Consider the following 115,343-nt stretch of genomic DNA (forward strand, 5'->3'; position numbering starts at 1 on the left):
AATCAGACCAACTGCACCAGTTAATATGCCTGTTTCTTTTCGGATTGAATCCGAAAACTGTACCTGATAGCCAGGGAAGAGCGGGATTTCCTGATAGTGGATATTTCCGCCCGATGAACAGTCAATCAGATCTACGTCTTTTGTTTTCAGTATAGCAGACAGTTGAATTGAATCTTCAGGAGACCAGCCTTTTTCGGCCCAGTCAGTGGCAGAAATACGAACAAATAAGGGCTTTTCAGTCGTCCATACCTCACGCACAATATCCACAACCTCTATTAAAAGACGAATTCTGTTTTCAAAACTTCCGCCATATTCATCGGTACGTGTATTGCTAAGCGGAGAGAAAAACTGATGAAAGAGATAACCATGGGCTGCATGGATTTCTATAACCTGATAACCAGCTTCTATACTCCTTAAAGTTGCCGCTTTAAAATCAGCTTTTATCTTTTCAATATCACTACCAGTTAAAGCGACAGGAGGTTCGTCCTGGTCATGAAAAGGGATTGCACTGGGTGCAACAGTTTTCCAGCCCCCGTCTTTCTCCAGGATTTGCTTACCACCATTCCATGGAACATCAAAACTTGCTTTTCTGCCAGCATGTGCCAACTGGATACCAGCTACAGAGCCTTGTTGATGAATAAAAGAAGTGATGCGTTTCAATACTGGAACATGGCCATCAGACCAGATTCCCAAATCACCTGGTGAAATTCTTCCGATCGGAGAAACAGCAGTCGCTTCCTGAATGATCAAAGCAGCTCCGCCAACTGCACGGCTGCCTAAATGGACTAAATGCCAATCGTTAGCATAACCATCTTCTGCGGAATACTGGCACATTGGGGACACGACAATCCTGTTTTTCAGGGTGATGTTTTTTATAGTTAAGGGAGATAGTAAAATTGACATTGATGTATGTATTTATTAGCAAATAAACGATCACTGTGTCAATTTGTTAGTTTGGAAATTGACACAATTAAAGATATGACAGAAAATCGATAATGAACATACGGATAGCGGACTATCTTCAATATCATTTCATCAATTCGGCATTAAATTTTACAAATAGCTTAAATAAGTCGGCAAATTCAGTTAGGGGCAAGGTTGCGGGAATGTCATCCACATCGTGATAGGCACTTATTCCACCCTGAGTGTATATAAAGAACGCTGGGACACCTTTTTCGGTGAAGAAGTAATGATCACTGTTGGCCGCTTTATTCCGTGGCGTAATTTTGCTGAGGTAATGCTGCTGATTGTTGATTTTATTCAGCAAGGCGAATTGTTTCGGAAGGATAGTTGCATTGACTACAGTAACCCCTTTTTCTCCGGTTCCAACCATATCCACGTTGATCAGGAATTTGATGCTGGAGAGCGGGATAGGTGGGAAAGTGGTAAAATAAGAGGAGCCTTTAAGTCCGGGTTCTTCACCAGCAAAACAAACGAAAGCTATAGTATAAGGAGCAGGGTTTTTAGCATAATACCTGGCTAGATTTAATAAAAGGGCTATTCCGCTCGCATTGTCATTGGCTCCCGGAAAAAATGTGTGCTCTCCCATGCCACCTAAATGATCATAATGAGCGGTTAGCATCAATATAGAATCGGGATGCTGTGTCCCTTTAACCACGCCACAAATATTGCTGGTTATAAATTCCGGGATAACTTCGTTGTCAATGTCCACGGTAATGGAGTCTGGTTTGGTAGTTAGTGCTTTTTTATTGATTTCGATAACGGTATAGTCATTCGCTTTTTGTGCAACACTCCAGGTGAGCTTGTCTTTGAGTACAACGAACATCCGTTGTGCGCGGTTCCTGTAAATGCTGTCTTTTTGTTCCAGCTTCATACTGCCATGTATACCCTGACTTGAAGGTTCAATAATGAAATCCTTACCTGGGATCAGCTTTTTTCCATTGATTGCGACGTCCATTTTTCCCGGAAAAGTATTCACAGGGTAAGAAAAGTTCTGTCTGTAATCATTTCCTTCCATGGGTTGCAGGCCAGCCTTTTTAAATTCATCACAAAGGTAAACTGCGGCCTTTGCCATTCCTTCTTTGGTGTAGCCTCGTCCCCAGAAATCGGGAGCAGCCATTTTGTTTATCGTTTTTCTGGCTGCGCGTAAATCCTGTGCAGAAGTTATTGAGGTAAATGTAAAGGATAATAAAAGAAGGAAAAGGAGTCTTTTCATAAAAAGGGGATGTTAGCTTATGAGGATAAACGTACAAATAAATAAACATCTTGCATTTTAGAGATACAATCTGAATTAAAAATAGATTTACAGGATTGTGATTGTGACTTTGTCTCTAACTTAGGGGATAAATTAGTTATCCTCCTGGTTTTTCGTAATTTCCGTTCCCTGAATTTAACAAAAATTTAATCTTAATGATCAACAGCTATCTCGTATTTTTGAGTGTTGACTTCATGAGGTCCAAGGAGTTGATTAAATGTAAAAAAATAAAAAACCTGTTGCACAACTCGAAATTTATTTAAACCTTTACATCATTAATATTTTAAAGCGGGAATTATACAGAAAATGATCAAACAGATAATACATAAACTTTCAATCGTAACAGCAAAGAACATTGCTGCGAGAAGTTTATATATTGAACGTCTGGAGCCTGTCATTTATGTAACAACCAGCCGGCAAAATTATACACCCCGTATTTGAGTTAATTCTAACTCAATCCTGAGAATTTTATAGCTCCTCAGAACCAATTAATAAGAATATTTTATCTTTTTTTCGTTAACTATTAATGAATATAAACGATTTTATAGTGCAGGTTGCACTTCCTGAACATCGTGTTTTTGCAGAAGAAATCTGTGAAGAAATGGCTGAATCTGCTAAGGCACGAGGTACAGGTATCGCTAAACGCTCGCCTGAATATGTTGCAGGAAAGATGACTGAGGGTAAATCAGTTATTGCTTTTCATAAAGACGGCTCCTGGGCTGGGTTCTGTTATATTGAAACATGGAGCCATGGGCAATTTGTGGCTAATTCAGGTTTGGTAGTCAGTCCTAAATACAGAAAAATGGGGCTTGCACACACCATTAAATACAAAATCTTCGAATTATCGCGTCATAAATATCCTAAAGCAAAGATCTTTGGATTAACGACAGGGCTTGCCGTGATGAAAATTAACTCCGACCTGGGTTATGAACCTGTAACTTATTCAGAACTTTCACAAGATGAAGAATTCTGGAAAGGCTGTCAAAGCTGCGTGAACTTTGAGATCCTGAAAAGCAAAGACCGTAAAAACTGTATGTGTACAGCGATGCTTTACGACCCAGCAACGCAGAAACATGATGTAGCAAAGAAATTTGCCGAAGAATTAGAGCGCAAACCTAAATTATACGAACGTTTTATGCGCATCAAGCAAAGATTAGTGCTTAAGCCAAAATCATCAGATGACAAAGGAAGCTTAAAATCATTCTTACACCAATCAGTCCTATTTTTTAAATAATAACAACTAAAACGGTTATGGATGCCAATGGGCGAAGAAACGCAGGCAAGCCTCCTAACCACAAAAAAACAAATTGCTCATGAAAAAGAAAGTAGTTTTAGCTTTTAGCGGAGGTTTAGATACTTCATTTTGCTGTATTCACCTGGCACAGGACCGTGGACTGGAAGTTCATTCGGTTATTGTTAATACAGGTGGTTTCTCTGATGAAGAATTACAGGAAATCGAAAAAAGAGCTTATGCTTTAGGGGTGGCTTCTCATGCTGTAGTGGATGAAACTGCAAATTATTACGATGGCTGTATTAAATACCTGGTATTTGGTAATGTATTAAAAAATGCAACTTATCCACTTTCTGTAAGTGCTGAGCGCGTAAGCCAGGCTACTGCAATCGCAAATTATGTTAAAAAAATAGGTGCTGATTATGTAGCGCACGGTAGCACCGGAGCTGGTAACGATCAGGTACGTTTTGATATGATCTTTAATATTATCATTCCTAATGTAGAGATCATCACACCGATCAGAGATTTGAAATTATCCCGCGAAGCGGAAATAGAATATTTAAGTAAACACGGAGTTGAGTATAGTGCTGAAAAAGCAAGATATTCTATCAATAAAGGTTTATGGGGTACATCAGTAGGTGGGAAAGAAACCTTAACTTCTAACGAGACTTTACCAGAAGAAGCATGGCCAACACAGGTTTCTGAAACCAAGAGCCGCAAAATTGAGCTTACTTTTGAAAAAGGGGAATTGGTTGCTTTAGACGGTGAGCAATTAGCGCCAGTAAAAGCAATTCAGAAGTTACAGGCAATTGCACAACCTTATGGTATCGGCCGTGATATCCATGTTGGAGATACAATCATTGGAATTAAAGGCCGTGTAGGTTTTGAAGCTGCAGCACCAATGGTCATTATCAAAGCACACCACACCTTAGAAAAGCATACTTTAACTAAATGGCAGCTGTCATGGAAAGAGCAATTGTCTTCTTTTTATGGAAACTGGTTGCATGAAGGTCAATTCCATGATCCGGTTATGCGTAATATTGAGACTTTCCTTGCAGATACACAAAGTACAGTAAGCGGAAAAGTATTTGTAGAATTATTGCCTTACAGATTCCAGATTATCGGTATCGAGTCTGAGCACGATCTGATGAGCAATAAATTCGGCAGTTATGGAGAAATGAACAATGCATGGAGCGGTGAGGACGTTAAAGGATTCTCTAAAATATTTGGTAACCAGGTAATGATCTGGCATAAAGTGAACGGAAATGAAGATTAAAGCAGGTATAGTTGGCGGTGCCGGATATACCGGTGGTGAAATGCTGCGCCTGCTGGTTAATCATGATGGCGTAGAAATCGTATTTGTACATAGCAATAGTAATGCTGGAAACCTGATCTCAGCTGTTCACACTGATCTTTTAGGGGATACTGAGCTGCGTTTTACGGATGAACTTTCTTCTGCCATTGACGTGCTTTTTTTATGCGTAGGCCATGGTGATGCAAAGAAATTCCTGGCTGCAAACCCTATTGCAGCTGGTATTAAAATAATAGACCTGAGCCAGGATTTCAGATTAACTGAAGCCGCTGCTCAGGACTGGGTTTACGGTTTACCTGAATTAAACAGGGACCGTATCAAAACAGCGAACTTTATTGCAAACCCAGGTTGTTTTGCAACTTGCATCCAGCTGGCTTTATTGCCACTGGCAGCAAATGGGTTATTGAAAAGTGAAGTTCATATCAATGCAACGACTGGCTCAACAGGGGCAGGACAAAGTTTGGCGGCGACTTCTCATTTTAGCTGGCGTAACAATAATCTGTCTGTTTATAAAGCCTTTGAACATCAGCATCTGAATGAAATTGGACAAAGCCTTTTACAGCTGGATGCCGATTTTAATCAACAGCTGAACTTTATCCCGCAACGCGGCGATTTTACAAGAGGGATTCTTGCTGCGGTTTATCTGGAAAGCGATTTAAGCGCAGAACAGGCACAAGCTCTTTACGAAGATTATTACAGCGGACATCCTTTTACGCATGTCAGCCCAAAGAATATTGATCTTAAACAAGTGGTGAATACGAATAAGGGATTGGTACATGTAGAAAAACACGGCAATAAATTATTAATAATCAGCATAATAGATAATTTGTTAAAAGGAGCGAGCGGACAGGCGGTACAGAATATGAATTTGATGTATGGATTAGACGAACGGCAAGGATTGAAACTTAAAGCTGCTGCTTTTTAGCCCAACCCACGCGCTCGTTTAAACGGGCGTTGCAATCAAATTATTTTATGAATCTCCTGAGGTGAAAACCTGAGGTAAAAGCTTTAAAAAGATGAACTTATTCGATGTATACCCTTTAAATGATATAGAAATTGTTAAAGCCTCTGGCAGTGCCGTATGGGACGCCAATGGGCAAGAATACCTTGATCTTTACGGCGGACATGCTGTAATTTCTATTGGTCATACGCATCCTCACTATGTAAAACGTTTGACAGACCAGTTGAATAAAGTAGGATTTTACTCTAATTCAGTGAAAATACCTTTGCAGGTGGAGCTTGCTGAAAAGCTGGGTAAAGTTTCAGGAAAGACTGATTTTCAGTTGTTCCTTTGTAATTCTGGCGCTGAGGCAAACGAAAATGCTTTAAAATTGGCTTCCTTCTATAATGGGAGAAAAAAAGTGATTGCTTTTAAAGGGGCTTTTCACGGCCGTACATCTTTAGCAGTTTCAGCAACAGATAATCCTAAAATTATTGCGCCAGTCAATAGTACAGACAATATCATTTTTCTTCCCTTTAATGATGAAGATGCCTTGAAACAGGCCTTCGGATTTTATGGAGAAGAGATCAGTTCGGTGATTATTGAAGGTATACAAGGTGTTGGTGGAATTAAAGAAGCTTCTGTAAGCTTCCTTCAGCTAATCCGCACTTTATGTGACCAATATAATGCGGTTTATATCGCTGATAGCGTTCAGTGTGGCTATGGCAGAACTGGTTTATTTTATTCTCATGATTATGCTGGCGTTAATGCTGATGTATATACCATGGCAAAAGGAATGGGAAATGGATTTCCTGTAGCGGGAATTTCTATTGCGCCTAAATTTACAGCGTGGCATTCTATGCTGGGCACTACTTTTGGCGGAAACCATTTGGCTTGCGCAGCTGCATTAGCTGTATTGGAAGTTATGGAAGAAGATCAGCTGATGGAAAATGCAGCGAAAATAGGTGATTATTTAATTAATGAACTTAAAAAGATCGAAGAAATCCGTGAAGTAAGAGGGCGCGGTTTAATGATCGGTATTGAGTTACCGGAAGAGCTTTCACAGGTTAAAAAGAACTTGCTGTTCAAGCAGTTTATCTTCACAGGAGAAGCCAAACCAAATGTGATCAGATTATTGCCTGCGCTTAATCTGACCAAAGCACAAGCAGATCAATTTTTAGAAAACTTTAAAATTGCTATAAAAGGATGAACCAGTTCACTTCAGTAAACGATGTTGAAGACATCGGCCAATTAGTAAAAGATGCCCTTGCTTTAAAGAGCAATCCTTATGCCGATCAGCAATTAGGAAAAAACAGGACGCTTGGACTTGTTTTTCTGAATCCAAGTTTGCGTACCCGCTTAAGTACCCAGAAAGCCGCTATTAACTTAGGAATGAGTGTAATGGTGATGAATATGGATAAGGAAGGATGGGCACTTGAAACTGAAGATGGGGTGGTCATGAATGGAACTACTGTAGAGCATATCCGCGAAGCAGCAGCAGTAATGGGGCAATATTGTGATATCCTGGGCTTACGTTCTTTTCCAAAACTGGTGAACAGGGAGGAAGATTACAATGAGGATTTCTTTAACAAGTTTATCAAATACTGCGGCGTTCCTGTAGTGAGTTTGGAAAGTGCAACCCGTCACCCTTTACAAAGTCTGGCAGATCTGGTAACGATTAAAGAAACCTGGGAAGGCACTACTAAACCTAAAGTTGTTTTGGCCTGGGCACCGCATATCAAGGCTTTGCCACAAGCCGTTCCTAATTCTTTTGCAGAATGGATGTGTAAAGCACAGCAGGAAGACATGCTTGATTTTACGATTGTTCAGCCTGAAGGTTATGAACTTTCCGAAGATTTTACACCTGGTGCGCACATTACGCATAACTTGCAGGAAGCATTGGAAGATGCAGATTATATTTATGTAAAAAACTGGTCTAGTTATAAAGAATACGGTAAAATCCTTCCTTATCCTGAAGGGTGGATGTTAAACAACGAACTTTTAAAAGGGACAAATGATGCGAAAGTAATGCATTGTTTACCTGTTAGAAGAGATCTGGAGCTTTCGTCTGAAGTATTGGACGGGCCAAATTCTTTAGTGATCCATGAAGCAGGAAATCGCTTATGGGCAGCACAGGCAGTTTTGAAAGGTCTGTTACAAAAGCTATCTTAGGGGAGCCTGATTGATTATTAAAATCAGGCCTCTATTGGCTTAAAAACTGCTAAACCTAAGAAATCTCATGAAAAGGCTCAATCTTTTAATCTGTGCGCTTTGCTTTGCCGCACTCTCTTTTGCTCAGCAAAAAACTGTAGATAGCTGGACTGATGGTAAATTTGTTACTGTCAACGGTGCTAAATTGTGGGTGGTTACCGTTGGTCAGGGTGATCCAATCATTTTTATCGCTGGTGGCCCTGGTGGCGCGCACCCGGGATTAAGAAGTTTTGATCCTTTGGCGGATGCGAATCATCAGCTCATTTATTTTGATGGGTTTGGCAGGGGAAAATCAGATACTGCTAAAGTAGTGTCGGATTATAGTCTGCAAAGAGATATTGAAGATATAGAAGGTCTAAGAAAGGCATTGAAACTGGCTAAAGTGTCTCTTTTAGGGCACTCTTATGGAGGACTGGTTGCACAAGGGTACGCGATTAAATATCCGAATAATGTGAGCCACTTGATTCTGGCCAATACTTTTCACAGTTACGTGATGTGGCAGGAGAATGATGACAATTCTAACCATGAGATCAAAACGAATTATCCGGAAGTCTGGGCAGACCTGATGAAGATCAGAGAACAGGGGGCTGTCTCAAGTGATGCAGCGCATCAGGAGATTTATGGTAAAGTTCCTTATGGATTTTTATACGCTTATAATCCTGGTCAGTTTGTTTCCAGAGGCAGAAAACCCTATCCAAACAGCATGAATACCAAGTTATACTATCAAATGGTAGGGAGAGACGGTGATTTTTATGTGGGAAGTGATATAGGGACTTTTGACTTCAGGAAACAGTTAAAGGATTTAAAGATGCCGATATTAGTAATTGGCGGTCGTTTCGACAGAGTGGCTACACCCTGGATGATGGTAAAGTATAAAGAATACTGTCCGCAGGCACAGTTTGTCATGTTTGAGAAATCGGGTCATAATCCACAGGTGGAAGAGCCTGAAAAAGAGTTTCCTATCATCAATGAGTTTCTTAAGAAATAAAGAATGAAGCAGCTAACAGTTATAAAAATAGGTGGAAATGTAATTGATAACTCTGAGAAACTGCATCAGTTTCTCGTTGACTTTACAGCTTTGCCAGGAGATAAGATCCTGATCCATGGGGGCGGTAAGATTGCCACAGAATTAGGGACCTCACTGGGGATTGAGCCTAAACTGGTAGATGGCAGAAGAATTACAGATATTGAAACCTTGCGTGTAGTGACTATGGTCTACGGAGGGCTGATTAATAAAAATATGGTAGCGCAGTTACAAGCCAGAGGATGTAATGCGATTGGATTAAGTGGGGCAGATGGCAATGTGATTAAGGCAGTAAAACGTCCTGTCAAAGAAATAGACTTTGGTTTTGTAGGTGACCTGGACGAGCATTCTGTATCCGTAACGACATTGGATAGTTTACTTAAAAGTAACCTGATCCCTGTTTTATGTGCAATTACGCATGATGGCGATAGCCAGTTACTCAATACCAATGCAGATACGATCGCTTCGGCGGTTGCTGTCGCAATGTCTTCGGTTTATGAGACACGGCTGGTTTACTGTTTTGAGAAAAAGGGTGTTTTGCGTGACGTGGAGGATGAAACTTCGCTGGTTGCAGAGATCAGAAGTGAAGATTTTGTGCGCTTGCAAACTGAAGGAATAGTTTCAGGAGGGATGATCCCCAAACTACATAATGCATTTGAAGCCATCAGACAAGGGGTTAAAGCGGTCTATATTGGCAAAGCAGATGAATTACCACAGATAGATACACAGGGTTTTGGAACCCGGTTAATAGATTAATATGGGACAATTTACAGGCAAGATAGCGATACTGGGCAGTGGTAATATTGGGATTTCACTAGCCAAAGGATTAGTTAAAGCAAATTACGTACCTGCTGGTGCGATTACTTTAACCAGAAGGACTTTAAGTCATTTAACAGGGTTTGCGAATCTTGGTTATCAGATCAGTGCTGATAATGCAGCTGCAGTAGCAGCGTCGGATGTGATTGTTCTGGCTGTTTTACCGCAGCAATTGAATCAGCTGATGGAACAGATTTCCGGTGCAATTGATCTCAAGCGTCATGTGGTAATTTCTGTGGCCTCAGGAGTGAGCTGTGCCGCAATCCGTGAGAAACTAGGAGCGCAATTAGAAGTTATTCGTGCCATGCCTAATACGGCTATCGCTATTGGCCAGTCTATGACCTGTGTGGCTGCAGATCATGCTTCGGCAGAAAACATAGCTGAAGTAACCAAAATGTTTGAGACTGTTGGTGCAGTAGTTAAAATTAATGAAGACCTGATGACTGCTGCAACTGCTTTGTGTGCTTGTGGTATTGCTTTCTTTTTAAGAGGTATCCGTGCGGCTTCGCAAGGCGGTGTAGAAATTGGCTTCCATGCAGATGAGGCGCTGAAAATGGCTGTTCAAACTGCAAAAGGTGCCGCAGATTTACTCTTGCAGATGCAATCGCATCCGGAGCAGGAAATTGATAAAGTAACTTCGCCAAAGGGATGTACTATTGCAGGCTTGAATGAAATGGAGCACAATGGGTTCAGTTCATCCCTGATTAAAGGCATTAAGCTTTCGGCTATAAAAGCCGGGGCATTATATACAAAAGAATAAATTATGATAGAGACGCTGCAAAAAGATAGTTTGGAATTGTTGAAGAATCTGATCAGTATTCAATCTTTCAGTAAGGAAGAGGATAAAACTGCTGATCTGATCGGGCAATTTTTGCAGGAACGAGGAATTAAAATACACCGTAAACTGAATAATATCTGGGCTTACAATCAGCATTTTGATGCAAATAAGCCTACAGTACTATTAAATTCGCACCATGACACAGTTAAGCCAAACTCAGGTTATACCAGAGATCCTTATGAACCGAAAATAGAGGATGGAAAGCTGTACGGATTGGGAAGTAATGATGCAGGAGGCTGTCTGGTTTCTCTGATTGCTACTTTTCTGTATTTCTATGCACAAGAAGGCCTGGCTTACAATATTTGTTTAGCGACTACAGCCGAGGAAGAAATTTCAGGGAATAATGGACTGGAATGCGTAATTCCTGAGCTTGGAGAACTGGAGTTTGCCATTGTGGGTGAACCGACAGAAATGCAGCTTGCCATCGCAGAAAGAGGGTTATTAGTCTTAGATTGTACAGTTACCGGGAAAGCTGGCCACGCGGCAAGAGAAGAAGGCGACAATGCAATCTATAAAGCATTGAAAGATATTGAATGGTTTAGAAACTACCGTTTTGCAAAGATATCTGAAGTATTCGGACCTTTAAAAATGTCGGTAACCATCATCAATGCAGGTTCTCAGCACAATGTAGTACCGGCAACTTGTACATTTACGGTAGATGTAAGGGTTACTGATGCCTATAGCAATGAAGAGGTACTGCGGATTATCCGTACCAATGTAGATTGTGACGTCAAAGCACGCTCTGTCCGGTTAAAGCCTTCTTCAATTGATAAAGAACATCCACTGGTTCAGTCTGGTATTGCACTAGGAAGAAGTACTTATGGTTCACCAACCACTTCTGATCAGGCTTTATTAAGCATTCCTTCAGTAAAAGTTGGGCCTGGCGACTCTGCACGCTCACATATGGCGGACGAATATGTATTCGTTAAGGAGATTGCGGAAGGTATACAACTATACATTGATATGCTTAAACCGGTTATCAACGGGAAATAAGCGAATAGGGCAAAATTGTATTTTGCCATTAACATTTGCTCTTTAGAGCGCGTTTTATAATTTATAATAGAAAATGAAGATCTGGCAAAAAAATATAGAAGTAAATAAAAGTATTGAGAGTTTTACCGTAGGACAAGACAGGGAGCTGGATTTACAAATGGCGGCTTTTGACGTACTGGGTTCTCTGGCACATGTAGAAATGCTGGAAAGTATCGGTTTACTGACTGCTGCTGAGCTTGCTGAAATACAAAAGGAGCTGAAGCATATTTACGCTGAAATTGAAGCTGGAGAGTTTAAGATTGAAGATACAGTTGAAGATGTACACTCACAGGTGGAGTGGTTACTGACGCAGCGTATTGGTGAGGCGGGTAAGAAGATTCACAGCGGAAGATCACGTAATGACCAGGTTTTGGTAGACCTGAAATTGTTTTTCAGAGATAGAATTGAAGAAATGGTCGGTAATTCTGCAGTCTTGTTTCAACAGTTAATTACATTAAGCAATACGCATAAAGATAAATTGTTGCCGGGCTATACGCATTTGCAGATTGCAATGCCTTCTTCTTTTGGGCTCTGGTTCGGTGCTTATGCAGAAAGCTTAGTCGATGATATGGAAATGATGCTGGCAGCCTGGAAGATCTGTAATAAAAATCCTTTGGGTTCTGCTGCGGGCTATGGTTCTTCTTTTCCATTGAACAGAACGATGACTACCAATCTTTTAGGTTTTGAAAATCTGAATTATAATGTGGTTTATGCACAGATGGGCAGAGGGAAAACGGAAAGAATTCTGGCTCAGGCAATGTCTTCTGTAGCGGCTACCCTGGCCAAAATGGCGATGGATGTATGTTTGTTTATCAATCAGAACTTTGGTTTTATCAAATTTCCTGATGAATTGACTACCGGTTCAAGCATTATGCCACATAAAAAGAATCCGGATGTATTTGAGCTGATCCGTTCCAGATGTAATAAGATTCAGGCCTTGCCGAATGAGATTGCAATGATGACGACTAATCTTCCATCGGGTTATCACCGTGACCTGCAATTATTAAAAGAAAACCTTTTTCCTTCCATCGTTTCTTTAAATGAATGCCTGGAAATGACAGCATATATGTTACAGCATATCACGCTGAAGGATGATATATTGGCAGATAAGAAATATGCTTATTTATTTAGTGTAGAGGTGGTTAATGATTTGGCTTTAAAGGGTGTCCCTTTTAGAGAAGCTTACCAGATAGTAGGAGAGACGATTGAAAATGGTACCTTTGTACCAGGAGTTCAGGTAAATCACACGCACGAAGGCAGCATAGGTAATCTGTGCAATCCGGAAATTGAAGCGATGATGGAGACTATTCTCGACCAGTTTAATTTTGAAAAAACCAAGTTAGCTATTCAAAGTTTGCTAGCTTAATTCTAACCATTAATAAATTATAAAACATGAATGTATCGGTATTAGCAAACTCACTTATTGGATCTGAAATCATTAAAATTGGTAATGAAGTCAATGAGCTGAAGAGCAAAGGTGCTAAAATTGCGAATTTAACTATTGGTGATTTTGATCCTTCAATTTTTCCTATACCTGCGGGGCTGAAGGCTGAAATTGTTGATGCTTATAACCATAATCAAACCAACTATCCACCTGCTGATGGTATTTTAGCTTTACGTGAAACTATTGTAGACGTATTAAAGGACAGATATGATCTTGACTTTAAAACAAACGAAATATTGGTTTCTGGTGGTTCCCGTCCTTTGATTTACGCAACTTACCTTGCCTTGATTGATCCGGGAGATAAAGTTATTTATCCTGCGCCATCATGGAATAATAACCATTACTGTCACCTTTCTTCTGCTGAAGGAATTGCTGTGGAAACTACTGCAGAAAGCAACTTCATGCCTACTGCTGAATTGTTAAAACCATACCTTAAAGGGGCAACTCTATTGGCTTTGTGTTCTCCATTGAACCCTACGGGTACGATGTTTACTAAAGAACAGCTGGAAGAAATCTGTGACCTTGTTATTGCAGAAAATAAATCAAGAGCTGAAGGAGAGAAACCATTGTATATCATGTACGATCAGATTTATTCTTTACTGACTTTTGGTAAAGAGCACATCAACCCGGTTAGCTTACGTCCTGAATTAAAAGATTATACAATTTATATTGATGGAATCTCTAAATGTCTTGCGAGTACTGGTGTACGTGTAGGCTGGGCATTCGGACCAGATAAAGTAATCGGTAAAATGAAAGCTTTATTGACACATATCGGTGCCTGGGCCCCTAAAGCTGAACAGGTAGCAGTTGGTAAATATTTTGCAGATAAAGGACAGGTTGATGAGTTTTTAGGTGCATTTAAAACACAGATTCAGGATAGCCTTAATGCTTTATATGAAGGTTTTACCAGTTTGAAAGCGGAAGGTTTTGCAGTAGATGCAATTGCACCTATGGGAGCGATTTACCTGACACTGAAAATCGGCTATATTGGTAAAACAACCGCAGACGGTGATTTACTAAAGGATAGTACTGATGTGAATTCTTATCTGATTAAAGAAGCTCAGGTAGCTTTAGTGCCATTCTCGTGTTTCGGTACAGACGAAACTAAATCCTGGTTCCGTGCTTCGGTAGGTGCTTGTTCACTAACTGATATCAAAGAAATGATTCCACGTGTTAAAGCTGCGTTAAGCAAATTGAAATAGTATTATTATAATTTATTGATAAGGGGTATTCTGGTTGCATATTGATGTAGATTCAGGATACCCTTTTTATTTGGCAATTGATCCGCTGGCTTTATCCAGAGACGCTGCTGTAGTTACAGTTGTTTTCGCGACTGCTGACGCTTGATCAGTATGGTCAGCATTGGTTGCGAATGTCAGGATCATCATCACAAATGCAGGAAATAACAAGAGTATAAAAGGCGATACGTTAAACAGAGATTTCATAATATTTCGTTTTGTTGAAACAAATAGAATGAATAAAAAAATCCTGCTAAAATGTTTTATACCAAGTCCGTGTTATCGTAGACGAACTGTCTGATAGCGAAATAAGGGCGTTTTTTTGTTGTTTGAGGATTTCGTAGCCTGAAAATGCCAGTTCGTCGAAAACCGGGTATAAAAAAGGCTGTAAATAGTGAACCCCAAAAGTTTTTGTCCAACTTTTGGGGTTCACGTCATTTGTTGTTACGGCCTTAAAATTTTGTTTCTGCTTATTTAAACTCAGAGGTCTTATGGAATTCAATATCCGGATAATCTCTTTTAGTCATATTGATCATAAAGTCATTGTCTGCAAGAAAAACCGGACTTCCGTCTTTATCTTGCCCAATATGCTGACCCTTGCGCTTTACAAACTCTTCCAGTTTCTTCTTATCCGTAGACGTTACCCAGTTTGATCTGCTATAGCTCAACATACGGAAGTGTGCTTTCGCGCCATATTCATGTTCCAGTCTGAATGCAATTACCTCAAATTGTAATTCACCTACAGCACCAATGATTTTCCTGTTTCCTGGTTGTTGTGTGAATAACTGGGCAACCCCTTCTTCTGTGAGTTGTTGTATTCCTTTTTCAAGCTGTTTTGTACGAAGTGGATCTTTGTTCTCCACTTCCTTAAATATTTCGGGAGAGAAGCTGGGAATGCCTTTAAATTGCAATTGCTCTCCCTCAGTCAATGTATCCCCTATTTTAAAGTTTCCGCTGTCATATAAGCCGACAACATCACCTGGCCATGCTTCTTCTACAATACTTTTTTCATTGGCCATAAAGTCCATTGGGTTGGAAAACTTAAGCTTTTTACCCTGACGTGTGTGGAAATAGAATTTGTTTCTCTCGAACTTACCAGAACATATCCTTAAGAAAGCAATACGGTCGCGGTGTTTAGGGTCAAGGTTGGCATGTATTTTAAATACGAATCCGGAGAAGTTTTTCTCTTCTACCAGAACTTCTCTTTGTTCAGCTTCTCTGCTTCTTGGACTTGGAGCAATGTTAATGAAGGTATCCAACAATTCTTTAATACCAAAATTGTTAATCGCACTTCCAAAAAATACAGGAGCAAGCAAGCCTTCTGTATACATGCTTTGATCTAATGTACCATAAACGCCATCTACCAATTCAAGATCACTTTTCAGTTCTTCAAGTTCCTTTGGTTTAAGGAAATTATTCAGGCTCGGATCGTTAAGATCACTGACCTCTATAACCGGATCAGCAATTTTTGTTTTATCGGGTTCAAACAGGTTCAGGTGTTTATTGTAAATACTATATACGCCTTTAAACGTATGTCCTTGTCCAATTGGCCACGATAGCGGACATAAACTGATATTCAGCTTATTCTCGATTTCGTCCAGCAGATCAAAAGCGTCTTTACCTTCGCGGTCCATCTTATTGATAAAGATAATTACGGGGGTATTGCGCATCCGGCATACCGCCATCAGCTTCTCTGTTTGTTCCTCCACACCTTTTACACAGTCTACAACGAGGATTACGCTATCTACTGCAGATAAAGTTCTGTAAGTATCTTCGGCGAAATCTTTGTGACCTGGTGTATCCAGAATATTGATGCGTTTATCTTTGTATTCAAAACCCATTACTGAGGTCGCAACGGATATTCCACGTTGTTTCTCAATCTCCATAAAATCTGAAGTACTGCTTTGATTGGCTTTGTTACGTTTTACAGCACCAGCGGTATTGATCGCTCCTCCAAACAGCAGAAACTTTTCAGTTAATGTTGTTTTTCCGGCATCCGGGTGACTGATAATGGCGAATGTTTTTCTTTTTTCTATTTCGGGGTGAATCATAAAAGGTTAAGCATATTGCTTGATGAGGCTGCAAAGATAATTATAATATATAAAATAAAAACCGGCCATTACAGCCGGTTCTTATTTTATAGTTTTTATGTTGATTAATTCCTTCCTGATCTTGAAGTTTCACTGCGTTGAGGACCATCACCACCACTTCTGGAATCCTGAGAACGTTGTTGTTGCTGTTGTTGCTGACGCTGTTGATCCTGTTGTTGGCGTTGCTGCTGTTGTTGTTGCTGACGCTGCTGATCTTGTTGTTGGCGTTGTTGCTGTGCCTGTTGCTGTTGTTGTTGCTGACGCTGCTGATCCTGTTGTTGGCGTTGTTGCTGTTGTTGAGCTTGCTGTTGTTGAGCTTGCTGTTGACGCGCCTGTCCATCACGTTGTTGGCGTTGTTGCTGTGCCTGTTGCTGACGCTGTTGATCCTGTTGTTGGCGCTGCTGCTGTTGTTGAGCTTGCTGTTGACGCGCCTGTCCATCACGTTGTTGTTGCTGTGCCTGTTGCTGACGCTGTTGATCCTGTTGTTGGCGCTGCTGTTGTTGTTGAGCTTGCTGCTGACGCTGAAAATCCTGCTGCTGACGTTGCTGATCTGGATTTGCTGACCTGGACATATTATTATTTCCAGCTCTTGAACCTCCTATATCAGCTCTGCCAGAACGATCAGTATTGCCATTTACCGGAGTACCTGCATCTTGTCTTGAAGGAGCTGTATTTCCTGATCTCGACATATTAATATCTCCTCTTCCAGCACGGTCAATACTTCCAGACCTGGAATTACTTACATCCGGCCTTGTAGTATTGGTATTTCCTGATCTTGACGTATTAATATCTCCTCTTCCTGAACGATCAACACTTCCCGCTCTTGAACTGTTCACATCACTTCTGCCTGAACGGTCAACATTTCCTGCTCTTGAACCACCGTTGTCACCAGCCCTTGAAGATCCGTTAACCCCTGATCTTGGACTGTATATATTGATACTATTATTTGAAATACTTGTTCTTCCAGGTCTTTCTGAACGGGAAATATTATAAACCCTAACATCCCTGTTCGTCACTCTTCTGATATCTTCAGCTCTCGGGCCTGTATAATAAGTATCCCTGCCACCGCGACCATACGTGTTGTTAATAATCGTGGTCCGGTTAATAATAGTGATATTTCTACTTGAATAACGTGGATAATTGTTGCTGTAAATACTGCCCTGAGGAATAAAATTCCACCAGTTATTAGGCGTGTTATACCCACCGCCACCAATATTGATATTAATACTGATACCAGGTCCTAAAGGAGCCCATCCATAATAACCAGCGCCGCTTCTCCAGCTCACCCATGCCGGGCCCCAAGTGGTATCCGGAATCCAAACCCATTGATTGAACCTGTTATTTACCCAACGGCCATAGTGAAACGGGGCCCATCCCCAGTCATAGTCAGATACCCAGGTATTTCCATATTCAGTCATCGCCCAGCGGCCATCGCTATAATAAGGCCTGAAATCGTCCTGATCTACATCCGGCCGCCATACATTCCCATATTGAGGATCCTGTATCCAGGTTCCATAAGGAGATAATTCATCATAAAAAGACTGTAGTGAGATGTCATCATAGCCCCCCTGAGCCATTGACTTCTGTGCTGTAAAGCCGAACAAGAGCATAAGCCCCAGTAATGCAGCTGGAAATTTGATCATGTTTTTCATTTGTGTGTGTATTTATAATATAACCTAACTTATATCTATGAGTAAAAAAATATACAATGGTTTAACGTTTTATGTGTTAAATTAAGGATCGGAGAGATTCGCATTGAAAAATTACATACGAGAGACACGGGATTTACGAGCTTTAAAAAGCTAAACTTAAGATTTAGATTCTTATTTTCTCTTTCCAAATATTTATTCTTTTCCTTTGTAACTCCAAACTAATGCAATCTGCAGGAGTTAATGCTAAAATTTAAATAAATTAATACTGTTTATCAGAGCTCTTAAGGCCACTAAACCGGTCTGGACGAATTCATTACAGTACTACATAAATTATACCAAAAACAACAAAAATTCAAATGAAGAAAGGTGTATTATTCCTGATTCCTGTACCATTGGCAGAAAATGCCGCTGCAAAGTCATTCACTCCATATCTGATCGATACGATCAACGCAATTGATACTTATATCGTTGAGAATGAAAAAACTGCAAGGAAATCTTTAAAAGAGGCAGGCTTAAAAATTCCACAGAGCGATTTAACCATTCATGATTATGGTAAACATAAGAGGAATGACTCTATGGTCCCTTATTTTAAAGAATTAATGACAGGGAAAGATGTTGGTCTGATGAGCGAAGCAGGCTGTCCTGGAGTAGCTGATCCAGGTGCTGAAATCGTATCTGAAGCACATAAACGTGGAATTAAGGTGGTGCCTCTTGTAGGCCCTAATTCATTACTGCTAGCGCTGATGTCTTCTGGATTTAACGGACAAAGCTTTACTTTTCATGGGTATTTACCTATTGATAAAGTAGAAAGAGTAAAGAAGATAAAAGAGCTGGAGCAATTGGCTGAGAAAAATAAACAAACTCAGCTGTTTATTGAAACCCCTTTCAGAAACAATCACTTATATGAAGATATTATAAAAAATACAGCAGCAAACACTTTGCTATGTGTAGCAAGTAATATCACAGGCGAAGATGAATATATCAGAACCCAAAGCATAGGTCAATGGCGTCAGGAGAAGATAGACCTTCATAAAAAACCGACTATATTCTTAATCTATCGTTAAGCAACTGCTTAGCGATACATATTTTTACTGTCCATAAATGCGATTACATTTTCAGGAACAAGAAACTGAATATTTTTGTTGTCTTTTAAAGCTTGTCTGATAAAGGTCGATGAAATCTCCATCTGAGGTGTTTCTGTCAATGTAATCGAAGGATGGTTAATCCATTCAGTCACATCCGATCCAGGTCTGGGATAAACATAGATAGGATAGTTCTTCAGCAGAACTTCATAGTTCTTCCATTTTTTTAAAGAAGCCAGGTTATCAGCCCCCATAATCAGCACAAATTCTTTTGCAGGGTGCTTTTCCTGAAGATAGGCGAGGGTATCGATGGTATAAGAAGGCTGGGGCATGCTAAATTCAATATCACTTACTTTAAGCTGTTCTGCCGGTTCAATTGCTAACCGGGCCATCTCAAGTCTGTCATACATATTACCAAGCCCCTTTTTATTTTTCAGCGGATTCTGTGGTGAAACGACCAGCCACACTTCATCCAGATCAGTGAAATTAGCCATATAACTGGCTATAATCAGATGTCCTGTGTGAATAGGGTTGAAAGAACCAAAAAATAAACCTGTTTTCGCCATTCTTTTGGTTAGCTTCTTATTTATTGAGGAAATCGGTGACTAACTTTTCTGCTTCTGCACAAGCAATATCCAGGTCGAAGTTTTTAAGGATCACATCAAACTTATCCGCATATTGCAGCTCTTTCTCAGCTTTGATAAAGCGTTCCTGAAGTTTTGACTCACTATCAGTACCACGACCGCTTAAACGCTCTTTTAAGACTTCAAGTGATGGCGGCTGAACAAATATAGCCAATGCATCATCTTCGTATTTACGTTTTAAACGCAGACCACCTTCTACATCAATATCAAAGATTACATGTTTTCCTTCATTCCAGATTCTTTCGATTTCTGAACGCAAAGTACCATAGAAAGTTCCATTATAAACTTCTTCAAATTCTACAAACTCCTGGTGTGCAACTTTGTGTAAGAACGATTCCTTAGAGATGAAATAATAATCATTCTCATGTTTTTCATCACCACGTAATTCTCTGGTTGTTGCTGATATAGAAAAGCTTAGTGATGGAAACTTTTCCAGTAAGTGTTTAACGATTGTTGTTTTTCCTGCGCCAGAAGGAGCGGAAAATATAATAAGTTTGCCTTGTATCATTGGTGTGTAATCTATCCTGTGTCCAACAAAAATAGCTGCGTAACGGGCTGGCTGTTTTGCTGAGTATATTTGCCGACGTATTAAATTACGTTTAACAATTGTTCTTTAATTTTTTCTAATTCTTCTTTCATACCAACAACTAATTGCTGAATCTGTGCATCATTTGCTTTTGCACCCATAGTATTGATCTCTCTACCTATTTCCTGAGAGATAAAACCAAGTTTTTTACCATTGGCATCTTTACTTTTCAGCGTTTCAGTAAAGTAATCACAGTGGCTTTTAAGACGAATTTTTTCTTCCGTAATGTCAAGTTTATCTATGTAGTAGATTAATTCCTGCTCTAAACGGTTTTGATCAACGTTAACCTTTCCTGACACCTCTTCTAATAATTGATTCAGTTTTGCTCTGATATGAGGAATTCTCAAAGGAGCTAAAACTTCAATCTGCGAGAAAAAGCCAAGTATATTTTTAATTCTGAGTTCCAAATCCTGTTTTAAAGCATTTCCTTCAATTTCTCTAAACTGATTGAAGCTGGCTAAAGCAGTATAGAATGTTTTTTGCAAAATATCCCATTCCCCTTCATTCACTACTTCTTCAGTATAGCTGATTACGTCCGGAAAATTTAATACCGCCTGAAGAAGATTACTTGAATTTGCACCTAAATCAATGTTAATTGCTTCTAATTGTTTGTAATATTTGCTCAGTAAAGCGGCATTGATTGTTGCACCTTTAAGGTTTTCTTCACTGCGCTCAATATTGATAGAAACATTTACTTTTCCGCGTTCAATATCCTTGCTGCAGACATTACGCAGTAAAAGTTCTTTATCTGCATATGCCCTTGGGAGTTTTAGATTAAGCTCTAAAAACTTACTGTTCAGGGATTTTATCTCTACGGAAAACTTTGTATTTTCCTGATCTGTAGAGGCCAGGCCATAACCTGTCATTGATTTTATCATGTGCAAAGATATAATTTATTGTTAAAATGAGAGCCTATTTTAAGCAGGCACACCTCAAGATATGAAAATTTTAACCTGCTAAATAGCATTTATAAAGTCATATGGCAATTTTTGCCATGGCAGATTGACAAACAATAGTTAAATTTACTCCATGCACTACAGACCAATGATCCTTACAATCCAGAAAATTTTAATGATTTTCACGTTTATATCCGCTTCCGTATCTGTTGTTTTTGCGCAACAGGATTTTCAGTTAAATGGTGTGGTGATGACAAAGGGAACAACCACAAGGATTGCGATGGCGCAGGTTACTAACTTGAGGACAAAATTCACAGTGAGCAGCAATGATCTGGGGCTTTTCCAGGTGAAAGCTAATCTGGGGGATACACTGGTAATCTACAAACAGGACTTTTCAGATAAAGAAATGATTGTTTTATCGAACAAGGATATGATTGTTTACCTGGATAATGGCGCTGGCACAAGTTTACATGAAGTAAATATCAGGGGTAAATCTAAAAAAGCAGAATTGGATGAGCTGAAACAGGATTATAGGGATAAAGGCTCTTTTTATGCTGGAAAACCACCTTTACTTTCATATATTTTCGCACCGATAACTGCCTTATATGAATTATTTGGGCGTACACCTAAAAATGCAAAGCGATTTGGGAATTATTATAACAGGGAAATGCAGCAGACTCAGATTGACGGTTATTTCAATGAATCCCTGATTAAAAAGAATACTGAACTCAGTGGTAAAGAACTGGAAGATTTCATGCTCAATTACCGTCCTGACTACCAGAAGGCAAAAAACTGGACAGAATATGATGCAGTAAAGTATATCAGGGATACTTATAAGAAGTATACAGACACAGCGAAAAAGAAATAATCAGCTTATTGTGGTTAGAGAGATAACGCTTCACAAGCCTTTTCAGCAGCTTGTTTCTCCGCATTTTTCTTATTATAATCTCTTCCAATACCGAAACTTTCCCCATCAATCATCGCTTGTATAGTAAAAAGTTTAGCGCTGTCGCCTTCACTGTTTTCCATCATTTCAAACGTGATATCTTTAGCATGGCGCTGGCACCATTCTATCAGTTTACTTTTGAAGTTAGTTTCTGTAAGTTCAAGCGTATGAACGTCAATATATGGCTTGACAATACGTTTAAGCAGTAGCTCTTTGGTGAAATTGTAACCCTTATCCAGATAAACAGCGCCTATTAAAGCTTCGAAAGCATCACCCAGCATAGAGTGGTGTTTAGTCTGCATATTCACCATTTTCTGATCGAATGTAATGAGCTGATCAAAACCCATTTTACGGGCAAGCTGATTTAAATTTACTCTGTTTACGATCTTGGACCGCATTTCTGTAAGGAAACCTTCTTCTTTATAGGGATAACTTTTAAAGAGTAATTCTGCAATAACAGCACCCAGGATGGCATCACCCAAAAATTCCAGGCGTTCGTTACTGCTCCGGCTTCCATTTTTCAATACTTTAGCCACAGACCTGTGCCTGAATGCCATTTTATACAAAACGGTATTTCCAGGCACAAAGCCTAACATATTTTTCAGCTTTTTTATAAACTCTTTATCAGGCGATAAATAGAGTTTATATAGGTCAAATAGGGGCATTAAATTTATTAAAATCGATATTTCTTGACGTTTTACTCTTTGTATTTTTTGAAAATTACTGACGCATTATGACCACCGAAACCAAAAGTATTGCTTAATGCAGCACGTACTAATCGTTTTTGTGGCTTGTGAAAGGTAAAGTTCAACTTAGGATCAAAATCAGGATCGTCGGTGAAGTGATTAATTGTTGGAGGTACGATGTCGTTTTGTACAGCAAGAATAGCAGCAATGGCTTCAACTGCACCAGCTGCACCTAAAAGGTGACCGGTCATTGATTTCGTTGAACTGATATTCAGTTTGTACGCATCTTCACCAAATAAATTAACAATTGCGCTTGTCTCACTGATATCTCCCAGCGAGGTCGATGTTCCGTGAACATTGATATAATCAATGTCTCCAGTAGTCAACCCTGCATCTCTCAGTGCATTGGTCATCACCATTTTAGCACCTAATCCCTGAGGATGTGGAGCTGTAATGTGATTTGCATCTGCACTCATTCCGCCACCAACTAATTCAGCATAGATTTTAGCGCCGCGTGCCTTTGCATGTTCTAATTCTTCCAGGATAATAGTTCCGGCACCTTCTCCTGCTACAAATCCATCCCTGTCTTTATCAAACGGTCTGGAAGCAGTTGACGGGTCGTCATTTCTTGTTGAGAGCGCATGCATTGCATTGAAACCGCCAATACCAGCCTCATTAATAATCGCTTCAGATCCACCGCTGATAATCACATCGGCCATATTCAGGCGTATGTAATTGAAAGCATCGATCATCGCATTAGTTGAAGAAGCACAGGCCGATACGGTAGCAAAGTTAGGACCACGTAAGCCATATTTTATGGAGATATGGCCAGGGACGATATCAATAATCATCTTTGGAATGAAGAACGGATTAATACGGGGAGTTCCATCACCCGCAAAATAGTTTCTCATTTCTTCCAGAAACGTCTTGATACCACCAATACCAGTACCCCAGATAACGCCAACACGATTGGTGTCCATTTGCGAGAAATCAAATCCCGCATCTTTCACCGCTTCGTCTGTTGATGCTATCGCGTATTGCACAAAAGGATCTAATTTACGAGCTTCTTTTTTTTCTAAAAAGTCTTCAGGATTGAAGTTTTTCAGCTCGCAGGCAAATTTTGTTTTGAATTTTTCTGTATCAAAACTTGTAATCGGCGCAGCGCCACTCACCCCTTTTAACAAATTATCCCAGAATTCTGGGATAGTATTGCCAATTGGAGTGAGTGCACCTAAACCTGTAACTACTACTCTTTTTAATTCCATTTATACGGATTATACGGAGGCCGTATGTTCTACTTTACGTTTTTCTCTAGATAAGCAATTGCTTGACCAACTGTACCGATAGTCTCAGCTTGATCATCAGGAATCGCTACATTGAATTCTTTTTCGAATTCCATGATAAGTTCTACAGTATCCAAAGAATCCGCACCTAGGTCATTAGTGAAAGAAGCTTCTGGGGTAACCTCGCTCTCATCCACACCTAATTTTTCAACGATAATAGCCTTAACTCTTGAAGCAATATCAGACATAATGTTATAATTTAATGGGTTAAATAATTCAGTGCAAAGAAAAATAAATTCTGACACATTTCAAATGTTTTTATTTCTCTGTCAATTTTAATGTTTTTATTTCAAATGATAAAGCAAAATTAGTTTTATAATTTCGTATCCTAAAATATATCTTACTAAGCTGCTTTGAACAAAACCTATTTAAAACTTTCGCTGGACCTGGATTTTGTCTTAATCGCAATCACAGCGTCCTTAAAGGATTATGTACTGTGTCATAAGATCAATACAAGACTCAATTTAAATTTTGAAAAAGTTGAAGATCATGAGGTGTTTTTTAATGTAGATGAGCCTCCTTTAGCATTTTCGAAGTATAATTTTTACGTGGAACAGGGTGATAATGATTTTTTTATTCTCAGTAACCGCAGTAGTGAAGGGTTCTTGATTCCTGAAATGAATAAAGTGGATTATTTTATGATTATTCAAGGATATATTGATAAAGAAGATCTGGATTATATCATTTCAGGTCTTAATAAACTCCCTGATATTCAGGTTGCTGCGCAGATTGATCCGCTCAAATTGAAGTCAAATGAGAATTTGGTAATATAAATTTTATATGTAAGGTGTATTAAATACACTATATTTGAATCTAACATTATTTAGTTAAATAACAGAATCAACCAGGCTAACAGTGGTTTTTAATAGCTAAAACCTTCTTTTGTTAGTCGTAACAAATAAAATAACTCAAATGAAACCCTTTCATTCCAGAACAAAAATTGTAGCCACGCTAGGTCCGGCCTCAGCAAAACCAGACGTTTTATTAAGCATGTTTAATGCAGGACTAGACGTTTGCAGACTTAACTTTTCACATGGTTCACAAGCTGATCACCAGGAAGTCCTGGATACGATCCGTGCAATCAATAAAAAACACAACTATAACGTTGGTATTTTAGCTGATTTACAAGGCCCTAAAATTAGAATTGGAATCGTTAAAGATGGTGGTATACACTTAGTTAATGGAAGTCGTACAATCATCACAACCAAAGAATGCATCGGTAACGAAGAACGTATTTATATTACTTATACAAGCTTCCCTAAAGATGTGAAACCAGGTGAAATCATCCTTTTAGATGATGGAAAACTGCAAATGCGTGTAATTGAAACGAACTATGAAGATGAGGTTGTTTGTGAAGTTGTTCACGGTGGTATCCTAACCTCCAGAAAAGGCGTAAACTTACCAAACACTAAAGTTTCTATTCCTTCTTTAACTGTAGAAGACCGTAAAAACCTGGAGTTTGTATTGGAAAATGACGTAGACTGGATCGGTCTTTCATTTGTTCGTAACGCTGCAGACATCATAGAATTAAAAGATATCATCAAACAAAGAGGCAAAGGCGCAAGGGTAATTGCTAAAATTGAAAAACCTGAAGCAATTGATAACATTGATGAAATTATTGCAGTTTCTGACGGTATTATGGTTGCCCGTGGTGACCTTGGTGTTGAAATGCCAATGGAAGAAGTTCCTTTGTTGCAGAAAATGATTGTTCAAAAATGTATTGCTGCTTCTAAACCAGTAATTATTGCTACCCAGATGCTGGAAAGTATGATTACTACACCAAGGCCAACACGTGCTGAGGTGAATGACGTTGCAAACTCAGTATTGGATGGTGCAGATGCTGTGATGCTGAGCGGTGAAACTTCGGTAGGAGAATTTCCTCTGATCGTTATCGAAACGATGCAGAAAATCATTCAGAATATCGAAACAAACAACTATCCGTTCCACGTTGAAAAAGCTTTAAAAGCTGATTCAGAAACTTTCTTAAGTGATGCAATTTGTGATTCTGCTTGTATTTTAGCAAGTCGTACAAATGCTGTAGGTATCGTTTCTATGACCGTGAGTGGTTATACTGCTTTCGAAATATCTGCGCACAGACCAAAAGCATTGACTTATATTTTCACAAATAACAGACAATTATTAAATACTTTAAGTTTGGTATGGGGTGTTCAAGCTTTCTTTTATGATAAGTTTGAGAGTACTGATGAGACCATTTTAGATGTAAACAGTCTGCTGGTTAAAATGAAACTGATCAAAAAAGGAGATACTTTAATCAATACTGCTGCAATTCCTATGGAAAGTAAAGGCAAGACAAATATGGTAAAAGTTACTGTTATCGATTAATTTATAAAAATCAGGCAAGCTCGGGTTTAACAATCAAAAAAAATACTACTTTTGCACTCCCCGAATTGGAGAGGTGTCCGAGTGGTTGAAGGAGCACGCCTGGAAAGTGTGTATACCTCAAAAGGGTATCGAGGGTTCGAATCCCTCTCTCTCCGCGAGATTGTAAATAAAAAAAACGCTTTAGGCTAATGCTTAAGGCGTTTTTTTTGTTAATTTGGTTTAACAATGAAAGAAACCAGCGATACAATCACTACGCCGCGATTATTACTCCGTCTGATAGATAGTGAGGCAGCAGAAGCTATTCTTGCCGGCGATTTGCAGACCGCAGGACAAATGATGGGGGTAACTATCAATGAAGACCTGCTGGACTATCATAATAGCTTTAAATACGGTCAGAAGCAGTTAGAAGATGACCCACTGTATTCCCCATGGTCAGCCAGAGCAATCATACTACCGGATGAAAAGGTGATGATTGGGCTTATCCGCTTTCACAACCGGCCAGATCCTGAATATATTTATGACTATGGAAAAAATGCCGCAGAGTTTGGGTATAGTGTTTTTCTGAACTACCGGCAGCGTGGTTATGCAACTGAAGCTGTAAATGCTATGATGGACTGGGCGGAGCAAAAGTTTGGTATTTGCCGCTTTCTTGCTTCTGTATCACCAGACAATACAGCATCTCTCCGGCTTATTAATAACCTCGGGTTTCTCAAAGTTGATGAAATTATGGATGATGTTGATGGTATGGAGCATGTTTTTCTACGTGTAAAGCAATAGCTGACCGCACTTCAATAGCCCTATAAAAATATCCAAAGATTACTGCGGTCTGGGAGGTTTGATCCTGGCCGATACAACAGTATTATTCTTCACGTAATCAAAAAATGATTTTTTATAAGTGTTTCCTATCGGTATCTGAGTCCCCTTAACCATAATAATCAGGTTGCCCTCTATCATTTCTATCTTATTTCTGGCTATTACAAATGATTTCTGCACCTGTACCAGGTTATTGAGCTGGTTTAAAGTCTGAAGAGCTTCCTTTAAAGTGAGGTAAGTAATGATACTATCCTTATCCGTATGAACAATGATATAATTATCCCTTGCTTCAAGATAAATTACCTCTTCGGGACTAACCTTGATAATTTTATTCATTACCCCTGTTTTGATAAATATCTCTGATTTAGCCACAGGCTGAACAGGTACTTTACCAATTTTCCTGATAATCTTTTCTATGGCTACAGTAAATTTCGGAAAGGTAACAGGCTTGATAATATATTGATCTGCCTCCAGTTCAAATGCCTCTACTGCATATTGATGGTATGCAGTCGTAAAAATCAGAAAGCGCGTTTTTGGACGAAGAATCTTAGCCAGGTCCATTCCCGATATGCCTGGCATATTTATATCCATAAAAAGGATATCTATGCGGTCCTCTTCTGTAATCTCTGCCAGCGCAGTTATAGGTTGAGAATAAACTTTATGTAAATGAAGATTAGGCATGTTTTGAATATGGTCTGTCAACAATTCGATAGCATGATTCTCGTCTTCTATGATAACGCACTTTAGTAGCATAAAACAGGTATTAATAGTGGTAGTTTTCTTAAACCATTAAAAAACTAAATTACAATAGATTATTGTTAATCGTACATTAAAGTGTCATGATCTGCAGCAACAGAAGATTATTCCTTCCATTGTCCTGCATTTAGTTATTATTTCAGACCAAGATAGTACGGTACAGTTAGCCGGGCAGGAAGATGTATAATTGTTCATTATTTCTGATATAGCAATAAAGCTGTATATTTTGCCAAAATTAGAGATAGAAGCCCAGTACGTTAAACGTATTTTCGTAACTTGTGCTTTCAGTAAAATTGAGATTTACACATCTTTCAATGATTTCGCTTTATGAAAAGAGTAGGCCTTTTTATTCCCTGTTATGTGGATCAGTTTTATCCAAACGCAGGTATTGCAACTTACCAGCTGCTTAAAAAACTTGGACTCGATGTTACCTATCCAACCGGACAAACCTGTTGCGGACAACCCATGGCCAATTCAGGATTCGAACATCTTACCCAAAACTGTAATCAGCTTTTTGTAGACAATTTTGCAGAATTTGATTATATCGTATCCCCTTCGGGAAGTTGTGTCTTACATATTAAAGAACACTTGCATACCGAAAAATCAGCAGAAAAGGCAGCAGCAATCAGGACCAAAGTCTATGAACTGGTAGAATTTCTGGTCGATATACTCAAAGTGAAAAACCTGAAAGCAAAATTCCCTCATAAAGTAGGTCTGCATCAAAGCTGCCATGGTCAAAGAGGATTATTACTCACACAAATGAGCGAATTGGTTGCTCCTTATTTTTCTAAGCCTCAACAACTTTTGGCGCAGGTAGAAGGACTGGAGCTCATTGATTTGAAAAGAGAAGACGAATGCTGTGGATTTGGCGGGACTTTTTGTATAGTTGAAGAAGCTGTATCAGTGAAAATGGGGAAAGACAGAGTAAAAGACCACCAGGTAAATGGTGCAGAATATATAACTGGTGCTGATATGTCGTGTCTGATGCATATGGAAGGGATTTTGAAAAGAGAAAATAGCAAAATTAAGGTGCTGCATATCGCAGAAATATTAAATGCAGGATAAAATTAGCTTATGAGTACACCCACGAAGACCCATCCTGAATTATCAGCAGTATTTAATAAAGACGAACAGCGTGTAAACTGGCATGATGAAACCTTGTGGTGGATCAGGCAGAAAAGAGATAAATCAGCTCATAGTATCCCCGAATGGGAAATCCTGAGAGAAAAAGCCTCGCAGATTAAAAATAATGCTTTAGCTAATCTTGCCGAATACCTGGTTAGCTTTGAAGAAAAGGCAAAAGCCAATGGGATTATTGTGCATTGGGCAGCAGACGCGCAGGAGCACAATCAGATTGTACATCAAATTCTGCAAAAACATGGCATCCTTCAGCTGGTAAAAAGTAAATCCATGTTAACGGAAGAATGCCATTTAAATGAATATTTAGAAAAACAAGGGCTCGAAGTGATCGATTCTGATCTGGGAGAACGTATTGTTCAGTTAGCCAAAGAACCGCCAAGTCATATTGTCCTCCCCTGTATTCATAAAAAGAAAGAAGAAATAGGTGATTTGTTCCATCAGCATCTCGGTGTCGCTGCCGGGACCTCAGACCCGCAAATACTTACAGAAGCAGCAAGGGTACATCTCAGAGAAACCTTTCTGACCAGGAAAGCAGCCTTGACAGGAGTTAATTTTGCAATTGCAGAAACCGGTGAATTTGTAGTTTGCACTAATGAAGGAAATGCGGATATGGGTGCCCATCTCGCAGATGTACATATTGCCTGTATGGGAATTGAAAAGATTATCCCAAAACGTAAACATTTAGGTGTATTTCTGCGTTTACTAGCCAGAAGTGCTACCGGCCAGCCCATCACTACTTATTCCAGTCACTTTAAAAAACCACGGGCAGGTCAGGAAATGCATCTGGTATTGGTTGACAATGGCCGTACTGTTCAAATGGGAAGGGAAGATTTCAGGGCCTCTTTAAAATGTATACGCTGTGGTGCCTGTATGAATACTTGCCCTGTTTACAGAAGGAGTGGCGGGCATAGCTATCACAATGCAATTTCAGGGCCTATTGGTGCAATTCTGGCACCTAATCTGGATCGGGAAAAATATGCAGATCTTCCTTTTGCATCCACTCTGTGTGGATCTTGTTCTAATGTCTGTCCGGTAAAAATTGATATTCACCAGCAACTTTATAAATGGAGACAGGTAATTGTTCAGGAAGGCTATGCGACATCCTCTAAAAAGATGAGCATGAAAATCATGAACTATACACTTTCTTCACCTGGAATTTACCGTACTGCCGGAAAAGCAGGCAGATGGGTCTTAAAATATATTCCTTTTGCAGTTAATAACCACTTTAACCCCTGGTATAAGCAAAGAGACATGCCCGAAGTTCCAAAAGAATCATTCGGGGAATGGTATAAAAAGAATGTTAAATAGCCATGAGCAGAGATAAAATATTAGCCGCATTAAGACAAAATCAACCTGAATTAGTTCCTCTGCCAGCCGCAATGCCTCTGGAGCGTGTAGAAATTCTTGAACTGCAAGCTAAATTTAAGGCGATGGCCGAGGGCATAGGGAGTACCGTACATCTGGTTGATGAATTTGCTGCAATACAACCTTTAATTACAGCACAGTTTTCAGGCGAAAAACGAATAGTATCTACCCTAAAAGAATTAGTTTCTGAAGCTATTCCTGCCTTTGAGTTGAATCCAGATCCACATAGTTATGCAGATGTAGATGTCGCCATTTTTAAATCATCAATAGGGGTGGCAGAGAACTCGGCACTCTGGCTTACTGAAGACCAGATGGGCATCAGGGTCTTACCTTTTATTACCCAGCATATAGTTATGATCGTTCCTCTTTCGGCATTAGTTCCGGATATGCACACTGCCTATCAGAAAATCGGAGAAGCTGAATATGACTTTGGAACTTTTATCGCAGGGCCATCCAAGACCGCAGATATAGAACAATCATTGGTTCTGGGGGCTCACGGGCCAAGAAGTATGACTATTTTCATCTACGCTTAGCAAGTGCTTTAAGTTAATTTCTCAGAGACTGAATAGCCTTTAAGCTAGCCTGTTAAAAAAGAATTTCTTTAATCTGGTTTTAATCTCAGTAATATTGTATTCTAATATCTTTGTGCTCATCCTATGAAGAAGATAATATTATTGGGTATAGCCACCTTATTGGCGGCACCAACTTTCGCACAGACAGATAGCCTGTTCAAAAAAAGATTCAACCTCCATTTCCAGCAAACTGTAATTACGCAGACTAAGCCTGGGTTTAGTGCAGCATATTCCGGTGCGAACAGCCTTTCTAACGCTCATGAAACAGCAACTTCTCTGACCACAACCTTATTTGGTGGAGCAAGATTATGGAAAGGGGCTGAAGCTTATTTCAATCCGGAGATGTCTGGAGGAAAAGGATTTAGTCAGGCTGTAGGGGTAGCAGGGTTTCCGAATGGGGAAACCTTCAGGATTGGCTCTCCGGAACCCGCAATTTATATCGCCAGAGCTTACCTGGTTCAAACCTTTGGCTGGGGAAAAGAAGTCGATACCATAGCCGATGATGCAAATCAGCTGGCCAGTTACCGCAAAAAGAGATACTTTTCCATTACCGCAGGTAAATTTGGATTAAGTGACTTCTTCGATAACAATGCTTTTAGCCATGATGCAAGGTCTCAGTTTATGAACTGGTCATTAATGGCGAATGGAGCATGGGACTATCCGGCCAATACAAGAGGTTATGTATTTGGGGTCGTATTCGAACTGGGCCAGCCAACCTGGGCTTTACGATTAGCCACTACCATGGTTACCACTACTGCTAACGGATCAATCTGGGATGGTAAAATAGGCAAAGCACATGCATTCACACTTGAATATGAAAAGCGATACCAAATTAGCGGACAAAAAGGAACATTGCGTGTTCTGGGGTATGACAACGCCGCAAAAATGGGAGATTATCGTTTAGCAGTTGCACAAAACCCAATAGCACCAGATATTACGGAGACCCGTGCCTATGGCAGAAATAAATATGGGTTTGGGATTAATATAGAACAGAACATTAATGCTAATCTTGGGGTTTTTGCCAAAACAAGTTATAACGACGGCAAAACTGAAACCTGGGCTTTTACAGAAATTGACAGGTCAGTAAGTTTGGGAGCGATTTTAAAAGGAGATAGCTGGAATCAAAAAGATGCAGAGATCGGTCTTGCTTTTGTAGGCAATGGAATCTCCAAAGACCACCGTGATTATCTTGCTCACGGAGGATACGGATTCATTATCGGTGATGGTAAATTAAACTATGCGCCCGAAATGATTGCTGAAACATATTATAAGGTTAACGTTTATCAGAGGAAATTTTTCCTTTCTCCCGATTACCAGTTTATTTTGCACCCTGCTTATAATAAAGACCGTGGACCAGTTCATGTTTTCTCCTTAAGAGCGCACGTAGAATTTTAACCAAAAAGCCCTGCTTCTAATTAAAGAAGACAGGGCTGATTTTTCCATAGGTATGGATATACTTAAAACTTAATACCTACACCTACAGAGAATACCTGATTCCTGAATTCTGGAGTAGAAGAAGTCCCATTTTCATTATTTTTCTGGAAATCCAGCGCGTAACGTCCATGAATATCAAATTTATCATTGACATCATATCTGAAACCGATCAGACCACCAACCAGACTTTTCTTGAATCTGTCTGAATCTCTCTCTACATTAGTTTGTTCTACAGTTCCAAATCCGTTCTCAAACTTGTTCTTAGTAGATAATAAAAAGGAAACCTGTGGACCAGCAACAATATTAAAACTGCTTCCCAGTCTGAAACTAGCTAGAATAGGCACATCAATAAAGCTTGTTGTTTGTCTGAACTCTCCAAGTGAAGAAGTTAATTTGTAACCCTTTTGTGAGTAAAGAACTTCCGGTGTGAAAGCTAATCCCGCGATTAATGGAATTTCGACAGTAACCCCAGCATTGAAACCTGTTTTTACTTTGGTATCGAAGTTGTTGTTACCATCGCCTTTGATAATGTCTGATAGATTTAAACCGGCTTTAACACCAAATTTAATCCTATCCTGTGCACTTGCTGCTGTAGCTACAAAAAGGCCAATAGCCAAAATAAAGATCTTTTTCATGAGTTTGTTTTTTAATGGTTATGAAGCTATCATGCTGGTTTTTTCATTTCGTTGTGTGATTTGAAAAATCATGATGGTTTCATCATTCTATTAATTTTGTGATTAATGCGGAGTGCATAGAAATAAATGTGCCAGTTTAAGGAATCTCAAGGATATAAAAATTAAGTACTGAGATTAAGTGTTGATATACAGCATGTTGTTTCCTGATTTTAAAATTTAAGTTTCACCCCGAAATTGTTCCTTATGTATCAAATCTGATACATTGGTTTGGTGGTTTTAATTAACTTTGTGCCATTAACCATATCAATTATCCATGATTCAAAAAAAGTTCCCCTTATTTATTGTGTTGTTATTCTTTATCTTTTCTGCTCAGGCACAAAAGAAATCATATATCCAAAGTCTTGATGAGCCTAACCATTGGGTAGATTCTGTGCTGCATAAATTAAAAAAGCGGCATAAGATTGCGCAATTGTTTTTTGTAAGAGCGCATACCAATAAAGGGCAAGCCTTTGAAGATTCTGTTGGACATGTAATCAAAAGGGAACGTATCGGTGGATTGGTTTTCTTTCAGGGAGGTCCCGGCAGACAAGCTATTTTAACCAATAAGTACCAGGCATTGGCACACACCCCTTTATTAATCGCTTCTGATGGAGAGTGGGGATTGGGAATGCGCCTGGATAGTACAATCGCTTATCCTTATCAAATGGCACTGGGAGCTATACAAGATAAAGAGCTGATTTATAAAATGGGGATGGAAGTCGCTAAAGATTATAAAAGAATAGGAATGCAGATGAATTTTTCACCTGATGTTGATATTAATAACAACCCTAAGAACCCGATTATCAATTACCGTTCTTTTGGAGAAGACAAATATAATGTAGCATTGAAAGCTGGTGCTTATCTTAAAGGAATGCAGGACGGCGGATTATTGGTGACTTTAAAACACTTTCCAGGCCACGGAGATACGGATGTAGATTCACATTACGACCTTCCTCAGCTTAATTTTACTAAAGCGCGTTTGGATAGTCTGGAAATATATCCTTTCAAGGAGTTAATCCGGGAAGGCGCTGCGGGTATAATGATTGCACATATGAATATTCCTTCGCTGGATAATACGCCAAACCTTCCTTCTACCTTGTCAAAGCCTATTGTGACTGATCTTTTGAAGGGTGAACTTGGTTTCCGCGGATTGATCGTTACTGATGCGATGGAGATGAAAGGGGTAGTGAAGCATTTTAAAGATGGTGAAGCAGATGTAATGGGAGTGATTGCCGGAAATGATATTCTGGAACTTTCTGAGAATAGCAAGAGAGCAGTTAAATTAGTACGCCAGGCAGTAAGAGATGGAAAGATCAGTATGGAAAGGATTGACGAAAGTGTCCGGAAGATCTTAATTGCTAAATACTGGTCAGGAGTATATAAAAGAGATACTGTGAATACACATCAAGTTGCTGCTGAAGTTAACAGAGCAGAGAGCTTTGCTTTATTGCAACAACTCGCTGATGCGTCTATGACTATTTTGAATGGTGACGGCGGAATAAAGTCACTGGATTTAGCAAAAAGAACTGCTATTATCAGTATTGGTACACCTGAGGTAACTGTATTTCAGCGGGAGTCGGGGAAATTATATCAAAACTGTATGTTCTTCAATTTAGATAAAACAGCAAATGCAAATACAGTTGCAGGTGTTATGAAGCAATTAGCCGCTTTTGATCAGGTGATTATTGGAATTCATGATACCAGGCTGCGTCCGGGGAATGGGATGGAATTAAGTGGCGATTTGAAAATGCTGATCAGAGATATGGCAACCAGGAATACAGTATTCGCATTATTTGCTAATCCATATAACCTGGCTGGTTTACCAGGAATAGAAAATGCGAAGTCTTTAGTAGTAGGATATCAGAAAGAAGATTATATGCAGAAAGCTGCGGCTGAAGTTATTGGTAATGTAAAGGTCGCTACTGGTAAATTACCGGTAACGGTTAATAATTTCTTCAAGTTCAATGCTGGATTATAACGGAATCATGGCATAAAAAGAGGCGATTGCCTCTTTTTATGCCATGATTTTTATCCGCCTAGTTCATCTGGAGTACCTGAGGCCCGAATTCTTCAAAAAAGATTAATTTCTTATCAATACCTTTTGCCTGAAGATCCTGATATTGTCTGGTGATGAAAGCCGATGGGCCGCATATAAAATAATTGGTATCTGGGTCCTTAGGTAATTCCGGAATAGTATTGATATCCAGGTAACCTTCTAATATGCCATTCTCTTTATCTTCCGGAGTAATTACATTGTAAAAAGTATGCTGCTTTACATTACTTTTTGTAGTCGTGATATAGTCAAGATGATCTTTAAACGCATGAACCGATTTGTTTCTGCAACCATGTATCCAGGTAATTGGATTTTCATGATCTTTAGCTATCAGGCTTTGCAACATACTCATCAATGGCGTCAGGCCAACCCCTCCGCTAATCAGTACGATTGGCGCAGTTGTATTTTCTGTTAAGACAAAATTACCAGCAGGAGCAGTCAGATCTAATACATCTCCTTCATTTACAGCATCATGTAAATAATTACTAATTAATCCATTCGTATCCAGATTCACACCTTTTTCTCTTTTCACAGAGATGCGGTAATAATCCTCATTTGGAGCACTTGAAATGCTGTACTGGCGTGCTTGTTTTAAATTCAGGGATTTAAGAAAAGTGCGGATACTTAAGTACTGGCCTGGTAGGTGAGGTGTTACTTTTCCGCCATCACCCGGGTAAAGGTAAAAAGAAGTGATCTCTGCTGATTCTGCTTCTTTTTTGCCGAGGATAAATGGTCTCCAGCCTGTCCATCCATAAGTTTTTGACGTTTGTTGTTCATAAAGTTTAGCTTCATGACCCGACATCAGTTCCGCTAACTGCTGATAAGCAACTCCCCATGCATCGATAATTGCCGGGGTGGCTGGATCACCTAATACTTCTTTGATAGATTCGATCAGGTGATTGCCCACAATTATATAATGTTCAGGACGGATATCCAGGCTGGTATGTTTATGCCCGATACGGTCTACTACAGGTAACAGCACCATCGGGTTCGCTATATTCTCTGCATAAGCAAGTACAGCCATAGCCAGTGCAGTCTGTTGTTTCCCACTCTGCTGATTTCCCATGTTAAAAATGTTCTTAAGCTCTGGATTATGCGTAAACATTCGTTTGTAGAAATGTGTGGTCAATAAAACACCGTTCTCTTTTAAAATTGGTACTGTTGCTGTAATCAGTTTTTTTTGTTCGTCAGTCATCATAAAATATATTAATACCTTTTTGTCCTTTATTGTAATACGACTATGCGCTTTTTAAGGTGTGCTGGCATAGTTTGATGGATCAAATATAGTAAATAAATAATAAAAGACTAAAACATCTTTTATTATTTTAGTGCTTAAGCTGAGATGCTTAATAGCTATACTACTGTTATTCTATGGTTAATTTATTGCTATCTTTGTTTTATAAGAGATGGGAATATTTTCAAAAACTTGCGAGTATGCAATCAGATCAGTTTTCTTTATTGCACACAGAACAGCCGGACACAGCGGCAGGGTAGGCATTAAAGAAATTGCATTGGGGATAGATTCACCTGAACCTTTCCTGGCAAAAATCTTACAGGATTTAAGCCGCAGAGGGATCGTGCAGTCTACGAAAGGTCCAAATGGGGGGTTTTATCTCGATAGTGCTTCTTTAGAGAGGCCCTTGAGTGATATTGTCGCTGCTGTAGATGGAAACGACATCTTTTATGGTTGCGGCCTGGGATTGAAACAATGCTCTGAAATAAATCCATGCCCATTACACAATGAGTTCAAGGATATCCGGAACAAGATTCACCTGATGCTGCATGAAACAAAAATAGGAGAGTTCAATGAGGAGCTCATGAGTGGAATGCTCTCCCTGAAGAAATAAATTATTGCGCAGCGTCTTTTGTGGCATAGGTTGCGGGATCCAGAGCTTCGTAAGTCCATCCCTCAAGAAACTCAGTTACTTTTTTAACACTATGTCCTTTTCCTTCTTCCAGGTAACCTGAATTCTGGATATGCAGTATTTCACCATCACCATCAAGGATTACAAAAACAGGATAGCCAAAACGTCCTGGATAACCTAAACTAGCCATAATCGCTTCGTTTTTATTTTCTTTACTATAGTTTACCAGCACAGTCTCATAATGAGCGTTGAGATAGCTTTTCAAAGCAGGTGTGTTATCCACCAAATGGTGAAAAGCGATACACCAGGAACACCAGTTTCCTCCAACCTGAATAAACACATGTTTTTTTTCCGCTTTAGCCTTGGCAACAGCAGCAGTAATATCAGCTTTGGCATCAGCCGCAGGATTATATATTTTTACTTCTTCTTTTGATGCTTTAGTTTTGGAGGTTTGTGCAAATGTTGCAGTTGAAATTGCCAGTGTGGCTAACAGAATCAGTGATAGTTTCTTCATGTCCGGTTGTTTTTAATTATTTTAACAGCAATATAAAATGAGCAACTCAATTTTATACTTTTCTAAATGTATACAATTTGTCCTAACTTCACCACATGCCTCAACCACTTAAAATATTACAAGCATCTGCAGGCTCAGGTAAAACATTCAGCCTTACGGCACACTACCTAACACTCTTACTATCTGGGGAAACCAAGTACAGGGAGATTCTTGCGGTGACCTTTACCAATAAGGCAACTGAAGAGATGAAAACCCGTATTATGGAGGTGTTAAAAGGCTTTGCTACGGGCGATGATGAGGTTGAAGATTATAGAATCCTCGTTTTGCAGGCGCATCCTGATTTAGATGCAGCTACTTTACAAGAAAAATCAGCCCGGATTTATAAGCGGATACTTCACGATTACAGTCGTTTTTCAGTCAGTACAATTGATGGTTTCGTACAAAAAGTTATCCGTGGTTTTGCCTTTGAGTTAGGACTCGACTCTGGTTATAAACTGGAGATGAACTTTGACAAGGTCAAAAACGAACTGGCAGATAAACTGGATGAACAATTAGATGTCAATCCTGAATTATTGCAATGGATCATTGATCTCGCCTTAGACCGGATCAGCAATAATATCAGCTGGAATTACAGGACCGAATTAACAGACCTTGCCGGGGAAATATTTAAGGAACGTTATCAGCCATTTGACAATGCAATCCAGGCGCTGGTGCAGCATACAGATATGAATGTGCTGTTTGGAGATTACCATAAAGAAACCAAAAAACAGATCGCGCTATTTGAAGAGACCATTAAACAACTCTCTTTAAAAGCACTCAGTATTTTTGAAAATTCAGGAATTAGTCCGGATTTGTTGAAAGGAAAGTCAAGATCCCCGTTAAATAACCTGAAGAAAATTGCAGATGAAGACTTTGATAAAGTAGAAAGTCTAAGCAAGCTCATTGACGAACCCGAAGAATGGTTTAAACCAGGAAGCGATACCTCACTATATGACACACTGAATCCGGTAATCCGCGATTTATATCAGACTTATACCAATGGATTGCCTGACTATATCTTAGCACAGGCTTTCAATAAAAATTTATATTACCTGCGGCTGATGCAGGAAATGGCTATCCTGTTAAAAACTTACCGGGAAGAAAGTGGTAGTTTACTCATCAGTGATGCACAAAACCTGCTGAAAGGGATTACGGGTGAAGATGATGATAACCCCGCATTTATCTGGGAAAAGACAGGCAGCCGTTACCGTCACTTCTTATTTGACGAATTTCAGGATACTTCAGCCAATCAATGGGGTAACTTCAGGCCGCTATTGAAAAATGCGATGGCAGAAGCAAATGGGAAACTTATTGATCATTTGATCGTAGGGGATGTAAAACAATCTATTTACCGGTGGCGAAATGGCGATTGGAATATTCTTCACCAGGAAGCTAAAAAAGATATCGGGAGTACTTATGTCACAGATTCCAGCCTGGAAGAGAATTACAGGAGTACCAAAAACATTATTAATTTCAATAATATCCTGTTCAAGGCACTGCCAATCCTGATGCAGAAAAACATCAATACGACAGTAGAAGCACAAACAACTAATCTGACACTCAATGAATGGTGGGAAGAGAAAGGCTTCAGCCATATTATTACCGATGTTTATGCAGAAGCAGAACAAAAACTTACCCCAAGAACAGCAGATGGGGGGACTATCGATTTTAATGTTTTAAGAACAGATGAAAATGATGCCCCATTAAATAAAACAAGCTTTAAGACAGCGGCGCTTCGTAAAATGGTCGAAACGCTCAAACGTCTTTTAATAGAAGAAAAACGTTACCAGGCGGGAGATACCTGTGTATTGGTACGTTCTAATTCAGAAGCGATTGCAGTAGTAGATATATTGATGGAAAACAACATCAATGTAATTTCTGGAGAAGCATTGCTTATTGAGAACAATACGGCAGTAAAAATATTAATTGATACTTTAATGGTGATGGCAGGAATGCCTTCCAATACCGCTTTATACAAAGCTAACTGTATCAGTTTATATGCACAGCTCCAACAACGTACCCTTGACCCTGCTTCTTTATTTAATCTGAAAAGTAAACAGCTGGAAGAATTAACCGGAATATTGCCTGCTGATTTATGTATGCACTGGCGCAGCTGGATGCAGCAACCACTACCCGAATTACTCGAAAAACTGATTTCTGCTTATGGATTAAATGAAACAGCCTATGCAAACCATCTGCCGTATCTGTTTGCTTTGAGAGATTTGGCAGGGAATGTTGGCCGTCAGGGAGAAAAAGGGATTACTTCATTCTTGAAATACTGGAAAGAAGAAGGGAGCAGGAAAACCCTGCCTTCTTCCGACCGTACTGATGCAGTACAGGTGATTACAATCCATAAATCAAAAGGGCTCGCATTTAAAGTGGTGATGATTCCTTTTTGTAACTGGGATATCAATGGCAAGATCAATACGATATTTTGGGTGCCAGCTGCAAATACCCCCTACCATCAGCTGCAAAGTATCCCGCTCAAATATACTTCGTCTTTAGGGGCATCGGCCGTTGCCATTCCTTATTATGAAGAATTACTTTATAACAATATGGATGCTTTAAATATGCTTTATGTAGCCACAACGCGTACAAAAGAATATTTATATATGAGCTGTCTGGGTAAGAAATCAGAGAGTGTCAGTACCATCGGTGACCTGTTAATCCGGATCTTTGAAGATCAGCTGTCTCCAGAAGGACAATTTCTTTTAGAAGAAGAGGTTATTAAAAAGGGATCGGGAAAAGCATCAGTGCACCTGAGCCCGGAGATTATTGATTTGAAAGAATACCCACTGTCAGGAAGGCTCAGTGAAGTTTTTAACAGTGACCTGAGAAAGAAAGAGATTGATATGCTATTAAATGACAGTGCTGGCAGGGAAGGCAGTATTTTACATGAAGTGCTCGCCCGCGCTGCAGCTATCCAGGATATTGATGAAGTTTTAGGACAAATGCTGACTGAAGGCTTTTTTAAAGAAAAAGAAGTTGCAGGCTTCAGAAAGCAAGCTATAATTGTTTTAGAACATGAAGCGCTTCAAAATCTGTTGCTGAACAGTACACAAAGTGTTAGTGAAAAGAGTATTATTGATATTACGGGCAAAAGTTACCGTCCGGATAAAGTCTTGTTTACGGAAACAGAAGTGATCGTGATTGACTATAAATTCACTAAAAAACAAAGCCGTAATCATGTGAGGCAAGTACATGGCTATCGCGACCTTTTACAAGAAATGGGTTATCCGAAAGTAAGTGCCTATTTATTTTATGCCACGATTGGCGAATTGATTTTAGTATAACAGCCAGTTTAAAACATGAAAGCATTTTTAAAAGAAGTTGCAGAAGATTTAGTGGACAGGTTAGGCAATACGCTGCACAATGCTGCCGTAATCTTTAACAATAAAAGGCCTGTACCTTATCTGCAGCATCATTTGGCAGATACTATTGGTAAACCTTTCTGGAGTCCGTCATTTTATACCATACAGGAGTTTTTTGCCTTATCTACAGATTTACTGATCGCAGATGGCTTTACACAGTTTTTTACGTTGCATCAGCAATACAATGAACTCCTGAAAGCAGAAGGAGCGAAAGAAATCAATCCGGATGTCTTTTATCCTATCGCAAGAATTATATTAAGCGATTTTGCCCAAATAGACAATGACCTGGTTAATGCAGATCAATTATTTGAGGAATTAGAAGATATCGCAGTCATTGAAAAAGACTTTCAGCACCTCACCCTAGAACAACAACAATTTCTAGAGCAATTCTGGACTTCATTTTCTACTGGAAAGCAGAAAAATCACCAGGAGCAATTTATCAGGATGTGGCGAAGGATGCCTAAATTATACCGGGGCTTTCATGAGGCTTTGGCTTTAAAAGGGCTCACTTCGATGGCACATGTATACCGGAAGCTAGCAAATGGTACGGCAGATAAACCAGGCTTTATTGATGATTTTGCCAAGGGTAAATTGGTCTTTGCCGGGTTCAACGCCTTAAGCAATGCTGAAGCCGTAATTTTTAAACGGTGGAATGAAGCTGAGAAAGCACTCTTCTATTTTGACACAGATACTTATTATATGGAGGATGATACGCAGGAAGCGGGATTATTCCTTCGTAAAAATATTCAAAGACTGGGCTTGCCTAATGCGCTTGGTCAAAGCAGGCCTTTGATCAAGGCAGTGCAGAAGGAAGTTAAAGTTTATAAAACACAAGGCCAGACTGCACAGGCAAAGATTTTGCAACTGGAGCTGGAAGAAGATTATCCAATACTGGACGCTGCAGATAATGCGGGCAAAATAGCCTTAATCCTTGCGGATGAAAGTTTATTATTACCTGTTCTGCAGACTATCCCAACACATTATGACGCAGAAGGGAAACGTACCGCGGTAGACCTGAACGTAACGATGGGGTATCCGCTATTGGCGACCTCTATTTTTGGATTGGCAGATATATGGCTTTCTGTACAATCTCAGCTGGCAGGTGGAAAAAAAGATACCGTTAACCATAGAGAGGTAGAAGCTTTTTTATCGCATCCGCTGATTGGTATTCCACAAGAAACAAGAAATACTTTACAACTTGAAATTTTAGCCAAACAGTTAATCGAAGTTGATATTCCCTTATTGCAGCGTTCCGGAGCATTAGCCCAGCTGTTTTTTACCAAAAGAAATACTGCGGCTTCGGCTATCGTAAATCTTCAGGAGGTTTTTAAAGCCGTTTTAACACAGCAGGTAGAAGAAAAGACCTTAAAGCAAACAGAGGTAGATTTATTTATCGCCACGATCAAAGAATTGAACCGTTTGCATGATACCCTGGCAGAGTTTGCTGCGCGATTACCTTTACCATTCGTTTTATCCCTGATTCAAAAAGCAGTACAGGGAATTGCGGTTCCTTTAAGTGGAGAACCTTTAGAAGGCGTACAAGTGATGGGTTTACTGGAAAGCAGAAGCCTGGATTTTGATCATGTCTATATATTAGGTGTAAATGAGGGGATTTTACCACAAGTAAGCGCATCTCCAAGCTTTATTCCTGATAGTATCAGAAGAGCTTACGGGCTGCCGGTTATTGAGAATCAGGATGCAATCTCGGCCTATATGTTTTACAGGCTGCTGCAACGTTCAAGAAAAATAAGCCTGGTTTACAATGGTCAGGCAGATGACAATACAACAGGAGAGCCCAGCAGGTTTCTACGTCAGCTGGAGTTTGAAAGTGGCTATAGCTTCAAATACTACGACCAGTCACAATCCGTAACGACAGAACACCCTGTTACAGTTCAGATTAAAAAAGAAGGTGACGTTCTGAAACGTTTAACACTTTATCTGGACCAGCAAGATCCTTCAGTAAGGATTTCGGCCACAGCGATCACCACTTATATGAATTGTCCGGTACAGTTCTTTTATAAATATATTGCTAAAATAGAGGAGCCGAAAGAACTTTCAGAGAACCTGGAAGCGAATTATATTGGTTCTATGCTCCACTTTGTGCTGGAGAAATTCTACGAAGAACTGAAAGCAGAAAGTCCTTATATCACGAAAGAGCGGATTGTTGCCCATCGCAAAAACCTGCCACGCTTAACTGAACTGGCTTTTGTGAAAGTGATGTACGATGATGAAAAACAGGTGTTGTCGGCAAATGGGATGCAGCAAGTGGTATTGGCTATTGTGACTGAATATGCGAATGTAATTCTTGACCATGATGAAAAAGAAGCTCCGTTTTCTATTATTGGGCTGGAGAGTAAGGATGAGATCTATTTCAAAATCCATGTAGCAGGTGTAGAAAGGCAGGTTACCTTACATGGGATTATTGATAGAGTGGATCAGAAAAATGGAGTAACACGGGTGGTTGATTATAAAACCGGACGTGATGAACTTCAATATAGTTCACTGGAAGAGATTTTTGATGCGGAAACTGACAAGCAGAATAAGGCATTAATCCAAACTCTTTTTTATACTTATGTTTATGAACAGTCCAGAGGGATAACGGATATGGAACCTAACTTATACCTGATCCGCAAGATGCGAAAAGAAGGTACATTGTTTAACTTTTCTGAAGGAAGAGGTAAAAAGTTGCAGTTACAGGCCGAATATTTAGTGGACCTGAAAAAAGATTTTAGCCGTTTACTACGGGAGAAACTAGAGGAATTATTTGACCCGGAAATCCCTTTTATACATACTACACTAGCCGATAATTGTACATATTGTCCTTATTTGTCCCTTTGTGGTAAGTAGGGCTACAATAGCGTTAATAATAATCGCTTTGTAATGTAATTAAAACAAACTTTATTATTACGTTACAATAGTTATATTTGCCGGCAGTTAACATTTGAATATACAATGAGAGAGATTCAATTTAGAGAAGCTTTGCGTGAAGCTTTGAGCGAAGAAATGCGTAAGAATGAAAACGTATTCTTAATGGGCGAAGAAGTTGCGCAATACAATGGTGCATACAAAGTAAGTCAGGGAATGCTTGATGAGTTTGGTGACAAACGTATCATCGATACCCCAATTGCTGAGCTTGGTTTTACCGGTATCGGTATTGGTGCTGCAATGAATGGGTTAATTCCAATCATAGAATTTATGACATTCAACTTCTCCCTGGTTGCAATCGATCAGATTATCAACGGAGCTGCAAAAATGTTATCCATGAGCGGTGGTCAGTTTTCTATTCCAATCGTATTCCGTGGCCCAACAGGTAATGCAGGTCAGTTAGGTGCACAACACTCTCAGAATTTTGAGAACTGGTATGCAAACTGTCCAGGTTTGAAGGTTGTTATTCCTTCAACTCCTTACGAAGCTAAAGGTTTATTAAAACAAGCTATCATTGATCCGGATCCAGTTATTTTCATGGAATCTGAGGTGATGTATGGTGATAAAGGTGAAGTTCCTGAAGAGGAATATTACCTGCCAATCGGAAAAGCAAGAATCGTTCAGGAAGGTACTGATGTAACTATCGTTACTTTTGGTAAAATGCTGACACGTGTTGTAAACCCGGCTGTAGAAGAATTAACTAAAGAAGGAATCAGTGTTGAAGTTATCGATTTACGTACTGTACGTCCTATCGATTATCCTGCAATCATTGAATCTGTTAAGAAAACAAACCGTTTAGTAATTGTTGAAGAAGCGTGGCCATTGGCTTCAATTTCTTCTGAAATTGCTTTCAACGTACAAAAAAATGCATTTGATCATTTAGATGCACCAGTTTTGCGTATTACTTGTGCTGATGTACCATTACCATATGCACCAACTTTAATCGCTGCCAGCTTACCAAATGCTGAACGTGTAATTAAAGCAGTGAAAGAAGTAATGTACGTAACAAAATAAGTTATTAAGAATTGTTGATATATAATCCCGCTGGCTAACCCCATGCGGGATTTTTTGTTTTTTACCTTTACCAGGAAGAAATATAAATTCACAGAAACTGACTTACCGAAGCTGTTTCTTAAAACATCACCCAATATTTTAACATGAATAATCACTCAAAGATTATTGCTGCAGAACTAGCAGTCTCAGAAAAACAGGTTATTGCAACTATTGAATTATTAGATGAAGGAGCGACTGTACCTTTTATTTCCCGTTACCGTAAAGAGGTGACCGGGAGTTTAGATGAGGTACAGGTAGCTGCGGTTCGTGACCGTTTCCAGCAACTACGTGAGTTAGACAAAAGACGTGAGGCTATTCTGAAAGCACTGACCACGCTGGGTAAATTAACGCCAGAGCTTGAAGCTCAGCTTAATGCAGCTGAAAACATCACAACTATTGAAGACATCTATCTTCCTTATAAACCAAAAAGGAAAACAAGAGCTTCTGAAGCCAGGCGTAAAGGTTTGGAGCCTTTAGCACTGCTAATTTTTGAACAGGGTAAATTAAACCCTGACGAAGAAGCGGCTAAATATCTGAATACAGAGCTTGGTGTGGAGAATACGGAAGAAGCTTTGGCGGGTGCAAGAGATATTATTGCAGAAATGATCAACGAAAATGCAGAAGTCCGTACAGACATGCGTCAGTATTTTCAGCAGAAAGCAATCATGAAGTCTTCTGTAATTAAAGGGAAAGAAGAAGAGGGGATAAAATATAAGGATTATTTCGAGTGGCAAGAATCAGTAAAATCTGCACCTTCTCACCGTGTTTTAGCAATGAGACGCGGCGAAAATGAATCTATACTGAAATTAGAGGCTATGCCTGAAGAGGATGGTGCGATTGCAATTTTGGAAAAGCAGATTATTCAAGGGAATGGTGCTGCTTCTAAACAAGTAGAATTGGCCTTACATGACTGTTACAAACGTCTGTTAGGCCCGGCAATGGAAACAGAACTTCGCTTGTTAGCTAAACAAAAAGCAGATGAAGAAGCAATCCGTGTATTTGCCGAAAATGCAAGGCAATTATTACTGGCTGCACCAATGGGCCAGAAAAATGTGTTAGCAGTTGATCCGGGTTTCCGTACAGGTTGCAAAGTGGTATGCCTGGACAGACAGGGTAAATTAGTAGAGAATACAACAATCTATCCGCATACTGGACAAGGAAATATAAAAAATGCTGCGGATGCGATCCAAAAACTTTGTGTTAAACATGAAGTGGAAGCTATTGCGATTGGAAATGGTACCGCAGGAAGAGAAACTGAGACTTTTATCAGAGGATTAAACTTGCAAGGTGTTCTGATTGTAATGGTGAATGAAAATGGTGCTTCTATTTATTCTGCATCAGAAGTTGCCCGTGAAGAATTTCCAACTCAGGATATTACTGTGCGTGGTGCTGTTTCAATTGGCCGCAGGTTAATGGATCCTTTGGCTGAATTGGTTAAAATTGATCCTAAATCTATTGGAGTTGGACAATATCAGCACGATGTAGATCAGACTAAGCTTCAGCAATCGCTGGATGATACCGTAATAAGTTGTGTAAACGCAGTTGGTGTGGAATTAAATACAGCTTCAAAACAAGTTTTAGCCTACGTTTCTGGATTAGGACCGCAGTTGGCACAAAATATTGTGACTTATAGAAATGAGCACGGTGCGTTCAAAAATCGTGAGAGTTTAAAGAAAGTTCCACGTTTAGGAGATAAGGCTTATGAGCAGGCGGCTGGTTTCTTAAGAATCAGAGATGCGGCTATGGTATTGGATGCAAGTGGTGTTCACCCGGAGCGTTACGCTTTGGTGAATCAGATGGCTAAAGATTTAGGTCATTCTGTAGACGAGCTTTTAAAAGATGTAAAGCTTCAGAAGCAGATCAAGTTGCCGCAATATATTAGTGAAAATGTGGGTTTACCTACATTAAATGATATCATGAAAGAATTAGCTAAACCTGGAAGAGATCCCAGGGAAGCTTTTGAGGCATTCAGTTTTACGGATGGTGTGAATGAGATTAATGATTTAAAGGTAGGTATGAAGTTATGGGGTATTGTAACTAACATTACCAATTTTGGTGCTTTTGTTGATATAGGTGTACATCAGGATGGTTTAGTCCATACCAGTCAGTTAGCTGATAAATTTGTGGCTAATCCTAATGACGTAGTTAAAGTTAGCCAGAAGGTAGAAGTGACCGTCAAAGAGATTGATGTGGTACGGAAACGTATTTCTTTATCTATGAAAAGCGAAAATGCAGCTAAACCTGCTGCACGTGCTAAAGTAGAGCGGCCTGCTACCCAGAGAAAGCCTGAAAACAACAGGGCTGAACCGGCCAATAGATCTCAGCATAACAAACCAAAGCCTCAGCAAGCAAAAGTACAACCGGAAGGTGATTTGCAAATGAAGCTGGAAGCTTTGAAAAATAAGTTTAAATAATATAACGTTTTTATAACCAGGTTCCCTGTAAATGGCGCCATGTTATTTTTCCCTCCCCATCAGCAATAAATAAGGCATTAGATCTGCGGTTATTTGTTGCTAATGGGGGTTTTTGCATTTCATGATACACGATGATAGCCATATGGTCTGCCGAATAACTCACGATGAACTGACCTGTTACAGCAGAAAATCCAGGTTTGGTACCAAATACTGTGGGTAACCAGGTGGCCAGATCCTCCTGTTTTTTAACAGATCCGTCTGGCGTTACCATGATAAAGTCCTGATGCAAACTTCCTGATACTTCATTTATATCTGCTTTGCTGATTTCTCCTCTAAATCGTAAAGTGATTGCCTGGTTAAAATCGTGAACCTTGTTAAGGCGTGGATTGGGGAGTATTGTGCTCATGTTCTCCAATATTTCAAGCTGGTTACTGGCAGGGTTCTGTAGCAGTTTGAAGCGCCTTTGATACGGGTTTGATACGGGTTTGAAACGCCTCGACCCGTATCAAACCCGTATCAAAGGCGCTTCAAACCCGTATCAAACTGCAAGACAACCCAGCTAGTATAGGGCTTGAACAATAGTTGAAAAGGGCTTTAAGGTTAATTTGAACAAGTGAAAGGTTCTTTTTGGTGTCTTATTAATATTTTTTTAGGGTTTTGTTTAGATTTGAGATTGATTACCAAATCAGTATTTGGTATAAATTCTTTGTTTTGGATGTGCTAAAGACGGAATTACCAAGTATTGATGGGCGTTTGTGTTTTGCATGTACAGGGTTTGTACCAGCTGTTGAATTTTTTTTAGTTGGAAATCATGCAGTTAGGGGATGTATACAATTATTAGTGTGATATTGTTTGGTAGGTGGGATAATTTTCCTACTTTTGCATCCCGCTTCGGAGGAAGGGAAACAGTGAAAAGGATACAGTGAAGGAGATTGAAAGGATGTAAAGTAGAGGTTGTTGTTAAGCTTCAGAAAGGAATTAAAACTTTCTAAAAATAAAAAAGAAAAAGCTTGACAGAACGAAAAATATTTCTACCTTTGCAGTCCCAACAAAAACGGGAAGATCACTAACGGATGTTAGCAGGTCACAATTACAAGACTGAAACGATGAGGCGCTGTAAAGCAATTCATTGCAACATATAAAGGCAACCGTGAGGTGCTGCCGAGAAGTTCATTAAAGAGATGTCATTTACAAACGTAGCGAGGTAAACACGTACAAGTTCAAAGTACATGAACCGCGCGAGTTTTTTAAGTCTGTTCTGACAGACAAATAAGAATAAGACTATTATTAATACAAGTTAAGAATGGTCAGCGTTCAAACATAACATTTTACAATGGAGAGTTTGATCCTGGCTCAGGATGAACGCTAGCGGCAGGCCTAATACATGCAAGTCGAACGATACTCTTTAGCTTGCTAAGGAGGAAAGTGGCGCACGGGTGCGTAACGCGTATGCAACCTACCTTAATCAGGGGGATAGCCCGAAGAAATTCGGATTAACACCGCATAAAATCACAGCACAGCATTGTGCAATGATCAAATATTTATAGGATTAAGATGGGCATGCGTGACATTAGTTAGTTGGCGGGGTAACGGCCCACCAAGACCACGATGTCTAGGGGATCTGAGAGGATGACCCCCCACACTGGTACTGAGACACGGACCAGACTCCTACGGGAGGCAGCAGTAAGGAATATTGGTCAATGGAGGCAACTCTGAACCAGCCATGCCGCGTGCAGGAAGACAGCCCTCTGGGTCGTAAACTGCTTTTATTCGGGAATAAACCTATCTACGTGTAGATAGCTGAATGTACCGAAGGAATAAGGATCGGCTAACTCCGTGCCAGCAGCCGCGGTAATACGGAGGATCCAAGCGTTATCCGGATTTATTGGGTTTAAAGGGTGCGTAGGCGGCTTTTTAAGTCAGGGGTGAAAGACGGTGGCTCAACCATCGCAGTGCCCTTGATACTGAAGAGCTTGAATGAACTAGAGGTAGGCGGAATGTGACAAGTAGCGGTGAAATGCATAGATATGTCACAGAACACCGATTGCGAAGGCAGCTTACTATGGTTAAATTGACGCTGAGGCACGAAAGCGTGGGGATCAAACAGGATTAGATACCCTGGTAGTCCACGCCCTAAACGATGAATACTCGCTGTTAGCGATACACAGTTAGCGGCTAAGCGAAAGCGTTAAGTATTCCACCTGGGGAGTACGGTCGCAAGATTGAAACTCAAAGGAATTGACGGGGGCCCGCACAAGCGGAGGAGCATGTGGTTTAATTCGATGATACGCGAGGAACCTTACCCGGGCTTGAAAGTTAGTGAATCATTTAGAGATAGATGAGTCCGCAAGGACACGAAACTAGGTGCTGCATGGCTGTCGTCAGCTCGTGCCGTGAGGTGTTGGGTTAAGTCCCGCAACGAGCGCAACCCCTATGTTTAGTTGCCAGCACGTCAAGGTGGGGACTCTAAACAGACTGCCTGTGCAAACAGAGAGGAAGGAGGGGACGACGTCAAGTCATCATGGCCCTTACGTCCGGGGCTACACACGTGCTACAATGGATGGTACAGAGGGCAGCAAGCTGGTAACAGCAAGCAAATCTCCAAAAGCCATTCACAGTTCGGATAGAGGTCTGCAACTCGACCTCTTGAAGTTGGATTCGCTAGTAATCGTATATCAGCAATGATACGGTGAATACGTTCCCGGGCCTTGTACACACCGCCCGTCAAGCCATGGAAGTTGGGGGTACCTAAAGTATGTAACCGCAAGGAGCGTCCTAGGGTAAAACCGATAACTGGGGCTAAGTCGTAACAAGGTAGCCGTACCGGAAGGTGCGGCTGGAATACCTCCTTTCTGGAGTAAGACAGATTACTCGCTGCGTAAATGATATACCAATGAAACTCTAACACATAGAGTAACTAAGTATATAAGTAAATGACAATAAAATCTCAAAAAGAAAAACCCATAGGATGAAACATCAACATGAGTGTTGTTCACCTGCTGAAAGAAGGAATTGACCGAGGAAAAGGAATTGTGCTGAGACACCTCAACAACAACCCTGACCCAGGAAAATAGTCCCGTAGCTCAGTTGGTTAGAGCACTACACTGATAATGTAGGGGTCAGCAGTTCAAATCTGCTCGGGACTACATTATATATTCTAAGGGGGATTAGCTCAGCTGGCTAGAGCGCCTGCCTTGCACGCAGGAGGTCAACGGTTCGACTCCGTTATTCTCCACGATTGGCCCGTAGTTAAGATAAAAGCTACAGGAAATAGACGCCTTAAAAGCGTTGGGACAATAAAGTTCTTTGACATATTGGAAGAAGTTAATAAAGAAGAGCAAACAACAATAGAGACGTTGTTAGCTTGAAGGGAAGTAAAAGTGCTTGCACCGATACCAACTGTAAGGTTAATAACAGAATAAAAAAGCATTTCCATAGGCGCAAAAGGCTATGGAGAGAAGAAAGTAAGAAAGAGTACACAGGGGATGCCTTGGCTCTCAGAGGCGATGAAGGACGTGATAAGCTGCGATAAGCTCCGGGGATTAGCAAATATGAATTAATCCGGAGATTTCCGAATGGGGAAACCTGGCTAGTTGAAGACTAGTCGCATTACGATGCGCAAACCTGCCGAACTGAAACATCTAAGTAAGCAGAGGAAGAGAAAATAATAATGATTTCCTAAGTAGTGGCGAGCGAACGGGAAAGAGCCCAAACCAGTTATGTTACGGCATAGCTGGGGTTGTAGGACTACGATATGGCATTAATGAAATGAAGTGGAACAGGATGGGAAGCCTGGCAAAATAGCGTGAGAGCCGCGTACACGTAAGTAACATTAGTCTAGTAGTATCCTGAGTACCGCGAGGTCGGAGACGCCTTGTGGGAATCTGCCGGCACCATCCGGTAAGGCTAAATACTCCTGAGAGACCGATAGTGAACCAGTACCGTGAGGGAAAGGTGAAAAGAACCCCGAACAGGGGAGTGAAATAGAACCTGAAACTGTGTACTTACAAGCGGTCGGAGCGTCCAGGTGGCGTGACGGCGTGCCTTTTGCATAATGAGCCTACGAGTTACTCTTCTCTGGCAAGGTTAAGTGTTTAAGACACGCAGCCGAAGCGAAAGCGAGTCTGAATAGGGCGTATAGTCAGGGGAGGTAGACGCGAAACCTTGTGATCTACCCATGGACAGGTTGAAGGTGCGGTAACACGTACTGGAGGACCGAACCGATAAACGTTGAAAAGTTTCCGGATGATCTGTGGGTAGGGGTGAAAGGCTAATCAAACTGGGAAATAGCTCGTACTCCCCGAAATGTTTTTAGGAACAGCGTGGTGGTCAAGTTTATTAGAGGTAGAGCTACTGATTGGGTGCGGGGGAGTCAAATCCTACCAAATCCAGACAAACTCCGAATGCTAATAAATATACACTGCAGTGAGGCCCGGGGTGCTAAGGTCACGGGCCGAGAGGGAAAGAACCCAGACCATCAGCTAAGGTCCCCAAGTTACTACTAAGTTGAACTAACGAGGTGCGATTGCCTAGACAGCTAGGATGTTGGCTTGGAAGCAGCCATTCATTTAAAGAGTGCGTAACAGCTCACTAGTCGAGCGATCGTGCATGGATAATAAACGGGCATAAAGTAGTACACCGAAGCTATGGGTAATATTAAATATTACGGTAGGGGAGCATTCCAGCGGCAGCGAAGTTATGACGTAAGTTGTGGTGGAGCTTCTGGAAAAGCAAATGTAGGCATAAGTAACGATAAGGCAGGCGAGAAACCTGCCCACCGAAAGGATAAGGTTTCCTGATCAACGCTAATCGGATCAGGGTTAGTCGGGGCCTAAGGAGAACCCGAAGGGGAAATTCGATGGACAACTGGTTAATATTCCAGTACTTTTTATAACTGCGATGTGGGGACGGAGTAGTGACACTGCCGCGATCTGACGGAATAGATCGTTAAAGACTGTAGGTATTGGAGAGGTAGGCAAATCCGCCACTCTAGCTGAAGGTCGATAGTACCGCAAGCCTTCGGGTAAGTGGATAGCGCAGGTAATCAGACTTCCAAGAAAAACCGCTAAGCTTCAGGTTATAAAAACCCGTACCGCAAACCGACACAGGTATCCGGGAAGAGAATTCTAAGGTGCTCGAGTGAATCATGGCTAAGGAACTCGGCAAAATGGCCCTGTAACTTCGGGAGAAGGGGCGCTGACAGCAATGTCAGCCGCAGTGAAAAGGCCCAGGCGACTGTTTAACAAAAACACATGGCTTTGCAAAATCGAAAGATGAAGTATAAGGCCTGACACCTGCCCGGTGCTGGAAGGTTAAGAGGGGATGTCATCTGTTAAAGGAGAAGCATTGAATCGAAGCCCCAGTAAACGGCGGCCGTAACTATAACGGTCCTAAGGTAGCGAAATTCCTTGTCGGGTAAGTTCCGACCTGCACGAATGGTGTAACGATCTGGGCGCTGTCTCAGCCATGAGCTCGGTGAAATTGTGGTCCCGGTGAAGACGCCGGGTACCCGCAACGGGACGGAAAGACCCCATGCACCTTCACTACAATTTAACATTGACATTGGATACAGGATGTGTAGGATAGGTGGGAGACTATGAAGGGGCGTCGCTAGGCGTTCTGGAGTCAACGTTGAAATACCACCCTTTTTGTATTCGGTGTCTAACCCTTGAATGAGGGGACATTGTTTGATGGGTAGTTTGACTGGGGTGGTCGCCTCCAAAAAGGTAACGGAGGCTTTCAAAGGTAAGCTCAATACGCTTGGTAACCGTATGAGGAGTGCAATAGCATAAGCTTGCTTGACTGTGAGGCAGACAAGCCGAGCAGGGTCGAAAGACGGATATAGTGATCCGGTGGTTCTGCATGGAAGGGCCATCGCTCAAAGGATAAAAGGTACGCTGGGGATAACAGGCTGATCTCCCCCAAGAGCTCATATCGACGGGGAGGTTTGGCACCTCGATGTCGGCTCGTCACATCCTGGGGCTGGAGAAGGTCCCAAGGGTTCGGCTGTTCGCCGATTAAAGTGGCACGCGAGCTGGGTTCAGAACGTCGCGAGACAGTTCGGTCCCTATCTGTTGTGGGCGTAGGAATTTTGAGTGGGGCTGACCTTAGTACGAGAGGACCGGGTTGGACTAACCTCTAGTGAATCTGTTGTTCCGCCAGGGGCATTGCAGAGTAGCTACGTTGGGAATAGATAAGCGCTGAAAGCATCTAAGTGCGAAACTAGCCACGAGATGAGAATTCCATATAGGACCGTAGCAGACTACTACGTTGATAGGTTACAGATGTAAAGCTGGTGACAGCATAGTCGAGTAATACTAATCATCCGAAGCTTTCAAGAGCAATAAACTGTTGTTTGTTCTTCATAACTAACTTCTTTCAATAATATGTCATCGTTTGATACCCGCCCTGCAAACAGCAGAGCAGGAGCAGACCATTACAATATCAATCGAGCAATCGCTGTAGAAAGCGATCAAACAAAAGCTGGATAAAGACATTTAGGTGCCTATATCGGTGGTGTCCACCTCTTCCCATTCCGAACAGAGAAGTTAAGCCCACCAGAGCCGATGGTACTGCGGTAACACGTGGGAGAGTAGGTCGGTGCCAAATCTTAAAGAAAGCCTGTAGGAAACTGCAGGCTTTTCTTGTTTACAGACTTTTTTGTAAATCAACACTACAGCTTTTTTGGCATTGATCTCTTTTTTGTAAACAAGCACTGCAGCACCCTATCCACCATTCTTATGAATTCAATTCACCGCTTGGGAGGTTTAAAGACTTTTTGTAAATCAGCGCTGCAGCTATTATTGATGAATGTGTTTAAATCTATTTTATCTCTGATATCAATAAAGGGAGAACTCAAAACGTTATCTCCCATTATAAGCCCTCTAACACATTATCTATAATTAATCGCCATTGGTATCACTCTACAATTATAGTGTGGGGGATTCGAACTCCGGACTGGCCGGGCTCCTGGATCAGTAGAAACTTCAATACTATTCCCTGAACTTTGAGAAAGATAATTTATATCTTTAATTTGATGAAACGATCAATCCTCTATATGCGGGGCAGAATGCAATTGGCATTTTTGATAGGACTGCTATTATCTGTTCAGTTCTTCGATAGAAAGGCTGAATCCCTTGGCTAATCTTTATATCATATCTGGTTGCAATGGTGCAGGTAAAACTACCGCGAGTAATACTATCCTGCCAGAAATCTTAAATTGTATGGAGTTTGTGAATGCTGATAACATTGCCTGCGGCCTATCCCCTTTTAATCCTGAAAGCGTAGCTTTTGAAGCTGGTAGAATTATGCTCAAACGTATCCGTGAATTAATGGTAGCCGGGGCTGATTTTGGATTTGAAACTACATTGGCCAGCCGAAGTTATGTTTCCGTGGTTAAACAGGCGAAACTGCTGGATTACAAGGTCAGCCTATTGTACTTTTGGTTAAGTTCTCCAAATCTGACCGTAGAGCGTGTTGCTAAGCGGGTGAGCAATGGAGGACATCATATTCCTGCAAATGTAATAGAGCGCAGATATTACCGGGGCATTTATAATTTATATAACCTGTATATGCCATTATGTGATGAGTGGACAATCGTAAACAATATGGACCTGATACCTGAAGTGATTGCCAAGTATGACAGCTTTGGAAAAACAGTATTTAATAACGAACTTTGGAATACGCTCATTAAACAGAAAAATCATGGAAAGACCTGATTCTTTAATTCAAGATGGCACGTTTACTGATAAGGTAATGGTTGGTCTTAAACAAGCTTTGCGTAAGCTGGCTGAGGAAGCTGCTGTAAATAACGAGGATCTTGTTATTGGTGATAAGGAGGGAAATGCTAAATCTGTGCCTGCCAAAGATCTGCTGAAGACATTATCTAAATAATTCATCATCTGATAAACTATTAATCAATTAGTATCTATATTCTTCTCTAATACCTATCCCTCTCAGGTATCAATAATATTCTTTTATAGGTTTTAATTTATAATAATCTTATTCCTATTGCTTGTTTTATCATTTTCATCTATACTGTATTACTAATTTTGATTATTATTCTTCCCGCTTACTTAATCTTTCGATAAAAAAATAGCGCTTAACAGATGGAAATGAGAAGAATCATGGGATTTGTCCTAATAAAGGATATTGATTTTTAGCTGGGTTTTCTGCTAAAAATACAGTTTATAAGTTCCTGTTATATTTGGTTTGAAGTTTTTGTGGTTGTAAACCATGCAGTTAGGGGATGTATACAATTATTCGTGTGATATTGTTTGGCGGATGGGATAATTTTCCTACTTTTGCATCCCGCTTCGGAGGAAGGGAAACAGTGAAAAGGATACAGTGAAGGAGATTGAAAGGATGTAAAGTAGAGGTTGTTGTTAAGCTTCAGAAAGGAATTAAAACTTTCTAAAAATAAAAAAGAAAAAGCTTGACAGAACGAAAAATATTTCTACCTTTGCAGTCCCAACAAAAACGGGAAGATCACTAACGGATGTTAGCAGGTCACAATTACAAGACTGAAACGATGAGGCGCTGTAAAGCAATTCATTGCAACATATAAAGGCAACCGTGAGGTGCTGCCGAGAAGTTCATTAAAGAGATGTCATTTACAAACGTAGCGAGGTAAACACGTACAAGTTCAAAGTACATGAACCGCGCGAGTTTTTTAAGTCTGTTCTGACAGACAAATAAGAATAAGACTATTATTAATACAAGTTAAGAATGGTCAGCGTTCAAACATAACATTTTACAATGGAGAGTTTGATCCTGGCTCAGGATGAACGCTAGCGGCAGGCCTAATACATGCAAGTCGAACGATACTCTTTAGCTTGCTAAGGAGGAAAGTGGCGCACGGGTGCGTAACGCGTATGCAACCTACCTTAATCAGGGGGATAGCCCGAAGAAATTCGGATTAACACCGCATAAAATCACAGCACAGCATTGTGCAATGATCAAATATTTATAGGATTAAGATGGGCATGCGTGACATTAGTTAGTTGGCGGGGTAACGGCCCACCAAGACCACGATGTCTAGGGGATCTGAGAGGATGACCCCCCACACTGGTACTGAGACACGGACCAGACTCCTACGGGAGGCAGCAGTAAGGAATATTGGTCAATGGAGGCAACTCTGAACCAGCCATGCCGCGTGCAGGAAGACAGCCCTCTGGGTCGTAAACTGCTTTTATTCGGGAATAAACCTATCTACGTGTAGATAGCTGAATGTACCGAAGGAATAAGGATCGGCTAACTCCGTGCCAGCAGCCGCGGTAATACGGAGGATCCAAGCGTTATCCGGATTTATTGGGTTTAAAGGGTGCGTAGGCGGCTTTTTAAGTCAGGGGTGAAAGACGGTGGCTCAACCATCGCAGTGCCCTTGATACTGAAGAGCTTGAATGAACTAGAGGTAGGCGGAATGTGACAAGTAGCGGTGAAATGCATAGATATGTCACAGAACACCGATTGCGAAGGCAGCTTACTATGGTTAAATTGACGCTGAGGCACGAAAGCGTGGGGATCAAACAGGATTAGATACCCTGGTAGTCCACGCCCTAAACGATGAATACTCGCTGTTAGCGATACACAGTTAGCGGCTAAGCGAAAGCGTTAAGTATTCCACCTGGGGAGTACGGTCGCAAGATTGAAACTCAAAGGAATTGACGGGGGCCCGCACAAGCGGAGGAGCATGTGGTTTAATTCGATGATACGCGAGGAACCTTACCCGGGCTTGAAAGTTAGTGAATCATTTAGAGATAGATGAGTCCGCAAGGACACGAAACTAGGTGCTGCATGGCTGTCGTCAGCTCGTGCCGTGAGGTGTTGGGTTAAGTCCCGCAACGAGCGCAACCCCTATGTTTAGTTGCCAGCACGTCAAGGTGGGGACTCTAAACAGACTGCCTGTGCAAACAGAGAGGAAGGAGGGGACGACGTCAAGTCATCATGGCCCTTACGTCCGGGGCTACACACGTGCTACAATGGATGGTACAGAGGGCAGCAAGCTGGTAACAGCAAGCAAATCTCCAAAAGCCATTCACAGTTCGGATAGAGGTCTGCAACTCGACCTCTTGAAGTTGGATTCGCTAGTAATCGTATATCAGCAATGATACGGTGAATACGTTCCCGGGCCTTGTACACACCGCCCGTCAAGCCATGGAAGTTGGGGGTACCTAAAGTATGTAACCGCAAGGAGCGTCCTAGGGTAAAACCGATAACTGGGGCTAAGTCGTAACAAGGTAGCCGTACCGGAAGGTGCGGCTGGAATACCTCCTTTCTGGAGTAAGACAGATTACTCGCTGCGTAAATGATATACCAATGAAACTCTAACACATAGAGTAACTAAGTATATAAGTAAATGACAATAAAATCTCAAAAAGAAAAACCCATAGGATGAAACATCAACATGAGTGTTGTTCACCTGCTGAAAGAAGGAATTGACCGAGGAAAAGGAATTGTGCTGAGACACCTCAACAACAACCCTGACCCAGGAAAATAGTCCCGTAGCTCAGTTGGTTAGAGCACTACACTGATAATGTAGGGGTCAGCAGTTCAAATCTGCTCGGGACTACATTATATATTCTAAGGGGGATTAGCTCAGCTGGCTAGAGCGCCTGCCTTGCACGCAGGAGGTCAACGGTTCGACTCCGTTATTCTCCACGATTGGCCCGTAGTTAAGATAAAAGCTACAGGAAATAGACGCCTTAAAAGCGTTGGGACAATAAAGTTCTTTGACATATTGGAAGAAGTTAATAAAGAAGAGCAAACAACAATAGAGACGTTGTTAGCTTGAAGGGAAGTAAAAGTGCTTGCACCGATACCAACTGTAAGGTTAATAACAGAATAAAAAAGCATTTCCATAGGCGCAAAAGGCTATGGAGAGAAGAAAGTAAGAAAGAGTACACAGGGGATGCCTTGGCTCTCAGAGGCGATGAAGGACGTGATAAGCTGCGATAAGCTCCGGGGATTAGCAAATATGAATTAATCCGGAGATTTCCGAATGGGGAAACCTGGCTAGTTGAAGACTAGTCGCATTACGATGCGCAAACCTGCCGAACTGAAACATCTAAGTAAGCAGAGGAAGAGAAAATAATAATGATTTCCTAAGTAGTGGCGAGCGAACGGGAAAGAGCCCAAACCAGTTATGTTACGGCATAGCTGGGGTTGTAGGACTACGATATGGCATTAATGAAATGAAGTGGAACAGGATGGGAAGCCTGGCAAAATAGCGTGAGAGCCGCGTACACGTAAGTAACATTAGTCTAGTAGTATCCTGAGTACCGCGAGGTCGGAGACGCCTTGTGGGAATCTGCCGGCACCATCCGGTAAGGCTAAATACTCCTGAGAGACCGATAGTGAACCAGTACCGTGAGGGAAAGGTGAAAAGAACCCCGAACAGGGGAGTGAAATAGAACCTGAAACTGTGTACTTACAAGCGGTCGGAGCGTCCAGGTGGCGTGACGGCGTGCCTTTTGCATAATGAGCCTACGAGTTACTCTTCTCTGGCAAGGTTAAGTGTTTAAGACACGCAGCCGAAGCGAAAGCGAGTCTGAATAGGGCGTATAGTCAGGGGAGGTAGACGCGAAACCTTGTGATCTACCCATGGACAGGTTGAAGGTGCGGTAACACGTACTGGAGGACCGAACCGATAAACGTTGAAAAGTTTCCGGATGATCTGTGGGTAGGGGTGAAAGGCTAATCAAACTGGGAAATAGCTCGTACTCCCCGAAATGTTTTTAGGAACAGCGTGGTGGTCAAGTTTATTAGAGGTAGAGCTACTGATTGGGTGCGGGGGAGTCAAATCCTACCAAATCCAGACAAACTCCGAATGCTAATAAATATACACTGCAGTGAGGCCCGGGGTGCTAAGGTCACGGGCCGAGAGGGAAAGAACCCAGACCATCAGCTAAGGTCCCCAAGTTACTACTAAGTTGAACTAACGAGGTGCGATTGCCTAGACAGCTAGGATGTTGGCTTGGAAGCAGCCATTCATTTAAAGAGTGCGTAACAGCTCACTAGTCGAGCGATCGTGCATGGATAATAAACGGGCATAAAGTAGTACACCGAAGCTATGGGTAATATTAAATATTACGGTAGGGGAGCATTCCAGCGGCAGCGAAGTTATGACGTAAGTTGTGGTGGAGCTTCTGGAAAAGCAAATGTAGGCATAAGTAACGATAAGGCAGGCGAGAAACCTGCCCACCGAAAGGATAAGGTTTCCTGATCAACGCTAATCGGATCAGGGTTAGTCGGGGCCTAAGGAGAACCCGAAGGGGAAATTCGATGGACAACTGGTTAATATTCCAGTACTTTTTATAACTGCGATGTGGGGACGGAGTAGTGACACTGCCGCGATCTGACGGAATAGATCGTTAAAGACTGTAGGTATTGGAGAGGTAGGCAAATCCGCCACTCTAGCTGAAGGTCGATAGTACCGCAAGCCTTCGGGTAAGTGGATAGCGCAGGTAATCAGACTTCCAAGAAAAACCGCTAAGCTTCAGGTTATAAAAACCCGTACCGCAAACCGACACAGGTATCCGGGAAGAGAATTCTAAGGTGCTCGAGTGAATCATGGCTAAGGAACTCGGCAAAATGGCCCTGTAACTTCGGGAGAAGGGGCGCTGACAGCAATGTCAGCCGCAGTGAAAAGGCCCAGGCGACTGTTTAACAAAAACACATGGCTTTGCAAAATCGAAAGATGAAGTATAAGGCCTGACACCTGCCCGGTGCTGGAAGGTTAAGAGGGGATGTCATCTGTTAAAGGAGAAGCATTGAATCGAAGCCCCAGTAAACGGCGGCCGTAACTATAACGGTCCTAAGGTAGCGAAATTCCTTGTCGGGTAAGTTCCGACCTGCACGAATGGTGTAACGATCTGGGCGCTGTCTCAGCCATGAGCTCGGTGAAATTGTGGTCCCGGTGAAGACGCCGGGTACCCGCAACGGGACGGAAAGACCCCATGCACCTTCACTACAATTTAACATTGACATTGGATACAGGATGTGTAGGATAGGTGGGAGACTATGAAGGGGCGTCGCTAGGCGTTCTGGAGTCAACGTTGAAATACCACCCTTTTTGTATTCGGTGTCTAACCCTTGAATGAGGGGACATTGTTTGATGGGTAGTTTGACTGGGGTGGTCGCCTCCAAAAAGGTAACGGAGGCTTTCAAAGGTAAGCTCAATACGCTTGGTAACCGTATGAGGAGTGCAATAGCATAAGCTTGCTTGACTGTGAGGCAGACAAGCCGAGCAGGGTCGAAAGACGGATATAGTGATCCGGTGGTTCTGCATGGAAGGGCCATCGCTCAAAGGATAAAAGGTACGCTGGGGATAACAGGCTGATCTCCCCCAAGAGCTCATATCGACGGGGAGGTTTGGCACCTCGATGTCGGCTCGTCACATCCTGGGGCTGGAGAAGGTCCCAAGGGTTCGGCTGTTCGCCGATTAAAGTGGCACGCGAGCTGGGTTCAGAACGTCGCGAGACAGTTCGGTCCCTATCTGTTGTGGGCGTAGGAATTTTGAGTGGGGCTGACCTTAGTACGAGAGGACCGGGTTGGACTAACCTCTAGTGAATCTGTTGTTCCGCCAGGGGCATTGCAGAGTAGCTACGTTGGGAATAGATAAGCGCTGAAAGCATCTAAGTGCGAAACTAGCCACGAGATGAGAATTCCATATAGGACCGTAGCAGACTACTACGTTGATAGGTTACAGATGTAAAGCTGGTGACAGCATAGTCGAGTAATACTAATCATCCGAAGCTTTCAAGAGCAATAAACTGTTGTTTGTTCTTCATAACTAACTTCTTTCAATAATATGTCATCGTTTGATACCCGCCTGCAAACAGCAGAGCAGGAGCAGACCATTACAATATCAATCGAGCAATCGCTGTAGAAAGCGATCAAACAAAAGCTGGATAAAGACATTTAGGTGCCTATATCGGTGGTGTCCACCTCTTCCCATTCCGAACAGAGAAGTTAAGCCCACCAGAGCCGATGGTACTGCGGTAACACGTGGGAGAGTAGGTCGGTGCCAAATCTTAAAGAGAGCCTGTAGGAAACTGCAGGCTTTTCTTATTTACAGACTTTTTTGTAAATAAAATAAGTATTACAGGTATTTATCTTCTTGTTTACAGTCATTTTGTAAACAAGCTCCACTGCTATTGATGAATAAAGCTATTGATGATAACGTAACTCATCATCAGCCTGCAGCTTTTTTGTAAATCAGCGCTGCAGCTATTATTGATGAATGTGTTTAAATCTATTTTATCTCTGATATCAATAAAGGGAGAACTCAAAACGTTATCTCCCATTATAAGCCCTCTAACACATTATCTGTAATTGTTCACTTGATTGATATCACCCCATAAGTATTATTCGATCTGAGCGCAGGTAAATATTCTATCCTAACTCTATTTGTCTTCTGATACTTTCTTCTAGTGAGATTAATGTTTCAGTCCGCTGTATACCTTCTACTGCCTGGATCTCTTCATTCAGGACATGGCGTAAATGATTTGTATCTCTGCATATGATTTTAGCAAACATGCTATACGCTCCGGTCGTATAATGAAGTTCCACAACCTCTTTAATTCTGCTGAGTTGTTCGACAGCATCCTTATATTGAATTCCTTTTTCCAGGTATATACCAAGAAAAGCACAGATGTCATATCCCGCTTTCTGCGGATCGATAATTAGATGTGATCCTTTTATAATCCCCATTTCCTGTAGTTTTTTCATCCGGACGTGAATTGTTCCTCCCGAAACGATCAAATCTTTAGCTATTTCTGTGTAGGGTTTGGTGGCATCCTGCATCAGTTGCTTTAAAATGTCAATATCGAGGTTATCAATTTCTAAATTTTGGCTTTCTTTTTTGAGCATGATTTCAATTAATTATAATGATAATCTAATATAATTACAATAGTCGTAATAATGAAATTAAATCTTTAAAATATTTGCAACGTATGTAGTCTATCATTACATTTGTATCAAGCAAGTAAGAAAAAAACGTTCATTTTAATAATTGCTTATACTCTGTAGGGTGGTGGAACTGGCAGACGCACCTCCTTGTCTCGGTGGTGGAGAATATGGAAAACCTGAAAAGGCTAACCACTCCTTGAAGGTTCGACTCCTTCCCCTACAGCCAAAGAATGATTGTTCTTTATTTAATGTTGGGTGGTGAAATTGGCAGACACACCTCCTTGTCTCGGTGGTGGGGATCATGGGATAAACACAGTTTATGGGTTGACCACAAATTAATTTTTTGAACTGCAGCTAACTTCCCCTTGAAGGTTCGACTCCTTCCCCAACAGCCAGTTTTTTTATTTTAATAAGTTAGTTAATTAGGGTGATCCGGAGGCGGATTACCCTTTTTATTTTTTAAACTTAATCTATCGTGTGAAGTAAATTAACAATTCCAGGCTAGTTTAGCAGTATAGAAAAACGATAGAAAAATCGTATTTTCATAACAATCTAACCGGAAAACAATTGATGATGAACAACAGAAAACTACAGTTTTTCTTAATGGCAATCGGTATATTAACCATTACCTCGTGTAAGAAACAAGGAATTGAAACAACGTTCCTGCAATGAAAAACGAAAGCGCAATAACAAAACAAACTGCTTTGCCGGATTATTCGCTTAATAACTGGATGAGTTTCTTACCAGACACTACAAACATTGCACAAATATCTATTCCTGGAACACATGATTCAGGTGCGCGGGTTGAACCAATATCTGGTACTGCAAAATGTCAGACGCTAAGTATAGCAGAACAGTTAAATGCTGGTGTGCGCTACCTGGATGTGAGATGCAGACACATTAACAACAGCTTTGCTATACATCATGGTGCGATCTATCAGAATTTGAACTATAGCGACGTTTTAAAGGCATGTATTGACTTCCTGAATGCGAATCCATCAGAAACAATTATCATGAGCGTAAAGGAAGAGCATACAGCTTCTGACAATACACGCAGCTTTGAACAGACTTTTGATAGCTATGTGCAAGAAAATGCTGCAAAATGGGACTTGGGTACAGGGAATTCCAGACTTTCAGCTATCCGTGGCAAAATTAAATTACTGAGAAGATTTGGTTCAGGAAATGCAAAAGGCATAGATGCTACCCAATGGGGAGATAATACCACTTTTGATATTAATAATCCTGCTGCTAATCTGAAAGTACAGGATGAATATAAAGTTTCTAATGCAGATACCAAATGGACCAGGGTAAAAACACAATTAGATGCAGCACATGCTGATCATTCTAATCGGTTATATCTTAACTATAGCAGCGGATACAAATCGCTTATTTTTGGTATTCCTGATATCAATGCAGTACACAATGCTGTTAATCCAAAAATTGCAGCCTATTTTAGTGGCAACATTAGTGGCAGATATGGCGTAATCCCTATGGATTTTGTTACAGCTGATTTAGCAAAAGGAATTGTAAGGACAAATTTCAGTTCTGCTTTATAATGATTCTAAATACCAATAAAAGGCCGCTGTTATTATAAGCATGCATTAATTTCTTATTTTTGAAAAAAAAACTTGTTATGGGTATTTATGAAATCTTGAAGAGTGCGCACTCTGGATGGCGTTATTTAGTAATCATCTTATTGCTGGTTGCTTTTATTAATGCATTAATGGGATATGTGGGTAAGAAACCATATACCGAAGGGAACCGTAAATTAAATGTGTTTGCTTTGATCAGTGCGCATATTCAATTTGTTTTAGGTTTAGTAATCTATTTTATGCACGATTGGTATAAAGGGGATAGTTCAGTCGCGATACAACGTTACTGGAAAATGGAGCATGTATCGATGATGTTAATTGCAATCATCTTAATTACAGTGGGTAATGCACGCTCTAAAAAAGGTGTTACGGCATCAGCTAAACATAAGACTATATTTATCTTTTTTGGATTGGCACTTTTATTAATCACAGGGGCAATTTTTGCAATGATTAAGGTAGATCCAAGCAGACATCTCTTCGGAATGTGATAATTATTTTACGATTTAATTTTGGTTTGTAAGATTTATTTCTATTTTTGCTACTCAATGATTAACAATAAACATACTACTTGGCAATGGCGCGGTAATTCTGAAAAGAGTTTCGTCGTAGCTTCGTGTACCTTATAGTTTATCAACCTAAACCAAACCACACATACTAACCCGACGTACAAAACGTCGGGTTTTTTTTGTTTTAATAATTTCAGATGGAGAAGATAAAAATCAATACCGTTTTTAAAAAAAGATTAGCAGATACCATTACTCCAGTAAGTATTTATCTGCGGTTGAGGGATGTTTTTCCAAACTCCCTGTTGCTGGAAAGTTCTGATTATCATAGCCGGGAAAACTCAGTAAGTTACGTTTGTGCAGATCCTGTGGCAGGAATTATGCTGGAAAACGGAAAGTTGTCTTCTTATTTTCCAACAGGAGAAAAGGTAGTGAAAGATAAATTTGTCCTGACTGAGGAAATTGAAGCTTTTAAAGCGAGGTTTGATCCGTCAGCAGTGGAAGAGCAGCGCCGTATCTCTACAGGAATGTTTGGTTATTTTACCTGGAATACGGTACAGTATTTTGAGGATATCAAATTTACTGCCGAATCTCCTAAAGGAGAAGAGATTCCAATGATGCAATATCATGTTTATCGCTATATTATTGCCATTGACCACTTTAAGAATGAGGTTACCCTGTTTAAGAATAATTTTAATGAAGAAGATGACGAAGATTTAGAAAAAATCGAATATCTGATTCAGAATAAAAACTTCCCTGAATATAGTTTTGATACCGTTGGTGAAGAAGAATCTAATCTGACGGATGAAGGCTTTATGGATATCGTGGAGAAGATGAAGAAGCATATCTTACGTGGGGATGTCTTCCAGATTGTTCCATCCAGGGCTTATAACCAGAAATTTTCGGGTGATGAATTTAATGTTTACCGTTGCCTGCGTTCTATTAACCCGTCTCCTTACCTGTTCTATTTTGATTATGGAAGCTTTAAGCTTTTCGGCTCATCGCCAGAGGCACAGATTACAATTAAAGATGGAGCTGCTAATATTTTTCCTATCGCCGGAACCTTTAAACGTACCGGTAATGATGAAGAAGATGCTGAATTAGCGCGGAAATTAGAACAAGATCCGAAAGAAAGTGCAGAGCATGTAATGCTGGTAGATTTAGCCAGAAATGACTTAAGCCGGCATTGCAGGGGTGTCGAGGTTAAATCGTTTAAAGAAGTTCAGTACTATTCACATTTAATTCACCTGGTTTCAAAAGTAAGCGGAAATCTGCAGCCAGATGTTTCTGCTTTTAAAGTCGTTGCTGATACTTATCCAGCAGGTACTTTAAGTGGCGCACCAAAATATAAAGCGATGCAGCTGATCGATGAATATGAAGGATTGGCGCGTAATTTCTATGCAGGTGCAATCGGCTATATGAGTTTTGGTGGTTCATTTAACCATGCGATTATGATTCGTACGTTTATGAGTAAGAATAACCAGTTACATTATAGAGCGGGCGCTGGTATTGTAGCAGATTCTATCGCAATTAATGAGATGAATGAGGTAAACAATAAAATCGCTGCCTTGCGCAAAGCAGTAGAAATGGCCAAAGGGATTAATAAAATTTAAATTAAAGACATGCAAAAGAAAATATTAGTCATAGATAATTATGACTCCTTTACCTATAATTTAGTGCATTTAATTAATGAATTGGGTAGAGAAGCAGAAGTGTGGAGAAATGATAAATTTGCCTTGGCTGATGTCGCTCAATTTGATAAAATTTTATTATCACCTGGCCCTGGCATACCATCAGAAGCAGGATTGCTTTTAGAAGTGATCAAAACTTATGCAGCTGAAAAGAGTATTTTAGGGATCTGCCTTGGGCAACAAGCAATAGCAGAAGCATTTGGCGGTCAGTTGTTAAACTTAGGCAGACCTATGCACGGCATAGCTACACCTATAAATGTAATTGATAAGGAGGAATTCTTATTTAATGACTGTCCTGAAGTGATTAATGTTGGCCGCTACCATTCTTGGGTAGTTAGCAGGGAAGATTTTCCGGCTGAACTGACGATTACAGCAACAGATGCGAGTGAGGAAATTATGGCACTCAGACATCAGGCTTATGATGTGCGCGGTGTACAATTCCATCCTGAAAGCGTGCTGACGGAATATGGAAAAGAAATGATGAAAAATTGGTTGGAGAATTAAAATAGAAAACATGAATATTTTAGATAAAATCGTACTCAGAAAAAAAGAAGAGATTGAACAGGCTAAAAAGCTGGTTTCTATCAAAGAACTGGAACAGGGTGTTTATTTTAACAGGACACCTTATGTTTTGAAAGACTTCATGCTAAGTCCTGAACGCACTGGTATTATAGCAGAATTTAAGCGCCGTTCTCCGTCAAAGGGAATTATCAATGACCATTCTACGGTTGTAGAAGTGACCAATGGGTATGCAGCGGCAGGAGCTTCGGCTATTTCTGTACTGACGGACATCGATTTCTTTGGTGGTCATCCGAACGATCTATTGGAAGCAAGGGCGGCTAACGTTGTTCCGCTATTAAGGAAAGATTTCATGATCGATGAATACCAGATTGTAGAAGCAAAAGGTTTAGGTGCAGACATTATTCTACTGATTGCGGCAATTCTTACGCCTGCGCAAATTGATACTTTCAGCAGGCTGGCTAAAAGCTTAGGCTTGAATACATTGCTTGAAGTGCATAACCTGGAAGAGTTACAGCGTAGTATTAATCCTTATATTGATGCAATAGGCGTGAATAATCGTAATCTGGAAGACTTTTCTGTCAATATTCAGACGTCGTTTGATCTGGTAGAGGAGATCCCAAAAGAATTTCTGAAAATATCTGAGAGTGCAATCAGTAATACGCAGACAATTAAGCAGCTGAAAACAGCTGGATTTAACGGTTTTCTGATTGGTGAAAATTTTATGAAGACTTCTGACCCGGGAGCTGCAATGCATCAGTTCGTACAGGAGTTGATCTCGGTATAACTTTTGTATCTTTGTACTTTACATGGGAAAAGAGAAAACTTATGATACCGCGGTTAAACAGGAACGGGCAGTCCTGGTAGGTGTGATCAGACCGGGAGAAAAACCGGAAGAAACAAAAGAATATTTAGACGAACTAACATTTTTGGTAGATACAGCAGGTGGGGTAGTGGATAACATTTTCACACAAAAAATGCTGAAGCCCGATAGAGGTACCTTTGTTGGAACGGGAAAATTAGAAGAAATAAGAGCCTACGTGAAGTCGGAGGAAATTGATATGGTCGTTTTTGACGATGAACTATCTCCTTCACAACTACGGAATATAGAGCGTGAACTGGAAGTGAAGGTCCTGGACAGGAGTAATCTTATCCTTGATATTTTTGCCGGAAGAGCGCAAACCTCACAGGCTAAAACTCAGGTTGAATTAGCGCAGCTGCAATATTTATTACCACGTTTAACACGTTTATGGACTCACTTAGAGCGCCAGAAGGGTGGTATTGGTATGCGCGGACCGGGTGAAACTCAGATTGAGAGTGACAGAAGGATGATCCTGGAGAAAATCTCCCTGTTGAAAGGAAGATTAAAACTGATCGATAAGCAGAATGAAACACAGCGGAAAAACCGTACTGAATTAATCAGAGTGGCTTTAGTGGGCTATACCAACGTTGGTAAGTCTACGATCATGAACATGATTTCAAAATCAGAGGTTTTTGCAGAAAACAAGTTATTTGCAACTTTAGATACTACGGTACGGAAAGTTGTGATTGACAATTTGCCATTCTTACTGTCAGATACGGTTGGATTTATCCGTAAACTGCCGCATCACCTGGTAGAATGTTTCAAATCAACACTGGATGAAGTCAGAGAAGCTGATATATTAATCCATGTGGTAGATGTGTCTCATACGAGTTTTGAGGATCAGATCAGAGTGGTTAATGAAACACTGAAAGATCTGGGCGCCAGGGATAAAGAAACGATTGTAGTTTTCAATAAAATTGATGCATACGTGAATCCTGAAGCCGATGAAATGAACGAAGATGAGAAGGTAACTTTAACACTGGAAGACTTTAAAAGGAGCTGGATGGCACAGCACAATACGCCGTCGCTATTTATCTCAGCCCTGCATAAGGAAAACCTGGAAGAGTTTAAACAACTATTATACGATAAGGTTGTTGCCCTGCATACGGTTAGGTATCCTTATGACAAATTATTATACTAAATAAAAGATTACAAGAATCATGGAAAGTAAACGTCAACAGAAATTTGCTGGTGTACTGCAAGAGGAATTAGCGACATTATTTCAAAGAGAAGGGGCAGAGTACTTACCCGATACATTAGTTACGATTACAAAAGTCCGCGTGTCTCCGGATTTAGCGGTAGCCAAGGTTTACCTGAGCTTTTTAAGCACAAATAATACAGGACTATCTATTGCAACTGTAAATTCACATGCCGGGGAAATCAGGTATAAGCTGGGTGCGCGTATTCGTCACCAGGTGAGAGTTGTACCAAGTTTGACTTTCTTTTTAGATGATACCAATACGTATGTAGAGCATATGGATAAAATCTTTGATAAGATTTCAAAAGAGCGCAAAGAACAAGGTAAGGAAGAGGAAGAAGAAACAACCGAGGACTAAATTCTGATGGAGTCTCTGGAAAAACTTGAGGGGTGGTTGTCAAACCCTGAAAATCAGATCAGCAGTGTGGTAGATTTCGATCCTTCTGCTGATCGGTTATACCCTTTCGATTTTACAGCGGCTAACCTGGAGCTCACTGGCCGCATTCTTGCAGATACGTCAGTTTTCTCTTTGTGGGTGACGAAAAAGCTCGGAGATACCCATTCCCGTTATGGTATTGGAGGATACAATGAGCATCGGACTATTTATTCAAGAAGTATCCATTTCGATACGCTCGAAGAACCCCGGAGATTACATCTTGGGGTAGATATCTGGGGCCCTGCAGGGACTTCAGTCTATAATTTCTTTGATGCGCAGGTGCACAGTTTCAAAAACAATGATCATTTTGGTGATTACGGCGCAACGATCATCTTAAAATATCAACTCGGCGACCTTACTTTATATGCACTTTACGGACATTTAAGCCTGAAATCATTGGACGGACTTGAAGAAGGACAGTTTATCGCTGGCGGGACTTTATTCGCTTCTTTTGGGATTCCTGAAGAGAACGGAAACTGGCCTCCGCATCTTCATTTTCAACTGATGTTTGATCTGCAGGGAAAAGAAGGAGATTATCCTGGCGTCTGTCAGTTTTCAAACAAAGCTGTTTACCTGGCCAATTGCCCCGATCCAAACCTGATTCTTAAGCACACCTTTAAGATTTCTGCCGAATAATTTCGTAAATTAGGGAATGAAGAAGATTCTTGCTGTATTCCTGTTTTTCATTGGTTTTTCTGCTCAGGCGCAACCCATGCTTAAAGGCGGTCTTGATGCTTTTATCCAAACCAATATCATTTATCCCGGATTTTCCTTACAACATTGTCTGGAGGGAAAGATTAATGTTAGTTTTAAGGTTAACCTCGCAGGAGAAGTTTATACCTCGAAGGTTAGCAGTGGGATGGGGATCGATCTTGATCAGGAGGCTTTACGTTTAATCAGGCTGAGTAGTGGGAAATGGCAAGTACCTGAAGGCTATGATACTGCGTATGTGATTATTGCTCCGGTTAACTTTACTATTTCTGGTGGAGATTGTAGCACCATAGGCATTACGGAAAAAAACAAAGCAATAGCAGCTTACAGGGCAAATGAGGGCCTGACAGAAGTAATTACTAACTTTTATAGGAATAAAGGACAGGGGAAGTTTAATGAAGCTGAGGAAGGCAGAATAATCGCGCTGAAGGAAGAACTGGGTTATGATGATACTTACCTGAAGAAAAAAATCGAAGAGGGGCAAAAACGATTCAAACAAAATGATAAACAAGGGGCCTGTGAAGACTTTCTTTTTGTCAAATATATGGGGTCAGCTCTGGCTGATGAACTACTGGAAAAATATTGTAAGTAAATGCGTCTTTTATTCAAAGTATTCGCGTTGCTGGATCTGATCAGCATCGTTTCTTTAAGTCCTCAAATCTGGACTGTTCTGGTTAAATATCAAGAAATTCCGCTGGAAAGATTTGCTATAGGAAGGGTTGTTTTTACCCTCCTGATCTTTTGCTCACTATTTGTTTCTGCCGCAGGCCTGTTTAAGTTCAGGAAATACGGCATTATAACTTATTATATACAATTCCCTTTTAGGTTAGCGTTATGGGTGTTTTCTATCGGGTTTATTACTTTTATACCTGAATTATTTCACCAGGGAGACCAATGGTTTGGTATTTTATTCCGGATCTGTATCATTGCTGAGTTTTTCAGAGGATATTATATCCTGCAGGCACATCGTAAATATTTCAGATAAATAAGATTTCCAGGAAATTCCTAGGCTATTTAGCTCGGAATTTCTTTAAAAATGACTGTTATAGCTGCAGGCAATAGTTCTGCTTCTATGGTATTGACTTTGCCTATATATTCCCCGTCAACCTGAAAATGCGCTTTGTGTTTAGTCTGAATACGTAACCCTTTGGTCTGAAAGGATTCAATCTTTTCCGGATTAAAAGGCAAATCGGTGAACCGTATCTTAATGATTTCCATTAAAGAGTATTTTTTGACCAGGATAACCTCAAAAACATCATCGTCCAGCTTGCCATCCGGATTAATTTTGACACCAGTACCATACATGGTTGCATTGGCAATAACTACCATCGCTGCTTCTGAACGGATTTTTTCTTCCCCGATCTGAAATTCGACTTCCATCTTATGATGGCTCCACAGTGCTTTCCACAATGCTTTAGTGTATCCCCACATTCCTCTTTGTGGCAGGTCATCGAATTTTTTAACGATATAAGCATTGAATCCGATGTCAGATAAATGAATACACAACTCTCCGTTTACAACAACTGCATGAATTTCTTTGGTTTCCCCATTGATGGCTAAATCAAGCGCTTCATTGATCGCTAATGGGACACCCAGTTCTTTTGCCATGCCGTTTGCCGAACCCGCAGGAATAATGCCGATCGGAGTTTTAGTCCCTTTCAACAAATCGCAGACTAATTTCAAAGTCCCATCGCCACCCACCGCAATTACGCGTGTCGCTTTTGCCTGATCGATAGCGGCCTTAATTTGTTCATTACTGCAGTCTTTAGTGAGTTCATAGATTTCAAACTTATGCTCCAGTCCTTTAAAAAAGTCTGTGATCACCGTTTTGAAATCTGTATTCTCACTTCCCGAGCCTGGGTTGACAATAAATAATAATTTCATAGCGGTAAATTAACGTATAGTAATGTTCAATAGCACAAACAACTCTGCGTCTGCTCTGTTTGATTTATAATGAATAATTCTGTCACTGTAAAAGTATATCATGGCTACGGCCACACGCATAACCTTGTGGTGTACGGCCATGTCTTTAAATTTAAAGCGAAAAATAACCAGAACTACAGCAATAACTTCTTTGTAAATATTATTTATCTGCTTAGAATGTTCATTTTAAAACCTTATCCATGGGTTAAAGTCAGGCTTAGCTTTTATACGCAGACCGTTACCCAAACTACAGAATATGATGGCTTTTTTAAGTTTGAATGGAGTGCTGAAGAAAATGTGAGTGCAGGCTGGCATCAGGTAAAAGTAGAAGCACTTGCCGATAACGGGGAGGTGTTAGCAGAGAGTATCGGTGATGTTTATGTTCCTCATGTTACGCAGTATGGATTTATATCTGATATTGACGATACCATTATGATTTCACACTCTGCAACCATAGGCAGAAGATTGAGAGAGCTTTTTATTAAGAACCCGCATACCAGGAAAACTTTCCCTGGTGTGAGTTCTCAATATAATTTACTGGCTTTATCCCATACTGATGCCGAACATCCTAATCCATTTTTTTACGTTTCCAGTAGTGAATGGAATCTGTATGATTATTTAGTTAGTACTTTCAGGTTCAATAATTTGCCGGAAGGGACTTTTTTACTCAATCAGATTAAGCGGTGGAAAGATCTGTTTAAAACTGGAAAAACAGGGCATGAGGGTAAATTAATACGTGTAATGCGAATTATAGACGCTTTTCCTAATCAGAAGTTTATACTCTTTGGGGATAATTCACAGCAAGATCCGGACATTTATTCATCAATTGCTATAAAGTATCCAAACAATATAGAGGCTATCTATATCAGGAACATCAGGAAAGAGAAACAAGCTATTACCCTTGGCTTACTTAAAAAGGTAGAGGAACAAAATATTCATACCTGCCTCTTTACAGAAAGTAAAGAAGCGATGTTACATGCTGCTCAAATCGGACTGATCAAAGTTTAAATAAATCCCAGCGTATTAAATCGCTTATTCAGTACCTGTGAGTTGTTGACATCCAGCCACTTGTCCAGAATAGTGCCATATACCTCTCTGAAATCTACCTGATATTTTAAATCTCCATTATCCAGATTTGCTAAATCAGGTGCAGCGTTATAAATGCCTTGCTTTTTCAATCTGCCGCCAAATAGGAACATATTATTTGCTGTACCATGATCAGTCCCGTTGCTTGCATTTTGAGCTACTCGTCTGCCAAATTCAGAAAAAGTAATCACCAGCGTATCTTCCAGCTTATTGTTCTGATGCAGGTCTTTCACAAAGGCGTTCATTCCTTCTGCATATTGTTGCAATAACCGGCCTTGTTGATTAAGTTGGTTAACATGTGTGTCAAATCCGCTTAAAGAGACATAATAAACCCTGGTTTTTAAACCAGAGCAGATGAATTTAGAAACAGTTTTCAACTGATTTGCAAAAGCTGAATTTGGATAGGTATAATTGGGCTTATAAATTTTAGAGGTATTCTCGATATAATTCGCAGAAGAAGACGTCTCGATCATCGTTTTATACAAATAACCTAAGTTCTCTTCGTCCAGGTGGTCTTTATCACGCTGAATCATTTCTCTGAAAAATGGTTCATTTGTATTGCGGAACAAAGCAGCCGGGTCTTTGAGTGCAATCCCTTTTTTGCTTAACCCTTTCATCGCCAAAGAAAGGCTGTCATCAACTTCAATCGCTGTATAGGGGAATTTACAGGTTTGACAATTGGAGTCCAGGTAACGGCCTATCCAGCCTGTAGAAAGGTATTGATTCGCATCGCTTGCAGTCTGCCAGATATCCATAGAACGGAAGTGTGACCGGTCAGGATTAGGATAGCCAACATCGTTGATGATAGACATCCAGCCCTGATCATAAAGTTCTTTCAAACAGCTCAGGTTTGGATTTAATCCTTGCATATCATCTAATTTGATAACTTCTTCTGGCTTAATTGCGATCCCATTTCTCATTTGATAATAAATATCATTTCCGAAAGGGACTACCGTATTCAGGCCATCATTACCACCGGATAGTTGTACTACCACCAGGTTTTTGTATAAACTCAGTTCATCCAATGCTAAAGCCTCAAATGGTTTCATGAAAGCCGGAACAACTAATGTCCCTGCTGCTGCAAAGGTCGCCTTTTTTAAAAAATCTCTTCTTTCCATGTTATTCAGGTTAGCATAATTGATACTCTGGCATACTGGTTACGGCAATAACTGTGTTTTTTAGGTTAACATTACCCGCCACCAGATCGCTGATTTTTTTTCCTACAGCAGGTTCCAATAAGAAAGCTGCCATTTCTGTTTGTTTCATATCTCTGGGAAAACAGGATAGAAATTTTGACCAGTCTGCTTGTGCATTAACATAAGACTTAACAGGTCTTGGCTTTTGTTTTTTATTCAGCGCAATTACAGCTTCTTCTTCAGGATCTGCCTTCCCATCAAAATCAAGGATCCCATCATTTAGAACGAGGGAAGGTATCTTTAGCCGGAGCATTAAAGAAGAACTGTCTATCCAGTTTTTACCTCCCGGCCATCCTGCCACATTAGGAGGATTAAATAAATACTGGCCGAGACTGCTCTGCAGCTGAATTAAAATCTGTGGTTTATTATAGGTCACATAGAACTCTCTGCTCAAATTGACAAGAAACTCTACTGGCGATTTAATTTTGTTGCCTATATTTTCCTTGCTATAGAACCACTCCGCGTTAAATAACTGTTGCATCAACGCACTGATATCATATTGCCGGGCGTAGAAATATGCAGCCAGTTCTTTTACATGTGCTTCATTGGGAGTATCGTTGACAAAGAAAGTATAAAGCTTACGGCAAATGAAAACCGAAGTTTCGGGCTTGGCGAGCACTTGATCAATGATTGCTTCTCCATCAAAATTTCCCGTCTTTCCAAAAAATGTCTTGTCCAATTGATCGTGTGTCCTGGGATTGAATTCGAATTCTCCATTCTTATTGTATGCCCATCCAGTAAACGAGCGTGCGGCTTCTTTAATGTCGGTTTCTGTATAGTTACCCCTGCCTAAAGTAAATAACTCCATGAGTTCTCTGGAAAAATTCTCATTGGGATGGCCCTTTTTATTCTGTTGGTTATTCAAATAATCGAGCATGGCCGGAGATTTGGAGACCTCCATCAGCAGCGTCTTAAAACTGCCTAAAGCATTTTTTCTTTGAATATTATTGAGTTGTTGCGCATAAAACGGATTATTTGCCCGGCAGGCAAAATGGCCATGCCAAAATAAGGTCATCTTCTCTAATAAAGGGTTTTCTGTGGAGATCATCCTTTGTACCCAGTTAAGGTTAAGCTCACGGCTTTTTTCATTCCTTGCCTTGGTGATGTCCTCGCGCTGCTGTTTTTCTTCTGGCGTTAGTTCTTTTTTACCATTTAAACCGGCAAGTGTAAGTTGTTGTTGTTTGAACTCATCGGGAGTAATTATAGTCAGATCAGTTCCCGGCGCCGGGTTAATGAATAAGCCATTGACAGCTTTACTTATTTTTCTTTTGCTCAACCGCAGCAAATCGGGATAGGCTATCCCGAAACCAGCTCTGTTGTAAAGGTGCTTGATGTTAGAGAAATTGTCTTTTCTATCCATGATACAGGCTATTTTCGAGGGTTATGACAGTTATAAAACGTTTAGGTTTAAAATTTTATATTTTTGTCTCTATGATATTTCAGTTACCTGAAGAAGAATTGATTTTTCCTGATCCCGCATTGGCAGAGGAAGATGGATTGCTGGCTATTGGGGGAGATTTAAGTAAAGACAGGCTAATACTTGCTTACCAGAAAGGGATCTTTCCGTGGTTTAGCGAAGGAGATCCGATTTGCTGGTTTGCTCCACCTGAACGCTGTGTGATCTTTCCTGAGCAAGTTAAGGTAAGTAAAAGTATGCGAAAGGTAATTGCAGACGGTGTTTTTACCGTGACTATGGATCAGGTTTTTGCAGATGTGATCCTTTGCTGTGCGAAAGCACCAAGAAAAGATCAGGATGGTACCTGGATTACAAACGCTATGCAGCAGGCTTATATAAACTTGCACCAGCACGGCTGGGCCCACAGTGTAGAAGTCTGGTATGAAGGCGAACTGGCCGGAGGCTTATATGGTTTAACAATTAACGGCGTATTTGTTGGAGAAAGTATGTTCAGCCTAAAAAGTAATGCTTCTAAGACGGCCTTGATCTGGCTTTGTCAGCAAGGCAACTACAGCTTGATAGATTGCCAGGTGCCCAACGACCATTTGATGAGTTTAGGTGCTGAAATGATTTCCAGGGAAGCTTATACTGAAATTTTACAGGCAGACCTTTAATCTTATACACCAATCTTTAATTCAGACATCAACCTTTAATTTACACACCAACCTCTCTGATCTGTAAACCTATTTTAAGATTTCTCTGATGTCCTCTTTGCTCAAAGATTTGAAGAAACTTTCCTCTGTGGTAATCAATGAACTTGCCAGACGTTTTTTACGGTTTTGCAGGGCCAGGATTTTTTCCTCGACAGTGTCCTTCGCAATAAATTTGTAGATAAAGACCTTCTTTTCTTGTCCGATACGGTGAGATCTGTCAATAGCCTGTTGTTCTACAGCAGGATTCCACCAGGGATCTAAAATAAAGACATAATCTGCCTGAGTAAGGTTTAAACCAACTCCACCAGCCTTGATTGAAATCAAAAAGACCTTAAGATCTTTGTTCTCCTGAAACTCTGAGACAATCTCTCCACGGTTTTTTGTAGAACCGTCCAGGTAGGCAAATGGAATTAGCTCTTTCTCAAAATGATGCTTAAAAATAGTGAGGTGCTTTACGAACTGTGAGAATATCAGTACTTTATGACCGCCTTTAAGTACATTGTCGAGCGTATGAATTACGTTCTCAAATTTACCGGAGTCTGATAAATATTCATCGTCAATCATGCTTGGATGATTAGCCAGCTGGCGTAAAGCGGTTAAGCCTTGCAAGAGTTGTACTTGTTTTTTAGCATAAGTGCCATCGTCCATACTACTCAGCAAATCATTCCGGTAAGCAGACTTTGTTTTTTCGTAATAAGAAGCCTGATCTTCGCTCATATCACAATAAATGATCTGTTCAGTTTTTGCGGGTAATTCTTCTGCAACCTGTTCTTTGGTACGTCTTAAGACAAAAGGTTTGATGATCGCCTGTAATTTCTTCGCCTTATCCTCATCTTTTCTCTTTTCAATAGCTTGTACATATTCCTCGTTGAAGAATGCCTGTGTACCCAATAATCCGGGATTAAGAAAAGTAAGCTGTGTCCAAAGATCACCTACTGAATTTTCTACAGGTGTACCGCTCAGAATTAACCGGTGTCTTGACTTTAACTGTCTGACTGATTTAAATGATTTAGAAGAAGGATTTTTGATATTCTGACTCTCATCGAGAATAATATAATTGAAATAAAAATCCTGTATCTCGTTAACATCAACTCTGGTAATTCCGTAAGTAGTGATGACGATATCGTATTTTATAAAATGACTGACATCCTTATTCCGGGTACTGCCGGTATGTGCAAGGATCTTTAGTTTTGGTGTAAATTTCTTTGCTTCAGCCAGCCAGTTGTAAATTAGCGAGGTTGGCATAATGATCAAAGAAGTGCTGTGGGTTTGGTTCAGCTCGTCTTCTTCTTTTAGCTTTTGCAGCATCGCCAGTGTCTGAATAGTTTTACCCAGACCCATGTCATCTGCTAAACACCCACCAAAGTTATAGGCTCTTAAAAAGCTGAACCAGTTATAACCAGCTTTCTGATAACTTCTTAGTTCACCTTTAAAATGAACAGGCATCTGGATGTCTTCGATGTTCTCAAAGTCATTCAGTTTCTGAAGCTTGCGCTGTAAGGTTACATTGGCAATCCCATCACCAGCCAGATCATTGATTAAACCAATATGGTGTTTTTTAAGCTTCAGCATTTTTCCTCCGTCAGAGAGGCTGAATAAACTTCCGTATTGAGAGAACCATTTTTCTGGTATGATGGCTATAGTGCCGTCAGGAAGCGGGAATTCTCTCTTTTTATGTAAGATATGCTGTTTAAGGGAAATAAAAGGAACAGGGTGTACGCCAAAATATACAATCGCGTTGATGTCAAACCAATCGTTGTCTTCTTTGATTTCAAAGTCTATTTTACTCGATGCAAAGAGGAATTTTTTCTGGCCAGTGGACTGCTCAATACTATAGCCTTTAGCTTCTAATTGTTCAATATGTTCGTTAACCCAGTTCAGGATACCATAAGCTTTATCTTCGGTATCAGCTGCTGCGAGTTCCAGGTTATAAAAGAGCGCACTTGTTTTTTTAAGGCCCAGTTTCGTTAATTCAGTATATTTATGCTTTTCCCAGGTAGTATCTCTTTTGACACGGGTAAAGACATAATTGTTTTCCTGTTTTTCAACATGAACAGTGACTTTCTTCTCATTTCCCAGTGCAAAAACGTGTTCACCATATTTGAAATAAAGCTGAAGTTGGGAAATTCCACCTTCAATGTAAATTACCTTTAGGATTGCAGTCGGCTCATGCTTCTCTGTCTGGATATCAAATCCTTCTGCATAAACGTGATATTTCTCTATTAAAGGGGCTACGAATTTCTCAAAATAAGTTTCTTCTTTGGCAGTTGGGATTGTGATGTAACGCTTATTCAGAAAAGGGAATAGCTTTTTACCTTCAATATCCTGTTCAAAGAAATAAAGTACATCGTTTAACAGTAACCAGGCTGGTTGATTACTTACAATCTGCGCTTCTTTAAACATGAAATCTATTCGCAGAGACTGGTATTTAATAGTAGGGAAGTAGCGGGTTTCTACCTCACTTCTTCTGAAGTGGAATAAAATCGTAGCAGGCTCAGTAGCCAGCTCAATTTTACGCTCTGCAGGCCATCCGTCTTTGTCCATGAGGTATAACTCATCTTTAACTTTAAGGATTTCCAGTACTTCAGCTAATTTCTTCTCGATTTTAGGCCTCGCGTTTTCATAGAATTTATCATCGTAGAACTTGCTGAAAAACTCAAAAGGCCTGATCGCTTTTTTATGATACTTCTTAATCACATGATCCTGCTCTGTTTCATCAAGCATCTTTATGATTTTAAGATCAGAGTCTGTCAGGTGTTTGGCAAATTCCTGAGCAGTATGGCTGAATAGGCGCTGATAAGTTAAAGAAAAATCTCCCTGAGGATTAAGCTGAACAATATGTGGTTCAATTAAATAGCCTAAATACTCATGCTTGCACAGTGAATATACGATTTTGCAGGGTTTAGAACTATCTACGCGTAACATGAGGCAAATGATTAAAAAAAGAGGAGTCTTTAAGCTAGTAAAGCTTTAAACATACATCAAATTTGAATCGTGGTCAAATAGAAAATTGATTTTTCGGGGGATTATTCAAAAAAAACTTAAGACTGGCAGCTTTGGTGCGTATAATTTTGGGTAATGACGGTTGATTAGCGGGTTGAGTTGGTCGGAAATTTAAGGGCGTTCGTCGGGTTTGATCGGGTTATGGTATAAAAGGCAAAAAACTTTGCAACGTATCGTGGGTGTTTGCGTCTTAATTACAAACTGTTTAGAAACAGACCATTAGAAACCATTAAATATAAAGATATGAAAACTTCATTCAAAACATTAGTAGCATCGGCAATGACTGCCATCGTTTTATCGACCACAGTAGTTACAGCTTTTGCTGCAGAAAAAGTAACAGCAGCAGAAAAGGTATCCGAAAATCAGGATATTAAAAGAGTAGTTGTCAATGGAACTACTAAAGTATTTATTGTACAAAGTAACCGTGACTGGATCTCTATCGGAGATGATAACCTGGACAAAGTGTCGGTTAAGCAAGTTGGAAATACATTGAGTATCAGCTCATCAGAAGAAACACCGGTAGTGGTGACTGTGTATGTAAAAAATCTTTACAGGATCGCTGTTGCAGATCATGCAACTGTAAGTACAGTTGGGACGATTAACCTGCCTTATTTGCAAGTGGTAATGAGAGATCAGGCTAAAGCACATATCAAAGCTAAAACTGAAAGTTTATATACTGATCTGGCTGGTGAAGCAAACCTTGAATTATTGGGAACTACAGAGAGCCACACTATAAAAAATGCCAGTGCCGGAGATTTAAAAGTGGAAAGGCTATTGGCTGCTAAAACAGAGAACTTACCTGCAGGATCAAGACTGGCAATGAATGACACTACCGTTCAAGCTAAAAAAGTAAACGCCAAAAAATAGCCCCGCCAATTATCAGGCCTGATTAAGCATAAGATGTTTTTACTGTAAACGAGATTACAGCAAAGAAATGTCTTATGCTTTTTTAGTTTACAGAATTTGTCTTTGATTAATTTTTTTAATTAAATTGTGTTAATTAACCTTTTAGCCATTCTAATTAAATTAAAGAGAAATGAAAAGAAACCTGATTTTAAGCCTGGCTCTTGTGCTTGGCTTTAGTACTTTTAACGCGAATGCGAATGAAGCGCCTCAAATAGTAAAGATTGTTCCGGTAAAAAACACTCCTGGGAATAATATTCAGGGGCCATCAACAGTTTATTTAAGCAATGGAGCCTATACATATACAGTTTCTGGTCTGGGCAATAAATTTCCGGCTGATGCGATATGGAGTATCGGTGGAAATCCAAGCATTCAGTTCCCGGTAAGTGCGCCTGTAAACGGATCTACCTCTATTACTTTCAGTGGAACTGATTTTGCTTCCGGTCCTGCAGGCAAGAGGTTCATTTATCTGATTGGTACAACCGATGATGGTTTGATCACTATTTTTGCAACTAAATTAGTTAATGTTTATAATTAATAAATTCAGGCAGGCCTTCTGTTATAAAAGACCTGCCTGGTATTTGTTTGTCTGCGCATATATCCTTTCCACGCATCAGGCCCGCTTTCTTTGCCGCCGCCTTTTTCTTGACTTGAATTTTACGCAGATTAAAATTAAGTTGCGTTACTTTGTATCAATTCAGGAAAAACCCCAGATAGCAATATTAAACCTGCATGAGTTTTAACTCCTGACATGGACGTGCTTAAGCAAGCTTCATTACAGCTAACACTGTAAATCATATGAATAATGCTGACCCAAGCCAGACGGCTTATTTACTGCTAAATTTAATACTATCAACGAATTACGATGTCAGTTGTTTGGATGTTGATAATTATTTCGGTTGCATGCTATATAATACTGTAAACTTATACTGTATTTTAGGAAAAAAGGGAGCTGTTCTTTAATTATTCAATACAATGGAAGAGGAATTTTACTTTGATTTTAGTGATGATGCGCAGCGTTCGGTAGAGCGTTACGAAGAGATGATAAGGAACCAGGATCAGTATTTTTTTGATGCCCAGGCTTTTGAGAACATCATTGACTACTATATAGAAAAGAGTGACCCCGTAAAGGCACTTCAGGTGATAGAGTATGCCCTAAACCAGCATCCATACGCCGCAGTTTTTTTAATTAAACAAGCGCAGCTTCTTTTCGTTACTGATCAGATAGACAAAGCATTTTTCTCTTTGCAAAAAGCAGAAATGCTCGAAGCCTCAGAATCAGAAATCTATGTGCTTCGTGGAAACATATACAATAGCCTGGAGCGTTTTACCGAAGCATTGGATAACTTTCAGATTGCATTGACATTCGCGGAAACTACAGATGAAATTCTGCTTCAGATCGCTTACGTTTATCAGAATATGCTGGATTACGAAAGTGCCATCAAGTATATCAAACTGAGTCTGGAACAAAATATGGAGAACAAAGACGGTTTGTATGAACTGGCTTTCTGTTACGATATTTTAGACAAACAAGAAGAAAGTATCCAGTTTTACATGGAATATATCGATAACGATCCTTATTCTTATGCTGCATGGTATAACCTGGCTAACTCTTATCATAAACTTGATCTGTTTGAAAAGGCGATCGATGCGTATGATTATGCAATCCTGATTAAAGATAATTTTGCTTCAGCTTATTATAACAAAGGAAATGCACTGGTTCAACTTGACCGTTATGCCGAGGCTATAGAAGTCTATAAACAAACCTGGGAATATGAACAGCCAAATGCAGATACTTATTGCGCAATAGGGGAATGTTATGAAAAGCTGGAACGTATGGATGAAGCACGTGCCTACTATAAAAAATCCGTGAAGATGGATAATAAGCTGGCCGATGCCTGGTTTGGAATAGGAGTGACACTGAATTTTGAGGAACGCTATTTTGAATCGCTGCACTTTTATAAGAAAGCGATAGAGCTGGACGATGAAAATCCTGACTTCTGGTTTGCAATGGCTGATGCTTATTATAAACTCGGACAAATAGAGCAATCTGTTGAAGCCTATTATAAAGTGCTGGAATATAACCCGCTTGACATAGAGGCATGGCTGGATTTCTCTACTGTTCTTTATGAGCAGGGAAGGCTGTTGGAAGCCTCAGAAACTATTTCTGACGGAATCAAGAATAACCCGGATGCTGCAGAGCTTTATTACAGACAGGTGGCTTATTTATTTGCCCTCGGACAACATAAAGAGGCACTGGTTTACCTGGAGACAGCTTTAGTGACTGATCCGGACAAACATTATATCTTGTTTGAATACCTGCCGCAGTTACAGGATAACAATGCAATTGTTGAAGTCATCAACAGATATATTAAATAGCACATTGTTATTACCTGATCATATAGAATGCAATTTTACTATGCAATTAATAAACTCAAAAAAGCTTATGCCAATATCAGAGGGCACTGAAAAAGTCCCTTAGAAAAAAATGGATAAAAGGAGTAGAAAGCATAGTTTTTCTGCTCCTTTTTTGTATTTTAAAGGTGTATTAGAACTGCCTTTAAGATGCTTCTTCAACAACAAAAAATCCAATTTAGTGAGTTTTCCAGGCTCTACGATCTGATTGTTCCCAAAGACAACCTTCTTCGCAAGATCAATGAGTTAATAGATTTCAGCTTTATCTATAATGAGCTTTTAGAAAAGTATTGCCGGGATAATGGACGTCTTGCAGAGAGCCCTGTGCGCATGTTCAAATACCTGCTTTTGAAAACTATATTCACTATTTCTGATGTGGATGTTGTAGAGCGTTCCCGTTATGATATGTCCTTTAAATATTTCTTAGAGATGTTCCCTGAACAGGACGTGATAAATCCAAGCTCTCTGACCAAGTTCCGAAAGCTTCGTCTTAAGGACATGGATCTTTTAAACCTGCTGATTGGAAAAACCGTCTCTTTAGCTCTGGAAAAAGGTATTATTAAATCCAGGTCCATTATTGTCGATGCTACACATTCACTTTCAAGATCTAACCCATACTCACCTGTTGAGGTACTCAGGCAACGTTCAAAGTTGCTGCGAAGAGCAGTTTATTCAATGGATGATGATTTCAAAACCCGGATGCCCGAGAAGAATGAATCAAATGATATCCTAAAGGAAATAGAATACTGCAGTAAACTACAAAAACTTATCGAGTCTGATGAAGCGTTAAGTGAAATTCCTGCAGTAAAGGAGAAACTAAACCTATTGAGGGAAACAGTTGAAGATACCCGGGAGAATTATGCAATATCTAAAGATATGGATGCCAGGGTTGGCCACAAGACAGCCGACAGCAGTTTTTTTGGTTACAAAACTCATTTGGCCATGACAGAGGAGCGCATTATAACGGCTGCTGTTGTTACCTCAGCAGAAAAGGGAGATGGTCCTGAACTACCAAAACTTTTGAGCCAGACCCAGGCCAATGGAATGGAGGTAGAGACAATCATAGGTGATGCAGCCTATTCCGGGAAGAATAACCTCAAGCTCAGCGATGTGAACGGCAATAAGGTAAGGATAGTTGCCAGGATGAACCCTGCTATTACCCATGGCACCAGAAAAGAGGAAGAAAAGTTTGATTATAATAAAGACGCTGATATGTTCGTCTGCCCTGCAGGGCACCTGGCTATGTACAAACGGGTGCAGGGCAAAAAGGTAGATAATAGCAATCAGTCAATGACCTATTATTTTGATATCGAAAAATGCAAAGTATGCCCGTTAAAGGACGGCTGCTACAAACCAGGCGCCAAAAGCAGGACATACTCGGTCGCAATAAAACCAGATGAGCATAAAGAGCAGGAAATATTCCAACAAAGCGAGTACTTCAGGGAGAAATCAAAACACAGATATAAAATTGAGGCAAAAAATAGTGAATTGAAAAATGTTCATGGATATAACAGAGCGAACTCCTATGGCCTGGAAAGCATGAAAATGCAAGGTGCACTTGCGATATTCGTGGTTAATCTTAAAAGAATCCTCAAATTCTAAAAAAAGGATAATAATCCAACGAATATTCTGGTAAAAACTAACAATGTGCTCCCGTTCTCAATATCGAACGTAAAGTTCGTTATCAAATAAAAAAATGAAATGTCTCAAAAAAGAAAGCGGATAAACAACTCTTAAGAGCTATCCATCCGCTTTTCTGTTTGAAGACCTTTTTATGTCTACTTTTTCAGTGCCCTCCAATATCTGGCATAAGCTTTTTTGAGTGAAAAACAAATTTATAGTGATGAAATAAGCCTTATTTTTTTCACCTTTACAGCAGATATGAATTACCCATTAAATAATATTCCCGAACGTCCAGTAAAACCACGCCAGAGCGGCATAACTATGGTGATGGACAAGGGCCTCAGTTTGAGGCAGACAGAAGACTTTATTGATGTCGCAGGTGTCCATTCCGACATCGTTAAATTAGGTTGGGCTACCTCTTTTGTTACCCCAAGATTAAAAGAAAAACTAGATATATATCGCAGTGCAGGTATCCCGACTTATTTTGGTGGTACTTTGTTCGAAGCGTTTATTATCCGTAATCAATTTGAAGATTATATCCGTGTATTGGAACAATTTGGTATGGAATACGCAGAAGTTTCTGACGGTTCTATTGAAATTGAACATGATCTTAAGTGTGAATACATTCATAAATTAGCAAAACATGTTACTGTAATTTCGGAAGTTGGCTCTAAGGATGCTACAAAAATATTTGCGCCTTATAAATGGATCAAATTGATGAATGCTGAAATTGAAGCAGGTTCGTGGAAAGTTATTGCGGAAGCCAGAGAAGGTGGAAATGTAGGTATTTACAGAGGATCGGGTGAAGTGCGTGAAGGATTGGTAGATGAAATATTGACACAGATACCAGCTGAAACTATTATCTGGGAAGCTCCTCAAAAAGAACAGCAGGTTTGGTTTATCAAGTTGATTGGTACGAATGTGAACCTGGGTAATATTGCTCCTGCAGAAGTTATTCCGTTGGAAACTATTCGTCTGGGATTAAGAGGGGATACATTTGATTACTTCCTTAATTTAGGAAAATAGCCGGTTATCCGGTTTGAGGCTGCTGCATATATGAGAACATTCGGACTAATTGGTTATCCGCTCGCGCATTCATTTTCAAAAAAGTTCTTTACAGAGAAATTTCAGGAAGAAGGAATTGCCGGTCATCAATATGAACTGTTTCCTATAGAAAATATAGCTGCTGTAGTCTCTTTGATTGCAGCAGATGATTCTCTTTCAGGATTGAATGTCACGATACCCCATAAAGTGGGGGTAATGGCGTACCTGAATGAGCTGGATCCTGCAGCACAGACCATAGGCGCAGTAAATTGTATTGCTATCCAGCATCAGGACGGCAAAACCTGGCTTAAAGGATACAATACAGATGCTTATGGCTTTCAGGAATCTCTTAGGCCGTATTTGAAAAAAAACCATACCCATGCGCTGATCCTTGGCGATGGCGGAGCGGCCAAAGCAGTGAAATACGTATTGGATCAATTGCAGCTTACTTATCTTTCTGTGGTCCGTTCACCAGCTCCGGATGCGATCCTGTACAGCGAGCTAACAGCAGAAATCCTTCAGCAATACCAGGTTATTATCAATACCACGCCGTTGGGCACTTTCCCGAATATTGAAGCAGCTCCGGCTATTCCTTATGAGTGGATTACCGATCAGCATCTGGCTTACGATCTGGTTTATAACCCTGAAGAGACTGAGTTTCTGAAACGTGCCAAAGCAAAAGGAGCAGCGATTAAAAACGGATTTGAAATGTTGCAGCTTCAGGCAGAAAGGTCCTGGTTTATCTGGAACCCTTAGGCTAAAAACGAACATGAAATCATATTTACTGTATAGCATCTTTTTTCTTTTATGCCTGAGTGCGGCCTGTACCAGTAATGAAACTTATACCCCTAAGCCGAGAGGCTATTTTCAGATTAAATTCCCTAAGAAAGAATATTTGACTTACGATAACGGCTGTCCGTTCACATTTGACTATCCAAAATACACAAAAATAGAAGCTGACCAGGAACGTGGAGCAGGTAATTGCTGGAATAATCTTCACTTTACACAATTTAATGCCCGTCTTCACCTTACTTATTATAATATTTCCTCGAAAAAGGAATATGAAGGTTTGGTAGAAGATGCCCGTACACTAGCTTTTAAACATACGGTTAAGGCCAATGCTATTGATCAGAAACTGATTAACTTTCCAGACCGGAAAGTTTATGGTATATATTATGCAATCGATGGAAACACCGCATCTTCTGTACAGTTCTTTCTGACTGATAGTGCTAAACATTATTTCAGGGGTGCTTTATATTTTAATGAGCGTCCGCAATATGACTCTGTCGCACCCGTTGTGACTTTTATAAAGAAAGATATCGACCGTATGATTGATACTTTCAGATGGAAAAACTAATTTAAACTCTGATGATTACTCTTAAGCAATTTACATTCAATCCATACCAGGAAAATACTTATGTTTTATATGATGAAACAGGGGAATGCGTAATTATTGACCCGGGAATGCACGATGGCAGGGAGCAGAATATGCTGACCAGCTGGATTAAGGAAACCAAGCTGAAACCAGTGCTGTTGTTAAATACCCACTGCCATATAGATCATGTTTTTGGCAATAAGTTTGTATTTGATACCTGGGGTTTAAAACCGCAATTTCATAAAGGAGAGTTGTATATTCTTCAGGCAGTACCGGGATACGCTCCACAAATGGGCTTAAATTATGAGCTTTCACCAGAACCAGAGGTCTTTTTAGAAGAAACAGGAACAGTGACTTTTGGAAATAGTGAGTTAGAGTTGATTTTTGCGCCTGGTCATTCTCCGGCACATTTGTGTTTTTATGCTAAAGAGGATGGGTTTATTGTTGGCGGTGATGTTTTATTCTATACTTCAATTGGCCGGACAGATTTGCCAGGTGGTAATCATCAGCAATTGATAGCTAATATCAGAGAGAAGCTATTTATCCTGCCAGACCATGTAGAAGTATTTCCAGGTCATGGCCATCTGACTACAATCGGCTTTGAAAAACTAAACAATCCTTTTTTAAAATAAGTACCTGTATATTTGACCAAACCACCAGCATTTGAACACAGCCCTTTATATTGCCCGCAGGTACCTTTTTGCTAAAAAGTCTACCAATGCTATAAATATCATCTCTACTATATCAGTGCTGGGTGTTTTTGTAGGCAGTGCGGCATTGATTATTGTTTTATCAGTATTCAATGGATTTGAAGATGTTGTGCTGAAGATGTTCAATACCATTACCCCGCAACTGGTGATTGCACCTGCGGAGGGAAAAACCTTCGATCCGCACAGTGTTTTCTTTACAGAGCTTAAATCTGCAAAAGAAGTCTATTCCTTTACCGAAGTGCTCTCTGAGAATGCTTTGCTAAGATATCGTGATAAACAATCTGTAGGAATGGTTAAAGGCGTAAGTACGTCTTATCTTAAGAATAAAAGTCTGGATAGTATTACTGTACAAGGGAAATTTATATTGCAAACGGAGGCAGGTCCCAATGCGGTGATTGGCTCTGCGCTGCAAAACTATTTAATGGTGAATACCAATGACCCATTTACACAATTGCAAGTCTTTTCTCCTAAAAAAGGACTGAAAACGAGTTCTGTGAATCCGGCTGATGATTTTATGGATCTGTATATTCCTGTATCAGGCATTTTTGAAGTACAGCAGGATTTTGATAACATTGCGATCGTACCGTTAAGTTTCGCCAGAAAATTATTAAACGAAGAAATTAAAGTCTCTTCGATAGAGCTTAATTTACAAAAAGGAGTAGATCCGGATGTTTTTAAAGCGAAAATTGCACAACAGCTGGGCAAGAAATACGTTGTTAAAGACAGGGTGGAGCAAAACAAAGCATTATATAATATTTTGAGTACCGAAAAGTGGGCAGTATATATCATTTTAACATTTATTCTGATCATTGCCATCTTCAATATTATTGGGTCACTGACCATGCTGGTTATTGATAAGCTGAAAGATATTGCCATATTGAGCAGCCTGGGAGCTGGAAAAGGCCTTATTAGAAAGATATTTCTTTTCGAAGGAATGATGATCACTTTAGCAGGCTGTGTTTTTGGTCTTTTTGTCGGGCTGGTTTTTTGTTTATTGCAGCAGAAATTCGGGTTGATCAAAATGTCACAGGAGAATCTGCTGATGAGTAACGCCTACCCAATCGGCCTTAAATGGAAAGATTTTTTATTAGTATTCATCACAGTGAGTATTTTCTCGTTTATGGCATCAGCTTTGTCATCTAATTTGAGCGTGAAGAATATTAATCACTTAAATCAAGATCTTTAACATGAATTCCTTAAAACATACATTTCTATTATTATTCGTCCTTTCCATTGCTTTTACAGCTTGTAACCATACCGGCACAGAGACTCAAAAAAGTAAAACCAGAATAATCAAGGGATTGTATAGCTATGGCCCGGAAATAAAGTCTTTTACAGACTGTGAAGAGGGCAGGGAATATTGGGTTGCTGATAGTTCTAAAACGTTAGAGCTGGGGTATAGTAAATTCAATTTTGAGAAACCTTACGAGCCTGTTTATATTGAGGCAGAATGTCACGCCATTAAATCGGACAGCCTGGTGGTCTCAGCAGATTTTGACTCTACTTTAGTTGTGACTAAACTGATTAAAATTACACGTGAAATTCCTGACGGCCCCTGCAATCAATAGCATTCTGATAATTAATTAGTTACGTAAAGGGTTTGATTAATCTCAGGGATAATTCCTTTTTCCCGGGCCATTTTGAACAGGATATCTATCGCTTTTCTGCCTTCAATACCTAAATCAACAGAATATTTGTTGACATATAAATCGATGTGTTTATACATGACTGCTTCTTCCATTTCCTGTGCATGGGCAGCAATAAAGTCAATTCCTGATTTTGGGTTTTGGAAAGCAAATTCTACAGATTTACGGATCAGGCGATTTACTTTCAGCTGTATCCCGTGATCAAGTTTACGGTTAATTACGATGCCTCCCAGCGGGATTGCGCAGCCTGTCAGTTCTTCCCAGTAACTACCCAGGTCAACTATTTTATGTAATCCCTTTTCTGTATAGGTAAAACGGTTCTCATGAATAATAAGACCAAGATCAATGCGCTGATTTAACAGGGCATCCTGGATCTCTGAGAAAACCATTACCTGTTTATTGAGCAAATTGGGAAAAGCAATGCCCAACAGGAAATTTGCAGTAGTCAGTTCGCCGGGAATAGCCACACTCAAAGTAGAATCTTTTTGCGTTAAGCGTTCACTGCCAATTAAATCTTCATTTTTGCAAATTAATAAAGGGCCAACTCCGAAGCCCAATGCACTTCCGGCATCCAGCAATGCATATTTTTCTGCTACATGCGCAAAAGCATGAAAACTCAGCTTCGTAATATCCAGTTCTGAACGTAATGCCTTTTGATTTAAGGTTTCTACATCATCAAAGAATACTTCGAACTCCAGGCCCTCTGTATCAATTTTATGATGAATTAATGCGTCAAAAATAAAAGTATCGTTTGGACAAGGAGAAAAGCCGAGTGAAAGTTTCATGTGGTAAATGTAAGGAGTTCCAGTAGCCGCTTGGTTAACTGTTTGTCAAAAATTTAATTGCCCAATCGTTCAGATTTTTGATAGCCAATCCTATTTTCCAGTTGTCGCGGTTTCTTTCTTCCACATAATTGGAAATACTGCGCACTTGAATACAGGGGATATTCAGCTGTGTACAGCAATAAAATACAGCAGCACCTTCCATACTTTCGGTAACCGGATGAAGACGGTTGGTAATGACCTGGATACTTTCCTTATTGCCATGTACTTTGTTCACCGTAATCCCGTTTACTTCTGGTAAACCGGGTAGCAGCGCTGGTAAATTAGCAGATGAAGGTATAGCTTTCCCATTATATTTACCTGTTCCAAAACCCAGCTCATCAATGGTCAGAAATTCATCTTTATTTTCTGCACCTAATTCTGAAAACTCGTCACTCACAATATTAACCAGGCTGCCTAAAGGGATTTCTCGGTCAAAACAGCCTGCAATTCCTAAGTTAATGACCAGTTTATACTGCCCAGCTGCGGATAAATGCTGGCCCATTGCAAATGCGGTAGCTGTCATTCCTACGCCAGTAATTAAAAGATCAAAATGAGGGGTTTCTATAAAATTTCCTTCTGCCAGCTCAAAAACCGTACAACAGCCGGCTAATTCGGCCCTTGTTGCTGCAACTACCAGTATCTTCATTTAACGAAGTTACAAAATAATGAATTTACCTGACCGTAAACCCGCTAACGAGTTTGCGCTGCGGTAAAACGGCTGAGCCAGAACATACCTTGCTTGTTTTTAGATAGTCTTCGTATATTTGCGGTCAATTACTGAAATATGATTTATATAACCCGCAAAGAATCTTTCAACGCCGCACATAAATTAGCAAGACCAGACTGGTCAGATGATCATAACCTGGAAGTTTTTGGCAAATGCGCCAACCCTAACTGGCATGGTCATAATTATCAGCTATTTGTTACCGTAAAGGGAGAAATAAACCCGGAAACAGGTTTTTTAGTTGACCTGAAATGGATGAAAGAAATTATCAATGAGCATATCATTGACAAACTTGACCATAGAAATCTCAATCTGGATGTAGATTTCATGAAAGACAAACTGGCTTCAACAGAAAACCTGGTGATTGCAGTTTGGGACCAATTACTGCCACATATTCAACAAGGTGGTGCAATATTGCATTGCGTTAAAATTTACGAAACTGAAAACAACTTTGTAGAGTACTTCGGTTAATCACACGATATACATGGAAAATAATACACAAGATGCCTTCGATGAAGAAAACGAAGGGTATGTTAAAATAGATCGTTACAATACAGCAAAAACAGCTTCTATTTCCAGTCACTATACAGATATATTGACTCAGCTGGGAGAAGATCCTCAGCGTGAGGGTTTATTAAAAACACCTGAGCGTGTGGCTAAGTCATTGCAATATCTGACCCATGGTTATGCTATTAAACCAGCTGAAATTTTGCGTTCGGCAATGTTTAAAGAAGATTACAGCCAGATGGTTGTGGTCAAGGACATTGAGGTTTATTCTATGTGTGAACATCATATGCTGCCTTTCTTTGGAAAAGCGCATATCGCTTATATTCCAAATGGCCATATTGTTGGTTTAAGTAAGATTCCACGTGTAGTTGATGCTTTTGCAAGAAGATTACAGGTGCAGGAAAGACTGACTAATGAAATCAGAGATTGTATCCAGGAAACTTTAAACCCTGCAGGAGTAGCGGTAGTGATCGAATGCCAGCATTTGTGTATGGCAATGAGAGGGATACAAAAACAAAATTCAGTGACAACAACCTCAGCTTTTACAGGAGAATTTGCCAAAGATAAAACGAGGGCAGAGTTTTTGAGGTTAATAACAGCACGGTTACATTAGAAAACAATAATAATATAAATGAAAGCATATTTATTTCCAGGGCAAGGCGCGCAATTTTCAGGTATGGGTAAAGAACTGTACGAAACTGAAATGGCCAGAGAATTATTTGAAAAAGCAAATCATATTATTGGCTTTCGCATCAGCGACATCATGTTCTCGGGTACTGAAGAAGAGTTGAAACAAACCAGCGTTACTCAACCTGCCATATTCCTGCACTCGGTGATCCTTGCCAAATCTTTAGGAGATGATTTTAAACCAGATATGGTTGCAGGACACTCGTTAGGTGAGTTTTCAGCCTTGGTTGCTGCCTCAGCAATCTCCTTTGAGGATGGATTGAAACTTGTGATTGCACGCGCAAATGCGATGCAGAAAGCCTGTGAATTACAGCCTTCAACTATGGCTGCAATTTTAGGGTTAGCAGATGATGTAGTAGAGAAAATCTGTGCAGAAATTGACGAAGTAGTCGTCGCTGCAAATTACAACTGCCCGGGCCAGTTAGTTATTTCCGGCAGTATAGAAGGTATCGATATTGCCTGTGCAAAGCTAACAGAAGCAGGGGCAAAGAGAGCCTTAAAATTAAATGTAGGTGGTGCATTTCACTCTCCGCTAATGGAACCAGCAAGAATCGAACTGAAAGAAGCCATAGAAAACACTACAATTCTGCCTCCGGTATGTCCGATTTACCAGAATGTTGATCCAAGACCACAAACAGATCCTGAAAAGATTAAATTTAATTTAATCACACAATTGACAGGTGCGGTGAGATGGACACAAACAGTAGAACGTATGCTGGCAGACGGAGCCGATGAGTTTATAGAAGTAGGACCTGGTAAAGTATTACAAGGCCTGGTTAAAAAAGTAAGCAGAGAAGCGCAAACGAGTTCGGCCGCAGTCCCTGTTTAATTAATAATTACTAACTAAAGCAGCCGGCGTGAATATAGGGGGTAAAATTAGATTTCTTTTATTGATTCTGGGGATATGCTGTATAGCTACTGCATTATCGTTAAAACACTCTATAACAGAAAAAGACCTCCTGCAACATGAGGCAGGTAAACTTCAGGAAAACCTTGCCTTAAATGAACAGACCGTATATGATTTCTTAGCAGATGCGCAACAGCTTGAAAGGGCCAAGCAATTTCACCTGAATGAAACATTTGCTTTGAATTATATTAGTTCCTTTGGTGCCAAAGGAATTAATATTCTGACCTACGACCATTCCGTCCTTAAATTCTGGAGTTCCTATAAAGCGATACCACCAAACCTGAATAAGGTAAAAGAAGGCTCTTCCTTTCTGCAACTAGCCAACGGCTGGTATGAAGCCATAAAAAAAACAGAAGGAAGTTATACTTTGATCTTTCTGATTGATGTCAAAGATCAGTTCAGCATTCAGAACCGGTATCTTAAAAACGGGATTGTAAAAGAATTATCTTCTTCTAATTCCCTTGCCCTGGCCTCCTTTATGGATGAACAGGTGAACGGCATTATGAACCTCGATGGTAAATTGCTGTTTGAGGTCAAACTCAAGCCTAATTACACAGAGAGCGTTTACTCTACGATACAAATCTGGCTCTGGATAGTCGGTTTATTCAGTTTCGCCCTTTTTGTCAATTCATTTTGTTCGCGGCTGGCCAAAAGAGGTTATCTGATTCCGGCTACACTGTTGCTTATTGCCTTTTTTTTAGGCGTAAGGGTTACGGATCTGGAATACGGATGGTATAACCACCAGTTCAGCCTCGAAATTTTCAGCCCTGCTATTTATGCAGAAAGTTTCTTTTTACCCTCTCTTGGAGATTTTCTGCTCAATGTATTATCCATTACCTGGGTTGTACTCTTTATGTTTACTTATAAAGATGCGTATAAGCTTCCACAGTGGATGATCAGGAGTAAAGTTGCGGGTGTATTCTTTCATGTGTTGCTGCTGCTGCTGTTTTCTGGCATTGCCTTTTTGATGAACGAGGTCTTTTTTGGTCTTATTTATAATTCCAAGATCAATTTTGATATTACCAATATTATCAATCTGAGCTGGTTAAGCTGGGTATGTATTATCATTCTTTGCCTGGTTTGGTTTAATGTTTATTTATTGGCCAATATCTGTATAGAACTAACCAGACAATTGAATGTCAGCAATAAAGAAAGGCTGATTCTGTTCCTGACAATGTTTGCTCTGTATTTCGTCTATATGTTATGTACAGATTTTACAGCTTTCTTTATCGCCTATGCCTTATTTCTGTTTATCATTTCTTACAATAGCTATATTCAGAAGAATAAGTTTTCCATAGGTGTTTTTGCTGCTGTTTTTTTCTGTCTTGCCTTTGTGTCCTCTATTAAATATCTGAAATTTAATGATATTAAGGAACGAAGCAACCGGTATGTAATTGCGCAGAAACTGCAGTCTTCAGATGATCCTAAAGTCATTAATTCAATTGAAAGCCTTGGCAATGGAATCTCCAATGATTTATTCATTACTGATTATTTTAAAAGCCCGGGATCAAACCGGCACCTTGCGTTACAGAACTATATTATCAAAACCTTTTTGGATGGGTATTTAGCCCCATTTGAATATAACTTTTATGAATTTAATGCCACTGATTCTACGCTTGCTGTAAGAGAAGACCGGTCATTGCAACACTATCAAAACCTGGTTAAATCTGGTTCTGTAAAGATTTCGAACTTCTTTTACCGTCTGAACGATACCTTTGGTTACCAGAATTACTTCGGGATCATTCCAATTTTTGACGATAACCATATTCTGGGCACGCTGGTCATCGAGCTGAAGTCACAACAATACAATTATAACAGCCAGTTTCCTGAGATCCTGATCGATGGTAAATTGAAAAATGATGAAGATTACAGTAATTATTCTTTTGCCTTTTATAACAACAATAAGCTGATTAAGCAGGCTGGAAAGTACACTTATAAAATAGCCAATACAGAGTTTAAAGGTGTTTACGGTGAGCCCGTAATTATGAATGAGCCTAAATTAGGTTATAGCCACCTGATCTATTCTGCTAGTAACTCTAAAATCATTGTGATCAGCAAAGAGAAGGTGAATTATATTGTCAGGCTTGCTGCATTATCTTTCTTCTTCCTGATGTTTATTATCTTTTCTGCGGCTTTGTATATGCTGATCTGGCTATTGAAGAACATTGATAAGAGCTGGGGAGGGTGGTTTAATATCAACCGCTCTTTGATGATCAATGCGAATAAGATTTTATATAAAACGCGTATACAATTGTCTATTGTGCTTTCGGTTGTAGCCACCTTACTGATTGTTGGCTGGTCTACTTTCTTTTATATCCGCGATGAGTACAGGAAACAGCAAGAAGACTTTATCAGAGAAAAAATCCGGAAAGTCCAGCTTTCTTATGAGAAGCAGATATTCAGCACCGGCATACCAGAAGCCACAGATATGGCCGTGATTAATTTCAACCAGTTTGCCGATATCAATTCTGCCTATTTAAACTTGTTTGACACAGATGGGAACTTGTTATTCACTTCATTGCCTAAGATGTATGATTACGGTATTATAGGCACTAAGATGGAGCCTAAAGCCTATATCTACCTCAAGCAGGTTCAAAGGTCGGAATATTCAAATCCTCAGGAAACAATTGGGGAATTTAAATATTCCTCTGCCTATGCACCGATCCGTAACGCACAAAATCAGACTGTAGCTTATATCGGTTTGCCATACTATGGAAATGAAGCCGATTACCAGTCAAAAATCGGGTTGTTTATCAATACATTAATTAATATATATGCCCTGGTTTTTGTGGCTATTGGTATCCTGGCAGTTTTCCTGGCTAACCAGATTACGAGCCCGTTAACTTTTATTCAGGAAAGTATCAGAAAAACTAAACTTGGACAGAAAAATCAACCTATTATCTGGTCACGTCACGATGAGATAGGTTCACTGATTAAAGAATATAATAAAATGATTGCTGCGCTGGAAGAGAGTGCGGTCAAGCTGGCTAAATCCGAAAGGGAGAGTGCATGGCGGGAAATGGCCAAACAGGTTGCACATGAAATCAAAAACCCACTTACTCCATTAAAATTAGGTGTACAATTGCTGGAGAAATCATGGAAAGAGAAAGATCCTAATTTTGAACAGAAATTTGAGCGTTTCTACCGCTCTTTTGTAGAGCAGATTGATAGCCTGGCGACCATTGCCTCGGAGTTTTCTAACTTTGCTAAAATGCCGGATACCAAGCTGGAGAATTTAAAGCTCATCCCAATTATTGAACAAACAAGAGATGTCTTTGTCAACACTAAAAATGTAGAAATCTATATTTCTAACCTAACCAATAAAGAAGTGCTGATACAGGGCGATAAAGATCAGATGCTGCGGTCGTTCAATAACCTGATGAAGAATGCAATAGAGGCTGCAAATATGAAAGAGAAGTGTATGATCTTTATCAAAATTACCAACGATCAGCACTATGTATGGGTGGACGTTGAAGATAACGGAAAAGGCATCGATCTTGACTTGCAGCCAAAAATATTCGTCCCTAATTTTACCACCAAATCTTCTGGGACAGGTTTAGGTTTAGCCTTTGTGAAACAGGCAGTAGAGAATGCAGGTGGTACTATAGACTTCAAATCGGTAACCGATACCGGAACTACCTTTTACCTGAGTTTCCCACTTGTTCAGGTACAGGCATGAATATACTAGAGAGCAGGTTTAAATTATTTTAACGTAATGGCTGCTTTCCCCATCGTAAAGCCATTTGCATAAAGCAGGATCGCATAAGTACCCTTCACAAAAGCTCTTGGATTTACCCATTCAATAGTATAAGCCGTTGCGTCATTGTTATAAGAAATAGTAATCATATCACTATACTGCATTTCCTGACCTTCTGCTTCAAACATATTCTGTTCATCCGCAATCAGATTTCCTGAAGGATCAAAAACACGGATATATATCTTGTGATAGTCTTTTGTTGCCAGTTCGTTAGGAATGATATTAAAATAAGTGACTAGTTTTTTAGCAGTTGAAGCTTTGTCTACTTCTACATTCTTACCATTGTTTTTAACCTTAAACGCAGCAAGGGCTACATTGAAAGCCTTTAAAGCAGCCCCACTTTTTACCTTGGCATTTAATTCTGAATTTTTCTTTTCCAGCGCATTTGCTTTGGCAGATACCGTAGTTACTGATCTGACCAGGCTGTCTCTTTCAGCTTTAAGAAAAGAGTTCTCTTTTTCCAGGCGGGTGAAATCATCTTTATAGTCTGTTAAAAATGCGCGTAATTTTTTAAGTTCTGTCTGGGCGGTTGTGAGTTCTGCCTGAGTTACCTGTCCTTTTTGTAAAGATTGTTTAAGTGCTGAAATTTTTATTCTGGCGAGTTTCTGTTCATTCTGAAGCTTTTCAGTCAGCGCAACATTCATCGTGTTGACCTTATCAAATTCGACCTCTATCTTTTCTACTTCCAGTTTTAGTCTTTCTTTCTCTGTATTGGTTGTAACGAAACGTTCCTTTTCATATTTGTCTTTGAAATATAAAAAGGCGTTTGTACCTAATAAGGCCACGATTACTACAATTAGAAAATATATTTTATTACGGTCTCCTTTATTTACGGGATCTTTACGGTCTAACATTTGAAATCAAAAATTGAGGTTTCTTTGTCGAATTGGTCATGATACTTATTGATAAAAAAACGAACATAGGGTAAATAATATAATTTTTGGTAAAAAAATGATTCAAATTGTATGAGAGCTAAAAAAAAATCGTTTAATTGCTAACGTTGGAGCGTAAAATTGAGTATTACGTCCCCACATTTATTTTAAATTTAAACTACCAAAAGAACCAATAATGCTGAAAAAGATTGTTTTTGCAATTCTAACAACTTTAATTACCCCAATTTTTATCTATGCACAAACAGCAGCAAAAATTGCTCCAAAAAGGGAGTTCAGAGGGGTTTGGGTTGCAACTGTTACGAATATTGACTGGCCTTCAAGACCAGGCCTTAGTGTGGATGAACAAAAGCAGGAGCTCATTGCACTGCTTGATCAGCATAAAAGAAACGGAATGAATGCTATTATGCTGCAGGTGAGGCCAGCAGCCGATGCATTCTACCGTAAATCAAGAGAGCCCTGGAGTCAATGGCTAATGGGTAAACAAGGTGTTGCGCCAAGTCCTGGATATGATCCTTTGGAGTTTGCAATTTCAGAAGCACACTTCCGTGGCATGGAGTTGCATGCATGGTTTAACCCATATCGGGCAAGTATGAGTGCAAATACGGTCTTTAGTGAAGATCATATGACCAAAAAAAGGCCGGATATGTTTTTTACTTATGGTGGAAAGAAACAATTCGATCCGGGGTTACCTGAGGTCAGAGAATATATAGTGCAAGTTATTCTGGATGTGGTTAAGGGTTACGATGTAGATGGAATTCACTTTGATGATTACTTTTATCCTTATCCTATTGCGGGGCAGCGTATCAATGACGGCGCTACCTTTAGCAAGTACTCCAATGGATTTACGAATCTGAATGATTGGAGAAGAAATAATGTTGACTTGCTGATTAAACAACTGGATGATAGTATTCACCATTATAAAAAGTATGTGAAATTCGGGATCAGTCCATTTGGGATCTGGAAAAACAGGAAAGAAGATCCGGAAGGATCTGAAACACACGGTCTCTCTAACTTTACTGAACTCTATGCCGATTCCAGGAAATGGATTAAAGAAGGCTGGGTAGATTATATCAATCCACAGGTCTATTTCAGTTTTACCAGGAAAGCTGCACCGTTTGATACTTTAGTAGACTGGTGGAGTAACAATACTTACGGCAGACACCTTTATATCGGACAGGCTGCTTACCTGATGAACCAACGCATGGAAGCAGCATGGAGAGACCCAAGTCAGATTCCGGACCAGATCAGATATATGCGGGAGAATAACCGGGTGCAGGGAAGTGTGTTCTTTAGTTCCAAATCATTTTCTACAGTAGCAAGGGCAACTGCAGATTCTCTGAGGAATGATTTATACAAATATCCGGCACTTCCTCCACAAATGCCATGGCTGGACGAGATTGTACCAAACATACCACAAGGTTTAACTGCTGAGGCGGTAGGTGTGGGTGTACAGCTTAAATGGTCAGCCCCATTAAGAGCTGAAGATGGGGAAACGGCTTCGGGCTATGTAATTTACCGGTTTGATGAAGGAGAAAAAATCAGCGTGGTTAACCCTAAGAATATTGTTAAAATCAGTTTCAATGATATTCCGTCCTTTCTGGATACCAATACTATTAAAGGAAGAAGATATACTTATCTCGTTACAGCGCTTGACAGGTTGAAAAATGAGAGCGATGCAAGTGGCCCGGTAGGGGTCGAGACTAAATAAAAAAAGCGGACATGAATCAAATCATGTCCGCTTTTGGTTAGTACCTTATTTGTTATTTCTGCGGCATTAAGACCATCCGGATATAGTTATCCTGTTTTAAATACTTTTGCGCATTCGTTTTAGAAGATTCAATGGTCACTTCGCTGAGTCTTTCTTTTGCAGTCAGCAACTGATCCAGCTCATCCCCGTATTTAAGTCTGGTGGTCAGATAACCAAGCCAGTATCCATTGTTACGCAGATTTAATTCCTGCTGACGCTGTACCTCAGACTTAAATTTCGCCAGGTCCTGAGCGGTTACGCCATTGGCCCTTATCGTTTTTACTTCGTCCAGTGCTGCGGCAATCAATTTTTCTGCATTCGCTGGTGCACAGCTGAAAGAGATGGTAAAATAATAATGTGCTTTTGGGTATTTATTCACACTCAGTGAAACGCCCGGAGAATAAACCCCGCTTTCTTTTTCGCGCAATCTTTCGAGTATTTTAATTTCCAATGCACTGCTTAAAGCATCAAGCTGTACATTGTTTGAGGTGGTATAGTCATAGTCACCGTGAATGTAGAGCTGAACACTCGCTTTTTCTTCTAAACCTTTGTAAACTGTTTTACTCACCAGGCCATTTGGCGTACGGGAGCCAAGATCTATATAATCAGTCTTTTTATTCAAGGTCGGTAAACTGGCAATATAAGTCTCTATAAGCGGTTTAATAGTGTTCAGGTCAAAGTTGCCCACAAACACAAAGCTTTGTTCTCCCAGGTCCGCAAAACGTGCTTTATAGAAAGAGAAAGCTTTGTCCAGAGAGATTTTATCAATATCCGTTAAGGTATAAGGCATGCTTCTTTTGTTGTAAGAAGAAAGTACAGCTTGTACTGTGTCTGCAAAAACGCTTTCAGGATCTGCATCTTTATTTTCCAGACTTACTTTAGCATCGCTGATCGCCTTGTTAAAAATCTCTTTGTCTTTACGCGGGTTCAAGGCCGAAGCAGTAATCATCTGTAGTGCATTTTCCAGATCTTTAGGTGCGGCACTTCCACTAAAGCCTTGATACAATTCGCCTACATAAGCACCAGCACTACCCGTATTCCCTGCTAAAAGCCTGTTGAGTTGTGAAGGATTAAAGTCACCTAAACCACTTTGAGTAATGATCCCTACATTATCAGCAGATTGATAATCATTCGGATCTGCTAATGAAGTCCCTCCTTTAGAAAAAGAGCTGAACAGAATCTGATCGTTTTTGAAGTCTGTTGGCTTCAGTAAAACTTTTATACCATTGCTCAGTGTCCATTGTGTAACCCCGATATCCTCAAATTTCTTTTCTGCAATCACTTTTCCGGCTAATGGTTTTTGTGCCAGCAGCGGTTTGTTAACAGCGTTATCCACATAAGGCTTTAGATTTTTTGAGGCATTGTCCAAAGCGGCAAGCAGTTGAGCTGTGGTTGGAAGGTTTGCTTTTTCCTTTTCAGGGGCTGTGACAATGACGATTTGGTTTTCTTTGGTAATCAGTGTTTTTGCCAGTGCATTGACTTCGGCCAGGGTAATTGTTCTAAGGTTTTCTTTCGTGTTTGCATAGTTGAACTCAATGGAGCCAATTGCTGATCCGGTTAAAAAATTACTCAGGTATTCTCCTACAAATGCAGCAGACGAAGTTTTGTCTTTCTCTTTCAATAAGATTTCATTCCCGGCTTCAATGTTCTTTTTAACTACATCAAGTTCTGATTGCAGAAAACCAAATTTAACAGCGCGTTCACTCTCGGCAACTGCTGCGGTAAATGCTTGCAACAGGTCTTTTCCTGATTTTGCACCGGCACTTGTTTGAAAAGCATTGATTTCAGGAATTAAACCTCCCTGATAACCCCCAAAGGAACCTTGTGCAAATAAGAATGGGGCATTGTCTTTTTCCAGAATTTCCTGGTAACGTGCAGACAACATGGAGTTGATCATGCTATAAATAACATTTTTTCTTTGATCTGCTGTCGTTTTTAAGATGTTCCCACGTTGTTTCCAGGTGACCGAAGCTACATTGTATTGTTGTTCTGCATCCGTAATAATCTTAACTAATGGTGCTTTGTTATCCGGAAGATCATAATTTAATCTTTCCTTTTCTTTGACTGGATTTTTTAAACCGGAGAAGTTGGCAATAATTAATTTTTCTACTTCATTCACATCAAAATCTCCTACAGCAATCACTGCTTGCAAATCTGGTCTGTACCAGTCTGCATAAAAGTTTCTGATTTTATCGTGTGTGAAAGTTTTTAGCAGCTCAAGTTTTCCGATAGGAAGCCTGTTTTCGTAACGGGAATCTTTAAGCATGATTGGAAGCAATTGCTTTCTGATCCGCTCTCCGGAATTTTTACCGCTCTGGCGATCTTCTTCAATGATTACGCCTCTTTCTCTATCTATCTCATTTCCATCCATAGAGATTTTTCCTGCCCAGTTGGCCAGAATTTTAAAACCAGTATGGAAAAGTTCAGTACTGTCAGTTGGAATTGGCAATTGATATACGGTCTGGTCAAATGAAGTATAAGCATTCAAATCAGCGCCAAAACGTACGCCTGCTTTTTGCAGATAATTGATAATTTCATTTTTAGGGAAATCCTTTGTGCCGTTAAAAGCCATGTGTTCGGTAAAATGAGCCAGCCCTAACTGATCGTCATTTTCCATTAAAGAACCGATGCGGTTAGCCAGGTAGAGCTCAGCTCTGTTTTTAGGCTCCACATTTTTCCGGATATAATAAGTAAGTCCATTGGGTAATTTGCCGATTTTAACGGCCGGATCATTGGGGATTAGCTTTCCAGTGCGGGCTTTCTGCTGAGCAGCTGGTTGGTGTTTTGTAGTCTTTTGTTGTCCTGATACTGGGTTATTAATTGCGGCAAGCACAGCTAATCCGATGATCGGGATGATATTTTTATACATAAGGGTTTAATTTAAGCGCCTGTTTAAGAAACGGTCTAAAACTATGTTTTGATATAGTTTTGAACGATTTCTTAAACAGGCGTTAAGGGTTTATTAAGAATAATGCTTAGAATTTCCAGCGGACGAAAGCTTCCATCGCTTCGTATTCTGCTAACCCTAAGTCATCATAAGCTTTCGCAGTGTCTCTGTTTCTATCTTCAGCGCGCTCCCAGAATTCTCTGGAATCATCACCCGGAAATACTGCTCTGTCTTTTTGTGACTGGTGTTTGAAAATTGCATATTTCTTTTTCAATAGTTCCTGAGGACTCAATGGAACTGCCATTTCAATTTCATGGGTATCAAATTCCTGCCATGCACCGCGGTACATCCACAACCAGCAATCTTTTGCCCATGCTTCTGTTTGGCGCAACCTGTTCATTGCTTCAATAATTATATTAAAGCAAACCAGGTGTGTTCCGTGTGGATCTTCAAAGTCTCCGGCGGCAAAAATCTGCTCAGGTTTAACTTTTTGAAGTAATTCCATAGTCAGCTCCACATCCAGATTAGTTACCGGGTTTTTCTTATTTTTCCCACTTTCATAAAACGGAAGTGCCATGAAATGGATATGGTCATCTTCCAATCCGCAGTAACGGGCTCCTGCTATCGCTTCACCTTTTCTGATCAGCCCTTTTACGGATTGAATTTCTGGTGTATCTACCTGATTAGGTTTTTTGTCCGCAATAAATGTGCGCATGTTATCATAAATACCTTTCAGTTCTTTTTGATCCAGCCCCATTTTCTCTGCGAAGTCAATGCTGAATTCTACAAATCTTAAGGCGTCATCATCCCATACTGCAGTATTTCCTGAAGTCTGGTAGGCTACATGTACATCGTGTTGCTGATCGACCAGTCGGATAAAAGTACCGCCCATAGAGATGACATCATCGTCTGGGTGCGGAGAGAAAATCACCACTCGTTTTTTAGCTGGGGCTGCTCTTTCCGGACGCTGAGAATCATCTGCGTTTGGTTTTCCTCCCGGCCATCCGGTTATGGTATGTTGTAATTTATTGAAAATATGAATGTTGATGTTGTAAACGGGGCCTCTTTCGATGGCCAATTGTGCCATACCGTGATTGTTGAAATCATCTTCGGTAAGTTTCAAAATTGGCTTTTTTAAGGTGTTTGCTAACCAGATTACTGCTTTTCTGATTAATTTATCTTCCCATACACAGTCTTTAACAAGCCATGGTGTATCAAAACGGGTTAATAGTGATGCTGCATCTTTATCCAGGATAAATTCTACATGATCAGATAGTTGCAGATAGGTAGCGGGTACTTCACTTGAAATTTCGCCTTCTACTGCTTTCTTGATAATGGAAGCTTTTTTCTGGTTCCATGCCATCAGGATGATTTCACGGGCTTTAAAAATAGTTCCGATTCCCATCGTGATTGCTTTGGAGGGTACGAAGGATTTTCCTCCGAAGTCTCTTGCTGCATCTCTTCTGGTCAGGTCATCAAGGGTAACCAGGCGCGTTCCTGAATTGGGAGCCGAACCTGGTTCGTTAAATCCAATGTGCCCTGTACGTCCAATTCCGAGGATTTGAATGTCCAGCCCACCTAGTTCTCCGATTTTGCGTTCGTAATCAAGGCAGAATGCGGGAATAGCTTCCAGTTCGAGTGTCCCATCAGGAATATTGATGTGCTCTTTAGGGATATCAATGTGATCGAATAAATTCTCGTTCATAAAGGTCACATAACTCTGGGCAGCGTTAGGTTGCATCGGGTAATATTCATCCAGGTTGAAGGTGATGACATTGCTGAAGCTCAGATTTTCCTCTTTGTGTAAGCGTACAAGCTCTGCGTATACTGCAATGGGGGTTACTCCGGTTGCAAGGCCTAGAACTGCCTTTTGCTTCTTTTCTTGTTTGTCTCTGATGAGGTTAGCGATACGTTGTGCAACGTTAATGGATGCTACTGCTGGGTTATTAAATACTGAAACAGGGAGTTTTTCGAAACGTGTTTCTTCCAAAAGATTTAATCTGGCCATTGTAATTATGGTGTTTTGAGGATTTAAGGAAGACGTAAATATAAAAAAGTTTTTGAGTCTTCGATAAAAAAGGGATGTAGTGTTTTTTTGACGCATTCATGAAGAATGAACGCACGTCAAAAAAACACTACATCCCTTTTTTATCTCAGCTTATGGGAAGGTTGGAGGGAGGGGAATTTGAAAGGGGTTAATTTGCAGGTGGATATTTGAAAAGCTTAAAATGAACTTAATTGGAAAGACCCAAAACTTAATTAGAAACAGCTGAATTAGAAAGAATCCAATCACAAGAACTGAATTAGAAAAACCTCAATAAAAGATCCCAATCACAAAGAACTGAATTAGAAAGAACTCAATAAGTAGAATTCGATTAGAAAGAAGCCAATCACAAAGAACTTAATTAGAAACAACCGAATTAGAAAGAACTCAATAAAAAAAGCGCAATCACAAAGAGTCCAATTAGCAAGAGCTTAATTAGAGTGAGCCCAATCACAAAGAACTCGACTAAAAAGTTTTTAAAGAGAAATAGGCTTCGAGTTCTTTCAGGGTGTTTTCGTTGGTGTACATATCTTTGATGATTTTTCCTTTTTCAAATAAAATGATGCGTTCGCATACATCTGTAACGTGGTTGAGGTCGTGACTGGAGATGAGGGTGGTAAGTTGTTTTGTTTTTAAAGTTTTTAAGTGGTCTTTAAGCCTGATTTGTGTGGTTGGATCAAGGTTTGCAAAGGGTTCGTCTAGGATTAGCAGTTCGGGGTTTTGGAGTAGTGCAGCGACGATGCCTATTTTGTTTTGGTTTCCCATCGAAAAATCGCGGATGTATTTGCCGCTGTTCATAATCTCTCCGTTGAAGAGTTCTGTATAGGGGATGAGGTAATTCATGACTTCTGAGGGGCTGTATTGTTGGAGGGAGCCGATAAAAAGGAAGTATTCTTCTGGGGTGAGGTAATTGATCAGAAATCCTTCGTCAAGAAAGGATGCGGTATAGTTTTTCCATTGTTCATCTTGGGCTACATTTTTACCTTTGGAAAGGATCTCTCCTGAAAGTGGACGGATGAGGTCTAGCAGCATTCTGAAGAGGGTGGTTTTACCGGCGCCATTGTTACCTACAATGCCAACAGTTTCTCCGGCATTAATGATTAAATGATCAATATCTACTACGGTAGTACCTGCGTATTCTTTTTTTAATTCTTTAATTTCGAGCATCTTATTTTTGTCTAAAGCCTTCTGCGATGAGGTATTTTCTTTTTTGGAATTCTGTGGTCAGGAAGTTTGTCCAGAAGTTCCTGGTCAACAGGCCTGCAAGTCCTGTGATTGCTACTGCTGCAATTCCCCAATAGGGATTTGAAAGGAGGGATACTGGTAAATAAATTAAGTATGGGCTTAGCATGAGGGGAATGGTCTGCAGCATTGTAGAAGCGGTAATGCCTTGCCAGTTCATTGAAGAGCCTTTGCTTAAGTCGAGGGCTTTGTAGTTTCTGGTGGCAAAGTATAAAGTGATCACTGAAGTGATGCCGATATTGTAAAAATAGATAGCAAACTGCAGGATCAGGATTTTCCAGCTGATTAATCCGTAAAGGCTTACTAAGGCTGTCAATACTGTTGATCCGATAGTGAATAGCAGGAACTTGGCTCTGAAAAAGGTTTTTATATTCAGTTTGCTGGTTAAAAGCCCGTCAAATTCGGCGCTTTGCCAGCCAAACATAAATTGTCCGTAGAGCATAATCATGTTTCCGGTCATAAAAGCTGCGGGGAATAGCAGTGTCCAGAATTTATCGGCGGCTAATTTGTCTTGTTTATAGAAAAGAAGGCCGTAGAAGATGAAAAGTAGCCCTTTAGTGAGGGTTGAGCGGGATCTTTTGTTTCGTAATATTAATTTGATTTCCAGTGCAAGGTAAACTCCTGTTTCTCCAAACCGGTCCAGAAAGGGATAGTCTGTACTTGATTTTTTCTGTTTTGCTGACTGTAGTTCTTCGAGGTAAAGGTTCCCTTTTAAAAAGCGGGTATTAATTGTCAGCATCACTAGCGCTGCAACGGGAAAGATTAATGCAGCTATTGGGGTAGTGGTTATGGTCTGAAATACCAGGTTTGACAGTGATGCAATAGAGAAGACCTTGAAATATTCAAGCAGGCCTACGGCAACTAAAAAAGTTGCGCCCAGAATTCCCGCTTTAAGGTTTCCTATAGTCAGTCTTTTGAAATATAGCGCTGCATAATTATTGAAAACTACCAGAGAGGTAATCGCCAGTAAATACATGATACAGGGAAACGCGCCAAAATCATTGTTAATCTTTAAAATAGAGAAGGGAAATAAAAGCAGCAGAGGAAGGAGGTTGAATACAGAAAAAAGTGCCGTGATATTTAAGAAAGAGATGAGTTTACTTTTGGGGATATTCAGATGCAGGTAGGGTTGTACAGCCAGTGTTGGAAGCTCTTGCAATTGTAAACGCATCAGGAATTCTATGGTGAAATAATAGAGGATCATACCGTTGAAAACCAGCATGACGTCTTTGCCGGGAAGCATTTCTTCGATAATATGTTCCATGTTATACCCGATGAAAATAGAAACAAGGGCCAGGTAAAGTATAATGAAGCCCATGATCAGTTGGGTCGCAATTGTACCGCCCTTGCCTTTGGATCTCCAAAAACTCATCCACTGATGTGCTAAAAATGTTGCGTACATAATCGTAAATATATATAAAAATTAACTCCGTGCTGCACCAGAATTTCGTTGGGGAGCAAGCCGCCGGGAGATCTGCTATATAGAAGGTGCTTTGTTGAGTTATTGCTGTTTTTTTTTCATATTTTTGCGGGAAAGAATATATTATGGCAAGCTTTACGTTCACTCCTGAATCAGCAGAAAGAGTTAAAATCAAAGTCCTTAGAAAGTATAGAGATTTAGCTAAAGAGAATTTAATATTTGCGCCTGGTCAGGAAGATCAGCTGGTTAATCAATTGACTGTTTTGTTAAAAAGAGATGTCAGGTATGTTGAATTTACCATCAGTAAAGCACTGGCCGATCCTAACGGGAACAGGTTGTAAGCAATAGGTAAGCCCATCCTCTTTAATTCATCCGCATGCCCATGAAAAGAAACAAGTTTGCACTTTTATTTGCTCTTATTGCATTTGCGTCTTTTACCTGGTCTTTTAAGGAGGATTTATTCCTGGTCTCTAAAAATATGGACATTTTCGCGTCTTTATATAGGGAAATTAACATCAATTATGTTGATGAAACCAATGCCGGAGATTTAATGAAGACCGGTATCGATGCAATGCTCGATACATTGGACCCTTATACTACCTATATTCCTGAATCTGAAGTAGAGGATTATAAGCTGAAATATGTGAGCACACAATTTGGCGGGATTGGTGTGAGTACTGTTTTTATCGAAGGGAAACTTTTTGTAAATGAAGTGAGTGCAGATTATCCTGCCTTTAAGCTTGGCGTTCAGCCAGGCGATCAGCTTGTAAAGATCAACGGGATTGAAGTGAAAGGAAAAGAACGTGCTGAGGTAAGCCGTTTACTTCGTGGTCCACGCGGTTCTGCTGTAGATTTGCTGCTGGTGAGAGCGGGCACTGTCATTCAAAAACAGTTGGTCAGAGACGAAATCAAACAACTTAATGTTTCTTATTCTGGAATGATCGGTGATCTCGCTTATATCAGGCTGGATAAGTTTCTGGAGAATTCTGCACAGGAAGTACAGGACGCTGCGGTTGAGTTGAATAAACAGCATCCAAAGGGGATGATTCTTGACCTGAGGTATAATGGGGGAGGGATTTTGCAGGAAGCAGTGAAAATTGTAAATCTGTTTGTGAATAAAGACCTGGTTGTGGTGACTCAGAAAGGACGTAATCCTGAAAAAACAATTAATTATAAAACAAGCAATCTGCCGTTGCTGCCGGATCTTCCTTTAGTGGTATTAATCAATGGTTCTTCTGCATCAGCTTCAGAAATAGTTGCAGGTGCTTTGCAGGACCTGGATAGAGGGGTGATCATCGGACAAAGGAGTTATGGTAAGGGGCTTGTTCAGCAAACTTTTAACCTGCCTTACAATAGTCTGGTTAAAGTGACGGTAGCCAAATATTTTACACCTTCCGGAAGATGTATTCAGGCGGTAGATTATGCGCATAAAAATAAAGAAGGGAAAAATGTAAAAATAGCCGATTCCCTGATTGCGAAATATAAAACTAAAACCGGCAGAAGCGTCTATAACGGAAGCGGTGTTTATCCGGATGTAGAAGTCGGAACGATCAAGCTAAGCCCTATAACCATCTCTTTAATTAGTAAGAGCATGTTTTTCGACTTCGCCAATGCTTACAAAAAGAGCCATGCGACAATTAGCGCGGCTTCTGATTTTCGGGTGTCGGAAGAGGACTATACTGCTTTTGCCAATTCGCTGGATGGTAAAGACTACGCTTACACCTCTACTGCAGAAAGGTTACTGTCAGAATTGAGAACTGAAGCAGAAAAAGAACAAAAGCTGGGGTTGGTAAAGACAGATCTGGAAGACCTGAAGGCCAAGATGCTGGTTGCTAAAAAAACGGAGATATTTACGCACAAAGCTGAGATCAAAAGAATGCTTGAAACACAGATTGTAAGCAGGTATTATTTTGAGAAGGGTAAAATAGTGCAAGCATTTCAGTATGATAAAGAACTGGAAGCCGCTAAATCAGTGCTTGGCAATTCCACTAAAATGCTTGCAATATTAAAAGGTGAGGGTACTTATAAAACTATAGGTGATCCTGCAAAAGTAATTGCAACCCCTGCAGATAGTAATTAATCAGTCCCGTGTAATTTCACAACTAAACCGTCCATTTCATGGCTTAATTGCAGCTGGCAGGCTAATCTTGAATTTGGTAAAAGATCAGGTAAAGTGTCCAGCATGGCATATTCGTCATCTGTCATTTCCTTTAACTTGTCTTCGCCCTCCAAAACATCCACACAGCAGGTTGCGCATAGAGCCATACCACCGCAAGTTGCTAAAATATCATATTCACACGCTTTAAGATACTCCATCAAGCTTAATCCCATATCTACAGGGGCTTCCAGTGAAGTTAAAGTGCCATCAGGGTTCTGAACGTGTACGGTAATATTATTTTCTTCCATTATTTAAAATTCTGCTACCCCGTTAACTGTCGTATATTTCATCGTGTATTTAATACCAGGGTTCATGTACTGGTAAGCACTGTGACTCATTAATGCAGCCTCGTGGAATCCGCAAAGGATTAGTTTCAATTTGTTTGTATAGGTATTGATATCGCCGATTGCGTAAATGCCCGGGATATTAGTAGAGTAATCATCAGTGTTAACTTCGATCGCACTTTTATTAATATTCAGGTTCCATTGCTCAATCGGGCCTAATTTAGGGCTTAATCCAAAAAGAGGGATCAAATGGTCAGCATTAACGATAGTTTTTTCTAGTGTTTTGTTATGTACAATCTCTACATTTTCCAGTTTGCCTGTTCCTGTTACGGCACCCAGATTACTGTTGAGTACAAGATTGATTTTTCCACTCTCTGCCAGTTGCATTACTTTAGCTACAGAATCTGGTGCTCCACGGAAGCTTTCGCTGCGGTGCACAAGTGTTAATTCTTCTACAATATCGGCCAGGAATATAGTCCAGTCCAACGCAGAGTCACCACCACCTGCAATAACCATTTTCTGTCCGCGGTACTGCTCCGGATCCAGGATCATGTAATTTACACCACGTCCGTTTTCAAACTGCTCCAGTCCGGATACCACAGGTTTACGAGGCTCAAAACAGCCTAATCCACCAGCAATGACTACAACTTTAGCTTCGATGATAGTACCCATGTTGGTTGTCAGGACAAAATCACCTTCACCACGTTTCTCCAAACCTTCAATACGTTCACCCAAAGTATAACCAGGATGAAAAGGTTTCGCTTGTTCTACCAGGTTATCAACTAGTTCCTGAGCTAATACGCTCGGATAACCAGGGATATCATATATAGGTTTTTTAGGATAAATTTCGGAAAGCTGACCTCCAACCTGAGGTAAGTAATCAATTAAATGACAACGCATTTTAAGCAAACCTGCTTCGAAAATAGCAAACAAACCTACGGGTCCGGCGCCAATGATGGCTATATCTGTAGAAATCATGTATTTAAATTTGTTGCGAATTTACGAAATTTGTTTGTAATGATTCTCAATTGTCTGCATTTGATTCAAAATTGAGGCTGATTTGACAAAGTTGACTGATCTAATGGGTTAAGTATTCATTTTATCATAGAGTTAGGGCTGTTTGTTTGTAAAAATTATTTTTGAACATGATTGATAAAATGGTTGACTATCTTTGAATATTGATGAAAAAGAATATATATTTTGCCTCTGATTTTCATTTAGGGTCACCAAACCATACGGCAAGCCGTCTTCGTGAGGACAGGATTGTACGCTGGCTTAACGCCATTGAACCAACTTGTGCAGAGTTGTTTTTGATGGGGGATATTTTTGATTTTTGGTTTGAATATAAAACCGTTGTACCTAAAGGATATATCCGTTTGCTCGGAAAGCTGGCATCGATGTCTGATGCTGGTGTTAAAATCTATTTTTTTAAAGGAAACCACGACATGTGGGTAGATGATTATTTTACCAAAGAAATGGGGATACAGATCGTTAGTGATGAGCTGGTTATCCATCGTGGAGGGAAGAGTTTTTATCTGCATCATGGTGATGGCCTGGGGCCTGGGGATGCAGGTTACCGCGTGCTGCGGAAATTCTTTCGGAATCCTGTTTGCAGGTGGTTATTTTCTGTCCTTCCACCAAGAATTGGCCTGGGGATCGCTACGGGCTGGTCTGGCCATAGCCGGATTGTGAATACAGCTACTGAAGAAGTTTTTCTGGGTGAGGATAAAGAGTGGCTGGCCGTGTATTCAAGAGGGGTGCTGGAAAAACAGCATTATGATTATTTCATTTATGGACACCGCCATTTACCAATGATCGTTGATTTGGGTAAAGGGAGTAAATATTACAATATCGGGGAGTGGTTTGGATTTAATTCGTATGCTGTTTTCGACGGCGAAGAGTTGAGTTTAAAGTATTTTGAGAAGGCAGGGGAGTAAAATGTACACTAATGCGCTGATCAATTATTAGTTGCGTGGCCCGGTCGTCCTTGAAAAACAATAATATATTTCACCGAAATTCCTTATTTTTGTAATCCTATAAATACCAAATGCTTCAGTAAACCTTTCTGATCCGGTAATTTCTAACCAATTAAGGTTGATATTAGCGGGATAAACATTGTTGAAAGGGGCTGTGCAGCTATTTATTTGCTGAATAAAAAGATTATGTTAGAGAAATTAGAAGCTATAAAAATTCGCTGGGAAGATGTAGAAGAGCAATTGACTAATCCTGATACTATGCAGGATATGAAACGTTTTGCCCAGTTAAATAAAGAATATAAAGATTTAAGCAAGATTGTAAATGAATATCTGATTTACAAAAATGTAATGAGCAACATTGACGCAAACAAAGAAATCCTGCTGACTGAGAAGGATGCAGAGATGCGTGAAATGGCTAAAGAAGAATTGGATTTACTGTTGAAACAACAGGAAGAGATTGAGGAAAAGGTCCGCCTGATGCTGATCCCTGTAGATCCTGAGGATTCTAAAAATGCAGTGTTCGAGATCAGAGGTGGTACAGGTGGTGATGAAGCAGCTTTATTTGCTGGTGATTTATTCAGAATGTATACCCGTTTCTTTGAGCAGAAACGCTGGAAAGTTGAAGTTGTGGATGTTACTGAAGGTACAGCCGGCGGATACAAAGAGGTGATCATGAAAGTTAGCGGGGAGGATGTATATGGACAATTGAAATATGAGTCTGGTGTACACCGTGTACAGCGTGTGCCTGATACAGAAACACAAGGGAGAGTACATACTTCTGCAGCTTCGGTAGCGGTATTACCGGAAGCTGAGGAAATTGATTTCTACTTGAACCCTGCTGATATTGATCTGCAAACGTCACGCTCAGGTGGTGCAGGTGGACAGAACGTAAATAAGGTAGAGACTAAGGTACAGTTGACACACAGACCATCAGGTATGGTTGTTGTTTGTCAGCAGGAACGTTCACAGTTGGGCAACAGAGAGATTGCGATGGAGATGTTACGTAGTAAGCTATATGATATCGAATTGCAGAAACGTAATGGAGATATTGCTTCAAGACGTAAGACGATGGTCTCTACTGGTGACCGTTCAGCTAAGATCAGAACCTACAATTATCCACAGGGAAGAGTAACAGATCACCGTATTGGTTTGACGTTATATAATCTGAATGGTGTGATGGATGGTGGTGTACAAGAGCTTATTGATGCATTACAGTTTGCTGAGAATGCAGAAAAGATGAAAGAGGGCTCTGTAGCTTAATGAGTTAGGTTTTTATTCAAAAATAATTGAAATATTAATTTTGAATTGTAATTATAGTTCCTATATTTGCAATCCCGAAAGGGAAAGACGGACCGGTAGTTCAGCTGGTTAGAATGCCGCCCTGTCACGGCGGAGGTCGCGGGTTCGAGTCCCGTCCGGTCCGCTAAAAAGCCTTTAATCTTATGATTGAAGGCTTTTTTGATTTAAAACCTCTCCAAAATATTCAGCGTGACAGGGTCAAGTCCCATCAAGTCATAAACTTGTGGAGCAGACTCTTTTTTAAGCATAAATTTTGACACGCTCAACAGAAAGTCTTTGCTGTCACGGATGCGCTTATGCCTCTGGAAGTTGCGCTGAAAGCTTTCCATTTACATGGGAATGACTCAGCCAAAACAAGGCCGGGCTGTTCGTAAATAAATTCAAAATAGCTAAATAATAAAGCTATATCGGCCGGGTACTGTCCGAGTACTGGTCGGGTACTCGTTAGGGTAAGAGCAGTGCTAAAGTAACGCGAGAGCATGGCAAGTCCAAGTCAAAACAACTAGTTGAAATGACTTGGACCTGCCATAGTTAAAGCCCGTTCTCAACCTGTTGTCATCCCGACCACCACTCAGGCACAACCAAACCATAACTAGTTGAAGATTAATGAAATTATAATTTTCCCCTGGACTAACCCACGGACAACTATGGACAATTGCAGACAGCTGCGGACAATTGCGGACATTTTTTACGCATCAGGATAATCTTTAACGCGAATAGCTTACATTGGTGGAAAGGCATTTATTTATTATGGGAAGTTTAACGGGTAAATTTTCAAAGGGAATCCTGGGCGATTTCATTTTTAAAGCAGCAGTTTGGCGTACAGGTTGTTTCAAAAGTTCTGTACTGCGCACAATGAAACAAGCAATGGAAACTCAAAGGCATCAGAGAACTTTCGTAAAAGTGGCAAGCCTGGAAAAATCAGGATCTTTCCTCTCCCTGAGAATTCCGCTGAAGCGTTAACCGATCTCTTACCAAAGTAATCAGGAGCGTTTAATACTGATCAATTGAACTATAAAATCAGGAAGTAATTAGCTTATTAAAGAATCCTAACCATCTGCTTTGAACTCAAAAAATATCAAACCCAAAACTTGTGGAGCAGGCTCTTTTTTAAGCATACATTGTATCAAGCGGAATTTTCTTGAGGGAAAATGAAATAATTCCAAAAATACACCCAGTTCCAGCAAAATCTATCCTGAAAAGTTAGCCTTCTAATTTAGAATCTCAGGTAATGATTCATGTCAATATGCACTATATTGGAAGCTTACAAAGAATGGGCTAAATAATTAAACGAGACCTGATTTTTAGTGCAGGATTTCCCTGATAGATAAAGTATGGGTCTAAATTTTCTGTAGCTACTGAACCTACTGTAAGTATGGAGTGTGATGCTGCTGTAATCCCCTGGTTTATAACAGCGCGGGCACCGATCCAGACCCCATCTTCTAATATTATCTCTCCGGTCATCAGTTCAAAAGAACGAGTTTTATAATTATGATTACCTGTAAGCAGTAATGCACCTTGTGATAGGCATACATTTTTGCCAATCTTTACTGGAACAAGGTTATCAATCCATACATTTTCACCAATCCAGCTATGATCTCCAATATGGAGCAACCATGGGTATTTGATGTTTACGCATGGTTTGATATTCACGCCCACACCTATACTGGCACCAAATAATCGTAACAGGTATACTTTTAATCTGCTATACGGAATAATGCTTGTTTTAAATAAAACAGCATTAACGTAAAACCATACTATTCTTTTAAAAATGGTTCCACCCGGATTATAAGAGGAGTTCTGATATGCTGAGAGGTCAGTTTCTTGCATGAGGCTTAATTTCGGGATTGTCGGTTATATTTTTTTTCATTACTGGTGCATCTACAATCTCTTTAATTTTGATATCAACGATAAGGCGAAACCAGAAAGCCTGTAAAAAGTGGAAAATGAATCCTTGACGGCCATCAAGAATGCCAAGTCTGAATATATAACGATAGATGAAGTACACAAAGGGACGGACAAATAAGGGCATCTGCCACCATAACTGTTTAAGCCAGGCCGTATGTTCATCCGGGGAGCCCCAGAGTTTGGGGACAAGCGTTTGCGTACGTAGTTTAAGTCTCCTTTCTACTTCCTCATAGGCAAGCAGGTCACTATAGCGGTTATGCTTAGCTATCCAGAAGCTAATGTTATTCTCTTTTAGATTTTCCTCTACCAAACAGCTGTTTTTCCACAGTACCGTTTTACCAGGTACAATAAAGCGATGGTCCATATTTTCATTCAGATCTGAATAACCTATTCCGTAACGGAACATTTTTAACAGGTAAAAGGGGAAATAACCCCCATGTTTAATCCATTTGCCTTTAAAATAATTCTTGCGGTTAAAATAGATCCCGTTGATATCCTGGTGTTCTTCATCTTTGAAATTTAACAATTGCAGTCTTAGTTCGGCTGTCACGATCTGGTCAGCATCAATACAGATTACCCAGGGAGTCTTTATCTCAAAAACTTCCAATGCATAATGCCATTGCTGCGGATGATTAATAAATGTATGTTGTTTAACTTGTGCACCTGCTATTTCAGCGATTTGAAGTGTCAGGTCTGTACTGCCAGAATCAAGTATACAAATATTAGCATTTAAACCCTTTATAGAGTTAAGTAACCTTTGCAGATGTAGTTCTTCATTATAAGTCAATATAATGAAGGTATAATGCGTATTAATCAAGGGTGGCTATTATATGTTTATACATTTCATCATATTTTTTAATAAGGATTGTTTCTTCAAAATCATCCCTGATGCCCGGAGGGGCCAATGTCCTGATGGCATTTAATTTTTCTGGATTATTGTATATTTCTGTGAGTGAATTTTTAATGGATAATACATTGGCATTGCAAACCCAGCCGAATTGCCTGCTTGTTATATATGTTGCCAATCCAACCTCCCTGCTAATCAAAACGGCAGTGCCCACGGCAAG

At 40.1% G+C, this 115,343-nt stretch carries 92 protein-coding genes, 8 tRNA genes, 6 rRNA genes and 1 pseudogene (2 of these 107 only partly in view); 74 read left to right on the top strand and 33 right to left on the bottom strand.

Features of this window, described 5'->3' with window-relative positions; all coding sequences use genetic code 11:
- On the bottom strand, positions 1-903 hold the 5' portion of the coding sequence (namA, locus tag AY601_RS21230; protein ID WP_068404888.1) for an NADPH dehydrogenase NamA. The gene continues 174 nt to the left of window position 1, outside the view; only the first 903 of its 1,077 coding nucleotides appear in the window; the start codon lies at positions 901-903; its stop codon lies beyond the left edge, outside the window.
- Positions 904-1,027: 124 nt separating this feature from the next.
- Complete coding sequence (locus AY601_RS21235) at positions 1,028-2,176, bottom strand: M28 family metallopeptidase (protein WP_068404890.1); 1,149 nt, start codon at positions 2,174-2,176, stop codon at positions 1,028-1,030.
- Between the two features lie 565 nt (positions 2,177-2,741).
- Between AY601_RS21235 and AY601_RS21240 the strand changes: the two genes are divergently transcribed.
- The 11 genes from AY601_RS21240 (at position 2,742) to AY601_RS21290 (ending at position 14,265) form a co-directional block, all read left to right on the top strand.
- The gene (locus tag AY601_RS21240) at positions 2,742-3,449 is read left to right on the top strand and encodes an N-acetyltransferase (RefSeq protein WP_068404892.1); all 708 of its coding nucleotides are present in this window, start codon (positions 2,742-2,744) and stop codon (positions 3,447-3,449) included.
- Positions 3,450-3,528: 79 nt separating this feature from the next.
- The gene (gene argG, locus AY601_RS21245) at positions 3,529-4,722 is read left to right on the top strand and encodes an argininosuccinate synthase (RefSeq protein ID WP_068404894.1); all 1,194 of its coding nucleotides are present in this window, start codon (positions 3,529-3,531) and stop codon (positions 4,720-4,722) included.
- Entirely contained in the window at positions 4,712-5,683 is a 972-nt protein-coding gene (gene argC, locus AY601_RS21250; protein WP_068404896.1) for an N-acetyl-gamma-glutamyl-phosphate reductase, read from the top strand. Before argG ends, argC begins: the two co-directional genes overlap by 11 nt.
- Before the next feature lie 91 nt (positions 5,684-5,774).
- The gene (locus AY601_RS21255) at positions 5,775-6,908 is read left to right on the top strand and encodes an aspartate aminotransferase family protein (protein ID WP_068404898.1); all 1,134 of its coding nucleotides are present in this window, start codon (positions 5,775-5,777) and stop codon (positions 6,906-6,908) included.
- Positions 6,905-7,870: an acetylornithine carbamoyltransferase gene (locus AY601_RS21260; protein WP_068404900.1), complete on the top strand. Its 966-nt coding sequence runs from the start codon at positions 6,905-6,907 to the stop codon at positions 7,868-7,870. The genes AY601_RS21255 and AY601_RS21260 overlap by 4 nt, the downstream gene beginning before the upstream one ends.
- 67 nt (positions 7,871-7,937) lie before the next feature.
- On the top strand, positions 7,938-8,897 hold the full coding sequence (locus tag AY601_RS21265) for an alpha/beta fold hydrolase (protein ID WP_068404902.1): 960 nt from the start codon (positions 7,938-7,940) through the stop codon (positions 8,895-8,897).
- 3 nt (positions 8,898-8,900) lie between these two features.
- Entirely contained in the window at positions 8,901-9,689 is a 789-nt protein-coding gene (gene argB, locus AY601_RS21270; protein WP_068404905.1) for an acetylglutamate kinase, read from the top strand.
- Position 9,690: 1 nt separating this feature from the next.
- On the top strand, positions 9,691-10,509 hold the full coding sequence (proC, locus tag AY601_RS21275) for a pyrroline-5-carboxylate reductase (protein WP_068404907.1): 819 nt from the start codon (positions 9,691-9,693) through the stop codon (positions 10,507-10,509).
- A 3-nt stretch (positions 10,510-10,512) separates the two neighbouring features.
- Positions 10,513-11,580: a M20 family metallo-hydrolase gene (locus AY601_RS21280; protein WP_068404909.1), complete on the top strand. Its 1,068-nt coding sequence runs from the start codon at positions 10,513-10,515 to the stop codon at positions 11,578-11,580.
- 73 nt (positions 11,581-11,653) lie between these two features.
- Positions 11,654-12,985 carry an argininosuccinate lyase gene (gene argH / locus AY601_RS21285; protein WP_068404912.1) on the top strand — a complete coding sequence of 444 codons (1,332 nt, stop codon included), beginning with the start codon at positions 11,654-11,656 and terminating at the stop codon, positions 12,983-12,985.
- Positions 12,986-13,011: 26 nt separating this feature from the next.
- Positions 13,012-14,265 carry a pyridoxal phosphate-dependent aminotransferase gene (locus tag AY601_RS21290; RefSeq protein ID WP_068404914.1) on the top strand — a complete coding sequence of 418 codons (1,254 nt, stop codon included), beginning with the start codon at positions 13,012-13,014 and terminating at the stop codon, positions 14,263-14,265.
- Between the two features lie 66 nt (positions 14,266-14,331).
- Here AY601_RS21290 and AY601_RS25795 read toward each other — a convergent pair whose 3' ends face one another.
- The 3 genes from AY601_RS25795 to AY601_RS25800 form a co-directional block, all read right to left on the bottom strand.
- Positions 14,332-14,508, bottom strand: coding sequence for a hypothetical protein (locus AY601_RS25795; RefSeq protein WP_157288053.1), 177 nt, complete (start codon positions 14,506-14,508; stop codon positions 14,332-14,334).
- 263 nt (positions 14,509-14,771) lie between these two features.
- Positions 14,772-16,352, bottom strand: coding sequence for a peptide chain release factor 3 (locus AY601_RS21295; protein ID WP_068404916.1), 1,581 nt, complete (start codon positions 16,350-16,352; stop codon positions 14,772-14,774).
- Positions 16,353-16,456: 104 nt separating this feature from the next.
- Positions 16,457-18,043, bottom strand: a complete 1,587-nt coding sequence (locus AY601_RS25800) for a DUF6600 domain-containing protein (RefSeq protein WP_068404918.1) — start codon at positions 18,041-18,043, stop codon at positions 16,457-16,459.
- A gap of 356 nt (positions 18,044-18,399) precedes the next feature.
- Between AY601_RS25800 and AY601_RS21305 the strand changes: the two genes are divergently transcribed.
- Positions 18,400-19,107 carry an SAM-dependent methyltransferase gene (locus AY601_RS21305; protein WP_068404919.1) on the top strand — a complete coding sequence of 236 codons (708 nt, stop codon included), beginning with the start codon at positions 18,400-18,402 and terminating at the stop codon, positions 19,105-19,107.
- An 8-nt stretch (positions 19,108-19,115) separates the two neighbouring features.
- Here the strand turns inward: AY601_RS21305 and nadD are convergent, their stop codons facing one another.
- The 3 genes from nadD to AY601_RS21320 form a co-directional block, all read right to left on the bottom strand.
- Positions 19,116-19,691 carry a nicotinate (nicotinamide) nucleotide adenylyltransferase gene (gene nadD / locus AY601_RS21310; protein WP_068404921.1) on the bottom strand — a complete coding sequence of 192 codons (576 nt, stop codon included), beginning with the start codon at positions 19,689-19,691 and terminating at the stop codon, positions 19,116-19,118.
- Positions 19,692-19,707: 16 nt separating this feature from the next.
- A complete protein-coding gene (gene gmk, locus AY601_RS21315) occupies positions 19,708-20,277 on the bottom strand; it encodes a guanylate kinase (protein ID WP_068404923.1) in 570 nt (189 codons plus the stop codon).
- Between the two features lie 80 nt (positions 20,278-20,357).
- Positions 20,358-21,221: a YicC/YloC family endoribonuclease gene (locus tag AY601_RS21320; protein WP_068404924.1), complete on the bottom strand. Its 864-nt coding sequence runs from the start codon at positions 21,219-21,221 to the stop codon at positions 20,358-20,360.
- A gap of 163 nt (positions 21,222-21,384) precedes the next feature.
- Between AY601_RS21320 and AY601_RS21325 the strand changes: the two genes are divergently transcribed.
- Positions 21,385-22,119 (top strand): hypothetical protein, encoded by a 735-nt coding sequence (locus AY601_RS21325; protein ID WP_232324643.1) that lies wholly within the window; start codon positions 21,385-21,387, stop codon positions 22,117-22,119.
- 14 nt (positions 22,120-22,133) lie between these two features.
- Here AY601_RS21325 and rnc read toward each other — a convergent pair whose 3' ends face one another.
- The 3 genes from rnc to AY601_RS21340 are packed head-to-tail and all read right to left on the bottom strand — an operon-like array spanning position 22,134 to position 24,414.
- Positions 22,134-22,862: a ribonuclease III gene (gene rnc / locus AY601_RS21330; RefSeq protein ID WP_198163563.1), complete on the bottom strand. Its 729-nt coding sequence runs from the start codon at positions 22,860-22,862 to the stop codon at positions 22,134-22,136.
- A 32-nt stretch (positions 22,863-22,894) separates the two neighbouring features.
- A complete protein-coding gene (gene fabF / locus AY601_RS21335) occupies positions 22,895-24,148 on the bottom strand; it encodes a beta-ketoacyl-ACP synthase II (RefSeq protein WP_068404926.1) in 1,254 nt (417 codons plus the stop codon).
- A 29-nt stretch (positions 24,149-24,177) separates the two neighbouring features.
- Entirely contained in the window at positions 24,178-24,414 is a 237-nt protein-coding gene (locus AY601_RS21340; RefSeq protein ID WP_008508386.1) for an acyl carrier protein, read from the bottom strand.
- 165 nt (positions 24,415-24,579) lie between these two features.
- Here AY601_RS21340 and AY601_RS21345 point away from each other — a divergent pair, with 165 nt between their 5' ends.
- The 4 genes from AY601_RS21345 to AY601_RS21360 all read left to right on the top strand — a co-directional run bounded on the left by AY601_RS21345 (position 24,580) and on the right by AY601_RS21360 (position 27,346).
- Complete coding sequence (locus AY601_RS21345; protein WP_068404929.1) at positions 24,580-24,999, top strand: IPExxxVDY family protein; 420 nt, start codon at positions 24,580-24,582, stop codon at positions 24,997-24,999.
- Positions 25,000-25,138: 139 nt separating this feature from the next.
- Positions 25,139-26,569, top strand: a complete 1,431-nt coding sequence (pyk, locus tag AY601_RS21350) for a pyruvate kinase (RefSeq protein WP_068404935.1) — start codon at positions 25,139-25,141, stop codon at positions 26,567-26,569.
- 67 nt (positions 26,570-26,636) lie between these two features.
- Positions 26,637-26,724: transfer RNA gene (locus tag AY601_RS21355), tRNA-Ser, on the top strand.
- Positions 26,725-26,794: 70 nt separating this feature from the next.
- The gene (locus tag AY601_RS21360) at positions 26,795-27,346 is read left to right on the top strand and encodes a GNAT family N-acetyltransferase (protein WP_068404937.1); all 552 of its coding nucleotides are present in this window, start codon (positions 26,795-26,797) and stop codon (positions 27,344-27,346) included.
- Positions 27,347-27,385: 39 nt separating this feature from the next.
- Here AY601_RS21360 and AY601_RS21365 read toward each other — a convergent pair whose 3' ends face one another.
- Entirely contained in the window at positions 27,386-28,135 is a 750-nt protein-coding gene (locus tag AY601_RS21365; RefSeq protein ID WP_084359375.1) for a LytR/AlgR family response regulator transcription factor, read from the bottom strand.
- A 330-nt stretch (positions 28,136-28,465) separates the two neighbouring features.
- Here AY601_RS21365 and AY601_RS21370 point away from each other — a divergent pair, with 330 nt between their 5' ends.
- The 4 genes from AY601_RS21370 to AY601_RS21385 all read left to right on the top strand — a co-directional run bounded on the left by AY601_RS21370 (position 28,466) and on the right by AY601_RS21385 (position 32,610).
- Entirely contained in the window at positions 28,466-29,203 is a 738-nt protein-coding gene (locus AY601_RS21370) for a (Fe-S)-binding protein (RefSeq protein WP_068404941.1), read from the top strand.
- 9 nt (positions 29,204-29,212) lie between these two features.
- The gene (locus AY601_RS21375; RefSeq protein ID WP_068404943.1) at positions 29,213-30,586 is read left to right on the top strand and encodes a lactate utilization protein B; all 1,374 of its coding nucleotides are present in this window, start codon (positions 29,213-29,215) and stop codon (positions 30,584-30,586) included.
- A gap of 2 nt (positions 30,587-30,588) precedes the next feature.
- Entirely contained in the window at positions 30,589-31,176 is a 588-nt protein-coding gene (locus AY601_RS21380) for a LutC/YkgG family protein (RefSeq protein ID WP_068404945.1), read from the top strand.
- Positions 31,177-31,299: 123 nt separating this feature from the next.
- Positions 31,300-32,610, top strand: coding sequence for a carbohydrate porin (locus tag AY601_RS21385; RefSeq protein ID WP_068404946.1), 1,311 nt, complete (start codon positions 31,300-31,302; stop codon positions 32,608-32,610).
- Between the two features lie 62 nt (positions 32,611-32,672).
- On the opposite strand, the gene AY601_RS21390 is transcribed toward AY601_RS21385, so the two are convergent.
- Complete coding sequence (locus AY601_RS21390; protein WP_068404948.1) at positions 32,673-33,284, bottom strand: porin family protein; 612 nt, start codon at positions 33,282-33,284, stop codon at positions 32,673-32,675.
- A gap of 313 nt (positions 33,285-33,597) precedes the next feature.
- Here AY601_RS21390 and AY601_RS21395 point away from each other — a divergent pair, with 313 nt between their 5' ends.
- On the top strand, positions 33,598-35,301 hold the full coding sequence (locus AY601_RS21395; RefSeq protein WP_068404950.1) for a glycoside hydrolase family 3 protein: 1,704 nt from the start codon (positions 33,598-33,600) through the stop codon (positions 35,299-35,301).
- Positions 35,302-35,359: 58 nt separating this feature from the next.
- Here the strand turns inward: AY601_RS21395 and hmpA are convergent, their stop codons facing one another.
- Positions 35,360-36,574 (bottom strand): NO-inducible flavohemoprotein, encoded by a 1,215-nt coding sequence (gene hmpA / locus AY601_RS21400; RefSeq protein ID WP_232324644.1) that lies wholly within the window; start codon positions 36,572-36,574, stop codon positions 35,360-35,362.
- A gap of 208 nt (positions 36,575-36,782) precedes the next feature.
- On the opposite strand from hmpA, the gene AY601_RS21405 reads away from it, so the two are divergent.
- Positions 36,783-37,223 (top strand): RrF2 family transcriptional regulator, encoded by a 441-nt coding sequence (locus tag AY601_RS21405; protein ID WP_068404954.1) that lies wholly within the window; start codon positions 36,783-36,785, stop codon positions 37,221-37,223.
- Position 37,224: 1 nt separating this feature from the next.
- On the opposite strand, the gene AY601_RS21410 is transcribed toward AY601_RS21405, so the two are convergent.
- Positions 37,225-37,755 (bottom strand): thioredoxin family protein, encoded by a 531-nt coding sequence (locus AY601_RS21410; protein ID WP_068404955.1) that lies wholly within the window; start codon positions 37,753-37,755, stop codon positions 37,225-37,227.
- A 95-nt stretch (positions 37,756-37,850) separates the two neighbouring features.
- Here AY601_RS21410 and AY601_RS21415 point away from each other — a divergent pair, with 95 nt between their 5' ends.
- The 4 genes from AY601_RS21415 to AY601_RS21430 all read left to right on the top strand — a co-directional run bounded on the left by AY601_RS21415 (position 37,851) and on the right by AY601_RS21430 (position 47,557).
- The gene (locus AY601_RS21415) at positions 37,851-41,087 is read left to right on the top strand and encodes a UvrD-helicase domain-containing protein (protein ID WP_068404956.1); all 3,237 of its coding nucleotides are present in this window, start codon (positions 37,851-37,853) and stop codon (positions 41,085-41,087) included.
- Between the two features lie 15 nt (positions 41,088-41,102).
- Positions 41,103-44,012, top strand: coding sequence for a PD-(D/E)XK nuclease family protein (locus AY601_RS21420; protein ID WP_068404957.1), 2,910 nt, complete (start codon positions 41,103-41,105; stop codon positions 44,010-44,012).
- A gap of 105 nt (positions 44,013-44,117) precedes the next feature.
- Positions 44,118-45,104, top strand: a complete 987-nt coding sequence (locus AY601_RS21425) for a pyruvate dehydrogenase complex E1 component subunit beta (protein WP_068404958.1) — start codon at positions 44,118-44,120, stop codon at positions 45,102-45,104.
- 143 nt (positions 45,105-45,247) lie between these two features.
- Positions 45,248-47,557: a Tex family protein gene (locus tag AY601_RS21430; RefSeq protein ID WP_068404959.1), complete on the top strand. Its 2,310-nt coding sequence runs from the start codon at positions 45,248-45,250 to the stop codon at positions 47,555-47,557.
- A 10-nt stretch (positions 47,558-47,567) separates the two neighbouring features.
- On the opposite strand, the gene AY601_RS21435 is transcribed toward AY601_RS21430, so the two are convergent.
- Positions 47,568-47,963 carry a hypothetical protein gene (locus AY601_RS21435; protein WP_068404961.1) on the bottom strand — a complete coding sequence of 132 codons (396 nt, stop codon included), beginning with the start codon at positions 47,961-47,963 and terminating at the stop codon, positions 47,568-47,570.
- 924 nt (positions 47,964-48,887) lie between these two features.
- On the opposite strand from AY601_RS21435, the gene AY601_RS21440 reads away from it, so the two are divergent.
- The 12 genes from AY601_RS21440 (at position 48,888) to rrf (AY601_RS21495) (ending at position 61,589) form a co-directional block, all read left to right on the top strand.
- Positions 48,888-50,409 (top strand): 16S ribosomal RNA (locus AY601_RS21440).
- A gap of 220 nt (positions 50,410-50,629) precedes the next feature.
- Positions 50,630-50,703 (top strand) — tRNA-Ile (locus tag AY601_RS21445).
- A 15-nt stretch (positions 50,704-50,718) separates the two neighbouring features.
- A tRNA-Ala gene (locus AY601_RS21450) sits at positions 50,719-50,792 on the top strand.
- Positions 50,793-51,015: 223 nt separating this feature from the next.
- Positions 51,016-53,897 (top strand): 23S ribosomal RNA (locus AY601_RS21455).
- 157 nt (positions 53,898-54,054) lie between these two features.
- Positions 54,055-54,166 (top strand): 5S ribosomal RNA (rrf, locus tag AY601_RS21460).
- Together the 16S, 23S and 5S rRNA genes with 2 tRNA genes alongside form the textbook arrangement of a ribosomal RNA operon.
- A gap of 527 nt (positions 54,167-54,693) precedes the next feature.
- A complete protein-coding gene (locus AY601_RS21465) occupies positions 54,694-55,275 on the top strand; it encodes an AAA family ATPase (RefSeq protein ID WP_068404963.1) in 582 nt (193 codons plus the stop codon).
- Positions 55,262-55,450, top strand: a complete 189-nt coding sequence (locus tag AY601_RS21470; RefSeq protein ID WP_068404965.1) for a hypothetical protein — start codon at positions 55,262-55,264, stop codon at positions 55,448-55,450. The genes AY601_RS21465 and AY601_RS21470 overlap by 14 nt, the downstream gene beginning before the upstream one ends.
- Before the next feature lie 861 nt (positions 55,451-56,311).
- Positions 56,312-57,833: ribosomal RNA gene (locus AY601_RS21475) — 16S ribosomal RNA — on the top strand.
- Positions 57,834-58,053: 220 nt separating this feature from the next.
- Positions 58,054-58,127: transfer RNA gene (locus AY601_RS21480), tRNA-Ile, on the top strand.
- Between the two features lie 15 nt (positions 58,128-58,142).
- Positions 58,143-58,216, top strand: a tRNA-Ala gene (locus tag AY601_RS21485).
- Between the two features lie 223 nt (positions 58,217-58,439).
- Positions 58,440-61,321 (top strand): 23S ribosomal RNA (locus tag AY601_RS21490).
- Between the two features lie 156 nt (positions 61,322-61,477).
- Positions 61,478-61,589: ribosomal RNA gene (gene rrf, locus AY601_RS21495) — 5S ribosomal RNA — on the top strand.
- A gap of 362 nt (positions 61,590-61,951) precedes the next feature.
- Here rrf (AY601_RS21495) and AY601_RS21500 read toward each other — a convergent pair.
- Positions 61,952-62,428: an Lrp/AsnC ligand binding domain-containing protein gene (locus AY601_RS21500; RefSeq protein ID WP_068404967.1), complete on the bottom strand. Its 477-nt coding sequence runs from the start codon at positions 62,426-62,428 to the stop codon at positions 61,952-61,954.
- 154 nt (positions 62,429-62,582) lie between these two features.
- Here AY601_RS21500 and AY601_RS25805 point away from each other — a divergent pair.
- The 12 genes from AY601_RS25805 (at position 62,583) to AY601_RS21550 (ending at position 70,964) form a co-directional block, all read left to right on the top strand.
- Positions 62,583-62,693 (top strand) — tRNA-Asp (locus AY601_RS25805).
- A gap of 23 nt (positions 62,694-62,716) precedes the next feature.
- Positions 62,717-62,862: transfer RNA gene (locus tag AY601_RS25810), tRNA-Asp, on the top strand.
- A gap of 273 nt (positions 62,863-63,135) precedes the next feature.
- Positions 63,136-64,023, top strand: a complete 888-nt coding sequence (locus AY601_RS21505) for a phosphatidylinositol-specific phospholipase C (protein WP_084359377.1) — start codon at positions 63,136-63,138, stop codon at positions 64,021-64,023.
- A gap of 59 nt (positions 64,024-64,082) precedes the next feature.
- A complete protein-coding gene (locus AY601_RS21510; protein WP_232324645.1) occupies positions 64,083-64,547 on the top strand; it encodes a cytochrome B in 465 nt (154 codons plus the stop codon).
- A 215-nt stretch (positions 64,548-64,762) separates the two neighbouring features.
- Positions 64,763-66,175: an anthranilate synthase component I family protein gene (locus AY601_RS21515; protein ID WP_068404970.1), complete on the top strand. Its 1,413-nt coding sequence runs from the start codon at positions 64,763-64,765 to the stop codon at positions 66,173-66,175.
- Positions 66,176-66,184: 9 nt separating this feature from the next.
- Positions 66,185-66,757 carry an anthranilate synthase component II gene (locus tag AY601_RS21520; RefSeq protein ID WP_068404972.1) on the top strand — a complete coding sequence of 191 codons (573 nt, stop codon included), beginning with the start codon at positions 66,185-66,187 and terminating at the stop codon, positions 66,755-66,757.
- Between the two features lie 10 nt (positions 66,758-66,767).
- Positions 66,768-67,559 carry an indole-3-glycerol phosphate synthase TrpC gene (trpC, locus tag AY601_RS21525; RefSeq protein WP_068404977.1) on the top strand — a complete coding sequence of 264 codons (792 nt, stop codon included), beginning with the start codon at positions 66,768-66,770 and terminating at the stop codon, positions 67,557-67,559.
- A gap of 22 nt (positions 67,560-67,581) precedes the next feature.
- Positions 67,582-68,775: a GTPase HflX gene (gene hflX, locus AY601_RS21530; RefSeq protein WP_068404980.1), complete on the top strand. Its 1,194-nt coding sequence runs from the start codon at positions 67,582-67,584 to the stop codon at positions 68,773-68,775.
- Positions 68,776-68,794: 19 nt separating this feature from the next.
- Entirely contained in the window at positions 68,795-69,190 is a 396-nt protein-coding gene (gene rbfA / locus AY601_RS21535) for a 30S ribosome-binding factor RbfA (RefSeq protein ID WP_068404982.1), read from the top strand.
- Positions 69,191-69,196: 6 nt separating this feature from the next.
- Entirely contained in the window at positions 69,197-69,904 is a 708-nt protein-coding gene (locus tag AY601_RS21540; RefSeq protein ID WP_068404984.1) for a peptidoglycan DD-metalloendopeptidase family protein, read from the top strand.
- Between the two features lie 16 nt (positions 69,905-69,920).
- Complete coding sequence (locus AY601_RS21545; RefSeq protein WP_068404986.1) at positions 69,921-70,571, top strand: energy transducer TonB family protein; 651 nt, start codon at positions 69,921-69,923, stop codon at positions 70,569-70,571.
- The gene (locus AY601_RS21550) at positions 70,572-70,964 is read left to right on the top strand and encodes a hypothetical protein (protein WP_068404988.1); all 393 of its coding nucleotides are present in this window, start codon (positions 70,572-70,574) and stop codon (positions 70,962-70,964) included. It abuts the gene before it with no gap.
- 29 nt (positions 70,965-70,993) lie between these two features.
- Here AY601_RS21550 and AY601_RS21555 read toward each other — a convergent pair whose 3' ends face one another.
- Positions 70,994-71,863: a diacylglycerol/lipid kinase family protein gene (locus AY601_RS21555; RefSeq protein WP_068404993.1), complete on the bottom strand. Its 870-nt coding sequence runs from the start codon at positions 71,861-71,863 to the stop codon at positions 70,994-70,996.
- Between the two features lie 69 nt (positions 71,864-71,932).
- Here AY601_RS21555 and AY601_RS21560 point away from each other — a divergent pair, with 69 nt between their 5' ends.
- Complete coding sequence (locus tag AY601_RS21560; RefSeq protein ID WP_068404995.1) at positions 71,933-72,910, top strand: App1 family protein; 978 nt, start codon at positions 71,933-71,935, stop codon at positions 72,908-72,910.
- On the opposite strand, the gene AY601_RS21565 is transcribed toward AY601_RS21560, so the two are convergent.
- Both AY601_RS21565 and AY601_RS21570 read right to left on the bottom strand, forming a co-directional pair.
- Positions 72,907-74,106, bottom strand: a complete 1,200-nt coding sequence (locus AY601_RS21565) for a DUF1501 domain-containing protein (protein ID WP_068404997.1) — start codon at positions 74,104-74,106, stop codon at positions 72,907-72,909. The genes AY601_RS21560 and AY601_RS21565 overlap by 4 nt on opposite strands.
- A gap of 10 nt (positions 74,107-74,116) precedes the next feature.
- Positions 74,117-75,544 (bottom strand): DUF1800 domain-containing protein, encoded by a 1,428-nt coding sequence (locus AY601_RS21570; RefSeq protein WP_068404999.1) that lies wholly within the window; start codon positions 75,542-75,544, stop codon positions 74,117-74,119.
- A 71-nt stretch (positions 75,545-75,615) separates the two neighbouring features.
- Here AY601_RS21570 and aat point away from each other — a divergent pair, with 71 nt between their 5' ends.
- Positions 75,616-76,254 carry a leucyl/phenylalanyl-tRNA--protein transferase gene (aat, locus tag AY601_RS21575; protein WP_068407806.1) on the top strand — a complete coding sequence of 213 codons (639 nt, stop codon included), beginning with the start codon at positions 75,616-75,618 and terminating at the stop codon, positions 76,252-76,254.
- Positions 76,255-76,323: 69 nt separating this feature from the next.
- Here aat and AY601_RS21580 read toward each other — a convergent pair whose 3' ends face one another.
- The gene (locus tag AY601_RS21580; RefSeq protein ID WP_068405001.1) at positions 76,324-79,218 is read right to left on the bottom strand and encodes a DEAD/DEAH box helicase; all 2,895 of its coding nucleotides are present in this window, start codon (positions 79,216-79,218) and stop codon (positions 76,324-76,326) included.
- 321 nt (positions 79,219-79,539) lie between these two features.
- Between AY601_RS21580 and AY601_RS21585 the strand changes: the two genes are divergently transcribed.
- From AY601_RS21585 to AY601_RS21635, 10 genes are all read left to right on the top strand, one after another.
- Positions 79,540-80,163: a GIN domain-containing protein gene (locus AY601_RS21585; protein ID WP_157288055.1), complete on the top strand. Its 624-nt coding sequence runs from the start codon at positions 79,540-79,542 to the stop codon at positions 80,161-80,163.
- A gap of 169 nt (positions 80,164-80,332) precedes the next feature.
- Complete coding sequence (locus tag AY601_RS21590; protein WP_068405005.1) at positions 80,333-80,737, top strand: hypothetical protein; 405 nt, start codon at positions 80,333-80,335, stop codon at positions 80,735-80,737.
- A 437-nt stretch (positions 80,738-81,174) separates the two neighbouring features.
- Positions 81,175-82,578: a tetratricopeptide repeat protein gene (locus AY601_RS21600; protein ID WP_068405009.1), complete on the top strand. Its 1,404-nt coding sequence runs from the start codon at positions 81,175-81,177 to the stop codon at positions 82,576-82,578.
- 186 nt (positions 82,579-82,764) lie between these two features.
- On the top strand, positions 82,765-84,216 hold the full coding sequence (locus tag AY601_RS21605; protein ID WP_068405011.1) for an IS1182 family transposase: 1,452 nt from the start codon (positions 82,765-82,767) through the stop codon (positions 84,214-84,216).
- Positions 84,217-84,495: 279 nt separating this feature from the next.
- Positions 84,496-85,263, top strand: a complete 768-nt coding sequence (locus AY601_RS21610) for a phosphosulfolactate synthase (protein ID WP_068407808.1) — start codon at positions 84,496-84,498, stop codon at positions 85,261-85,263.
- Positions 85,264-85,293: 30 nt separating this feature from the next.
- A complete protein-coding gene (locus AY601_RS21615) occupies positions 85,294-86,037 on the top strand; it encodes a shikimate dehydrogenase family protein (RefSeq protein ID WP_068405013.1) in 744 nt (247 codons plus the stop codon).
- A gap of 13 nt (positions 86,038-86,050) precedes the next feature.
- Entirely contained in the window at positions 86,051-86,638 is a 588-nt protein-coding gene (locus AY601_RS21620) for a gliding motility lipoprotein GldD (RefSeq protein WP_068405015.1), read from the top strand.
- 11 nt (positions 86,639-86,649) lie between these two features.
- Entirely contained in the window at positions 86,650-87,288 is a 639-nt protein-coding gene (locus tag AY601_RS21625) for an MBL fold metallo-hydrolase (RefSeq protein WP_068405017.1), read from the top strand.
- A gap of 31 nt (positions 87,289-87,319) precedes the next feature.
- The gene (locus AY601_RS21630; RefSeq protein WP_068405020.1) at positions 87,320-88,552 is read left to right on the top strand and encodes an ABC transporter permease; all 1,233 of its coding nucleotides are present in this window, start codon (positions 87,320-87,322) and stop codon (positions 88,550-88,552) included.
- A 1-nt stretch (position 88,553) separates the two neighbouring features.
- The gene (locus AY601_RS21635) at positions 88,554-88,934 is read left to right on the top strand and encodes a hypothetical protein (protein WP_068405022.1); all 381 of its coding nucleotides are present in this window, start codon (positions 88,554-88,556) and stop codon (positions 88,932-88,934) included.
- A gap of 11 nt (positions 88,935-88,945) precedes the next feature.
- Here AY601_RS21635 and AY601_RS21640 read toward each other — a convergent pair whose 3' ends face one another.
- Together AY601_RS21640 and mqnB are read right to left on the bottom strand one after the other, a co-directional pair.
- A complete protein-coding gene (locus AY601_RS21640; RefSeq protein ID WP_068405024.1) occupies positions 88,946-89,797 on the bottom strand; it encodes a menaquinone biosynthesis family protein in 852 nt (283 codons plus the stop codon).
- 34 nt (positions 89,798-89,831) lie between these two features.
- Positions 89,832-90,482 (bottom strand): futalosine hydrolase, encoded by a 651-nt coding sequence (gene mqnB, locus AY601_RS21645; protein ID WP_068405026.1) that lies wholly within the window; start codon positions 90,480-90,482, stop codon positions 89,832-89,834.
- 138 nt (positions 90,483-90,620) lie between these two features.
- On the opposite strand from mqnB, the gene AY601_RS21650 reads away from it, so the two are divergent.
- The 4 genes from AY601_RS21650 to AY601_RS21665 all read left to right on the top strand — a co-directional run bounded on the left by AY601_RS21650 (position 90,621) and on the right by AY601_RS21665 (position 96,340).
- The gene (locus AY601_RS21650) at positions 90,621-91,031 is read left to right on the top strand and encodes a 6-carboxytetrahydropterin synthase (RefSeq protein ID WP_068405027.1); all 411 of its coding nucleotides are present in this window, start codon (positions 90,621-90,623) and stop codon (positions 91,029-91,031) included.
- Positions 91,032-91,044: 13 nt separating this feature from the next.
- On the top strand, positions 91,045-91,680 hold the full coding sequence (gene folE, locus AY601_RS21655) for a GTP cyclohydrolase I FolE (protein WP_068405032.1): 636 nt from the start codon (positions 91,045-91,047) through the stop codon (positions 91,678-91,680).
- 18 nt (positions 91,681-91,698) lie between these two features.
- Positions 91,699-92,583 carry an ACP S-malonyltransferase gene (gene fabD / locus AY601_RS21660; RefSeq protein ID WP_068405034.1) on the top strand — a complete coding sequence of 295 codons (885 nt, stop codon included), beginning with the start codon at positions 91,699-91,701 and terminating at the stop codon, positions 92,581-92,583.
- Between the two features lie 61 nt (positions 92,584-92,644).
- A complete protein-coding gene (locus AY601_RS21665) occupies positions 92,645-96,340 on the top strand; it encodes a sensor histidine kinase (protein WP_068407810.1) in 3,696 nt (1,231 codons plus the stop codon).
- Between the two features lie 23 nt (positions 96,341-96,363).
- Here AY601_RS21665 and AY601_RS21670 read toward each other — a convergent pair whose 3' ends face one another.
- Positions 96,364-97,272: a hypothetical protein gene (locus AY601_RS21670; RefSeq protein WP_068405035.1), complete on the bottom strand. Its 909-nt coding sequence runs from the start codon at positions 97,270-97,272 to the stop codon at positions 96,364-96,366.
- A 214-nt stretch (positions 97,273-97,486) separates the two neighbouring features.
- On the opposite strand from AY601_RS21670, the gene AY601_RS21675 reads away from it, so the two are divergent.
- Entirely contained in the window at positions 97,487-99,019 is a 1,533-nt protein-coding gene (locus tag AY601_RS21675) for a glycoside hydrolase family 10 protein (protein WP_068405036.1), read from the top strand.
- A 52-nt stretch (positions 99,020-99,071) separates the two neighbouring features.
- Here AY601_RS21675 and AY601_RS21680 read toward each other — a convergent pair whose 3' ends face one another.
- From AY601_RS21680 to AY601_RS21695, 4 genes are all read right to left on the bottom strand, one after another.
- A complete protein-coding gene (locus AY601_RS21680; RefSeq protein WP_068405038.1) occupies positions 99,072-101,927 on the bottom strand; it encodes a M16 family metallopeptidase in 2,856 nt (951 codons plus the stop codon).
- 106 nt (positions 101,928-102,033) lie between these two features.
- Positions 102,034-103,959 (bottom strand): glucosamine-6-phosphate deaminase, encoded by a 1,926-nt coding sequence (gene nagB / locus AY601_RS21685; RefSeq protein ID WP_257722251.1) that lies wholly within the window; start codon positions 103,957-103,959, stop codon positions 102,034-102,036.
- Positions 103,960-104,454: 495 nt separating this feature from the next.
- Positions 104,455-105,156: an ABC transporter ATP-binding protein gene (locus AY601_RS21690; protein WP_068405043.1), complete on the bottom strand. Its 702-nt coding sequence runs from the start codon at positions 105,154-105,156 to the stop codon at positions 104,455-104,457.
- 1 nt (position 105,157) lies between these two features.
- Complete coding sequence (locus AY601_RS21695; RefSeq protein WP_068405045.1) at positions 105,158-106,633, bottom strand: DUF5687 family protein; 1,476 nt, start codon at positions 106,631-106,633, stop codon at positions 105,158-105,160.
- Positions 106,634-106,776: 143 nt separating this feature from the next.
- Between AY601_RS21695 and AY601_RS21700 the strand changes: the two genes are divergently transcribed.
- Together AY601_RS21700 and AY601_RS21705 are read left to right on the top strand one after the other, a co-directional pair.
- Entirely contained in the window at positions 106,777-106,992 is a 216-nt protein-coding gene (locus AY601_RS21700) for a hypothetical protein (RefSeq protein ID WP_068405047.1), read from the top strand.
- A 41-nt stretch (positions 106,993-107,033) separates the two neighbouring features.
- A complete protein-coding gene (locus tag AY601_RS21705; protein WP_068405049.1) occupies positions 107,034-108,731 on the top strand; it encodes a S41 family peptidase in 1,698 nt (565 codons plus the stop codon).
- Here AY601_RS21705 and AY601_RS21710 read toward each other — a convergent pair.
- Both AY601_RS21710 and AY601_RS21715 read right to left on the bottom strand, forming a co-directional pair.
- The gene (locus AY601_RS21710) at positions 108,728-109,057 is read right to left on the bottom strand and encodes a 2Fe-2S iron-sulfur cluster-binding protein (RefSeq protein ID WP_068405051.1); all 330 of its coding nucleotides are present in this window, start codon (positions 109,055-109,057) and stop codon (positions 108,728-108,730) included. The genes AY601_RS21705 and AY601_RS21710 overlap by 4 nt on opposite strands.
- A 3-nt stretch (positions 109,058-109,060) precedes the next feature.
- On the bottom strand, positions 109,061-110,071 hold the full coding sequence (locus tag AY601_RS21715) for an NAD(P)/FAD-dependent oxidoreductase (protein WP_068405053.1): 1,011 nt from the start codon (positions 110,069-110,071) through the stop codon (positions 109,061-109,063).
- A gap of 203 nt (positions 110,072-110,274) precedes the next feature.
- Here AY601_RS21715 and AY601_RS21720 point away from each other — a divergent pair, with 203 nt between their 5' ends.
- The 4 genes from AY601_RS21720 to AY601_RS21735 all read left to right on the top strand — a co-directional run bounded on the left by AY601_RS21720 (position 110,275) and on the right by AY601_RS21735 (position 113,331).
- On the top strand, positions 110,275-111,030 hold the full coding sequence (locus AY601_RS21720; protein ID WP_068405056.1) for a UDP-2,3-diacylglucosamine diphosphatase: 756 nt from the start codon (positions 110,275-110,277) through the stop codon (positions 111,028-111,030).
- A 225-nt stretch (positions 111,031-111,255) separates the two neighbouring features.
- On the top strand, positions 111,256-112,329 hold the full coding sequence (prfA, locus tag AY601_RS21725) for a peptide chain release factor 1 (protein WP_068405058.1): 1,074 nt from the start codon (positions 111,256-111,258) through the stop codon (positions 112,327-112,329).
- A gap of 89 nt (positions 112,330-112,418) precedes the next feature.
- A tRNA-Asp gene (locus AY601_RS21730) sits at positions 112,419-112,492 on the top strand.
- A gap of 626 nt (positions 112,493-113,118) precedes the next feature.
- On the top strand, positions 113,119-113,331 hold the full coding sequence (locus AY601_RS21735) for a hypothetical protein (protein ID WP_068405060.1): 213 nt from the start codon (positions 113,119-113,121) through the stop codon (positions 113,329-113,331).
- A gap of 315 nt (positions 113,332-113,646) precedes the next feature.
- Here AY601_RS21735 and AY601_RS21740 read toward each other — a convergent pair whose 3' ends face one another.
- The 3 genes and pseudogenes from AY601_RS21740 to AY601_RS21750 all read right to left on the bottom strand — a co-directional run.
- On the bottom strand, positions 113,647-114,198 hold the full coding sequence (locus AY601_RS21740) for a WcaF family extracellular polysaccharide biosynthesis acetyltransferase (RefSeq protein ID WP_068405061.1): 552 nt from the start codon (positions 114,196-114,198) through the stop codon (positions 113,647-113,649).
- Positions 114,199-114,226: 28 nt separating this feature from the next.
- A pseudogene (locus AY601_RS21745) lies at positions 114,227-115,090 on the bottom strand (glycosyltransferase family 2 protein); the annotation flags it as partial.
- Positions 115,086-115,343: the 3' end of an XrtY-associated glycosyltransferase XYAG1 gene (locus tag AY601_RS21750; protein ID WP_068405064.1), read on the bottom strand. The gene runs 900 nt beyond the window's last position; 258 of the gene's 1,158 nt are visible here — the last part of the coding sequence; the start codon falls outside the window, past its right edge; its stop codon occupies positions 115,086-115,088. The gene AY601_RS21750 and the pseudogene AY601_RS21745, both read right to left, overlap by 5 nt.

It is taken from the genome of Pedobacter cryoconitis (assembly GCF_001590605.1).
GTDB classification, from domain to species: Bacteria; Bacteroidota; Bacteroidia; order Sphingobacteriales; family Sphingobacteriaceae; genus Pedobacter; species Pedobacter cryoconitis_A.

Coding starts and splice junctions, on each gene's coding strand:
- AY601_RS21235 (WP_068404890.1), bottom strand. CDS start 2,176: ATGAAAAGACTCCTTTTCCTTCTTTTATTATCCTTTACATTTACCTCA.
- AY601_RS21240 (WP_068404892.1), top strand. CDS start 2,742: ATGAATATAAACGATTTTATAGTGCAGGTTGCACTTCCTGAACATCGT.
- argG (WP_068404894.1), top strand. CDS start 3,529: ATGAAAAAGAAAGTAGTTTTAGCTTTTAGCGGAGGTTTAGATACTTCA.
- argC (WP_068404896.1), top strand. CDS start 4,712: ATGAAGATTAAAGCAGGTATAGTTGGCGGTGCCGGATATACCGGTGGT.
- AY601_RS21255 (WP_068404898.1), top strand. CDS start 5,775: ATGAACTTATTCGATGTATACCCTTTAAATGATATAGAAATTGTTAAA.
- AY601_RS21260 (WP_068404900.1), top strand. CDS start 6,905: ATGAACCAGTTCACTTCAGTAAACGATGTTGAAGACATCGGCCAATTA.
- AY601_RS21265 (WP_068404902.1), top strand. CDS start 7,938: ATGAAAAGGCTCAATCTTTTAATCTGTGCGCTTTGCTTTGCCGCACTC.
- argB (WP_068404905.1), top strand. CDS start 8,901: ATGAAGCAGCTAACAGTTATAAAAATAGGTGGAAATGTAATTGATAAC.
- proC (WP_068404907.1), top strand. CDS start 9,691: ATGGGACAATTTACAGGCAAGATAGCGATACTGGGCAGTGGTAATATT.
- AY601_RS21280 (WP_068404909.1), top strand. CDS start 10,513: ATGATAGAGACGCTGCAAAAAGATAGTTTGGAATTGTTGAAGAATCTG.
- argH (WP_068404912.1), top strand. CDS start 11,654: ATGAAGATCTGGCAAAAAAATATAGAAGTAAATAAAAGTATTGAGAGT.
- AY601_RS21290 (WP_068404914.1), top strand. CDS start 13,012: ATGAATGTATCGGTATTAGCAAACTCACTTATTGGATCTGAAATCATT.
- AY601_RS25795 (WP_157288053.1), bottom strand. CDS start 14,508: ATGAAATCTCTGTTTAACGTATCGCCTTTTATACTCTTGTTATTTCCT.
- AY601_RS21295 (WP_068404916.1), bottom strand. CDS start 16,352: ATGATTCACCCCGAAATAGAAAAAAGAAAAACATTCGCCATTATCAGT.
- AY601_RS25800 (WP_068404918.1), bottom strand. CDS start 18,043: ATGAAAAACATGATCAAATTTCCAGCTGCATTACTGGGGCTTATGCTC.
- AY601_RS21305 (WP_068404919.1), top strand. CDS start 18,400: ATGAAGAAAGGTGTATTATTCCTGATTCCTGTACCATTGGCAGAAAAT.
- nadD (WP_068404921.1), bottom strand. CDS start 19,691: ATGGCGAAAACAGGTTTATTTTTTGGTTCTTTCAACCCTATTCACACA.
- gmk (WP_068404923.1), bottom strand. CDS start 20,277: ATGATACAAGGCAAACTTATTATATTTTCCGCTCCTTCTGGCGCAGGA.
- AY601_RS21320 (WP_068404924.1), bottom strand. CDS start 21,221: ATGACAGGTTATGGCCTGGCCTCTACAGATCAGGAAAATACAAAGTTT.
- AY601_RS21325 (WP_232324643.1), top strand. CDS start 21,385: ATGCACTACAGACCAATGATCCTTACAATCCAGAAAATTTTAATGATT.
- rnc (WP_198163563.1), bottom strand. CDS start 22,862: ATGCCCCTATTTGACCTATATAAACTCTATTTATCGCCTGATAAAGAG.
- fabF (WP_068404926.1), bottom strand. CDS start 24,148: ATGGAATTAAAAAGAGTAGTAGTTACAGGTTTAGGTGCACTCACTCCA.
- AY601_RS21340 (WP_008508386.1), bottom strand. CDS start 24,414: ATGTCTGATATTGCTTCAAGAGTTAAGGCTATTATCGTTGAAAAATTA.
- pyk (WP_068404935.1), top strand. CDS start 25,139: ATGAAACCCTTTCATTCCAGAACAAAAATTGTAGCCACGCTAGGTCCG.
- AY601_RS21360 (WP_068404937.1), top strand. CDS start 26,795: ATGAAAGAAACCAGCGATACAATCACTACGCCGCGATTATTACTCCGT.
- AY601_RS21365 (WP_084359375.1), bottom strand. CDS start 28,135: ATGCTACTAAAGTGCGTTATCATAGAAGACGAGAATCATGCTATCGAA.
- AY601_RS21370 (WP_068404941.1), top strand. CDS start 28,466: ATGAAAAGAGTAGGCCTTTTTATTCCCTGTTATGTGGATCAGTTTTAT.
- AY601_RS21375 (WP_068404943.1), top strand. CDS start 29,213: ATGAGTACACCCACGAAGACCCATCCTGAATTATCAGCAGTATTTAAT.
- AY601_RS21380 (WP_068404945.1), top strand. CDS start 30,589: ATGAGCAGAGATAAAATATTAGCCGCATTAAGACAAAATCAACCTGAA.
- AY601_RS21385 (WP_068404946.1), top strand. CDS start 31,300: ATGAAGAAGATAATATTATTGGGTATAGCCACCTTATTGGCGGCACCA.
- AY601_RS21390 (WP_068404948.1), bottom strand. CDS start 33,284: ATGAAAAAGATCTTTATTTTGGCTATTGGCCTTTTTGTAGCTACAGCA.
- AY601_RS21395 (WP_068404950.1), top strand. CDS start 33,598: ATGATTCAAAAAAAGTTCCCCTTATTTATTGTGTTGTTATTCTTTATC.
- hmpA (WP_232324644.1), bottom strand. CDS start 36,574: ATGATGACTGACGAACAAAAAAAACTGATTACAGCAACAGTACCAATT.
- AY601_RS21405 (WP_068404954.1), top strand. CDS start 36,783: ATGGGAATATTTTCAAAAACTTGCGAGTATGCAATCAGATCAGTTTTC.
- AY601_RS21410 (WP_068404955.1), bottom strand. CDS start 37,755: ATGAAGAAACTATCACTGATTCTGTTAGCCACACTGGCAATTTCAACT.
- AY601_RS21415 (WP_068404956.1), top strand. CDS start 37,851: ATGCCTCAACCACTTAAAATATTACAAGCATCTGCAGGCTCAGGTAAA.
- AY601_RS21420 (WP_068404957.1), top strand. CDS start 41,103: ATGAAAGCATTTTTAAAAGAAGTTGCAGAAGATTTAGTGGACAGGTTA.
- AY601_RS21425 (WP_068404958.1), top strand. CDS start 44,118: ATGAGAGAGATTCAATTTAGAGAAGCTTTGCGTGAAGCTTTGAGCGAA.
- AY601_RS21430 (WP_068404959.1), top strand. CDS start 45,248: ATGAATAATCACTCAAAGATTATTGCTGCAGAACTAGCAGTCTCAGAA.
- AY601_RS21435 (WP_068404961.1), bottom strand. CDS start 47,963: ATGAGCACAATACTCCCCAATCCACGCCTTAACAAGGTTCACGATTTT.
- AY601_RS21470 (WP_068404965.1), top strand. CDS start 55,262: ATGGAAAGACCTGATTCTTTAATTCAAGATGGCACGTTTACTGATAAG.
- AY601_RS21500 (WP_068404967.1), bottom strand. CDS start 62,428: ATGCTCAAAAAAGAAAGCCAAAATTTAGAAATTGATAACCTCGATATT.
- AY601_RS21505 (WP_084359377.1), top strand. CDS start 63,136: ATGAAAAACGAAAGCGCAATAACAAAACAAACTGCTTTGCCGGATTAT.
- AY601_RS21515 (WP_068404970.1), top strand. CDS start 64,763: ATGGAGAAGATAAAAATCAATACCGTTTTTAAAAAAAGATTAGCAGAT.
- AY601_RS21520 (WP_068404972.1), top strand. CDS start 66,185: ATGCAAAAGAAAATATTAGTCATAGATAATTATGACTCCTTTACCTAT.
- trpC (WP_068404977.1), top strand. CDS start 66,768: ATGAATATTTTAGATAAAATCGTACTCAGAAAAAAAGAAGAGATTGAA.
- hflX (WP_068404980.1), top strand. CDS start 67,582: ATGGGAAAAGAGAAAACTTATGATACCGCGGTTAAACAGGAACGGGCA.
- rbfA (WP_068404982.1), top strand. CDS start 68,795: ATGGAAAGTAAACGTCAACAGAAATTTGCTGGTGTACTGCAAGAGGAA.
- AY601_RS21540 (WP_068404984.1), top strand. CDS start 69,197: ATGGAGTCTCTGGAAAAACTTGAGGGGTGGTTGTCAAACCCTGAAAAT.
- AY601_RS21545 (WP_068404986.1), top strand. CDS start 69,921: ATGAAGAAGATTCTTGCTGTATTCCTGTTTTTCATTGGTTTTTCTGCT.
- AY601_RS21550 (WP_068404988.1), top strand. CDS start 70,572: ATGCGTCTTTTATTCAAAGTATTCGCGTTGCTGGATCTGATCAGCATC.
- AY601_RS21555 (WP_068404993.1), bottom strand. CDS start 71,863: ATGAAATTATTATTTATTGTCAACCCAGGCTCGGGAAGTGAGAATACA.
- AY601_RS21560 (WP_068404995.1), top strand. CDS start 71,933: ATGAATAATTCTGTCACTGTAAAAGTATATCATGGCTACGGCCACACG.
- AY601_RS21565 (WP_068404997.1), bottom strand. CDS start 74,106: ATGGAAAGAAGAGATTTTTTAAAAAAGGCGACCTTTGCAGCAGCAGGG.
- AY601_RS21570 (WP_068404999.1), bottom strand. CDS start 75,544: ATGGATAGAAAAGACAATTTCTCTAACATCAAGCACCTTTACAACAGA.
- aat (WP_068407806.1), top strand. CDS start 75,616: ATGATATTTCAGTTACCTGAAGAAGAATTGATTTTTCCTGATCCCGCA.
- AY601_RS21580 (WP_068405001.1), bottom strand. CDS start 79,218: ATGTTACGCGTAGATAGTTCTAAACCCTGCAAAATCGTATATTCACTG.
- AY601_RS21585 (WP_157288055.1), top strand. CDS start 79,540: ATGAAAACTTCATTCAAAACATTAGTAGCATCGGCAATGACTGCCATC.
- AY601_RS21590 (WP_068405005.1), top strand. CDS start 80,333: ATGAAAAGAAACCTGATTTTAAGCCTGGCTCTTGTGCTTGGCTTTAGT.
- AY601_RS21600 (WP_068405009.1), top strand. CDS start 81,175: ATGGAAGAGGAATTTTACTTTGATTTTAGTGATGATGCGCAGCGTTCG.
- AY601_RS21605 (WP_068405011.1), top strand. CDS start 82,765: ATGCTTCTTCAACAACAAAAAATCCAATTTAGTGAGTTTTCCAGGCTC.
- AY601_RS21610 (WP_068407808.1), top strand. CDS start 84,496: ATGAATTACCCATTAAATAATATTCCCGAACGTCCAGTAAAACCACGC.
- AY601_RS21615 (WP_068405013.1), top strand. CDS start 85,294: ATGAGAACATTCGGACTAATTGGTTATCCGCTCGCGCATTCATTTTCA.
- AY601_RS21620 (WP_068405015.1), top strand. CDS start 86,051: ATGAAATCATATTTACTGTATAGCATCTTTTTTCTTTTATGCCTGAGT.
- AY601_RS21625 (WP_068405017.1), top strand. CDS start 86,650: ATGATTACTCTTAAGCAATTTACATTCAATCCATACCAGGAAAATACT.
- AY601_RS21635 (WP_068405022.1), top strand. CDS start 88,554: ATGAATTCCTTAAAACATACATTTCTATTATTATTCGTCCTTTCCATT.
- AY601_RS21640 (WP_068405024.1), bottom strand. CDS start 89,797: ATGAAACTTTCACTCGGCTTTTCTCCTTGTCCAAACGATACTTTTATT.
- mqnB (WP_068405026.1), bottom strand. CDS start 90,482: ATGAAGATACTGGTAGTTGCAGCAACAAGGGCCGAATTAGCCGGCTGT.
- AY601_RS21650 (WP_068405027.1), top strand. CDS start 90,621: ATGATTTATATAACCCGCAAAGAATCTTTCAACGCCGCACATAAATTA.
- folE (WP_068405032.1), top strand. CDS start 91,045: ATGGAAAATAATACACAAGATGCCTTCGATGAAGAAAACGAAGGGTAT.
- fabD (WP_068405034.1), top strand. CDS start 91,699: ATGAAAGCATATTTATTTCCAGGGCAAGGCGCGCAATTTTCAGGTATG.
- AY601_RS21670 (WP_068405035.1), bottom strand. CDS start 97,272: ATGTTAGACCGTAAAGATCCCGTAAATAAAGGAGACCGTAATAAAATA.
- AY601_RS21675 (WP_068405036.1), top strand. CDS start 97,487: ATGCTGAAAAAGATTGTTTTTGCAATTCTAACAACTTTAATTACCCCA.
- AY601_RS21680 (WP_068405038.1), bottom strand. CDS start 101,927: ATGTATAAAAATATCATCCCGATCATCGGATTAGCTGTGCTTGCCGCA.
- AY601_RS21690 (WP_068405043.1), bottom strand. CDS start 105,156: ATGCTCGAAATTAAAGAATTAAAAAAAGAATACGCAGGTACTACCGTA.
- AY601_RS21695 (WP_068405045.1), bottom strand. CDS start 106,633: ATGTACGCAACATTTTTAGCACATCAGTGGATGAGTTTTTGGAGATCC.
- AY601_RS21700 (WP_068405047.1), top strand. CDS start 106,777: ATGGCAAGCTTTACGTTCACTCCTGAATCAGCAGAAAGAGTTAAAATC.
- AY601_RS21705 (WP_068405049.1), top strand. CDS start 107,034: ATGAAAAGAAACAAGTTTGCACTTTTATTTGCTCTTATTGCATTTGCG.
- AY601_RS21710 (WP_068405051.1), bottom strand. CDS start 109,057: ATGGAAGAAAATAATATTACCGTACACGTTCAGAACCCTGATGGCACT.
- AY601_RS21715 (WP_068405053.1), bottom strand. CDS start 110,071: ATGATTTCTACAGATATAGCCATCATTGGCGCCGGACCCGTAGGTTTG.
- AY601_RS21720 (WP_068405056.1), top strand. CDS start 110,275: ATGAAAAAGAATATATATTTTGCCTCTGATTTTCATTTAGGGTCACCA.
- prfA (WP_068405058.1), top strand. CDS start 111,256: ATGTTAGAGAAATTAGAAGCTATAAAAATTCGCTGGGAAGATGTAGAA.
- AY601_RS21735 (WP_068405060.1), top strand. CDS start 113,119: ATGGGAAGTTTAACGGGTAAATTTTCAAAGGGAATCCTGGGCGATTTC.
- AY601_RS21740 (WP_068405061.1), bottom strand. CDS start 114,198: ATGCAAGAAACTGACCTCTCAGCATATCAGAACTCCTCTTATAATCCG.